A 113,192-nucleotide genomic window follows, 5' to 3' on the forward strand; every position below is an offset into this window, starting at 1 on the left:
CAACGTCCCCGAGCTGCACCCGCCGTACCACCGCGACGACCTCGGCCCGGACGAGCAAGCCTTCTTCGCCCGGCTCGCGAGCATGACTCCGGACGAGGCCGTCGAGCCCATGCGCGCCGACTTCCAGCAATACGTCGACCATCTCAACCCGACCGATCCAGACGATGAAGCCCTGGTGCGTCGTTTCGTCGCGCAACTACCGCCGTACGACGCCGACATCGCTACCAGGCAAGGAGCGACGGCCGCCGCAGCCGCGGTCCGCGAAGCGCTCGCGAACCCGGACGGCTACCTCCGCGACGCCGCGATCTCCTTCAGGCGTTGGGATTTCGTCCTCGAGGCCATCACCTGCCCGACCTTCCTCTGGTACGGCGAAGTCGACGCGAACGCCTCCGTCCGCAACGCCCACTGGCTCGCCGCGCACCTCCCGCACGCGACTCTGGTCGTCCGCGATCAGACCACGCACCTCGGCTTACTGCACGACCACTGGGACGACGTCCTCACCACGCTGGCCGGCGGAAATTGAGTACAGGAGCGCGATGCCCGCGGTCTAGCCTGGAGTATGGGACTCAACGATGTGCTGTATGACCCGATCCGCCACAACAACTGGGCGACCAAGAGCCTGATCCAGTTCTGCCGCGCGCAGGGCCTGACCGCCGAGCAACTCGAGGTCACCGGCGTCGGTACGTACGGCGGGATCGTGGCGACGCTCGATCACATCGTCCGCTGCGACGGCAGCTATGTACGCCGCATCGCCGACAGCCCCCTCGATTTCGTCGACAGCGATGGGACACCGGACTTCGACGCGCTCGAACGCTGGAACGACGAGGCCGGCGCCGTCTGGGAGGACGTCCTGTCCAAGCCGATCGACGTCGAGCGCATCATCATCGTCGACAACAACACCCGCGGTACCCGGCTCGGCATCTTCATCGCGCAGGCGATCAACCACGCCAACCACCACCGCGAGCAGGTCTGCGCGATCCTCACCGGCTTCGGCATCGAGCCCCCAGACATCCAAGCCTGGGAATACGCCTGGCAGACCAACCGAATCTGGGACCTGCCTACGTCGTGAGCGGGGTGGACTCCGGGACCGGGGTGAGTGGTGCGTTGTAGGCGAACCAGTTGGTGAGGTTTTCGACGACCAGGTTGGCCATGGCGTTGCGGGTGGGGATGGTGGCCGAGCCGACGTGCGGGAGAAGGACGGCGTTCGGGAGCGTCAGCAGGTCGGGGTGGACCTTTGGCTCGTGTTCGAAGACGTCGAGGCCGGCTGCGAGGATGGTGCCGTCGCGGAGGGCGTCGACGAGGGCTTGTTCGTCGACGACTGAGCCGCGGGCCACGTTGATGACGATGCCGTCCGGTCCCAGTGCCGCCAGGACCTCGGCGTTCACCAGGTGGCGGGTGGAATCGCCACCGGGGATGACGATCATCAGGGTGTCGACGTCGCGCGCCATGTCCAGCAGCGACGGGTAGTAGCGGTAGCCGACGTCCTTGCGACGGCGGTTGTGGTAGGCAATGGAGATGCCGAACGGAGCGACCCGGTCCGCGATCGCCTGCCCGATCCGGCCGAGACCGAGGATGCCCATCCGGCGGCCGTGCATCGTTGCCTTGGTCAACGGGTAGGCACCGTCCTCCTGCCACTTGCCGGCGCGCAGGTAGCGCTCGGCCTGAGGCAGTTCGCGGACCGTCATCAGCAGCAGCCCGAGCGCGGTGTCGGCGACCTCGTCGTCCAGTACGCCAGGCGTGTTCGTTACCACGACGCCACGCTCGGCCGCCGCGGCCGCGTCGATCCGGTCGTACCCGACGCCGAAGCTCGCCACGATGCGTACGGCGGGCAACCGGTCCAGGAACGCGCCGTCGATCAGCGAACCACCGGTGGCGACGGCAACGATCTCGTCGCGGCGGGATGCGAGGACCGCGTCCGGGTCGCTCTCCTCCCAGAGCCGGATCAGCTCACAGTGACCGACCAGACCGGCCGCGACCGCCGGGTGCATCGGTCCCGGCATCAGCACCACTGGTAGTCCCATCAGAGTCCTCCTCGCGCATCCTGCACCGATGTTCACCGCCGCTTTCCCGCCCAACCCTATTTCCCACCACCGGAACGGACGACGATCGGGGGAGGAGGTCACCATGATCATCGACTGCGCTTACTACCGGGACGGACACCGCCAGCACACCGGCGCGATGTCGGTCGAGGATGCCGCCGCCCACTGCAAGCAGGGCGGATTCGTCTGGCTGGGCATGTTCGAGCCCACCGGAGCGGAACTCGTCCAGGTCCGGGAGAGCTTCGGCCTGCACGAACTGGCCGTCGAGGACGCGCAGACCTTCCACCTCCGCCCCAAGGTCGAGCCGTACGAGGGCAACATCCGCCTCGTCATCCTGCGCACCGCCCGGTACGACGACCAGCGGGAGGAGGTGGACTTCGGCGAAGTGAGCGTGTTCGTCGGACCGTCGTTCGTGATCACGGTCCGCCAGGGTGTCGCCAGCGACCTGCACAGCGCCCGGATCCGTCTCGAGCAACGGCCCGAGCTGCTGGAGGTCGGCACGAACTCCGTCCTGTGGGCCATCCTCGACCAGGTCGTCGACGGCTACGGCCCGGTCGTGGCTGAGCTGGAACGCGACATCGAGCAGGTCGAGCGGACCGTGTTCGCGGGCTCGGTCGCACCGACCGAGCGGATCTACTTCCTCCGTCGCGAGGTCACCGACTTCTACCGCGCGGTCCACCCGTTGCTCGCCGTCCTCGCGACGATCGAGCGGGATGCGCGCAACACCATCCTGCTGCCGTACTTCCGCGACGTACACGATCACCTGGTGCTGGTGAACGAGGAGGTCGCCGCCCAGCGGGACCTGCTCGCGACCGTGCTCGAGGCGAACATGGCGGTGATCTCGGTCGAGCAGACCAAGGTCAGCGTCCGGCAGAACGCCACGATCGAGCAGCTCACCATCCTGGCCACGGTGTTCCTGCCGCTGACCTTCGTCACCGGGTTCTTCGGCCAGAACTTCGGCTGGCTGGTCGACCACATCGGCGCGGAGTGGGACTTCCTCGTCCTCGGGGTCGGCGGCCTCCTGATTCCCTGCCTCGCACTCTTCGTCTGGTTCCGCCGGCAGCGAGCGGCCCGGCAACCTACCTGACGCGGCAGGTTCACGCGGCCGTCCGCGGTCGTTCCCGTGCGGCACCGAGGGTCGGGGAGCAGGATCCATCCCCTCGGAGGTTTGTGATGCGAAAGCTCCCCGCCCTCATCGCCGCGACGGCCGTCCTGGCCGCTGTAGCGATCCCATCCGCCTCGGCCGTCCGTCCCGCGGCCCCGGCTCCCGCTGCGCAGGCCAGTGCGACGGCCGAGCCGCCGTCGTACCCGGTGACGCCGCTCGCGTCGTACGCCGCGTTCGACGCGAACCAGGCGATCGCGGTCGACGCGAAGTACTTCTACGCTGTCAACAATCGGACGATCACCAAGCACGACCGCCGGACCGGCGAGCCGCTGCTGCAGTTCGCCGGCGACGCCGACGGTCCGTTCAAGCACATGGACAGCGGTGTGGTCGTCGGTTCGAAGCTGTACGCCGTCCACTCGAACTACCCCGAGTGGCCGATGGAGAGCTCGATCGAGGTGTTCGACACCAAGACGATGAAGCACATCGACTCGTACTCGTTCGGCATCTACCGCGGCTCGCTCACCTGGCTGGACCGGCACGACGGCGCGTGGTGGGCCGGTTTCGCCAACTACGACGAGATCTCCGACGACACCAACGAGCCGTACGGCCAGACCTACAACACCCAGATCGTGAAGCTGAACGACAAGTTCGAGCCGCTCGCGTCGTACACGATCCCGAAGCCGATCCTGGACCGGTTCAAGCCGATGTCGAACTCCGGTGGCTCGTGGGGCCCGGACGGCCGGCTCTGGCTGACCGGTCACGACCTCGGTGAGGCGTACGTGATGGAGTTGCCGACGGCAGGTGCCGAGCTGCGCTGGATCGCCACCGTCGACCTGCCCGACGTCCAGGGCCAGGGCATCGCGTGGGACCGCTCGAACCCGCGGCACCCGACGTTCTGGGCGATCAGCCGGCCGAACAAGGTCGTGCACACGTTCGCGATGCCGCTCGACCTGATCAAGACGCCGGCCACCAGGGGCTGGCAGGTCCTCGGCCCGGGCCAGTTCCAGAAGTAGTCGGAGGTTGATCGAGTAGCGGACGAGGGCTGTCCGCTACTCGATCGATGCTGGGTACATGACTACTTCAGCAACGTTCCACGCGTACTTCGGCTACCGCGACGCGGTCGGCGCCCTGCGCTGGCTGGAGAAGGCCTTCGGTTTCGAGACCACGACGGAGGTCCCGGACGACAAGGGCGGGATCATGCACGCCGAGATGCGGTACGGCGGCGTGGCCTTCACGCTCTTCACCGACGAGGAGGGCTACGACAGGCCCACCCGCAAGGGCGACACCGTCGGCCACGGCGCCTACATCGCCTTCGACACCGAGGCAGAGGTCAACGCCATCCACGCCACCGCGCTAGCCGCCGGCGCCGACTCGATCTGGACCCCGGCCACCACCGAGTGGGGCAACTACCGCTGCCGAGTAGCCGACCCCGAAGGCTACGAGTGGACCTTCGGCACCCACCGCCCCGGCCTCCCCACCACCTGGTAGACATCTACAGGTGGACCCCCGGCTGATTGTCATTAGAGGTAACTCCGGCTCGGGGAAGAGTTCGGTTGTTGGAGGTGTTCGGGCGGCGTATGGGCCTGGGGTTGCTTGGATTGAGCAGGACTATGTGCGGCGGACGATCTTTCAGGAGCCGGGGCGGCCGGACGACGCGAGCATTCCGATGATCGGGCAGATCGCGCGGCATGCGCTCGGGCGGGGCTTTCACGCTGTGGTCGAGGGCATCATGCCGACCCTCGGGTACGCCGAGATGTTCGCGGAGCTCGCCCGTGACTACGCGGGGTCGGCGTACTTCTACTACCTGGACATTCCGTTCGAGGAGACCGTTCGGCGGCATGCGACGCGGGAGAAGGCGAGCGCATTCACCGCCGAGGCGATGGCCGAGTGGTACCGGCCGCAGGATCTGCTGGAGTGGCCGCGCGAGACGGTGATCGATCAGACCAGCTCGCTCGACGCGACCGTCCAGCGGATCCTGCGCGAGACCGGGTTAGACCCAGCCGCCCAACTCCAGGTCGGCGATGACGACCGGCTGACCGGTGGCTAGGGACTGGTTGGCAGCGATGCCGACGGCAACGGCCCGGACGCCGTCGTGGACGTCGGCGGCGCGGCCGAGCGGGTCGTTGCCCGGGCCTTTGAAGAGGTCGTCATAGAGCAGGCGATCGCCACCGCCGTGACCGCCGACGCCGCGGGGGATCTCGACCTCGACCGCGGGTGCCCAGTGCTTCTGCAGGACCAGCCGCTCGCCGTTGGAGCGCACGTCGCCCGGGATCACCCGGTCCGACGGGTAGCTCGGGTCGATTTGATCATCGATCACAGCCGCCCGCTCGATGACCTCGAGCTCGGCGCGGCCCGCGGTGCCGTTGACCGACACCCGATAGCCCTCCCACGGCGAGTGCGCGTTCAGCGAGTAGCTCAGCCGGGCACCACTCGCGTACTCCGCGATCACCGCCATGTTGTCCTCGATCGTGATCCCCGGACCGAACACGTCCTGGTCGCGCAGGTACCCGTCGTACTGCTCGCTCTCCAGGTACAGCTGCCGGTTGATCTCGTCGGTGCGCAGATCCAGCAACCACGGATCGTTGGCCGAACCCTCGATCGTGCCCCGCGCAGGTCGTTGCCCAAGGCCACGTGCTGCCGCGTTGTCCGCGCCGTAGAAGAACAGGCCGCCGGAGGCGTACACCTTGGTCGGCTTCGACGCGATCCACCAGTTCACCAGGTCGAAGTGGTGGGAGGCCTTGTGCACCATCAGGCCGCCGGAGTTCTTCTTCTCGCGGTGCCAGCGGCGGAAGTAGTCCGCGCCGTGCCGGGTGTCGAGCACCCACTGGAACTCGACGCTGGTGACGGTGCCGATCTCGCCGTCCGCGATCACCTGCCGCAGCGCGCTGTTCCGCGGCGAGTAGCGGTAGTTGAAGGTGACGACCACGGACTTGCCGGACTCGTTCATCGCGGCGACGATCTGCCGGGTGCCGTCCGCGTCGATGGTCAGCGGCTTCTCCACGATCACGTCGGCGCCGGCACGCAGGATCCGGGACACGACCGCTGCGTGCGTGTAGTCGGGGCTCGTCACGACGACCCGGTCGACCGACTGCTCCTTGATCATCCGCTCGAGATCGTCGGCGCCGTACTGCGGCAGCTCGGGACCACCGAGCTCCTTGACGTACCGCTCGTGGAAGGCGAGGCGGCCCTGGTTCGGGTCGAGCAGGGCGACCAGCCGCGCCTCCTCGGGGTGGTCCTGGAAGATCGCGCGGACATACGCCCGCGCTCGCGACCCGGTTCCGGCGACTGCATAACGTCTGGGCACGGCGGACCCTTTCTACTCGTGTAGAACAGCACGCTAGCAAGCGTTTTCCAGACCGGTCAACCGTCGTACTATCGGCACATGCCGAAGGCCACCCCAGTCACCCGGAACGACGTGGCGCAGTACGCCGGGGTCAGCACCGCCGTGGTCAGCTATGTGGTGAACGAAGGTCCGCGCCGGGTCGCGCCGGAGACCCGGGAGCGCGTCCTCGAGGCGATCCGCGTGCTCGGCTACCGGCCGAACGCGACCGCCCGGGCGCTGCGGATGGGTACGACGCGCACGTTCGGACTGATCACGCCGGATGGCGGGAACCCGTTGTTCGCCGAGCTCGCCAAGGCGATCGACAAGGAGGCGTCGGCCCGCGGGTACGTCGTACTGCAGACCAGCGCCGACGGTGATCCGGTGACTGAGCAGGCGAAGATCGCCGAACTGCTGATCCGGCAGGTGAGCGGTTTGCTGCTGGTCGCACCAACCGAGGACCCGGACCTGACCGAGGTCGGCATCCCCGTGATCGCCATCAACCGCGTGTTGCCGACTGTGAGTTCGGTCCGGCCGCAGTACCGCGCGGGTGCGCGGGCCGGCGTCAAGCATCTGATCGAGCACGGCCATCGCACGATCGGGCTGGTGATCGGCGGTCGCGGCACGGGCGGTCGGGCGCCGGAGCGTGAGCTTGGCTGGCGGGATGCACTTCGGCAGGCAGGGCTCGAGGACGGTCCGACCGCGCGGGCCAGGTTCAGTCGGCAGGGCGGATACGACGCCGGCAAAGAGTTGCTAGCGGCAACGAAAAGACCGACCGCGATCTTCGCCAGCTCGGACCTGCAAGCAGTTGGCGTACTCCGGGCGATCCACGAAGCCGGCCTCAGAGTCCCCGACGACATAGCGGTCCTGGCCTTCGACGGCACAGCCGAAACCGAATACAGCTGGCCACCCCTGACCGTCGTACGCCAACCCCTGGACCGGATGGCCCGAGAGGCCGTCAGCCGCCTCATAGACGGCGAGGACGCCGTCCAGTCCCTCACCTACCCGACCGACCTGATCCTCCGCAAATCCTGCGGCTGCTAGAGCGTGCCGAGGTCTTCGAAGATCAGGGCTGTTCGGGTGGCCAGGACTTCGGGGATGGCTTGGAGCTTTTCCAGGACCACTCGGCGGAGGCCTTCGTTGTCGGCAGCTCGGACCAGGAGGATGGCGTCGAAGTCGCCGCCGACGAGGGCCATGTGTTTGATCTCGGGGATGGCCTGGAGTTGTTCTCGCAGGGTTCGCCAGGAGCTTTGGCGGAGACTGAGAGTGACGTACGCCGAGGTCGCGAGGCCGAGTTTCAGCGGGTCGACCGTGACGGTGAAACCGGTGATCACGCCGGTCGCGGTGAGCCGCTCGACCCGCGCGTAGGCGTTCGCGCGGGAGATGTGGACCTGGTCCGCGAGGGCCCGGATCGACAGCCGTCCGTCCTGCCCGAGCGCCTCGACGATCTGCCGGTCGACCTCGTCCAGCGCCGGGGCGACGACCATCTGTCCAGGACCGGCCCGGTGGACCATCACGTCGTCGGACATCGTGCTCCTTCGTACGGCTGGATCGGACCAAACGTCTCGTGATTCTTCCAGGTCTGGATCCGAATGGCCAGAAGTACGACGATGAGGCCACCGTCCGTCTCCTGCGCATGGAGGGTCAATGACGACCGTCGAGGAGCGTTTGCTCCCCTCCGCTGAACCCGTCCGGTTGATCGACCAGGACGGCGTACAGCACGACCACCCGTCGTACCAGCTTCCTCACCGGGAGGCCTTGGTCGGCGGCTACACAGAGTTGATCAAGGGCCGCCGGTTCAACGACCAGGCGAGTGCTCTGGTTCGGCAGGGCCGGCTCGCGGTCTACCCGTCCTCGCACGGTCAGGAGGCCTGTCAGGTCGCCGCGACGATGGTGCTGCGCGATGGCGACTGGTTGTTCCCGACCTACCGTGACTGCGTTTCGATCGTGAGCCGCGGCGTCGACCCGATCGAGACGCTGACGCTGCTCCGCGGCGACTGGCACTCGGGGTACGACCCGTACGCGCGCAACGTCGCGCCGCAGTCCACCCCGCTCGCGACGCAGCTCACCCACGCGGTCGGCGTCGCGCACGCGGCCCGGCTGAAGGGCGAGGACACGGTGGTGATGGCACTCTGCGGCGACGGCGCCACCAGCGAGGGCGACTTCCACGAGGCGCTGAACTTCGCCGCCGTCTTCCACGCACCGGTCGTCTTCTTCATCCAGAACAACGAGTACGCGATCTCCGTGCCACTCGCGCGGCAGACTGTCGCGCCGTCGCTGGCTCACAAGGGCATCGGGTACGGCGTCCCCGGCGAACGGGCCGACGGCAACGACCTGGCCGGACTGCTCGCCGTCCTCGGCCAAGCCGTCAAGAAGGCACGCGAAGGTGAAGGACCGCAGCTCGTCGAGGCGCACACGTACCGGGTGCAGGCGCACACCAACGCCGACGACGCGACCCGGTACCGCGAGGACGACGAGGTCACGCCCTGGCTGGAGCGCGACCCGATCAAGCGGCTCGAGACCTACCTCAACGAGCAGGGGTGGCTCGACGACACGGTGCGGGAGCACGCGGAGGCGATGGCGGACCAGGTCGGGACGCAGTTGCGCGACGGACTGATGCCGGAGCCCGAAGTGGACCCGTGGGAACTGTTCGCGCACCTCTACACCGAGCAGACCCAGCAGCTGCGCGAGCAGGCGGCGTTCCTGCGCGACGAGCTGGCGCGAGAGGAGGTCTGAGCAATGACCCATATGAAGATCTCCATGGCGCAGGCCCTCAACCAGGCTCTGCGCGACGCGATGAAGGCCGACGACACCGTGCTGATGTTCGGTGAGGACGTCGGCGCACTCGGCGGCGTCTTCCGGATCACCGATGGGCTGACCGAGGAGTTCGGCGAGGATCGTTGCTTCGACACCCCATTGGCCGAGTCCGGCATCGTCGGGATGGCGGTCGGGCTCGCGATGAACGGGATGAGGCCGGTCGTCGAGATGCAGTTCGACGCGTTCGGCTACCCGGCGTTCGAGCAGATCGTCTCGCACGTCGCCAAGATGCGGAACCGGACCCGCGGCAAGATCACCCTGCCGATGGTGATCCGGATGCCGTACGCCGGTGGGATCGGTGGCGTCGAGCACCACTGCGACTCGTCGGAGAGCTACTACGCGCACACCCCTGGGCTGACCGTCGTCGCGCCGGCAACGGTTGCGGACGCCTATACGTTGTTGCGCAGGGCAATCGAACTGCCGGACCCGGTCGTGTTCATGGAGCCGAAGAAGCTCTACTGGGCCAAGGAGGAGATCGACCTCACCGAGGGCCAGCCGGGGATCGGCACGGCCGTCGTACGGCGGGAAGGCGCGGACGCGACGCTGATCGCGTACGGGCCGACGGTGCCGGTCGCGCTGGAGGCGGCCGAGGTCGTGGCGGCCGAAGGGCGGCAGCTGTCCGTGGTGGACCTGCGGTCGATCGTGCCGTTCGACGACGAGACGGTGTGCGCGGCGGTACGGCGTACCGGGCGGGCTGTCGTGGTCGCGGAGGCCAGTGGGTTCGCCAGTGTGTCCTCGGAGATCGTTGCCCGTGTCACCGAACGGTGCTTCCACTCGCTGGCCGCACCGATCCGGCGCGTGACCGGGTTCGACATTCCGTATCCGCCGCCGAAGCTGGAGAAGTACCAGCTGCCCGGCGTGGACCGGATCCTCGACGCGGTGGACGACCTGCAGTGGGAGGACTCGTGAACACCTTCCTGCTTCCCGATCTCGGTGAGGGCCTGACCGAGGCGGAGATCGTCCGCTGGCTGGTGAAGGTCGGCGATGTCGTCACCGTCGACGCCCCGGTCGCGGAGGTCGAGACCGCCAAGTCCATCGTCGAACTCCCGTCCCCGTACGCCGGCGTCGTCGAAGAACTCCACGGCGACCCCGGCACCACCATCCCCGTCGGCAAACCCCTCATCACCATCGGAGCGGTCAGCCCATCGGCCGATGCGCAGCCCGCGGCCCCTGCTGGGAACAGCCGGCAGGACGAGGGCGCACGGTCCGAGGTGGCAGGGGAGGCGTACCGGCAGGAAGAGCGTGCCGGGTCGGGCAGTGTGCTTGTCGGTTACGGCACGGGTGCCGGCACCGGCTCAGGTCGGCGCCGCAAGCCCCGCCCCCACCTCCAGCCGGCGCGCAGCTCCGTTACGTCGGCGAAGGTGCCGGCGCCCGCGGCGTTGACCAAGGCGGCTCCGGACGCGGGTAGTGCGCGGCGGGTGCCGTTGGTGATCTCGCCGCTGGTGCGGCGGATCGCGCGGGACGCTGAGGTGGATCTCAAGACGTTGACCGGTTCCGGGCCGGACGGGTTGATCGTTCGCCGGGATGTCGAGCAGGCGATCGCGCAACGGTTCGAGCAGACCCCGACCCCCCAGGTCGAGGACGTGAGCTCGCAGACCGGGTTGCCCGAGCTACGGCGGATCCCCATGAGCGGGTTCCGGAAGGTTGTGGCGGCGACACTGACCAGGAGCCGCGCGGAGATCCCCGAGGCGACGACCTGGGTGGATGTAGATGCGACCGCTCTGATCGAGCTGCGAGAGTCGTTGCGCTCGGCAAAGGATTCCGGGCCGGGTCTGTTGGCATTGATGGCGCGGTTCACGGTGGCCGGCCTGCAGCGTTACCCGGAGCTGAACGGCTTCGTCGACACCGAGCGCGAGGAGCTCGTCCAGTACGACGGCATCAACCTCGGCCTGGCCGCCCAGACCGATCGCGGTCTCGTCGTACCGGCCGTGGCGAACGCGCACACGATGACGACGCGCGCCCTGGACGGCGAGATCCGCCGACTGACCGAATCCGCGCGCACCGGCCGGCTCACACCGTACGAGCTCGGTTGCGGGACCTTCACGCTGAACAACTACGGCAGCTTCGGCGTCGACGGCAGCGCGGCGATCATCAACCACCCGCAGGTCGCGATCCTCGGCGTCGGCCGGATCATCGACCGTCCGTGGGTGGTCGACGGCCAGATCGCGATCCGCAAGCTGACCCAACTGTCGCTCGTGTTCGACCACCGAGTCTGCGACGGCGGCACCGCGGCCGCGTTCCTCCGATTCGTCGCCGACGCCTTCGAGAACCCAGCGTCAGCCTTTGCCGACCTCTAGCTGCGCCCCCGGCCGTGAACAGGATCTGGAGACAGCGGACACGGCACGACCTGTTCACAGCCACCACAAGGTGTTCACGGCCGCGGGTCCTGGCCGAGTGCGCCTCCGTCCGATCGCTCAAGCCGAAGCCCACGACTCGTAAGAAGAAGCCGGCGAGCTGAGTTTCAGGAGAGCTGCCGCGGCCGCAGTCCGACCAGGATGACCCGCAGCCCCGAGGTGAAACGTGCCTCCGGCCCCGCCAGGTTCTCGCGGTTCAAGTACGCCGCGAGACTCGCCGCGCCCACGCCCAGCTGCTCGCCCGCCTCGGACGCCCAGTCCGGTTCGCTGAGGCCGCTGCGCCGTACGACGGCCGACCACGCGGCGTCCGTGACGGCGGACCCGATCAGGTAGTGGAAGATCGCCGACACGGCCGAGTCCAGATGAACACCCTTGAACCCGGCCGCCCGCAGGATCGCGAGCACCTGATCCGCCAGCGCCTGGTAGTTCGGCCCGAGCCCCGCATGCGACGCCAGCAGTTGCGGCGCCCAGGGATGAATCCACAGCGCCTCATACGCCGCTCGCACCACCACTGTCACCTGGTCGCGCCAGTCGCCGTCGCCGGGCGGGACCAGCGCGTCGCCCAGCACCTGGTCGACGGCGAGCTCGAGCAGGTCGTTCTTGTTGGCGATCCGCCAGTACAGCGCCGAGGTCGCGGCCGTGCCGACCTCCGCCGCCACCCGCCGCATCGAGAACAGGTCCAGCCCGTCCCGGTCCAGCACCTTGATCGACGTACGCACGATGTCGTCCCGGCTCAGCGGCGACTTGGTCGCGTCCGGCTCGGTCCGCAACCACACCGATCCGAGCACCGTCTTCTGATCTGCTTCGCGCACGAAAACAGTGTCTCACGGACTGACACGATGTTTTTGCGTTAGATCGCGATGAGATTCCTTGCGCGCGAGAACAGGTGAGGACCAGAATTCCGGGGTTCCCGGGGCCGCCCGGGGATGGCTCCGGGGGGAGCGACGACGAAGCCGCCGGTCGGTCCGGCCGCGGTCTCAGAGCATTGGGTGGGGAAGACTTGTGAACGACGCATCCTCGGACGCGCGCGTGAAATCGAAGAGCTCTCGAGTGGTTGCGCTGCTCGGTGGGGCAGGCGCCGTGGCGCTGGTCCTGGGTGGTGTGACGCTGGTCCTGGCTCCGTCCGCGTCGGCCAACGGCGACATTATCGACGGCACCCCGGCCTGCATCGACGTGATCCCGGACTCGACCGAGATCGCGTTCGACGGGGACGACGACACGCCGCCGGCTCCCGGCGAGAAGACCGTGGACGGCGTGACGGTGACCTGGACCGCGACCACGCTCCAGCAGGACGACCCGGAGCACCCCGGTGACCAGACCGGTGGCACGGTGGTCGACTTCACCGCGACGGGCGGCACGGTGCGCGGCGTACTTGTCAACGTCAAGACCGACGGCGCCGATCCAGCCAGCTTCGGATACGCGGCGGGCTTCTTCGACTACCGGCCGGCCGGAGTCACCTCCGGGACCGGCGTGCACGCGCCGGTTCGGTCGGCCACCGGAAAGTACTACACCATCGGTCACCTGCGCTTCTGCGTGGTGAAGACGACGACCACGCCGACGCCGCCGGTGACGCCGAGCGACACCCCGTCGCAGACGCCTAGCGAGACTCCTTCGGAAACCCCGAGCGAGACGCCGTCCGAGACTCCTTCTGAAACCCCGTCGGAGACCCCGTCCGAGACGCCGTCGGAAACTCCCTCCGAGACGCCGTCGGAAACTCCCTCCGAGACGCCGTCGGAGACCCCGAGCGAGACGCCGACCGCATCGCCGAGCGACACCCCGAGTACGACCCCGTCCGACAGCCCGAGCGCGACGCCGTCCGACTCGCCGTCGGTCGTGCCGACGGACAGCCCGACCAGCACCTCGACTTCGCCGGTCGCGGTTCCGACCGAGGTCGACGCCGGACAGTCCGGTGGGCTCAAGCTCACCTCGGCGATCACCGGTCATCAGAGCGCGTGGGGCCTCGGCCTGATCATGCTCGGTGGTGTGCTCGTGTTCGCCGGCATCCTGAAGTCACGGCAGAACCGCGGTCAGCACGCTGCCTGACATGTCCGCACAGCGTCGCCGCCCGGGTCGCGCTCGTTCGTCGTGGTGGACGATCGGGGCCTTGGCGGTCGGCGCTGTACTACTCCTGACCGGCGGCTACCTGCAGCTCAGGACCGACGACAGCGCTGATGCGCGCCCAACCGGTACGACGTCCGCCGTACCAACAAAGCCGTCGACGAAGGCCCCGACGCCGAAGGCGACCACACCGACGAGCACAGCGCCGAAGGGTACAGCACCGAAAACGACCTTGCCGCCCGAGGTCCGGAGCACCGCTCCGGCGCGGCCGGGCAACCCGGTGCGGGTCTCCGTCCCGAGTCTCGGGGTTTCCGCCCGCGTGCTGGGGATCCGCGCCCGCGGTGGTTCTCTCATTCCGCCGTCCAACCCGCAGTTGGTCGGCTGGTGGTCTGACGGCGCTCAACCCGGCGCGGCCAAGGGCTCGGCGATCATCACCGGCCACACCGTGCACGACGGCGGCGGCGCGTTCGACGACCTCGGCCGGTTGAAGGCCGGAGACGCGGTCAAGGTCACCACGGGCAAGGGGACACTCAACTACGTGGTCGCGTCGGTGAAAACCTATCGGAAGAAGGCACTCGCCGCGGCGGCCGCGCAGGTGTTCGACCAGGGTGTGCCGGGCCGGCTGGTTCTGGTCACCTGCGAGGACTGGGACGGTACGGCGTTCCTCAGCAATGCCGTGGTGATCGCGCATCAGAAGAAGTGATTGACCGGCGACCAAAGTCGGGACGGCCGGGACCTCGGTACGACGACGTGCCGCCGATCCCGCGACAACCTGAGCAGCATGACCACTCCCCGCATCAATCGTGCGCACTTCCTCGGCCTGCTCGCCGTCGCGGCGGCAGGTGTCTCCAGCACTCAGACCGCTTCAGCACTCAGACCCCGCAAGCTCGGGCTCAAAGGTGTTGCCTATGACACCGGGACCGGGTTCCTCGGCGACGACAGCCGTGCGCTCTGGCGGAACAGCATCATGCGTGGCGAGATCCACGCCGTCCGTCACCGGCTGCACGCGAACTGGGTCAGCATCTACGGCAGCGACGTACGCCGCCTCGTCGACACCGCCACCGCCGCGCTCGACGAAGGGCTGACCGTGTCGATCCAGCCGCGTTCGTTCGACGAACCGCAGGCCGACGAACTCGAGAAGCTGCGGCAGGTCGCGATCCAGGCGGAGCGGTTGCGCTGCCGCTACGACCAGGAGGTAGTCCTGGTGATCGGCTGCGAGTTCATGCTGTTCACTCCGGGGATCGTGCCGGGGGCAACCTTCTTCGAGCGGGTCGAGTACCTGACCAAGGGCGAGTTCGACCTGGCCGAGCTGCAGCGGAAGTTCCGCGCCTTCACCGCCCGGATGGTCAAGGTTGCCCGCAGCAACTTCAAGGGCAGGATCACGTACGGCGCCGCGTCGGACCTGGAGCAAGTGGACTGGTCGCTGTTCGACATCGTCGGGCTGGACTACTACTCGTATCACGCGAACCGCGCCGACCACACCAAGGAGCTGGCGCCGTTCCGCCGGTGGGGCAAGCCGATCATGATCCTGGAGTTCGGGTGCTGCACGTTCACCGGTGCGGCCGAGCTGGGCGGGATGGGCTGGGACATCGTCGACTACAGCGGCGACGTACCGGTCATCCCGCCGCAGTACGTCCGCGACGAGCAGGAACAGGCCGACCATCTGGTGACGATGCTCGACGTCTTCACCGCCGAAGGCTTCCTCGGTGCGTCGCCGTACACGTTCATCTCGCCCGATGCGCCGCACCGCCCGCACGACCGTCCCCACGACGAGGACATGGCTGCCTTCAGTCTCTGCAAGGTGATCCGGAAGGACTCCGACGACCCGGTATCGCCGTACCAGTGGCAGCCGAAGGAGTCCTTCCGGGCGGTCTCCCGCTTCTACCTAGTGCATTAGCCCGACCGCGGTGATGGTCGCGATCACGTCGGTGCGCCAGTGCCGGTAGCGGACCGGGTCCTCGGTGAAGTTCCGCTGGTCGCTGACCACGTCGTCGGCCGCGAGCAGCTTGGTGGCGTGCGCCTTCAGCGCCGGTGGCAGGTGGGGCTTCGCCGCCACGTCGTGCGACAGCACCCAGAGCAGGTTGTAGTCCTCCATGCCGTCGCGGAAGTTCTCCAGCCGGATCGAGGCCATCGGCCCGGTCGGACCCGGGTAGAACATCGACCCGTCACCCGCGGTGCCGTTGAACGTGGCCGCCTTCCACGCCGACAGGACCCCGTCGTTCACCAGCAACTGGTTGGCGTGGTCCGAACGGAGCCAACGGTTCGTCGCGTAGTACAGGACGCCCTCGACTCCGGACTTGTAGGACATCGGGCCCATCAGCGTGCGCGAGTCGATCGGCGGGTAGCCGTTGAACCAGTTCGGCAGCGGCGAACCGGTGGCGATGTCCGGGTACCACCAGGCCTGGTCGCCGCGGGCCCTGGTCCGCTCGGCCACCGTCTGGTTGTACAGGTCCTGCTGGGGCGCCCAGATGTCGACGAGGCCGGCCAGTCCGGTGTCGACACCCATCGAGTTGTCCCGCAGCGTGGTCATGATCGGCACGTCCGGGAAGGCGGCCTTCACCGCGGCGAACGTCTGCTTCGCGGCCTGCAGCAACGGCCCGTTGGCCTCGTCGAACCCGTAGACGTAGGCGTACTTGTCGACGCCGGCGGCGCGGTAGCTGTCCATTGCGGTCCGCAGCTGTGAGATCCAGGTGTCGATCTGCGCCTGCCAGGTCTCCGGCTTCGACGGGTTCAGCATTCCGGCCCACAGGTAGAAGGCGTTGAAGTCACGCAGTCCGTAGTGGTCGCGGATGTAGAGCACGTCCTCGACCGGGGTCGGCACGATCACCGGACCGGGGCTGGAGGGGATGCACGGACAGGTGTAGAGCTGGTCCGGCTCGATCTTGTAGTCGTTCAGGAACGACCAGTACGTGTGCTTGGTCGCTTCCTGCGCGGCGGGATCGGTGATCCCGTAGATGTCGTTCACGATCGCCGGCGTGAACTGGAACGTGGTGTTGAGCTTCGGCCGGTCCGGAATCGTCACCGGCCACACCGTCGCCGACACCGTCATCGTCCGGGTGTGCTTGCCGTCCGCGGAGAACGCGGCCTTCACCCGGTAGATGCCGGGCCGCGCGTTCGGCGAGGCCTTCAGCCGGATCCAGTACGGCTGCATCGTGTCGGCCGGGACGTCCACCGAGGACAGGTCGTCGCGGATCGGGTCCGGCGTCCATCCGGCGTACGTCGGACGGTGGTACTGGTTCGTCGGGGTGACGTTCAGCGATCCGACCGGCGCCACCGACGCGGTGAGGGCACCTGCGGGGCCGGACACCGAGGTCACCTTGGCCTGTACGTCGTTGAGTTGCTCGGCGAACGGCAGTACGACGGCCTGCACGTTCTCGTACTCACCACGGGTCAGGGACACCAGCGGCGACGGTCCGATCGAGCTGAACGGCAGGTCCTTCGGGTAGACCAGAGACATCGAGTCCGCCGACTCCAGTCCGAAGTCCGCATGCTTGTCGTGCGACCGCGCCTGGATGGTGTTCGCCAGTCGCGGCACCGATCGCTGCAACGCAGTCACGCCCGCGTTGAACGGCGCGTACTGCGCATACGTCATCGGTCCCGCGGACAGCGTCTGGCGCAACTCGGCGCACTGGGCTTCCGCGGCGGCGACCTGTGCCCGCAGCCGCTCATCGGCAGCCGCGTGGCCGAGTTGACGGTCCAGGGTGGCGATCTGAGCCGCCAGCTTGGTCAGTATGCCGTTGAAGTCCGTCAGCCGGAGCAGTTGCGCCGCCGCCTGGTCGCCGTACGCCGTCTTGTCGTACGGGTCGGTGTCGACGAGCCGGAAGGCGTCGTAGTGACCGACGACCGTCGTGCCGGCGCGGGGCATCGAGATGCCGATGTAGGCGATCCGGCTGATGTCGACGCCGGCGGCGGTGATCGCACTGAGCCGCAGGTCGACCGGAGTCCAGCTACGGGCATTGATCTTGTAGTCGACGCCGTAGGCCTTGTTGGCCTGGTCCCGGACGGTGATCCGGCCGACGACGGTGCGGTCCTGCTCGGTGAAGAAGTCGAACCCGAGCAGCGTGTGACCGGACCAGTCGCTGGCCGGCAGGCTCGGCGTACCGGCGTTGAGAGTGAGCCCCGACGAGGCCGTCGCTCCCGGCGTAGCGGCCGGCGCGATGCTGAACTTCACCCCGGAGGCGCCGTGCGTCGGATCGGCGGTCCGCTCGATCTTGTCGGCCTGCGGCAGGGTGACAGTCGCCCCCGTCAGGTCGGTCTCGGTCTCGAAATCCTGGAACACCCCGGCTGGTACGGCGGCCTGCGCCGTTCCGGCCTGGACCAGACTTCCGGCGACCAATACGGTTGCCGTCAGCAACAACCCGAACTTCCTCACGACCGGCCCCTCTCAGGTAGCCTCACGGTAGGTCGGTCGGATTACGGTCATGGCCATAATCCACCTGGTTGCTCACCGTAGGAGCGAGGATGCCGACTGTCAAGGCTTGCTGCCCTGCATCGAAAGGCCTGGCCGGCAGGCACGATCGGACCGTGGTCTTGTGACTGTTACCGGCGTGCGCGATAGTTGCAGAAGCGGGCTATTCGCGATCGTTCACGTGGAGGCGTCGTGGGACTGCCGGATGATGCCGCGGAAGCGCGGGCAGCGGGCTGGCGAACTCTGGCCGCTCTGCACGCCCGGATCGAGGACGAGCTGGAGCGTGCCCTGCAGAAGCAGCACGGCCTGTCCGTCAGCGAGTACAGCGTGCTCGACGTGCTGGCGCGGCAGGACGACTACCACCTGCGGATGAACCAGCTGTCCAACGCGGTCGTGCTGAGTCAGTCGGCCACGACTCGGCTGGTCAACCGTCTGGAGGACCGCAAGTTCCTACAGCGGTACCTGTGTCCGACCGACCGCCGCGGCATCTACACCGAGGTCACCCAGGCCGGTCGCGACCTGCGTGACCAGGCTCAGCCGACGCATGACGCCGTACTGACTGCTGCTCTGGAGAAGGCTGCTGGACTGCCCGAGCTGGCTCCACTGGTCGGTGCTCTGGACAGGCTGGCGATGAAGGTCTGACATGGCCCGCAAGTACGACAACCGCAAGCTCTACTACTGGCTGATGGGCAGCTGTCTGGTGCTGATCGGGCTGGCGTGGTTCGTCGTGCGGTTGTTCTCGATCCCCGTCGCGATCGGGATGAGTGCGGTCGCCGCCGTACTGCCGCCGATCGCTGTCATCGTCGCGAACTGGGGTCAGGACTGATCCCCGGGGTGGGATCGAGGTAGAGGTGCCGGACCATCGGGTAATGCTGGCGTACCTCGAGGTCGACCCGCTCGGCGAGCTGTTCGATCGCAGCGCCGGTGGTCTGCATGTCGGCCAGGTCGACAGTCGCCACCACCAGGACTTGGTCCGGAGCGAGCCGGAGACTGAGCAGTTCGAGGACGCTCTCGATGCCTGCAGTGCCGTTGATGATCGCGCGGATCCGTTGCTGTACGTCGTCCGGCAGTGCCCGGCCGATCAGCATCGCCTTGTTGTCGCGGCCGAGTGTGAACGCGACGACGATCAGCAGTACGCCGATGCCGATCGACGCGGCTCCGTCCCACAGGTGCTGTCCGGTGACGACCGCTAGCGTCACACCGACGGCCGCGATCAACAGTCCGATCAGGGCGGCGGTGTCTTCGAACGCTACGGTCTTGACGGCCGGTTCGGCGTTTCTGAGGTGTTCCAGCGGCGGTACGCCTTTCTTGCGAGCCTCGCGTCGTACCTGCCTGACCGCGCGGAGCCATGAGGTGCCTTCGAAGATCGCTGAGACTGCCAGGACCGTGTAGATCAGCCCAAGTGACGCGATCGGCTCCGGGTCGATGAGTGAGCGCAGGCCTTCGGCGATCGAGAAGCCCGCACCGAGCACCAGGATGCCCACCGCGGCCAGCAGGGACCAGAAGTAGCGCTCCATGCCGTAGCCGAACGGGTGGCGTGCATCGGCGGGCTTCCGGCTGCGGTGGAGTGCCGTCAGCAGGAACGCCTGGTTCATGGTGTCCGCGATGGAGTGCGCTGCCTCGGCGAGCAGTGCGGTCGAGCCGGAGAGCAGGCCGGCGACGACCTTGGCGATCGCGATCGCCAGATTCGCCGCTCCGGCCAGCAGTACGGTTCCGACGGATTCCTCTGCCATCCACCTCGCGTGCCCGCGGGGTGGATGGGTCAAACCGAGCCGGTGCTTCGCGGCATGTGGCATGCTCCGGGCTGTGGCGGCGATGGGTGCGGGACGGTTGCTCGGGACGAACCTGCGGATGCGGCGGGACGAGCAGGGCATCTCGCTGTCCGAGCTGGCCCGGCGGTCCGGGATCGCGAAGGGGACGCTCTCGCAACTGGAGTCGGGGGCGGGCAACCCGACGATCGAGACAGTGTTCAGTCTGTCGAACGCTCTGGGTGTCCCGGTGTCGGCGCTGCTGAGTGAGTCGCCGAGCGCGGAGCTGGTCCTCGTACGGTCGGCGGACATCGACGTACTGTCCGGTGAAGCGATCGATCTGCGGATGCTGCGGAGGCTGGAGACGCCGGGTGGGTTGTTCGAGGTCTACAACCAGGAGGTCCGGCCGGACGCCGTACAGCAGTCGGACGGGCATCCAGGGACCGAGCATCACATCGTCCTGACTGGCAGGCTACGGATCACGGCGCGTGGCAGGACTGAGGAGTTGGGGCCTGGGGACTACCTGGCGTTCCGGGCCGGCGGGCCGCACGGGTACGAGGCGGTGGACGGTCTGGTGCGGTCGGTGCTGCTGCTGGAGTACGCGCCGGATGCGTACCCGAGCACGCCGGGCAGCCCGCATGTGCCTGGGTAGTGCCGGAAGAGTGCGTCTTGAGTGCATGGTGAGTGCATTGACCGTTCTGAGGGTCGGCGCGTAGTCTCGGTTTCGTTCATTTTAGTGAACGGAGAGTCTGATGCCTGGTTCCGCGACACCCGACGTGGTGGTCGTCGGCGCGGGCATGGTCGGCGCGGCCTGTGCCGAGGCGCTCTCCGCCGCAGGTGTGCGGGTGCTGGTGATCGATCGCGACGGGCCGGCGGCCGGGACGACGGCCTCCGGCGAGGGCAACGTGCTCGTCTCGGACAAGGAGCCCGGGCCGGAGCTCGAGTTGGCGATCGCCTCGCGGGCCGAGTGGGACGTCGTACTGTCCCGGCTCCCGGAGCGGGTCGCCGACGTCGAGTGGGAGACCAAGGGCGGGGTCGTGGTGGCGACGACCGATCCCGAGCCGCTGAGGGCGTTCGCGGCCAAGCAGCGGGCGGCCGGGGTGGATGCTCGCGTGATTACGCCGGCGGAGGCCTTTGAGCTCGAGCCCTTGCTGACTCCTCGCGTGACAGTCGGGGTGCACTACCCGGACGATGCGCAGGTGCAACCGGTGCTCGCGGCAACGGCTTTGCTCGCCGCAGTCCGGGATCGTGGTGGTGAGGTGCGCTCGGGGGTGGCGGCGCGGGCGGTCCGGCGTTCCGCGCAGGGACGGGTTGTCGGGGTCGAGACCGATGACGGTGTGATCGCGTGTGGCGCCGTACTCAATGCTTGCGGCCCGTGGGCGGGGTCGTTCAGTGCTGACGCGGGGGCACCGATTCAGGTGCTGCCTCGGCGCGGGATGATCCTGGTGACGGCGCCCCTGCCGGAATGCGTACGGCACAAGGTGTACGACGCGGACTACGTCGGTGCGGTCGGGAGTGGGGACGCCGAGCTGCAGACGTCGACCGTCGTGGAGTCGACGCGGTCCGGGACTGTTCTGATCGGCTCGAGTCGTGAACGGATCGGGTTCGACGACTCGGTCCGCGTGAAGGTGCTGCGTGAGCTCGCTGCGAAGACGGTTGGGCTGTTTCCCTTCCTGGGCGATGTGCCGGTGATGCGGGCATACGGCGGCTTCCGTCCTTATGCGCCGGATCATCTGCCGGTGATCGGGCCGGACCCGCGTACGCCGGGTCTGTGGCATGCGACTGGTCACGAAGGTGCGGGCATCGGGCTCGCGCCGTCGACCGGCCGGTTGATCACCGAGCTGTTCCTCGGTTTGGCTCCGCATGTGGACCCCGATCCGTTCCGCGTCGACCGTCCGGCGGTGCTCGCCTCATGACTGCCTACCTCCGCCCCCGCGAAGGCGACCCCGCCCGAGTCGGTCCGCCGACGCCCGTCAACATCACCGTGGACGGCGAACCGGTCACCGCCCTAGCCGGCCAAACAGTCGCCGCCGCTCTGCTCGCCACCGGCCGAGACACCTGGCGAACCACCCGTGTCGCCTCACGCCCCCGCGGCGTCTTCTGCGGCATCGGCGCCTGCCAAGACTGCCTCGTCATAGTCAACGGCACTCCCGACATCCGAGCCTGCCAACGCACAGTCGAGCCCGGAGACGCCATCGCAACCCAGACAGGCGCCGTCCTACCCGCAGACGGGCAGAGAGACGACGAAGCCGCACCCGAGCTGAAGGCACGGGGCGAGACGTCAGCCACCTCCGACGCGGAGCCTCGGGGATGGACGGGCGGGGCGTCCGCCATCCCCGACCTGCAGCCTTCGGCGGATCTGGCCCCGGCGCCGCCCCGTCCCACTTCCACCTCGAATGTCCCGCGGGTGACTGACGTGGTTGTGGTGGGGGCTGGGCCAGCGGGGATCGCCGCAGCTTTGGCGGCTGCGGATGGTGGAGCGTCGGTGGTTTTGATTGACACCGGGCGGAGTGTGGGCGGTCAGTTCAACCGGCAACTGCCTGCGGAATTCATGGCTCGGCGGGCGGGACGACTGCAGCACGGCTGGAAAGGATTCGTCGCGCAGCGGGATCGGCTAGCGGCGCATGAGCGGATCACACATCTCGCGGAGACCTCCGTGTGGGCAATGGAAGGCCTCCGGCTCTGGGTGCAACGAGGACCAGCAGACAGCGTCGGACGGGAGATCTTCGCAGTTGACGCCAAGGCAATCGTCCTAGCCACAGGAGCATACGATCGCGTACTGCCCTTCCCTGGTTGGGATCTGCCAGGCGTCTACAGCGCCGGCGCCGCCCAAGCACTGGCCAAAGGACAACGCATCTCCGTCGGCAAACGCGTACTCGTCGCAGGCACCGGCCCGTTCCTCCTACCGGTCGCAGAGTCCCTCATCGGAGTAGGCGCCGAGGTAGTCGAGCTGCTCGAAGCCAACACCCTGCGAACCGTCCGCCGAGGTTGGCTCACCAACCCACTAGTTGCCTCCAGCAAATTCCGAGAGGCCCTCGGGTACGGCGCCCTGCTGGCGAAGCACCGCATTCCGCTCCGACACGGCTGGACCGTCGTCGCTGCAGACGGAACCGACCACGTCGAAGCCGTCACCGTCGTACGGCTGGACGACTCATGGCACCCGATCGCGGGCTCCGAGCGACGCATCGAGGTCGACGCCGTCTGTCTCGGCTTCGGCTTCACCGCTCAACTCGAGCTCGCTGTCTCCGCCCGCTGCAACCTCACGACCGGTCCCGACGGTGGCCCGGCAGTCGTCGTCGACCCCCACCAAGAAACCACCACTCCGGGTGTGTTCGCAGCCGGCGAGCTCACCGGAATCGGCGGCGCAGACCTAGCAGCCGCCGAAGGCCGATTAGCCGGCGCCTCCGCCGCCTATCACGCGGGAGGTGGCGAGCCAGGACCATCTGGTCCTGGGGCAGTCGCAAACCGCGTAGACCAGGCGGAGGCGCGGGAGGCCGGGGTGCGGGGGCGACGGTTTGCGGAGGTGTTGGCGCGGGCTTATCCGGTGCGGGACGGGTGGCGAGCGTGGAGTACGGCCGAGACCGTGGTGTGCCGGTGTGAGGAAGTCACGCGCGGAGAGATCGAAGCGGCTGTGGCAGGACGTGGTGTGCAGGACGGTCGGGCGCTGAAGCTCAGCAGCCGGGCCGGACTGGGGATGTGTCAGGGACGGGTCTGTTCGCGGACCGTCGGTGCGCTGGTTGGTGCACCGGAATCATCGATGAAACGACCGATCGCCGTGCCGGTGAGGCTGCGGGATCTGGCAGAGGCTCAGGAGGATCTGTGACCGAGAAGTTGGAAGGCGTGATCGTTGCGACCGCGTTGCCGTACGCCGAGGACGCGTCGGCGCCGGCAGGTTTGCGTCCGGACCTGGACAAGTACGCCGAGCACTGCCGGTGGCTGGTCGACAACGGCTGCCGTGGGGTAGGCCCGAACGGCTCCCTCGGCGAGTACTCGTCGCTGACCGATGACGAGCGCCGAGCCGTCGCCCGCACCGCAATCGAGGCCGTCGGCAACGATGGCATCGTGGTGGTCGGCGTGCACGGCGTCGGTGCACACCAGGCCCGCGGCTGGGCTGAGAAGGCGGCCGAGGACGGTGCAACCGGCGTACTCTGCCTGCCGCCGACCATGTACCGCGCAAACCGCGGCGAGGTGATCCACCACTTCACCGAGGTCGCCAAGGCCGGCCTGCCGGTGATGGTCTACAACAACCCGCACGACACCAAGGTCGATCTGACCCCGGACCTGCTGGGCGAGATCGCGCAGATCGAGAACATCGTCGCGGTCAAGGAGTTCTCCGGCGACGTCCGCCGGATCCTCGAGATCCGTGAGCTCGCCCCGGACCTGGCCGTCATCGCCGGCGCCGACGACCTGACTCTCGAGGCTCTGCTGATGGGTGCGACCGGCTGGTTCGCCGGCTTCCCGAACGTGTTCCCGAAGGAATCGGTCCGCTTGTTCGACCTCGCCGTCCAAGGCAAGCTGGAAGAGGCGCGGGCGTTGTACGAGCCGCTGGTCGCCGCGTTCCGGTGGGATTCGCGGACCGAGTTCGTCCAGGCGATCAAGTACGGCATGGACTACGTCGGCCGGTACGGCGGTCCGTGCCGCCCACCGCGTGGACCCCTGGTGCCCGAGCACCTCGCCCAACTGGAGCAGGACATGAAGAAGGCAGTGGAGTCGCTGCGATGAGGTCCATCCGGACCATCAGCGCGATCGACTCGCACACCGAGGGGATGCCGACCCGCGTCGTCACCGGCGGGGTCGGCGTCGTCCCCGGTGCGACGATGGCCGAGCGGCGCGAGTACTTCATCAAGCACCTGGACGACCTGCGGTTGTTCCTGATGAACGAGCCGCGCGGACATTCGGCGATGAGCGGCGCGATCCTGCAGCCGCCGACCCGGTCCGACGCCGACTGGGGCGTGCTGTACATCGAGGTGTCCGGCCTGCTGCCGATGTGCGGGCACGGCACCATCGGCGTCGCCACCGTGCTGGTCGAGTCCGGCATGGTCGAGGTGACCGAGCCGATCACCAAGGTCCGCCTCGACACCCCGGCCGGCCTGGTCGTCGTCGACGTTGCCGTCAGCAACGGACGGGCCGAGCACGTCACGTTGCGCAATGTTCCGTCGTACAGCCATGCACTGGACGCGACGGTGGACGTTCCGGGACTCGGGAAGCTGACCTACGACCTCGCGTACGGCGGCAACTTCTACGCGATCCTGCCGTTGGAGCAGCTCGGCCTCCCGTTCGACCGGGCCGAGAAGGACCGGATCCTGCAGGCCGGGCTGGACATCATGGACGCGATCAACGCGACCGACCGGCCCGTGCATCCGCTCGATCCGGGGATCAACGGGTGTAAGCACGTGCAGTTCACCGCGCCCGGTCTCGACGGTGCGGATTCGCGGAACGCGATGGCGATCCATCCGGGGTGGTTCGACCGGTCCCCGTGTGGGACGGGTACGTCGGCCCGGATGGCGCAACTGCATGCCCGCGGAGAGCTCGCCCTCAACACCGACTTCGTGAACGAGTCGTTCATCGGCACCCGCTTCACCGGGCGCCTGATCGAGCAAACCACGGTCGGTCCACACCCGGGCGTCGTACCAACCGTCACCGGCCGAGCCTGGATCACCGGAACCGCCAACTACCTCCTCGACCCCGACGACCCGTTCCCCGCCGGCTTCGTCCTCTAGCCCGGCGATCGCCCGCACACCCGGTCCGGCAGTCACCTGCACGCCGGGTCCGGGTTGTCTGTCGGTCGGTCGTGGGGCGGCGGTCGCCTGGCTAGTTGAGGTGGTTCTGCCAGTCGGGCGGGACGTTGCCGCCCGGCGCCGGCTGGTCGACCGGGTGGGACTCCGGCGGAGCGAGCGCAGGACCCTCGTAGTACTGCGACTCGCCGTAGTGCCAGAACCAGTCCTCGCCCGGCTCGAAGCTGCGCACGATCTGATGCCCGGTCGTGGACGCGTGAGCCGACGCGTGCTGCTCGGGGGAGGAGTCACAGCATCCGATATGCCCGCACTGCGCGCACCGGCGCAGATGGAACCACCAGCCGCCGGCCGCCAGGCACTCCGCGCACCCGGTCCCGCTCGGCGGAACCGTGCTGTCGATTCCCGGTGTCCCAGAACTCTCCGTCATACCGCACATCCTCGCCTGCCCACCGCCCCCAAACAAGCAGCCCAGGTACGCGCGAGCGCCCGCCGGTTGTGGCTCGTCCTACTCGGGCCAGTCGGAGTTCTTGATCACGTCGACGAAGTTGCCGCGGTGGAAACCGGGGACGAAATGCTCAAGGACATCGGCCTTCACGTTCCCGAAGGTCGTCTCCGGCCGGTCCTTGATGCCCTCGGTGAACGCGGCCAGGATCCGGTTCTTGAAGTCCGGCCGCGGATGCGCCGCGACCACGGCGGCCCGCTGCTCGTCGGTGACCGCTCGATAACCGATGCCGAGGACGTCCAGTTCTACCCCGCGAGTGACGAGCGCGATCTCGGCCGCCATGTGCAACGGGATCTCCGGGGTCGTGTGCAGAGCGATGCCGGTCCAGACCCGATCGGCCGGCTCCCCGGTCACACCGTGCGCGTGCAGGAAGCGGCGCGCTTCGTCGGCGCCGTCGATCTCGAACCGCTGGTCGGTACGACGGAACTCGCCGGTCAGACCGAGGTCGTGGAACATCGCGCCGACGTACAGCAACTCCGGATCGAACTCGAGGCCCTGCTCCCGGCCGCGCAACGCACCGAACAGGAAGACCCGGCGCGAATGATCGAACAGCAGCGGCGGCGCCACCTCACGCACCAGTTCGGTCGCCTCGCGGGCCAGGGCGCTGTCCGGGATCCGTACCCCGGCGATCTCTTCACTCATCGTCGTTCTGCCTTCCTGGTGTGGCCTCGTCTCTGTGCATCCAGATTCGCCGGAGTGGCTACGCTGGTGCCATGTCCAGAACGCCACATGAACCACAGATTCGGACAGGCCGGATCGCCCTCGTGGTGTTCGACGGCGTGACCCTCCTCGACGTCAGCGGCCCTCTCGAGGTCCTTCACCAGGCGAACCGCAACGGCGCCCGGTACGAGTCGACCCTCGTCTCGCCGGCCGGCGGAGACATTGCGACGTCCTCCGGCCCGACCCTCGCCGGCACCACGGCAGCAGCCGGGGCAGGTCCCTTCGACACGGTGATGGTCGCGGGAGCCGACCACCTGGTCGATCGAGTGCCCGACGACCTCCTCGCCGCCGTCCGCGCTCTAGCGGACCAGGCCGGCCGGGTGGCGTCTGTCTGCACGGGTGCCTTCGTCCTCGCAGCACTTGGGCTCCTGGACGGCCGGAGCGCCACGACCCACTGGCGACATGCCCAGACCCTCGCCCGCCGGTATCCGTCCGTGCGTGTCGAACCGGACGCGCTACACATCCACGACGACCGGTACGTGACCTCGGCCGGCATCAGCGCCGGAATCGACCTGACCCTCGCCCTCGTCGAGGCGGACCATGGCGCACAGGTCGCTCGCGAGATCGCCCGGGAGCTGGTCGTCTTCATGCAACGACCCGGCGGTCAATCCCAGTTCTCCACGGCGATCGCCACCCCACCGCCTCGCAGCGACCCACTCCGAGCAGTGACCGAAGCCGTGGTCGCCGACCCCGCCGCTGACCACAGCCTGTCCGCACTGGCTGCGTCCGCTGCCATCAGTGCGCGACACCTCGCTCGCCTGTTCCGCACCGAGTTCCACACCACGCCGGCCCGCTGGGTCGAACGTGTACGCCTCGATCGCGCCCAGCAACTCCTCCTCGACGGCCACAGCATCACCTCAGCCGCCCGGCTCAGTGGCCTCGGCAGTGACGAAACCCTCCGCCGGGCCTTCGCCAGACACCTGGGCACCACCCCGACCGAATACCTCCGCCGCTTCCGCGCTGCGGGCTGACCTCAGAGTCAAGAAGAGGACATAACCTGTCCGCTTCCTGCTGCACACTCGGAGACATGACGCAGACAACGCAGCAGCTCCCCGGTGGCAAGTCGACGATCACGCCGTACGTCGTGGTGAAGGGCGCCGCTCGCTTCCTCGACTTCGTCGAGCACACCTTCGAGGTCCGCACCAGCCTTCGCGTCCCCAACCCGGACGGCACCATTGGCCACGCCGAAGTGACCGTAGGCCACTCGGTTCTCATGACCTTCGACGCGGCTCCGGACTGGCAGGACACGCCCACCTTCCTGAGCGTGTACGTCGATGACGTCGACAAGACCTACGTCCGCGCCCTCGACGCCGGCGCAACCGTCGTCACCCCGCTGATGTACTCCGGCATCACCGGCGACCGCGGCTGCCGAGTCAAAGACCCTTTCGGCAACATCTGGTGGCTCCAAACCCACCTCCAAGACGTGGACCCCGCCACCCTCCCCGACCTCTTCGCCAACCCAACCGAACAAGCCACCATCCGCGAAGCCCAACAATCCTTCGCCACAGAAATGCAGACCAGAACCACCAGCCAGTGAGCTTCAGCGGTTGGTTTGGGTGGTGATGTGTTCGAAGAGGCCTGGGTGGATTTGGGTGCGTACGCCGTTCGCCCAGGGTTCGTCCAGGTCGGTGATGTCGAGGGCGGCGACGTTGTTCAGGAGCATGCCGTAGGCGAGGAACGACTTCACTGTGACTGGGTCCAGGCCGGTGGTGTCGGCAACCGTGTCCCACATGTGGGCGAGGCAGGCTCGGACGAGGTCGCGGACGTCGGGGTCTCCGCAGGCGGCGAAGCCTTGGAGTTGGAGCAGGAGGGTGGTGCGGTCGGCGAGCAGTTCGTAGTACTGCGAACCCATCAGCGTCAGCGCATCAAGGCCTTGCTTGCCCTCGGCGGCTTGGGACATGCCGTCGCTGAAGCGGTCGAAGGCTGCGCCGACCAGCTCCAGGAACAGCGCCTTCTTGGTCCCGAACATCCGGAACACGTACGCCTGCGTGATGCCGGCCTCGCGGGCGATCGCCTCGATCGACGCACCGTGCAGTCCATGATCCGCGAACTCGCGACCGGCGATCCCCAACAACTGGGATCGCCGTTCCGAGCCCCTCATCCGCGCAGCCATGATGACTAGGTTACTAGTTACTAACTACTAACTTGTACGGTGGTGAGGTGGACACTGACACCTGGGCTGGTTTGGTCGACCAATTCGCCGATGGGGCGTACGCCACGGTGAAGGGGCGAGTGCGCACGTACGTGATGCACCAGCAGTTGCTGGAGCATCTGCCACCGCCGCCCGCGTCTGTGCTCGACGTCGGAGCCGGCGCGGGCCATCAGTCGTTCCCGTTGGCGCAAGCCGGGTACGACGTGACGTTGCTCGATCCGTCACCCGCGATGCTGGACAAGGCGCGGCAGCGACTCGAGCGACTGCCCGCTGAGGCCCAGCGGCGAGTGACGTTCGTGGAGGCCGATGGCGCGAACGCCGTCGAAGCGGTCAACGGCCGGCGCTTCGACGCTGTGCTGTGCCATGGAGTGCTCGGATACCTCGAGCACCAGGAGCCGGTGCTCGACCAGCTGTGCCTGTGCGCTGCCCCCGGCGGCCTGGTCTCGATCATGGCGGGCAGCGCCAACACGTCCGCGGTGCGCCCGGCCATGGAACGGCGCTGGGACGACGCCCTCGCAGCATTCGACGCCACGGAAGAGATAGGAGTACTCGGCCTGCTGACCCGAGCCCACACGGTCGAGCAACTCACAGACCTCCTGCGAAGCCGCGACGTCGAGGCCTTCCGCTGGTACGGCGTATGGCACTTCGTCGACTGGCTGGATCTCGCCGGAGCCGACCTCGACCCCACCGACACAAAACAACTACAAGCAACAGCCGCAGTAGAACTAGAAGCCAGCCGCCGAGACCCCTACCGCCAACTCAGCCGAATCTTCCACCTCACAGGCCGCAAAGGCCCCACCTGACGGAGACCGTCGGCCGGAGCGCGCGTAGCTGACGTGTCGGGGGCTATATGAAGCGGAGGGGTTGGCCGGGGCGGAGTTGGGCGCAGGGGTTGACCTCGGGGTCGGTGAGGTAGGCGATGACTGGGTAGCCGCCGGTGACGGGGTGGTCGGCGAGGAAGATTACGGGGAGGCCTGAGGGTGGGATTTGGATGGCGCCCAGGGTCATGCCTTCGCTGGCCAGTTCGCCGGTGCGGGCGCGTTCGAGGGGTTTGCCGTCGAGGCGGACGCCGACGCGGTTGCTGTTGCTGCTGACGGCGTACGACTGGGTGGTGAAGGTGGTCCACGCGGCGTCGGTGAACCAGTCGCGGCGGGGGCCGGGGGTTACGCGTACGACGACTTCGCCGGCAGGCGGGTCCGCGACGGGGGCGAGGTCCACCCCGGGCATCACGTCGTACGAGCAGCCGACCGGCAGGGTCTGGCCGGCGGTGAGGGGTGCCGGGCCGAGGCCGGAGAGGAGGTCGGTCGAGCGCGAGCCGAGGACCGGCGGTACGTCGATTCCGCCGCGGGCGGCGACGTACGTGCGGAGTCCGGTCCGCGGCGGGCCGAGTCGGAGTACCTGGCCGGACCTGATCACGGCTGGTGCGTTGAGCGGGACGCCGGGGCAGGGTGCGCCGGTGATGGCGATGGTCAGGTCGGCGTCGGCGTGCAGTACGAGACCGCCGAAGGTGACCTCGATCGCGGCGGCACCGTCACGGTTTCCGACCAGGCGGTTGGCGAGTGCGTACGACGCGCGGTCGCAGGCGCCGGACGTGGGGATGCCGAGGGATGCCTGGCCGACTCTGCCGGCGTCCTGGATTGTTGCTAAAGGCCCCGTTTCGAGGATGGTGAGGCTGGTCATCCACGGCCCGCGTCGACGAACCGGACCCGGCGGCCCGGATGGAACAGAGCGGCGGGATCGCGCTCCTGGTCGAAGATCTTCACGTCGGTCCGCCCGATCAGCTGCCACCCGCCCGGCGATTCTCGCGGGTACACCCCACTGAACTCTCCGGCCAGAGCCACGGCTCCCGTCGGCACCTTCGTCCGTGGGGATTGACGTCGTGGGATGTCCCAGGTCGCGGACGACGTGAGGTAGCCGAAGCCGGGGGAGAAGCCGCAGAAGGCGACGGTCCACTCCTCGCCGGTATGCCGTTGGACGACCTCGGACACAGAGCAGTCAAGAACGAGAGCGACGTCCTCGAGATCCTCGCCGTCGTAGGTCACCGGAAGCTCGATCAGGTCCCCGACCGCGTGGGCTCCGTCAGCAGGTGTGACAGCGCGCAGGGCGCGAGACAGCGCGTCCAAACCCCCGGAGGTCGTGACCATGACGGTGCGGGCGGCGGGGACGATGTCGATGACGTCGGCAGGTGGTGAGGCGGTGAGGGCGGTGTAGTAGCCGAGGACCTGGTCGAGGGTGTCGAGTTCGACCAGGAGTGCGTGGTCGCCGGAAGGCAGGATCCGCATCACTGGGCGAACGGGCTCAACGTCACGCCCGCCCCCTCCATCGCGGACCTGACCCGGCGCGCGATGTCGACCGCTCCCGGCGTATCGCCGTGCACGCAGATCGAGGCAGGCTCGACCTTCAGGGTCCCACCCTCGATGTCGTGGATCGGCTGCCCGGTGGCCATCGCCGTACACCGCGCAGCGATCTCGTCCGCGTCATGCAGCACCGATCCGGCCTCACGCCGCGACACCAAGGTCCCGGAGGGCGTGTACGCACGGTCCGCGAAAGCCTCGTGTACGACGGGCAGCCCGGCGTCGGCCGCGAGTCGCAGCCACGCCGACCCGGGCAGGCCGAGCACCGGCAGCGACCGGTCGTAGTCGGCGACCGCGTCCACGACAGCCGCGGCCTGCTCGAGGTGGTGGCCGATCGTGTTGTACAGCGCACCGTGCGGCTTCACGTACCGGACCCGGTCACCGGCGATCCGCGCGAAGCCGTCCAGCGCGGCGATCTGGTACACGACCTCGTCGCGCAGCGCGGACGGCTCGATGTCGACGAAGCGCCGCCCGAACCCGGCCTTGTCGGCGTACCCCACATGGGCCCCGATCGCCACACCACGCGAGACTGCCCGCGCTGTCACTCGGCGCATGATCGACGGGTCGCCGGCGTGGAAGCCGCAGGCCACGTTGGCGCTGGTGACGACGTCCAGCAGGGCGTCGTCGTCACCCATCGGCCACGATCCGAATCCCTCGCCGAGATCGGCATTGAGGTCCATGAACACTCCTCCAAGTTAGAACAGGGCGACGATCGAACGAACGGCCAGATACACGGTGAGCAGCCAGGCCGCGCCACCAAGACAGAGCAGCCAGCGCGGGTAGCGGTGACCGCGGAGCAGGTCGGGACGCTGCCACGCCACCCAGAGAAGCACGCCGACGCCCAGCGGCAACAGCAGCCCGTTGAACGCTCCCGCGAACACGAGCAGCCGGGCGGGCGCCGTACCGACGGCCAGGAAGATCACCGTGCTGACCGCGATGAACAGCACGACGAGAACAGTCCTCGTCCCCTCCGACGTCTTCGTCCGCGAGGTGACGAACGTGACGGTCGTGTACGCCGCTCCGATCACGCAGGCGATCGAGGCCGCCCACAACACCACGCCGAAGGCGCGCAGCCCGACTTCGCCGGCCGCGTGCTGGAACGCCGATGCGGTCGGGTTGTCCGGATCGAGGGTCGCTCCACCGGCGACGACCCCGAGTACGGCGAGGAAGAGGGCGACCCGCATCAGGCCGGTGAGCAGGATCCCGCCGACCGCCGCGCGGCTGATGTCCCGGACGTACGGCGGCCCGGACACCCCGGAGTCGAGGAGCCGGTGGGCACCGGCGTACATGATGTAGCCGCCGATCGTTCCACCGATCAGGGTGGTGATGACGAGGAACTCCGCGTGGGACGGCAGTACGACGTTCCGCAGCGCCTGGCCGACCGGTGGGTCCGAGGTGATCGCGACGTACCCGGTGAGCAGGATGATCACGCTGCCGAGAGTGATCACCAGGCGATCCATCGCGACCCCGGCCCGCCGGGACAAGAAGATGCCGATGGCAATGACTGCGGAGAGTGCACCACCGAGCCGCGGATCCAGCCCGATCATGGCGTCGGTGCCGAGCCCGGTGCCGGAGACGTTGCCGATCGTGAACACGAGCCCGCCGGCGAACAGCAGTGCGGACATCGCCGTACCGAGTCTGGGCGCGACCAGGTTGCCGAGCTCCTGGGCCCGGCGCCCGGAGACGCCGATCACCCGCCACACGTTCAGTTGCACCGCGATGTCGACCAGCACCGAGACGACGATCGCGAACGCGAACGCCGCGCCGAGCGACACCGTGAACAGCGTGGTCTGGGTGATGAAGCCCGGCCCGATCGCGGAGGTGGCCATCAGGAACATGGCGCCGATCAGCGTCGACCGGTTGCCGGTCTTCATGACGTTGTCCGGCGTCTTGCGCCCGGCCGCGGGGGCGAGCCGGCGGGCATAGGGATTGGTCCGGCGCACCACCGGTTTCGTGGTGGGGCGGCGGGGAGGCTTCGCGCGGTACGGCCGCGAGGTGGGCATCGGCATGGCGGGGTCTCCTCGGTCGAACGGGCTGCTGTCGGGATCGACTCCATGGCTGTGAGTAACGAGTGATGACTCGAGCGTAGAGATTGTTCAACAATCCTGCAAGAGTCTTGTTCCACTAAACTTCCCCTCACCGCCTCGGGTGGGCGATGATGCGGAGATGAGCACGGGTGGGGCCGACGAGGGCCGGCAGGCATGGTTGCGGACAGTGGCCGCCGATGTCGCGCGGCTGGACCGCAGCAGTTCGGCCGAGCGGGCCGCCGACATCCTGCGCCGCAGCATCACCGAGGGCGCGTTGCCGCCGGGCGCTCAGCTCTCCGAGATCGAGCTGACCGAGGTCCTGGAGGTCAGCCGGAACACGCTGCGGGAAGCGTTCCGGCTGCTCACCCACGAAGGGCTGCTGGTCTACAAGCTGCACCGCGGGGTCTTCGTCCCGGAGCTGGACGAGCGGGACGTGATCGACCTGTACCGGCTCCGCCGCGTCCTCGAGGTCGACGTCGTCCGTGGTCTGGCCGAGCGCGACCCGGAGCTGCCGGCCGGCCGGCTCGAGCCGTTGCAGGCCGACGTCGAAGCCGCCGAGGCAGCCGCGCTCGTCGACCGCTGGCCGGCCGTCGGTACGGCGAACATGCGGTTCCACGAGCACCTGATCGGACTGGCCGACAGCACGCGGATGGATGCGATGACCGGACGCCTGCTGGCCGAGTTGCGGCTGCTCTTCCACGTGATCGCGACCCCGCGCGAGCTGCACGAGCCGTACATCGCGCGCAACCGCGGGCTGTACGAACTGCTCGAGGCGCGCAAGTACGAGCAGGCCGCGGCCGACCTGCATCAGTACCTGCTCGACAGCGAGCAGGGGATTCTCGAAGCATTCCGGGCCCGCTGATCCACCAGATGCCATAAGGGCTTGCGCGCCCCCGCCGTGACCTGAGTTGATACCTGTAACCGTCAGCTGCAAAGGGGAGCACAGCGCATGACCGACGACGACCGTACCGAGCAGACACCCAAGTCCTACCGCCCGATCGACGCGAAGGGGTTCCGGGAGTCCATCTCGCGCGGCTGGGGGCCCGTCGACCGATCCGTGACCGTGCCGGAGGGGCTTGCCGAGGCCGCGGCCGAGCACCGGAGCAAGCTGTCGGCGTCGCTGCCGGGCCGGCGGATCGCGATCGCGGCAGGGCGTGCACCGGTTCGTTCGAACGACACCGACTACCTGTTCCGCGCCGACAGCGACTTCGTCTGGCTCACCGGTTGCCAGGCCGAAGGCGCCGTACTGGTGCTGTCGGCCGACGGCGACGCGACGCTGTACCTGCGGGAGACCGCCGGGCCGGACGAGGCCGACTTCTTCTCCAACGCGCGCGACGGCGAGCTGTGGATCGGGCCGGTGCCGGGGCTGAAGGACTGGTCGGACGCGCTGCAGATCCCGTGCCGCCCGATCGAGGAGCTGCCCCAGGGCGTGCGCGGCGCCGTGCCGTTCATGCTGTCGGTGCCCGGTGTCGAGCCGATGCTGGACGCGCTGGTCCGGACCTCCCCGACGGACGGGAACTCGCTGCGTCAGACGCTGGCGGAGCTGCGCCGGATCAAGGACGACTGGGAGCTGGACCAGCTGCGGGAGGCCGTAGCGGCCAGCGTGCTCGCGTTCGGTGACGTGGCGAGCGAGCTGCCGGAGGCGATCCGGGGCGGCGGGGAGCGGTGGCTGCAGGGCACCTTCGACCGGCGCGCGCGGACCGCGGGCAACGGCGTCGGGTACGCCTCGATCGTTGCTGCTGGCAATCATGCGCCGGTGCTGCACTGGGTCCGCAACGACGGCCCGGTGAACGAGGGCGACGTGATCCTGCTGGACGCCGGCGTCGAGACCCGCACGCTGTACACGGCCGACGTGACTCGGACCTTCCCGGCCACCGGGGAGTACACCGCGGCCCAGCGGCAGGTGCACGACCTGGTGCACAAGGCCCAGTTGGCCTCACTCGACGCGGTGAAGGTCGGAGCGCCGTACCGCGCCTTCCAGTACGAGGCGATGCAGGTGCTGGCCGAGGGACTGCGCGACTGGGGGCTGCTCGACGTCTCGATCGACGAACTGCTCGGCCCGGACGGGCAGCAGCACCGCCGCTTCATCGTGTGCGGGACGGGCCACTACATCGGCCTCGACGTGCACGACTGTGACGCTTCGCGTCCGGAGGCCTACTTCGCCGGCGACATCGAGGCCGGGATGGCGCTCGCGGTCGAGCCGGGGCTGTACTTCCACCCGAACGACGAGACCGTGCCACCGGAGCTGCGCGGGATCGGAATCCGGATCGAGGACAACGTGGTCGTGCACTCCGACCGGCTCGAGATCCTCACCAAGGACCTTCCGATCACCACCGACGGCCTCGAGCAGTGGACGCGGTCCCACCTCGACGCGCGGTGACCGGACGACTCCGGAAAATTATCCGTCACAAGCAGTAACACTGACGCCCTCGGCAACGATGTAGCCAGCGGGGGAGGGTCGAACTCGGCCCGGCGCGTGGTTGTGGGGGGCCGCGAACCACGCGCCCGGCCGGGACGGCCCCGACTGGGGCCGTGGGGAACCCAGAATCCTGGGGCACGGGGAGCACGTCATGAATCTACGAGTGCGCGTAGTTCACTGCGGCGATCAACGCTGGTACGCCGACATCGACGACGCCGATGATCCGCAGCCCGACGATCCGTTCTGGTACGTCGACCACTGCCGATCCCAGCCGCAGGCCCTGGAGTCCGCCTGCGCCGAACTTCGCCTGCTGGCGGGCCGGATGGTCCGCGGCGACGAGATCAACCGTGTGCTCGAGGTGACCGGCGTACCGGTCTGAGCCACGCGGAACCCCGGGCCGGCGCTAGTTGGGAGCGCCGGCCCGGACTCGTCTCAGCCCACTGGTGGTACGGCGGGACAGCTGGCGCCTCGCTTCGGCACCTCGCGCGCGATCAGGTAGTCGTCGATCGTCGACTGCACACAGGGACTGGTCGTGTAGCTGCCGTGCCCCCAGCCCTCGTAGGTCAGCAGCCTGCCGTCCTTACCCAGCTGGCGTGCCACGCTCGTCGCCCAGTTGTAGCCGGTGGCCGGATCGTGGATCGCGTTGGCGAGCAGGATCGGAGTGTCCAGGCCGTGAACCTTCAACCGGTGCTGCGGGTTGGTGGCCGGTGGCTGCCCGAGGCACATCGACACAGCCATCAGCTGACCGGGGTAGCGCATGTCCGGGTTGTTCCGCGCCAGCCGGGCGAGATGACCTGCGTACTCTTTGTAGTCGCTGACCTGCAGGTTCCAGTCTTGGCAGAACACGGCCAGCGGGTTCGATGCCAGTCCGGGCGGGACCGGCGGCTGCGTAGTCGGCGGCGCACTGGCGTCTAACTGCTTCAGAGTGACCGCGAGCGCCCTCCACTCCGGGTCGTAGAGCTGGCGGAAGACAAAGAAGCTCAGGTTGAACGGCGTGGTCGCGACGTCCGGGTGCTGTGGGTCCGGCACCTCGCCGCGGTCGGCACGGGCCAGGAGGTCGGCCCACAAGGCATGGATGTCGCGCCCGTGCACCGCGCAGGCCGTTGCCGAGTCGCACCATTTCACGAACTCCGAGAACGAGTCCTGGGCCGCCTCGGCCTGGTCGTCGACGAACTCCTTCGCTGACGCCGCGCTGTGGTCGGCCACGCTCTCAAGCACCATCGCGCGCACCCGGCCCGGGTATGTCTCGGCGTACTGCCCGCCGAGCACGGTGCCGTACGAGCTGCCGTGGAACGAGATCGATGTCTCGCCGAGCGCCTTGCGGATCGCGTCGACGTCGCGCACCGTCTGCCACGTGTCGATGTGGTCGTAGACCGGCCCGGTGTGCTCGCGGCAGTCGGTCGCGAGCTGCTTGTTGTAGCGGATGGTGTCGCTGAAGGCCGTTGCGCTCTTGATGATCGGCGACGGCTGCTGGGCCAGCAGCGCGGCCGTGCACTTCACCGGGTTGCTGCGAGCCACACCGCGCGGATCGAAGCTCACGATGTCGAACCGGTCCTGCAGGTCCTCGCTGAACCGGAACATGCCGGTCTTGATCCGATCGACGCCCGAGTCACCAGGACCGCCCGGCCCCCACATCAGTACGCCGACCCGGTCGCTCGGGGACTTCGCCGTACGCCGGGCGATCGCCAGGCCGAACGTCGGTCCGTCCGGATCGTGCCAGTCCACCGGCACCTGCAGGGTCGCGCACTGCGATCCCTTCACTTCCGCGGGATCGTCCTTGCCCTCGGGCTTGCAGTCCGACCACTGCACTGTCACCGGCTTGGGTACATCGGCCGGCGCGGGCACCGCGGTCAGACCCGCCGCGGCGAATCCCAGGACCACACCCCACGCGGTGGTCCTGAGCACTTGTCTGGATGTCATCAGGGGAATCTCCTGTCTGGGGAACTCCCTCGATCCTCAGCAACCGTTTGCCTACGCACATCGGGGAGCAGCCCTCGACACACCCCGGGCCGGGCTTGGGGGACTTGTTAGGGTCGGGGCGATGACCGAGACGACTGTTGCCGCCCCGGCCGGCACGAAGAAACACGCGACCTGGTTCCGCACGGTGGCGATCGCCGAGGCGATCTCCTGGACCGGTCTGCTGATCGGCATGCTGTTCAAGTACGTGCTGTCCGACAACGAGCTCGGGGTGAAGATCTTCGGCCCGATCCACGGCGGCATCTTCGTCGTGTACGTGCTCACCGTGCTGCTGGTGCGCGGCCCGCTGCGCTGGTCCTGGCCGGTCACGCTGCTCGCGCTGGCGGCCAGTGTTCCGCCGCTGTTCACCTGGTTCTTCGAGATCTGGGGGGTGCGCACGGGCCGGATTGACGACGGCCGGGACACCGCCGTACCGTCCAGGGCGTCAGCTAATTCAACCGCCGCATGAACCCGTGCGGGAGAGTCCCGGGCGCGACCCGGGCGCCGTAGGAGCAACTCTCCCCAAGAATCTCTCAGGCACCTTCACCGCACGGGCGAGGCACCTCTGGAAGGCATCTGCCTGACAGAGCGGGGAGGACACCAAACGGTCAATGGCGACCGGAAGGAACCTCCACACGATGGCGATCAGCGTCTTCGACCTGTTCAGTATCGGGATCGGCCCGTCGAGCTCCCACACGGTGGGACCGATGCGCGCCGCCCGCACCTTCGCACTCGGCCTGGCCGACGCCGGCCTGCTGGCCACGACCGCGACCGTCGAGGCGCAGCTGTTCGGTTCGCTCGGGGTGACCGGGCACGGCCACGGCAGCAACAAGGCGGTCCTGCTCGGTCTCGAGGCCGAGGACCCCGAGACCGTCGTCACCCACTCGGTCGATGCGCGCGTCGAGACGATCCGCGAGCGCGGCCGGCTGCTGCTGGCCGGCACGCACGAGATCAAGTTCGACGAGAACGCTCACCTGGTGATGCACCGGCGCAAGGTGCTGCCGTACCACCCGAACGGGATGACGTTCGTGGCCCGGTCAGCGGACGGCGGCGTACTGCGGGAGCGGACGTACTACTCGGTCGGCGGCGGGTTCGTGGTCGACGAGAACGCGGCGGCCGGGGACCGGATCGTGCCGGACACGACTCCGCTGAAGTACCCGTTCACGACCGGCGCAGAGCTGCTCGACAGGTGCCGCGAGTCGCAGTTGCCGATCAGCGAGGTGATGCTCGCCAACGAGCTCGCCTGGCGAACCGAGACCGAGATCCACAACGGCCTGCTGCACATCTGGCAGGTGATGCAGGACTGCGTCCGCGAGGGCTGTGAGACCGAGGGCATCCTGCCCGGCGGCCTGAAGGTGCCGCGGCGGGCGCACGCGCTGCACCAGAAGCTGAGCCGCGATCCGTGGTCGGTGGATCCGCTCAAGGTGATGGACTGGGTGAACCTGTTCGCCCTCGCGGTGAACGAGCAGAACGCGTCCGGCGGGCGGATCGTCACCGCGCCGACGAACGGTGCGGCCGGCATCATTCCCGCCGTACTGCATTACTACCGGCGGTTCGTGCCGGGGGCGACCGATGACGGCGCGGTCCGGTTCCTGCTCACCGCCGGCGCGATCGGCGTGCTGTACAAGGAAAATGCGTCGATCTCCGGCGCCGAGGTCGGCTGCCAGGGCGAGGTCGGCTCGGCCTGCTCGATGGCGGCGGCCGGGCTGTGCGAGGTCCTCGGCGGTACGCCGCAGCAGGTCGAGAACGCGGCCGAGATCGCGATGGAGCACAACCTCGGCCTGACCTGTGACCCGGTCGGCGGGCTGGTGCAGATCCCGTGCATCGAGCGGAACGCGATGGCGTCGGTGAAAGCGGTCAACGCGGCCCGGATGGCGATGCACGGCGACGGGGTGCACGTGGTCACCCTCGACAAGGTGATCAAGACGATGCGCGAGACCGGCGCCGACATGAAGATCAAGTACAAGGAGACGTCCCGCGGCGGCCTGGCCGTCAACGTCATTGAATGCTGAACGCACCGGTCCCATGACGGAGCGGAATCCTACGCTCGCGTAGTGGTAACTCGAGTGCCGAAAAGTTGCGATCTAGTGTGGAATTTCTTCCAAGGTCTGTTTGAAGCGCTGGTGCAACAGATACTCTCCGGGACTTGTGAGACCGATCGCTGCCGTGGCCGCCCGCCGCCCGCCCTGGCAGAATCCGCAGCGGCTGCGACAGATCGCCGGCGTCGCCGGCGCACTGCTGCTGCTCTACCTTGTCCTGGTCCTGATCGCCCTCCTCGGCGGCCCGCGGCTCGGTGCGCCGTTCCTGCCGCTGCCCGGTGGCGGACCGAACCCGGCCAACCCGGTCGCCGGGCTCCAGCCCAGTCAGCCGACCAAGAACATCCCGACGATCCCAGGCGGCAGTACGCCGACCCCCGGTTCCACACCCGCGAGTACGCCGTTGCCGCCAGCAACCACCCCGGTGGAGACGACCGGCACGGGCGACCCCGTCGTCAACAGCGGCGTCAAGACGCCGTGCCCGACCCCGGTGGTCAAGCCCCCGAAGCAGGTCGCCGATCAGTACGATCCGACCACCCCGGTCGGCACCAAGCGGCCGCCGACGCACACCACCGCGCCGCCGCCCGACCCGACGACGAATCCTCCGAAGCGCCCGACCACCCCACCGCCCACGACGCCGGCGAACCCGCCGACGACTCCGGATGACCCGGGGACCCAGGACCCGGATCCGGACCCGCCGCTCACGCTCGGCGGCCTGCTCGGCGGGCTCCTGCACACGCTCGGGCTGTAGAAGCTCAGCCCTCCGGGGTCTCCAGGATGGTGTCGGCCACCAACGCGGGTGCGTCGTTCATCGGGACGTGCCGCAGTCGAGCAGCGGGATCACGCGGGCGCGCGGTGACGGACCGGGCCAGACCGAGTTGGCCCATGCGGAGCGCGACCAGGCCGCCCATCGAGTTGCCCGCGACATGCGGCCGGTCGACGTCGAGCGCCGTACAGAACGCGTCGATCGCGTAGGCGAAGGTGTCGAGTTCGTTCGGGATGCCGTCCGGTACGTCGGGAGATTCGCCGGAGCCGGGGAGGTCGAGGGCGATCACGTCGCGGTGTTCGGCGAGCCGGTCGAGCACGGGGTCGAAGGCCTGCCGGTGGTGGCCGATGCCGTGCAGGAGCAGCAGCGGCTCTCCGGCTCCCTTGCGGTGGTAGGCGATCTCCACCCCGGGACGCCGGCCACGGTCACGGATGCGATGGCGCTCATCACCTCATCGTGGCCGCGAGACGAGTTCCTGTCATCGTGACATGGCCGATGTCACATAACCTCAACGGACCTCAGTACGCTTCGACCTCGGTGGTCGACGCGTTCCCGTCGACGGTCGGTTCGAGGTTCACCTGCCAGGACTCGTTCCGGCCGAAGGAGCGGTCGAACTTCTGGAACGAGCAGCCGGCGCTGAACTGGCGACGCTCGGAGTTCCAGTCCGTGCCGCTCTTGTAGTAGATCCGGTACGTCCCGCCGATCCGGGTGATGGTCGCGGCCTTGTTCGCCTGGACGAACATCATCACGTGCGGCTCGCTGGGTGGGTCACCGTCGTTCACGACCGAGATCGCGACGTCGTTCGCCGTACCGTTGGTGACCTTCATCCGGCCGGTGCCGGAGTCGCCCTCGCGGACGAGGATCTTGCCGTTGTCCGGTCGCTCGTTGCCCGGTGCCGGGCCGGGATCGGGCAGCGTGGCGCCGAACTTCAGCTTGAGCTTCGTCAAGGCCGCGATCGCGCTCTTCAGATCGGCGCGCAGCGTCCGCTGGACCTTCTGCGAGGTGTAGGCGACTCCGCCGCAGCGCGCGTTCAGCTCGGCCTGGTCGGAGTCGGCCATCGAGACCGAGGCGGTGCCGAGGCTGTCCTGCAGCAGTTCGTGTCCGGCGATCAGGCGACTCGTCACCGTGAAGTCGGCCAGTCCCGAGGAGGCCTTGGTCAGCGACTCCGCCAGGCTCGTCATGGTCTGGGCCAGTGCCTCCGCGGTGCGCACCCGGGTCAGGCTCCGCAGGTCCTTCGCGAGGCTCTGCTCGATCTTCGTCAACTCCGCCTGGTACGCCGCCGTCCCGAGGGGCCCGGTCGGGGTCGACGAAGCCGGCACCGGGGACGACGCAGCAGCCGGCGTCGACGGCGCACCCGAGGCATCATCCTCGGCCGGACCACCACAACCAGCCACCAGCCCTAGCACCGCAATCCCGGCCCAGAGCACGCAGAACCGCTTCATGCACGTCCCCCCAGGTCGCCCCACAACCCTTGTGCCGCACAGGGTATGCGCACCAACCAGGTCCGGGCGAGTCGATCGCTAGCTTCTGGGAGCGGATCTAACGAACGGGAACGCGAGGGTGGCGCGGATGTTCTGGCCGGTGAGCATCATCATGACCCGATCCACACCGATCCCGAGGCCACCGGTCGGGGGCATCGCGTACTCGAGGGTGCTGAGGAAGTCCTCGTCCAGGGACATCGCCTCGGGGTCGCCGGCCGCGGCCTTGAGCGACTGCTCGGTCAGCCGGCGGCGCTGCTCGACCGGGTCGACGAGCTCGGAGTACGCCGTACCGATCTCCGCGCCGAAGGCAACCAGGTCCCAGCGTTCGGCCAGCCGCGGTTCGGACCGGTGGCTCCGGGTCAGCGGTGACGTCTCCAACGGGAAGTCGGTGTAGAACGTCGGGACTGTCGTGGCCGGCTCGACCAACTCGTCGTACAGCTCGAGGACGAGCTCACCCGCGGTCAGTTCGAAGGTCGTGTGTACGCCGTGCTCCGCGCACAGCTCCCGGAGTCGCTCGACCGGTGTGTCCGCGTCGATCGTCGTACCCACGGCCCGGCCGACGGCGTCGTGCACGGTGATGACGGGCCACTCGCCGGAGATGTCGATCTCGCTGTCCGGCCGCTGCACGACCGGCTTGCCGAACACCGCCGTCGCCGCCTCGATCAGCAGTTCACGAGTCAGCTCCCGCATCACGTGGTAGTCGGCGTACGGCTGGTACGCCTCGACCGAGGTGAACTCCGGGTTGTGGGTCGCGTCGGCGCCCTCGTTGCGGAAGTTCCGGTTCAGCTCGAACACCTTGCCCATCCCGCCGACACTCAGCCGCTTGAGGAAGAGCTCCGGCGCGATCCGGAGAAACAGTTCGGTGTCGTAGGCGTTGATGTGGGTCGCGAACGGCCGCGCGTTCGCCCCGCCGTGGACCGCCTGCAGCATCGGTGTCTCCACCTCGATGAACCCGCGCGCCTCGAAACCGTTGCGCAGGGCCCGCACCGCGGCGCTGCGCTGCTGCATCATCCGGAGCGAGTCCGGGTTCATGATCAGGTCGAGGTGCCGCTGCCGGACCCGCGCCTCCGGATCCGTGAAGCCCTTCCGCTTGTCCGGCAGCGGGTGCAGGCACTTGGCGGCCATCAGCCAGCTCGTCACCGCGATCGACAGCTCGCCGCGGCGACTGGTGACCACCTCGCCGGTGACGCTGACGTGATCGCCGATGTCGACAAATCGCCGCCACTGTTCGAGTGCCGTCTCGCCGCAGTCCTCGGTCGTCAGCATCACCTGAAGCTGTGCCAGGCCGTCCTGCAGCTGGGCGAACGAGAGCCCGCCGTGGTCCCGCATCCGCTTGACTCGTCCGGTGATCGACACGGTGTGACCGGTGCGGTGATCGGCCGGCAGGTTCGGGTGCAGCGCGCGCACCCGCTCCAGGGTTTCCGTCCGCGGCACACTGACCGGGTACGGATCGATGCCCGCAGCAACCAGCTCGACGAGCTTGGTCCGGCGGATCAGCTCCTGCTCGGTGAGCTTGCGATCAGGCAGAGCCGGTCGCAGCAGCTCCTCCTCCTGCTCGCGTACGGCGGTAGCGAAGGCGCCGCCGTCCGCCGCCATGATCGCGTGCCGCTCGGCGGTCGCCACGGTGTCGACCCGAGTCCAAGGCCTCGGCGCGGGCAGGAAGCCCTCTGCGGTCCCGGCTGCCAGCAGTACTTGCGCGAGCGACGCTCCACGGGAGTAGCAGATCAGTCGTGGGGACCAGCGCGGCAGGTACTTCTCGTTCGACTGGTACAGACTCTCCAGCTGCCAGAAGCGTGAGGCGGCGGTGAGCAGCGCGTTGGTCAGCCGCAGTACCGGCCCGGCCCCGACGCGCTCGGCATCGCTGAAGATCTCCCGGAACATCGCGAAGTTCAGCGAGATCCGGTGCAGTCCGAGGTCGCCGCACGCGTCGACCAGAGACGTGACCATGAACTCCATCAAGCCGTTCACGGACTCCGGGTCGCGCCGCATCAGGTCCAGCGAAACGCCCCGGACACCCCACGGCACGAACGACAGCAGGCCGCGGACCTCGCCGTCGGAGTCGCGCGCGATGACCATCACGCAGCGTGCGTCGGACGGGTCACCGAGCCGACCGAGAGCCATCGAGAACCCACGCTCGGTGTGCGCGCCACGCCACTTCTCGGCCAGGCCGACGTACTGCGCCAGGGTCTCGGGCGACAAGTCTCCGTGCCGGACGACTTCCGCGTGATAGCCGGCCCGCTGGACCCGCGTCACCGCCTGCCGGACCGGCCGCATGGTCCGGCCTTCCAGCGTGAAATCGGCGACGTCGATGATGGCCTCGTCACCCATCGACAGTGCGCGCAGGCCTGCGTCGACGTAGGCGTGCGCGGCCTCCTCGCCCACCGACAGGACAGCGGGCGACCAGCCATACGTGCGGGCTTCTGCGAGCCAGCGCTGGATCGCGCCGGGCCAGGCGAGCGGATCGCCGAGTGGGTCGCCGCTGGCCAGGCTGACTCCGTTGACCACGCGGTACGCGATCGCCGCCTGCTTGTCGGGGGAGAAGACGACCGCCTTGTCGCGCCGGGTGGCGAAGTACCCGAGCGAGTCGCGCTCACCGTGTTCCAGCAGCAGGCGCCGGACGTCGAGCTCCTCGGGCTGGGTGAGGTAGCGGACCCGGCGGACCGAGCGCAGGAAGATGGCGAACGCGATCACCAGCGTCGCGGCCGAGATTGCGCCGACCGTCAGGCCGATCCACCCGTGGCCCTCGTGCCCACCCATCCGGTTGCGGGACTGGCCGAACGCCGCGACGATCGCCCAGCCGATCTTCTCCCGCTGACCGGTCAGGGTCCTCGGGAAGATCTGCGTCAGCGTGATGCTGACCGCGATCGAGATCAGCATGCCGGTGACCAGGGCGCCGACCGCGAGTCGCCGGGTGCCGGGCGCCAGCCGGGCCGGGAACGCGCCGCGGATGGTCCACAGCAGCACGATGATCGCGATCACCACGACCACCTGGACGATGCCGAGCTCGAGGTCCTTGACCGTGGCCGGGCCGAAGTCGGACAGCAGTTCGGCATCGTTCGGGTTGGCCAGCCGGACGCTGGTGAACGCGACGGCCGCGGTCTGTGCCAGCAGCCAGAGGGCCTCGAAGACCCACAGCACCCAGAGCAACGCGGCGCGCTTGCCGCGCAGAAGCGCGCTACCGACGACGGCCAGGTAGACAGCCGGGAAGAAGGTGTGGCCGGCCGGGATGCCGAAGAAGTCGAACGCCTGGTCGACCCGCTTCACGTACGCCGGGGCGAACAGATGCAACGGGATCGCGATGAACGACCAGACCGCGGCCGCCACCACAACGCGTCCGACCCACACAGCAGCACGGTGCTGCCACGCGGGAATCACCTCGGCTTGTTCCGACCGCACGCAGCGATCATGCCATCACCTCGCCGCGACTTCGGTCGTGCTATGTCTACCTCGAGGGTATAGCTGAGACGACAGTCAATCCCTTGGTTCGCGTGCGAGCCTTTCGGGCATGGTGACCGTCCCGTATCGCTTGCTGCGTACCGTGATGGTCGCGGCCGGCGTGCTGTACTGCAGCCTGTTGCTCGAGGCGGTCGCCGGCTATCCACTCGACGTACACCAGTCGTTCCTGAGCGAACTCGGCGCGCGGGATCAGGCCACCAGCCCGTACGCGCGCGCGATGGACCTCGGAGCCGGCGTGCTGGTGCTGGTCGCTGCGGTCCTCGGGCGACCCGCTGCACGAATGCATCGCGATGTCGCGGGGCTGCTGATCAGCTCGGCGGTCTTCGGCGCGGGCACGTTGTTCGATTCGCTCTCGCCGATGGACTGCGCGCCTTCGGCAGACGCCGCCTGCCGAGCCGCCGCCGAGTTTTCAGCGCTGGTCCTGCACGAGATCACGTCGACGCTGGCCGGGCTCGGAAGCATTGCCATGGGCATCTTTGCCTTCCTCATCCTGCGACGGTCGGGCGGTGGCCGGGGGCGGCTCGTCGCCGTGCTGGCGGCCGCCGTCGTGGTGACGCAGGCGTGGCTCGGGATCGAGACCGGGGTCGAGGTGCTCACCGGCAACGATCTGCATCCGCCGGGCATTCTGCAGCGGGTGTCGATCCTGCTGGTGTGCGTATTCCTGGGGACAGTACTGCCCGGCGTGAGGCACGCTTGCTCTCGATGACCGTCACCTGGATCGTGCTGCCCGGCCTGGCTGAGACCCCGGAGGAGTTCGCGCGGGTTGTCGAGTTGTTGCCGGGCACCGATCTGCGAGTGATCGATCCCTGGCGTACGCCGATCACCTCCGACGTCGACCTGTTGCGTACGGCGGCCGGCGTACCGGTGGACGCGGAGATCGGGCTGGTCGGTCACTCGATCGGCGGGCTGGCTGCGTTGCGGTGGGCGCTGACCCGGCCGACCGAGGTCGTCAGTCTGGTGCTCGTGGACACCAGTCTTACCTCGGAGACCGGGGTGCGGTGGCTGTATCCGGGAACGCGGGGTGATCGGGCGGTGCGTGGGTTCCTGCGGTTGCTCGGGCGGATCGGCGTACCGCAACTGCTCGGACCTGGGCTGCGGCGGCTGTTCGTGCGGATCGGCAGCGCGACGAAGCGGGATCTGTTGTCCAAGGCAACTGAACGCACGCGGTACGGCGGTGCGTCGTCGTGGCTGCTGTTCTGGGACGAACTGGCCGGGAGCTGGGAGCTGGCGACCGAGGTCGGAAGCCTGGTCGCGCGGCCGGTTGATGCGATCGCGCCGACCGTGCTGCTGGCCGCGACCGGTGGTAGCTCGCGCTTCACCGCCAGGCGGTGGGTGGCGGGTCAGCGGCGGTTGGCGGACGCGTTGGGCGGCTCGGTCGAGGTGCTGGCGGACTCCGCCCACCTCGTCCACCTGGACCGCCCGGACGCGATCGCCGCGGCCGTGCGACAACCTAAGCGGTTGTAGTGAGAGTTGGGGTCGGGAGCTTTCGCTGCCAGACCTCGTCCAGAGCCATCCGCATCGCGCCGGTGACGACAGCGTCCTCGGCCAGGGCGGACAGCTCCAGCTTCGGGTGGTTCAGGGTCAGCAGCCGCAACTGATCGGAGATGGCGTCGAGCAGTACGGCGCCCGCGCGGGCGACGCCGCCACCGATGACGACGGCCGTCGGGTCGAGCACGAGGATCGACGGGGCCAGCGCGCGGGCGAAGTCGCGGGCGACCTGCTGCACAACAGCCTGAGCCACTGGGTCGCGCTCGGCCGCGGCCGCGAACACGTCGGCCGTGTCGAGCTGCTCTCCGCCAAGCTCAGCCAGCCGGGACTTCGGGTTGTCCAACGCGGCCTGCCGTCCGAGAGCTGCGATCGCCTCCGAGCCGACCGCACGCTCCAACGGACCCCGGCTGTCCTCCGGGTTGATCACGTCGTCCGGCGCGGTGGCGATGAAGCCGATCTCGCCGGCCGCTCCGGTGCCGCGGTGCAGTCGTCCGTCGATGACGATGCCGGCACCGAGTCGCTCGCCCCACTGCACTGCCAGCAGCGTGCCGGTGCCGCCACGAGCAGCGGCGATGGCGAGGGCGGCCAGGTTGGCGTCGTTGTCGAGCATCACCGGGCAGTCGAGCAGACCGCGGACGTGCTTGATCAGGTCGATCGCGGACCAGCCCGGAACACTCGGGACCAGCTGCACCCGGCCGGTGTGCTCGTCCACGATGCCAGGGCTGGCGGCTACCGCGGCGGCCACGTCCTCGGCCGGTACTTCGGCCTCCGCGAGAGCCTCGGTGATCACCTCGCTGATGACCCCGAGCAGCTGTTGGGCAGTCCATCCGGGGCCGGAGCGCCGTACCAAGGAGAGCTTGCGGCCGGCCAGGTCGGAGACGCCGACGGTCACCCGGTGCGGGCCGACGTCGAGGCCGAGCACCGGCGCCGCGCGGCCGCGCAGCGACACGCGGATCGCCGGCCGGCCGAGCGAGCGGTCCGCCGAGTCGGGGCCGTGCTGCTGCAACCAGCCGGCGTCCAGCAACTCGTCGACTGCCTGTGCGACGGTCGGTCTGGCCAGGCCGGTCCGTTCGACCAGCTCCGCGACCCGCAGCGGTGCCGGTGCGGAGCGCCGTACCGCGTCCAGGACTGCCGCGACGTTGATCCGCCGCAGCATCGTTGTACCGCCGCCGCCGACCGTTCCCTTGCCCATGTCCGACCCCTTGCCTGCCACTCGCCCATCCTATATAGAAAGCGAGCGTTCATAAATTACCGTGATTCCCGTGTCCGCAAACGGCTGGCGGTCGCCGACTGCGTGAGTCGACAACTATCACCCACTGGGGGTCCGATCCTCCAGCACACGCATCAGTGCCGGAATCGGACCCGCGACACACGGAGTGTCCCCGGTCCGGCTGTTCAGTCCTGCACAACGGTCCGGGCGAAACTGCTCAGTGCCTCCCGATCCGGTTGCTGGGTTTTGGTCATCAGGCTCGCCACGTGTTTCTCCACCGTCCGTGGCGAGATGTGCAGCCGGGAGGCGATCGATTTGTTCCCGATCCGGTCGACCAGCAACCGGCAGACCTCGTACTCGCGGATGGTGACCCCGAGCTGACGCAGGTGTGCGGGCACCTGCTCGGTCCCGCTCCGCCGCTGCGAGACGGTTGCCCCGAGCTGACGCAGTAGACTACGGCAGGCACTGGCCACCGCCGGGACCTCCGCGTTGTGGAAGTAGTCCTCGGCCTGCCGCAGCCACGCGACCGGCTCGCCCCAGCCGTCCGCATGGGCCGGCTCGGCCACCAGCCGAAGTCCGAGATAGCGCGCCATCGGATAGAGCGACGCGGTCTCCAGGGCCTCCAGCACCTTGGCGTTGGCCGCGTCCACCCGACCGTCCCGGCCGAGCAGTACGGCGTGCGCGAGTTGGACGAACTGCTTGTTCCACCGCATCCCACTGGCAGCCGCGGCGGTGATCGCCTCGAAGTGCGCCCAGCCGTTGCGGCCGGACAGCACGCCGAGCAGCAGACCCAGACCGTACTTCCCCGACGTGTGCAGGGTGGTCGGGTTCTGGGCGTCGTACGCGAGGGCCTGTGCCATCTCGGAGTCGGCGAGCTCGCGGTTCTCCTCCAGCAGCGCGCAGAACGTCCGCGCCAGTCCGTAGGAGTACGGCAGCTCGTACGACGCCCGTTCGCCACCCCAGTTCGCGACCTCGGCCAGCGTCGCCTCCATCGCCGTACGACGGCCCTGGTGCGCCTCGAGGATCGCCTTGGTGGACAGGAAGTACGTCGCCGAGCGGCCGAGCCGCAGCCGCCGGGTCACCTCCAGGCACTCGTCGATGATGACCGCGGCCTTGGCGTACTCCGACCGCAGGATCGCCTGCTGGCCGAGGATGCCGTCGACCTCGTAGGCGAGCGGGATCGCGCCGATCCGCAGAGCCTGCTGCCGGGCTCGTTCGAGCTCGGCGATGCTGCCGTTGGCCAGGCAGATCGTGCCGGCCTGGAAGATGTGCGAGCAGACCCGCTGGAAGGTCATGTTGTGCTCTTCGGCCACCAGCCGGGCCCGGTGGAAGAAGTCGATCGACCGATCCAGGTCATGCTCACGGGACAGGATGCCGAGCAGTTGCAGCGCATCGCACGCCACCGCGGGCAGCTTCGCGCGTTCGGCTGCTTCGGCTGCGCGGGTGGCGAGCTCGGTGGCGGCCTTCAGCCGGCCGGGACTGGGCCGGGCGAGCTCGAGGTGTGCGGCGATCGCGTCGACGGGTGCGAGGTCGGCGTCGCCCGCGTCGATGCCGAGCAGCGATCGCGCGGTTGCGACCTGGGTGAGCGCGGCGGACCAGCGGCCTGCCATGTGTTCGAGATTGGCCAACTGGACATGCAGCGCGGCGACCCGGCTGCTGTCGAGGTTGCGGTCGGCCATCTCCTCGATGGTCGCCGCGTGCTCGGTGCTGCTCTCGAACTGACCGGTCTCACTGAGTGCGATCAGCAACGACCCCAGCACCTCGGCGCGGTAGATGATGTCGGGATCGCTAACCAGTAAGGCGTTGGCGCGCTCCAGTAGCTTGACGGCCGAGGCCATGGACCCTTCGTCGAACGATCGTCGCCCCGCCATCGCGAAGAGCCGCCCGGCACGCCCGTTGTCCCCACCGGTCTCGGCCAGTTCCGCGACCATCGGACACCACTCACCCGGCAGACCAGGGTGCAGTTCCTCGATCGCATCGGCACACCGCCGCGCCAGTGTGGATCGCTCTGTCGGCGTCAGCCCGGCCAGCAATGCATCCGCGGTCAATGGATGCCGGAATGCGTACCAGTCCGGAACGGGCTCGTCCGGCCCGACGAGTTGCGCCGCAAGACCGGCACGCAGCGTGGCCAGCAGCAACCGCTCGTCGGTCCCAGTGGCCTTGCGTACGACGCTCAGCGGGAAGCGATGGCCGATGACCGCGGCAAGCACCAGCAGGTCACGCGACTGCGGTCCGAGCTGGTCCGTCCGGCTACTGATGCTGCGCACAACGGCCGCCGGGACGGTGGTCTGCAGGCCGTCGACGACCTGGACACTGCCATCCTCCTTCGACAGCAGCTGTCCGGTCCGACTGGCCTCCTGGAGCAGTTCCTCAACGATAAAAGGGACTCCTGCACTGTCCCGCCACAGACTGTCGACCAGTGCATCGGGCACGCCGTCCACTGGGACCTCGAGGCACCCGGCCGCGAGCTCACCCACCTCTGCGCGGTCCAAGGGCTGCAGCTCGATCAGACCGGCCGCTCCGCGCTGCGCGGACAGCTGGGCGAGCTCGAAGGCCGCGCAGGTCTCCGAACGAAGGGTGGCGACCAGAGCGATCGGCTGGTCCTCCAAGTTGTCGAGCAGATACTCGATCACAGCGAGAGTCTCCGGATCAGATCCGTGCAGGTCCTCCAGCACCAGCAGGCAGCCTCGGTCCTTGCCGACCAAGGCCAGCAACCGCAGGACAGCCTCACCGAGAACGACAGTGGAGGTCGCGGTGTTGTGCGCTGTCCCGTCGTCCCAGTCCGGCACCAGACGGCCGAGCACCTGGCGGTACGGCCCGAGTCCATCGGCCGCAGGCATCTCGCCACGGCGGATCAACGACAGCAACGCCTCCGTGAACGGGCGAAACGCAACCATCGTGCCGATGGCTCCGACGCGTCCGCGCAACGTTGCCATCGCATCGTCCAGCGCCCGCGTGGTGGCGACTCCGGCCAGCCGGCTCTTACCGATACCGGGCTCACCGACGAGGAAGACCGCACCTCCGTGACCGCTACGGGCTGCATCCAGCAGGCGGTGGAGCTGATCGATCTCCCTGTCTCTGCCGACCACTCCGGGCGCACGGGTCTGCATGCTTGCCAACTCTAACGACGTATCGCTGCCACCGCAGCGGATCGGCGGGGCCGGCCGGGCACCCTCGGGTGACCGGGCGACTCCGCCGATCAAGCTCTTGCTGGCAGGCTCAGGCTTCGATCGTGGGCCAGGTGCTGAACACGCCGGCGTTGGCGACCGCCGCGAGGGCGAACGCGCTCATCCCGACGGTGCCCACCAGCGCCATCGCGCGGGCGCCGACGTGGACGCGCTTCGGCAGTGTGATCGGGCCGAGTGGGTCGGTGGAGTCCGGGCGCTCGAGCTGGGCGTCGCGGAGGTCGTCATCGTGGTGCTGGGCGGTCATGCTGTTTCCCCTGTCGCTGTGGGGCGTCCGCGCTGTGATGGGCGCTTCGACCCGGTGGATGGTTCGAGCAGCAGGACGGACGGAACGCGTTCGGAGAACGCCAGCCGGAGCAAGCCGTAGCCGATGCCCGCCAGGCCGGTCAGCAAGCCTGGTGACGGAACGGCACGAGGTGTCCCGCACTGTGGTCCGTACTGCTGTACTGCTGCGAGCACCAGCCCGGCCCGGCGTCGCCGGACCGCCTCAACAGCTGGGTGTTCGCGTTCGGCGAGCCACACCAGTGGCTCCACCGCGCCGAGCTCGCCGTGACACAGACTGAGGTCTGCGAGCACCGGACGTTCAGCTGCGGTCCTCAGATAGGCGTCGAGGTCCGCGGGTACTCCGGCTGCCAGCCGGGCCAACGCGGTCCCGGCGTCACCGGAGCACCACCCATGGTCGCCGGACCGGGTCCGTCGGTCCAGGTCGGCCGCCGTACGCGCGGCATCCATGTACCTGTCGCCAGGTACGCCGTACTGCCCGAGAGTCCAGGCGATGCCCTGGTAGCCGCGGGTGAAACCGTGGTCCGGAGCGGTCAGGCCGCCGTGCAGCCCTTGCTCCACAGCGGCGAGCAGTTCGTCGGCGTACCGCTTGGCCAGGTCGGCCGCGGCCGGGATGCCTTCAATCGCTTGCATCGCGGCGAGTCCACCGGCCGCGCCTTCGGCGTACGTCGGGAACTCGGTGGGCTCGGGCTTGAGTCGTTCGGTCAGTTCCAGGGCTGCGTGCAACCAACTGGTGAGCTCGGAGTCGTCCAGCAACGTGCTGAGCCGGTGCAGGCCGTAGCTGATTCCGCCGAGGCCGTGCAGGCCCGGTCCGACCAGCTGAGCCGTCTCCAAGTCCGCGGACAGACTCTCCAGCACCATGGGGATCGGGCGGATCGCGTCACGCGCCAGGTCGCAGTACTTGTTGGCTCCGGTGAGCACACCGACCTGTGCGAGGAACAGCGCCGTACCTGTGTAGCCGTTGGAAAGCCCTGCGCCCATTGGCCGGATGGCCCAGTGGTGGTCGTCGAGCAGTTCGAGGCCGAGCCAGTTGGCCGCACCGCCGCGTTCGCTGATCACCTGCGCCACGATCTCGTCGGCGATGTCGGTGGCGGCCGCGAGCAGGCAGCCTGGATCCGCTTCGGTGGCACCGACCCCGTGCCGGCCGGTCGTGCTGGCGTGCACGATCGGCTCCGGCCGCGTGGCGAGCGATGCGGAGATCAGCCACTTCTGCCGGTGCTCGTCGATGTCGTTGAGCCCGGCGATCTTCGCCTCGACCGCGGCAAGCCCTTCGGTGGCGAGGATGTTGGGGATGCGTGTGCCGTCGGAGGCCCAGAGGTCGCGGCTGTCCGGCCGTGCTGTGAAGAGCGGTACGTCGCCCGCCCACATGTCGGCCAGTTCGTAGGGCACCACGTCGTGCAGCGACTCGTCGGCGTCCCACAGCAGGTCCAGCAACTGACTGCGACCGGCGGCGTTCCGCAGTGCGTCCGGATGCGTCGCCTCGTCCAGCAGACCCGTGTAGAGACTGGTGTTCCGCGGCACGAACCGGATCCGGTCCTGCGCGCAACGCCGTACCAGACCGTCCGGGCCGATCAGCTCGTCGCGATGCCAGGCGATCGCCTCGTACGCAGCCCGGAACCCTGCGAGGACAGCGATCTCGTGGTCCCGTGGCTCCATCACGGCGCCGTCGAGGTGGGGCCGGTTGGCGGCGCCGGGCGTCTTGCCCGGACGCCTGATGAGGTGCATGGAGTCCAGCCCAGCGTCCGCCCAGTCGACCACGCTGGAAGGCGCAGTCGCGTCCGCGTCGCCGCCGAGACCGGACATGTCCGCGACACCGTGCTCGCCGGCCACCAGAAGCGGCAGCAGCGCGGTGCGGTAGACCGAGCTGAGCAGAGTCCGGTACGCCGGGTCCTGGCTGAGCGTGCCGGCCGGTGTGTAGCTCGGATGAAACAGTGTCTCCACGTCCACGAGCACCGGTTGGTCGCCGACGGCGATCAGGTTCTCGTAGTGCACGTCGGTGCCGTCCAGCACGTACAGCAGTGCCAGCAGAGCGCCTTGCCGCTGGTAGAAACGGCGTACCTCGGCGAGGTCGTGACAGGGCTCGGGTACGACGTACTCCAGCCAGCCGTAGCCGGGCCGGCGGAGCAGATCGACCGTGCGGATGCCCAGGCCGGTCTTGCCGTTCAGCCAGGCGACGAACTCGTTGAAGTGCCGGTGCAGGTCGAGCGGCCGGGGCTTGTAGACCACTCGCCGCCCGTCGGCGAAGGTGAGGATTGCGGTGGACCGACCGCCTCGGTGGGGATCGCCGCCGGGGTCGATGGCGGTCAGCGCGCCGGGATCACGGCCGTCCAGCAGTCCGGTGACGAGCGACTCACGGTCCTCGGCGAGCCGTGCCAGCAGTTCGAGGTGTCCCTCGACGCCTTGCCGGCACGACTCGCCCAGGACCCGGGCCAGCACCGGGTATGCGGCCAGGAAGTCCGCCAGCTCGCTCCCTCCAACGAGCCGGTGGGTGAAGTCCAGAAAGCGTTCGGCCGGGGTATCACCGGCCAGCTCACCGCGGTCCCGTGCCCGGGCGAGCTCCAGCACCAGCGTGCGTGAGGCCAGCTTGACCAGTCGCAGCCCGAGCCGCTGCAGGAACTGCTCGGCCAGTACGCCGGTGTGCCCGGCTGCCGCGAGATCGCGGCGGGCCGCGGAGAGAAGCGGCTCGAGGCAGCGCATAAGCGCCTGCCGCCAGTCCGTGTCAGGCCCACCCGACGCCAAGCCTGCCTCACCTGACGTGTGGCTGGCTGCGGTGCCGGTCCCTGCGGGGCCTCGACCGGCGGCAGGCGCGGTCTGGGTGGAGGTGCTGCGCTCCACGTACTCGGCCCAGGCCGGTGCGGTCTGGGCCAGCTCGTGCGGGCGCATCCCCGCGGACCACCAGGCTGTGCGCTGGTCGGTCCGGGTGGGCCCGGCGGTCGCTGAGTTGAGCACGCGGACAGGCTGCCATTGCCCACCCGCTCGGGGCATGGGTATCCGGCCCCCATATTTCGTGGGAGCTGGTGGTCCGCGCAGGGGGCAGCACCTGCCGCGGGGTGACGACGACTGGGGGTTGACCACCCCGCGGCAGCAGCGCCCGGCCGGTCGGCCTCTGGTGGAAGGACGGCCGGCTCAGGGTAGGGAGCGCTACGGCTCCCAGCTAGGTGTCTGCACTCGTCTTCGGCCTCCTCTGTCCGCGAAATCTGGAAGGAACGCCCGGAACGATGCCCCCACGTCCCGGGGTGCGGCAAGACCTCCACCTACCCAATTTCGGGATCGCCGGACGGCACGCACAGATGGGTGCCGCGCGGTCCGAACATGGGGGTCGCGCACCCATGTGCGATCGGGCCGGCCCTGCCACGGTGAACACGTGCTTGCCCCTGTCACTCCCGGACTGCCCGTCTCGGCCCATTCGGTGCTGGACGTCGTACCGCAGCTGCCCGGTCAGTCGGCTGCGGCCGCGCTCCGGGAGACCGCGGAGGTGGCACAGGCTGCCGATGACCTCGGGTATCGCCGGTTCTGGGTGGGGGAGCAGCACGGCGTCCGAGGCGTCGGCAGCGCGGCACCGGCGGTACTCGCGGCAGTCCTGGCCGCACGGACGGACCGGATCCGGCTCGGCGCCGGCGGTGTCCTGCTGACGAACCATCAGCCGCTGGTCGTCGCCGAACAGTTCGCCGCGCTGGCAGCGGCGTACCCGAGTCGCATCGACCTCGGTGTCGGTCAGCAGTACGGCCTGGTCCCCAGTACGGCGGCAGCACTCGGCGGCAGTGCCCGTGATGCCTTCCCGCAGCGGCTGGACGAGCTCTGCGGGTTCCTGCGCGACGGACTGCCCGGCCGCGCACCTGTAGGCGACGTACGGCTGTCGTTGGCCGGTCTGCCGCCGCCTGTGTTCGTGCTGGCCGACCACCCGGGCGCTGCCGCGACGGCCGCCGTACGTGGGCTGCCGGTGTTCCTGGCGCATCACTCCACTGCCTCACCGACTCCTGCTGCCGTGGCGGCGTACCGGGATCACTTCGAGGCGAGTGGACCTACGGTGAAGCCGTACATGGCTGTCACCGTTGGGGTTGTGGCCGCGGACTCGGAGGAGTCGGCCATCATCCGGTTCGCCGACTACGTCCGGGTGAAGACCCGGCTGGCGACGGCCTCGCCACGGGCCACTCCGGCCGAGCTGATGGCCCTGCTGGATCCACCGCTGACCGGACGGGAGCGCGGCCGCGCCGAGCGGCTGCTGGACGAGCCCGGTCACATCGTCGGCTCGCGGGCGACCGTGGTGTCCGCGCTCGGGACGCTCGCGGCCGAGACCGGGGCCGACGAGATCATGCTGGTCCCGCTGGCCTTCGACGGCCTGGTCCGGTCGGCCATCCTCCGCACCATCGCCGCCGGCCTGACCAAGTCCGTCCGGACCGTCCCCAGGCACGCACCACCCCTCATCGCCACGGCCTAGTCTGGAACCTGCCGACTAGTGAAAGGCAGGCCCATGTCACGGGAGCGGGAAGTCGTCGAGGCGTGTCCGACCGAGTTGTTCATCGGAGGCAAGTGGCAGGCGGCCGAGGGTGGCAAGACCCTCGCCGTCGAGGACCCGGCCACCGGTACGACGATCTGCGACGTCGCCGACGCGAGTCCGGCGGACGGCCTGGCCGCCCTGGACGCCGCGGTGGCCGCTCAGGCCGAGTGGGCCGCCACCCCGCCCCGCGATCGCGGCGAGATCCTGCGGCGTACCTATGAGCTGATGACCGAGCGTGCCGACGAGCTCGCGCTGCTGATGACGCTCGAGATGGGCAAGCCGGTCGCCGAGTCGAAGGGCGAGATCGCGTACGCCGCCGAGTTCTTCCGCTGGTTCGCCGAGGAGGCGGTCCGGATCGAGGGCGGCTACCAGATCGCGCCCAACGGCAAGGGCCGGTTCCTGGTGATGCGTCAGCCGGTCGGCCCGTGTCTGCTGATCACGCCGTGGAACTTCCCGGCCGCGATGGGTGCACGCAAGATCGGCCCGGCGGTCGCGGCCGGCTGCACGATGGTGATCAAGCCCGCCGGCCAGACGCCGCTGTCGATGCTCAAGCTGGCCGAACTGATGACCGAGGCCGGGCTGCCGGCCGGCGTACTGAATGTGATCACCACCCACGACGCCGGTGGCGTGATGGAGCCGCTGATCCGCGACGGCCGCGCCCGCAAGCTGTCGTTCACCGGCTCCACCCAGATCGGCCGGAAGCTGATCGAGCAGGCGGCCGGCCAGGTGCTGCGGACCAGCATGGAGCTCGGCGGCAACGCACCGCTGCTGGTGTTCGCCGACGCCGACCTGGACAAGGCGGTCGACGGCGCGATGCTGGCCAAGATGCGCAACGGCGGTGAGGCTTGTACGGCGGCCAACCGGATCTACGTGCAGGCGCCGGTGATGGACGAGTTCGCCACCCGGCTGACCCAGCGGATGGACGCGCTGAAGGTCGGCCGCGGCACCGAGGACGGTGTCGACGTCGGGCCGCTGATCGACGCGACCCAGCGGGACAAGGTGAAGGACCTCGTCGACGACGCGGTCGCGCAGGGCGCCCGGGCGCTCATTGGTGGTTCGGTTGCTGAAGGCAACGGGTACTTCTACCAGCCGACCGTGCTGGCCGACGTACCGTACAGCGCCCGGCTGCAGAAGGAGGAGATCTTCGGCCCGGTCGCCCCACTGACCCCGTTCGAGACCGAGGACGAAGCGGTCAGGATGGCGAACGACACGGAGTACGGCCTGGTCTCCTACCTGTTCACCAACGACCTGACCCGTGCGCTCCGCGTCTCCGAGAAGCTGGAGACCGGCATGATCGGCCTCAACCAGGGCATCGTCTCCAACCCCGCGGCACCGTTCGGCGGGGTGAAGCAGTCCGGCCTGGGCCGTGAGGGCGGCACCGTCGGCATCGACGAGTACCTGGAGATCAAGTACGTCGCGGTCAACCTGGACTGACTATTCGGTCAGCCAGCGCTGGACGGTCTCGTCGTCCGGTCGCGGGCTGGTGCCGATCGCGTGCGGGACGAACCGGGCGAAGTAGTCCGTGATCGGCCCGTCCGACTCGCGCACCATCATCCCGGCCGCGGTCCCGTCGACGATCCAGCTCCCGATCACCGCCCGGTTGCCCTCGTACGACGGGAGTGGGTGCCACTCCTGGTAGACCATCGTCGAGGTGTCGTACGGACCGTCGTGGACGTGGTCCTCGGTGTCGGCGATGGTGTGGATGACGATGTTGCTGCCCTCGCGCCCGTGCAGCGGTTTCGCCACCCACTCGAGCAGGTCGCCCGGATCACCGAAGTACGCCGGCAGCAGGTTCGGGTGGTCCGGGTACAGCTCCCACAGCACGGGCAGGATCGCCTTGGTGGACAGCATCGTCTTCCAGATCGGCTCGATCCAGCGGACCGGCTCGGCCTCCAGCCCGGCCAGGATGTACCGGCCGAACTGGTCGTCGAGCATGTCCTCCCACGGGTAGAGCTTGAACGCGGTCCGGATCGGCCGCCCACCCCAGTCGACGAACGCGCGCCGGGCCTCGTCCCAGCCGACGTCCTCGATCTCATGCCCGTACGTCGCCAGTCCGGCCATGGCGGCGGTGTCGCGCAGGTACGCGACCGTCATCGCCTCCTCGCCGCTGGTCTCCGCGCCGGAGTTGAAGAAGTGCGCCTCCCTGCCGGGGAAACGCCCGGCCGCCAGCTCCTCGCCCCACCACTTCACCAGCCGGTCGTGCACCGAGTTCCACTGGTCCGCGTCGGGGAAGACGGCCTCCAGCCAGTTCCACTGGATCACCGCCGACTCCAGCAGCCCGGTCGGGGTGTCCCCGTTGATCTCCAGCATCTTCGGCTCGACCCCGCTCCAGGCCAGGTCGAAGCGCGCGTACGCCGACAGGTCGTCGCGCTTCAGCGACTCCCGCACCAGCGGCAGCGTGCCGGAGGCGAGACCGAGCTGGGCATCGGAGAACCGGTCACCCGACGCCATCACCGACGCCGCGTGCTTGCACATCTCGTACAGCTCCTCGGTGACGCGCTCGAGGTGCAGCACCTCGTCCATCGTCACCTCGTACCAGGCGCTCTCGTTCCAGTACGGGCGCTGGCTGCCGTCGGGCATATCGGTCATCGGGAAGACCAGCCCCTGCTCGGTCACCGTGTCCTGCCAGTCGGGCCGGGGCTTGATCAGGTGCCGCCACATCAGCCGCCAGAGCTCCCCTTGCCGGACTTGCCGAACCCGCCGCGGGTGATGGTGCCGATGTCGCCGCCCTTCTTGTCGACGCCGCCTCGCTTGATCGTCGGCGATCCCGTCCGCGGGATCGTGTACGTGCCCTGGCCGGCGTTGTAGCGGCCGCCGATCGGCGGCACCAGGCCGCCGCCGCGGGTGGCCATGTAGAACCAGAAGAATCCGGCGCCGGAGCCGTGGTACTCGCGGTCGTCCTTGCAGTTCTCGTCGTCGGACCGGGTCTGGGTCTGCGGGTCGACGCAGATCGCGGCGTAGTCCGGCTGGCTGTTGCTGGAGCATCCGGACAGCGACGCGGCCACCAGCGCGGTGAGCCCGAGCGTGACGCCCGCGCTGCGCATCCGCCTCCTGGTCTGGCGTTGTGTCACTGCCTGCCTTCCCCCTCGGCCGGTGGCTTCATCGAGAACATGATCGCCGCCCCGATCACCAGCACCACGGCGACAACGATCAGGGGACCGGCGCTCACGTCGATCACCGACAGCACCAGCACTCCCACGAACGACGCGGCCGCCACCACCGGCACGACCACCCGTTGCAGTATGCGCCCGCTCCACTGCCCGGCGAAGTACACCGGTACGGCGGCCGCCGTCGCCAGGTAGTACAGCGACACCAGCAGGGACACAGCAGCGACGGAATCGGCCAGTACGTCGTCCGACGTCAGTACGAGGGACGCATAGACGACCACGCTGGTTCCCGCGAACACCCAGGTCGACACGGTCGGCGTCTGGTAGCGCGACGAGATCCGGGCGAACTGGCCCGGGAACGCGTCTCGCCGAGCCATCGACAGCATGGTCCGCGCGGTCGGCAGGATCGTCGTCTGAGTCGACGCCAGCGCCGACACCAGGACCGCGGCGACCAGGAGCTTCCCGCCCGCGGTCCCGAGCAGCTCGTTGGACAGTACGGCGAAGAAGTCGTCGTCCGCGATGTCCCCGAGCGCAGCGGACCCGGCGTACGCGACCGCGGCCCACGCGACCACGACGTACAGGATGACCAGGAAGCCGTTCGCGACGAGGGCGGCGATCGCGGGAGTGCGGCCGGGGTCGCGGGTCTCCTCGTTGGTGCTGAACGAGGAATCCCAGCCCCAGTAGACGAAGATCGCGACCAGGACCGCGGCGACCCAGGAGCCGTCGCCGGTCTCCGAGAACGCCGGGATGCTCACCGTGCCGGCCTCGCTGAAGGCGTTGACGGCGAACCAGAGCAGCGCGAGTACTTCGATCGTCAGCAAGATGAATTGTGTGGTCGCGGCGATCCGGATGCCGCGATAGGCGAGCACGGCCATCAGCAGGATGAACACAACCCCCAGCCCGGCCTTGGCGAGGCGGGAGTCGGCCGCGCCGTCCAGACCGAGCAGCAGGTAGGTGTAGACGGCGGCGACCTGCGCGAGGTTGCTCATCACCAGTAGGCACGCCATCACGGTCGTCCAGCCGACCATCCGCCCGACGCCGATGCCGAACGCCTTCTCCGTCCACGGGAACGTCGTACCGCAGTCCGGCTCGGCTCGGTTGAGCTCGCGGAAGCACAGCACGACCAGGAACACCGGGACCGCGCTCACCGCGAGCACCACGGGCGCGGCGGCCCCGACGTACCCGGCAAGCAGACCGACGGACACCGCCAACGAGTACGCCGGAGCGGTCGAGGCGATGCCGATCGCAGTGGACGAGCCGAGGCCCAGCGCATCCTTGCGCAGGCTCCGGCCTCGTGATCGCGAGTCAATGATGGTCATGGCGACACCCACTGTCGCACGCCCGAGGTGTCGTCGTCAGTCAGGTCACCAGGTCGTTCGCGGAACGCAGCACCGGTACGCCGACCTGCGCCGGCGCTGTCGCGCCCGTCACGTGGAAGGTGTGGCTCTCGCCCGCGGACAGCGTGACCAGACACGAGTCCACCCGCGCGGCCGGGTCCAGCCGGTCCGGGAACAGGGCCAGATCCTTCGCCAGCGCGGCCGCCGTGACGGTCACGTCGTACCCGTCCTCCGTCGGGGTGACCGAGGCCGCGTACGCGTCTTCGGACAGCCGCAACGCGGTGTCCTCGACGAAGTACCAGTACGCCGTCGACCCGTCGCCGGCGCACACCTCGAGGTACTCACCGGCAGCATTGCCCGGTACGCCGACCGATGCGGGCAGCGAGCTGAGGGCCGCCGACCGCGGCCCGACCTCGAGCACGAACGTCTCCCGCGCCAGCACCTCGCTGCCGGTGCCGGTCGACCGCCGGGTGACCGTCACCTCGGTGCTCCACGCCACGTCCGAGTCGTTGTGTGCGGCAACGACCAGTTCGTTGTCGCGCGGCTGGACGGTCAGCAGGCGCTCGGCGTACACGCGCTTCAGGGCGAACCACAGCGGCTTGCGGATGCGGTGTCCGTCGACCGCCGCCCAGGAGACGACCGGCCAGTTGTCATTCAACTGCCACACGATCGCGCCGGTGTTCAGCGGGAACAGGCTGCGGAAGTGCTCGATGCCGTAGACGATCGCCCGCGCCTGGTTCAGCTGCGTCGTCCAGTGCCAGTCGTCGATGTCCTTCCACTTCGGCAGGTGCTCGCCCAAGCCGCGCTCCAGCTTGAGGTTGCCCTCGAACGCCTTCTGGTGGACGAGCATCTGCCGGCCGTACGGATCCAGCGGCTCGTCGTGCACCACCGAGACCAGCGTCGACCAGGCCGGCGGCCCCTGGAAGCCGAACTCCGACACGAACCGCGGCTTGTACTTGCGGTACGTCGTGTAGTCCACCTGGTTCCACACATCCCAGATGTGCATGGTCCCGTTGCGCTCGTCGTTCGGGTGGATGAAGTGGTCGTACGAGAACGGGCTGCCCTGCGAGTACGGCGTCCGCGGGTCGAGCTCGGCGACGATCCCGGGGAGCAGGTCGAAGTAGTACCCCTCACCCCACGAGCGCCCGGCCAGCGGTGCCCGCCAGCCCCACTCGACGTACCCCCAGATGTTCTCGTTGTTGCCGTTCCAGACCGCGAGGCTGGCGTGCCGGCTCAGCCGGGTCACGGCCTGCCGCGCCTCGGCCTCCACCTCGCTGCGCATCGGCTCGTCCTCGGAGTACGCCGCGCACGCGAACAGGAAGTCCTGCCAGACCAGGAGCCCCTGCTCGTCACAGATGTCGTAGAAGTCTTCGCTCTCGTAGATCCCGCCGCCCCAGACCCGGAGCAGGTTCATCCCCGCGTCCACCGCATCCTGCAGGCTGGCCTCGTACGTCGCCCGGTTCAGCCGGGTGACGAAGGCGTCGTCGGGGATCCAGTTGGCGCCACGCACATAGATCGGCTTGTCGTTCACGGACAGCACGAACGGCCCACCATCCTTGTCGGGGGCTACGTTCAGCGTGACGGTCCGGAACCCCACCCGGCCCCGCCAGCTGTCCAGGTCGTCCAGTGCCACTGCCACGTCGTACAGCGGCTGCTTGCCGTAGCCCCGCGGCCACCACGCGTCGACCGACTCGACCGTCGAGGTGAGCTCCACGGTCCCGGTGCCAGCGGCAACCTTCTCCGACACGGTCGTCCCGCCGACCTCGACGGTGACGGTGGCGCCTTCGGTCGCGCCGGGCGCCCAGGCCAGCGAGACATGCGTGCTGAGTACGCCGCGGTCGCCGTCGAGCCCGGCCAACGGGCGGACCGAGTCGATCCGTACGCCGGACCACGACTCGAGCCTGATCGGCCGCCAGATGCCGGCCGTCGCGACATCCGGTCCCCAGTCCCAGCCGAAGTTGCTGGCCATCTTGCGGATCGCGTTGTACGGATGGTGGTTGGTGTGCGGCCACAGTCCGAGCGACTCGGCCAGCTCCTCGGCCGTCCGCACCGGTCCGGCGAAGTCGATGACCAGTTCGTTGCCCTCGGCCACCAGCAGGCCGGTGACGTCGAACTGGTATCTCCGGTGCTGGTTCCAGGTCTTGCCCAGCTCGGTCCCGTTCAGCGTCACGGTCGCCGCGGTGTCCAGCCCGTCGGCCACCAACTCTTGGACCGCATGGCCGTCGGCCGCCCAGTCGAAGGTGGTCCGGTAGCTCCAGTCGGTCCGGCCGATCCAGGCCAGCTTGCCCTCGTTGTCGCCGTCGAACGGATCCGGGATCAGTCCGGCGGCCAGGAGGTCGGTGTGCACCTCGCCCGGGACCGTGGCGGCGACCGGTGTGGTGATCCCCTCGGGCACCGGTCCGGCCGCCGTGCGCACGGTCCAGGCGGCGCCGCCTTCAGTGGTCAGCGGGACTGTCTTGAGCGATGTCACAGCAGCTCTCCAAAGTGAACCGGTTTAGTTCTTTCACAAAACCGCTCCCCAAGGAATCGGGGAGCGGTGGTCTCAGTCTTCGAGGACGGTCTTGCGCCAGAGATCGGCGATGGCGCGATGCCCGGCGGTGGACGGGTGCACGCCGTCGTGCGCCAGCGTGGCCGCGCCGACGGTCCTGGCCTGGCGGTTCAGCTCCACGTCGGCCGGCACCAGGATGGCGCCGTACTCGACGGCGAGCTTGCGGACGACGTCGAGCTTGGGGTCGAGGTCGTCCCGCCAGCCCTCCTGGCCGTCCTTCACCGGCATCAGGAACGGCTCGACCAGGACGACCGGGCAGGTGAGCGGATCCAGCAACGTCCGGTACGACGCCTCGAACGACTCGGCCGTCGTCGGGTCATTCTTGTCGTACCGCCGCCAGGTGTCGTTGATGCCGATCATGATCGATACCAGGGAGGGGTCGTGGGCCAGCACATCGGCGGACCAGCGGCCGACCAGGTCGGCGGCCCGGTCGCCGCTGATGCCGACGTTGACGATCCGCGGCCGGCGTGCACCGAGGTCGTCGTACAGGTTGCGCACGTAGCCGTCACCGAGCCCGTCCGGGTCGGTTCGGCGGCCGCAGTCGGTGACCGAGTCCCCGGCGAACACGACGGTCCGCCGGGGATCGAGAAGGATCGTGGTCACAGGGCCGGGTTCACAGGGTCGCCGCGGTGACGTCCCAGTCGTCCGGCAGGATCGCCGCGACCTCGACCGTACTGTTCACGTCGACGAAGGCACCGGTGTCGATCGAATCGGTGATGGAGGCCATCACGTCGACGATGTGGAACGCCAGCGCACCGGTCGCGCGATGCGGCCGGTCGGCCCGGATCGCCCGCGCCATCTCGAGTACGCCGGTGCCGCGCTGCGCGACCGCCTTCGTCTCGGCGATGGTCTCCCAGTCGTCAGTGCCCCGCCGGCGGATCTTGATCGCACCGTCGAACCCGTTCGGGTCCGGTACGGCGAGAGTCGCGTCCGCGCCGGTGATCTCGACGAACCCGCCCCGCGACAGCGGCGAGTCGAAGCTGAAGATGCTCTGCGACGACTGCCCCGACTCGAACCGCGCGATCGCGCTGACGTGGGTCGGCACGGTCACGTCGAAGTCGGTGCCGGCCAGCGGACCGGAGCCGATCGTGCGCTTCTCCCGCGACTTCGAGCCGATGCCGGCGACTGCCGCGACCGGCCCGAACAGCTGCACCAGCGTGGTCAGGTAGTACGGGCCGATGTCCCACAGCGGGCCTGCGCCATCCTGGAACAGGAACGCCGGGTTCGGGTGCCAGGACTCCGGGCCGGGGGACTGCATCAGGGTCAGCGCGGTCATCGGCTGCCCGATGTCACCGCGCTCGATGATGCGGCGCGACTCCTGCAGGCCCGGACCCAGGATGGTGTCGGGTGCGCAGCCCAGCCGCACTCCGGCGTCCTGCGCCGTCGCCAGCAGCTTGAGGCCGCTGTCCTGATCCAGCGAGAACGGCTTCTCGCTCCACACGTGCTTGCCCGCGGCAACCGCTGCCAGCGCCACCTCGACGTGCGCGATCGGGATGGTCAGGTTGACCACGATCTCGACGTCCGGGTGGTTCAGCACGGCCTCGGGACCACCGTGGGTCTCGATGCCGTACTGCTCGGCCTTCTCCTTGGCTGCCTCCGGCCGAAGGTCGCCGATGGCGTGCACCTTCAGGTCAGGGAAGCTCTGCATGCTCTTGATGTAGGCGTCGGAGATGACTCCGGCGCCGATGACTCCTACGCCGACAGAACTCATCGTCGTCCTCGCTTCGCTCCGGGCGCCGATGAGGCACGAGGCACGCGGTGTTTGATGATGAACTCGCTTCGCTCCTTCATGCAGGTGCGCCCTCTCCGGTGAGGAACTTGTAGCTGCCTTCCACCGCGTCGAAGATCTCGCCGGTGAAGTCGTCGAGCTCGACGACCCGCAGCGCGTTCGGTACGGCGGCCAGGATCTCCCGGACCGCGATGCTGCCGTCGCCGACCGCCACCTGGGCCTTGTTGTCCAGCGTGCCGTCGCCGTCCTTGACGTGGATCGCCTTCACCCGGTCACCGAGCCTGGCCAGGAGCGCCGGTACGTCGGCGCCACCGACGGCGGCCCAGTAGGTGTCCACCTCGAGGATCACGTCGTCGGACAGGTTGTCCGCGAGGATCTCCAGCCCGTGCACGCCGTCGATCTTCGACTCGAGCTCGAACTGGTGGTTGTGGTAGCCGACCGTGATGCCGTGGTCGGCGGCCTCGACCGCGGCCTTGTTCAGGCCCTCGGCGATCGCCTTGATGTCGGCGGCCGCCTGCCAGCGGGCCGGGTCGGTGTGCGGGTCGATCACGGTGGTGATGCCGAGCCGCTTCGCCGCGGCGTAGATCGGGCCGCTCTCGTCGCGGAGCAGGCCGGCGTGCGTGGTCGGTGCCGACAGTCCGTACTTGGGCAGCGCCTCGGCCAGGCGGTCCGCGAAGTTCGTCACACCGAAGGGCTCGACCTTGGTGTAGCCGATCTGCGCGATGTGGGCCAGGGTGGCGTCGAAGTCCTCCTCGAGCTTGCCCCGGACCGTGTACAACTGGAGGGACAGGTTGTCCACTGCGACCATGGTTTCTCCTCGTCGCCGGCGGCTCTCCCGCTGCCCTGGGATCCTCGCCGGCTTGATTGCCGAACCGGTTAAGTAACGACCGCAACGGTATCCCACCCGGCCCCGCCCACACCACCCTGCGCCCAACCACTGGGCGGTCACCTGACCCCCATCCGCAGCCCCGCCGCCACCTCGGCCCCGCCTGGCGCTCCGGCCCACCCCTGCGACAATTTGAGCGGATAACCCCTGGTGTTGCCCCTTGTCTTGTCGAAATACGGGGAGAGAAGGGACAACAGGAGTGGTTATCCCCTGAGATGTGCAGGTAAGAAGCGGTGAGGATTTGATCAAACAGTCACCCTCCGCGCCTGAGTGGTGACACGGTGTGGAAACCGGCGCACACTGAAGGATTCCGGACCGACCGTCCTCGGTCCGGCCGCCCTTCGAGGAGGCCGTCGTGCCCCGAGTCACGATCAAAGAGATCGCCCGCCGCGCGGGCGTCTCCCAAGGCGCGGTGTCGTACGCGCTGAACAACCAGCCGGGGGTCTCCGAGGCCACCCGGGCGCGGGTCCTGAAGGTCGCGGAAGAGCTGGAGTGGGTGCCCAACCGGGCCGCCCGCCAGCTGTCCGCGGCCCGGAGCGAGACGTTCGGGCTCGTCCTCGCCAGGACCGCGAAGACCCTGACCGAGGAACCGTTCTACATGGGCTTCGTGGGTGGTGTGGAGTCCGTGCTCTCACAGAAGTCCTACGCGCTCGCCCTGCAGGTGGTGGCGGATCTGGACGAAGAGCTGGCGACGTACCGGAAATGGTCCGCTGAACGCCGGGTCGATGGCGTGATCGTGGTCGACCTTCGGGTCGCCGACCCGCGCATCCCGTTGCTCCGCAAGCTCGGGCTGCCGGCCGTGCTGGTCGCCGACCCGGAGCTGGCCGACGGGATGCCGTGTGTCTGGACCGACGGTACGGCGGCGATGAACGCGGCGCTCGAACACGTCGCGTCGCTCGGTCACCGCGTGGTCGCCCGCATCGCCGGACCACCGGAGTACGGCGATGTCTGGATCCGCGACCGGGCATTCGCAACGGCCGGGCGCCGGCTGGGCCTGAAGATCCGGGTCGTGCACACCGACTTCTCCGCCGACGAGGGTGCCGCGGCGACGCGCGACCTGCTGGCCGCCGCGAACCGGCCGACCGCGATCATCTACGACAACGACCTGATGGCGGTGGCCGGTCTGGCCGTCGTACACGGGCTCGGGTCGCGCTCACCGCAGGACGTCACGCTGGTCGCCTGGGACGACTCGACCCTGTGCCGGATCACGCACCCGCCGTTGACGGCGATGAGCCACAACATCATCGGGTACGGCGCCGAGGTCACCAACCGACTGCTCGACCTGCTCAACGGCGCCCGCCCACAGGCACACCTCTACTCCACACCCTTGCTGATCGTCCGCGACAGCTCCGGCCCACCGCCGGTCTAGCCGGCCGTCACCGTCACCGGGACGCCGTTCACCGCGGCAGTGCCGGCCACGGTGTCGGTGAGCCCGGCGTCCGTGACGTCGTTCGCGCTCGCTCCCGCGACCTGGCTCGCAACCGTGAGCCGGACACCTTCCCGGCCGTGCCCGAAGCCGTGCGGCAGGCTGACCACCCCCGGCATCATGTCGTTGCTCGCAGCAACCTCCACGGAGACCGATCCGGCCACCGACGCCACCCTGACCAGCTGGCCGTCCTTCAGATCGCGCTCGGCCAGGTCGGCCGGGTTCATCAGCAACTGGTGTCGCGGCCGGCCCTTCACCAGCCGGGCCGAGTTGTGCATCCACGAGTTGTTGTTGCGCAGATGCCGCCGCCCGATCAGCAACAGCCCGCCGTCGTCGAGAGCGACCAGCGACTCCAGTCGGGGCAGGTCATCCAGGATCATCGGCTGGGCCAGGTCGATCCGTTTGCTCTTGCCCCGCAGCGCCCCGGGCAACGCCGGCTGGAGCGGTCCGAGGTCGACCCCGCCCGGCGACTTCCGCAGCTTCCGCAGCGACAACCGGTACGGCCCGATCCGCAGTCCGAGGTCGACGATCCGGCGTGGCGACATCCGCAGTCGCGCCATCATCTCGACCTTGCGCCGGCTCCACGGCGTACGGCGCACCAGGGCCAGGCCGAGGTCGCGGAAGATCTCCCAGTCATGCCGTGCCTCGGGCGGCTTCGGCAGTACGGCGTCGTTCCAGCGAGCCGTGTTGCGGACCGCGAGCTGATGGAAGATCACGTCGTAGTGGTCCCGCTCGAGCGGCGGCGCGGGCGGCAGGATCACGTCCGCGTGCCGGGTGGTCTCGTTGATGTACGGGTCGACCGAGACCATGAAGTCGAGCGTGTCGAGGGCCTCGTCCAGGCGACGGCCGCTCGGGGTGGACAGCACCGGGTTGCCGGCGACCGTCACCATCGCCCGGATCCGGCCGTCTCCCGGTGTCAGGATCTCCTCGGCCATCGTCGACACCGGCAGCTCGCCGCCGAACTCGGGCAGTCCGCGGACCCGGCTCTTCCACAGCCCCAGGTGACCGCGACCCAGACCTAGCAGCGCGTTCACCGCCGGCCGCGGGAACATCGTGCCGCCCGGCCGGTCGAGGTTCCCGGTGATGATGTTGAGCACCTGGATCGCCCACTGGCAGATCGCGCCGAACTGTTGCGTCGACACCCCGACCCGCCCGTAGCAGGCGGCCCGGTCCGCGGTCGCGAACTCGGTCGCGATCCGCCGGATCACGTCCGCGTCGATCCCGGTGACAGCGGCGGCCCGATCCGAGGTCCACGGCTCGACCGCTGCCTTGACCGCCGCGAACCCGTCGACGTACGACGCCGGCCGCGCGTGACCGTCGGCGATGACCTGATGGATGAGCGCGAGCAGGAACGCCGCGTCGGTGCCCGGCCGGACGAAGTGGTGCTCGTCGGCGATCGCGGCTGTCTCGGTCCGCCGTGGGTCGATCACCACAACTCTTCCGTCGCGCTGACGCACGTCCTTCAGCCGTCGGCCGAAGCCGGGCGCGGTCATCATGCTGCCGTTCGAGGCGAGCGGGTTCGCGCCGAGCATCAGCAGGTACGACGTGCGGTCGATGTCCGGCACCGCCACCATCAGCTGGTGGCCGTACAGCAGGTACGACGCGAGCATGTGCGGGAGCTGATCGATCGACGTGGCGCTGAACCGGTTCCGGGTCCGGAGCTGCCGGATCATCGTCGGCAGGTGGGTCAGCGCACCCAGGCTGTGCACGTTCGGGTTGCCGAGGTAGACGCCGACCGAGTTCCGGCCGTGCTCACGCTGGATCTCGGTCAGCTTCCCGACGACCAGCTCGTACGCCGCATCCCAGCCGATCTCCTGCCAGCCGTCGGCGGTACGTCGTACTGGCGTGGTCAACCGATCCGGGTCCTCCTGGAGATCGCGGAGCGCGACGGCCTTCGGGCAGATGTGACCGCGGGAGAGCGGATCGGATTCGTCGCCGCGGATGTCGGTGACCCGGCCGTCGTCGACCGTCACGAGCACACCGCAGATCGCTTCACACAGGTTGCAGGAGGTCCGCCGTACCGTGGTCGCCATCCAGCCAAACTACCCCTGGGTAGCCTGTCCGGTCATCACTCGAAGCGCGCCTCGTCCAGGCGGCCGAGGATCGCGTCGACCGTCTCGCCGGCGGACAGATCGGAGTTGTCCAGCCACAATCCGCGCCGCGGACTGAACGCGTGCAGCTCGTAGTCGAGCTCGTCGACCAGGTGGTAGGCCCCGCCGAGCCGGCTGGAGATCACCTCGGGTCGCGGCGTCAGGACGACGAGATAGCGCGGCCGGGTCTGGATCCCGTCCAGGAACTCGCGCAGCAGTTCACCGATGACCACGTCCTGCAGGACCACGGTGAAACCGGACTGCGCGTACCCGTCGGCGGCCTGGCAGGCGAGCCGGTACCGGAGCTGGAGCTGCCGCTGGGCCTCGGCCATGTCGTCGGCCATCGAGGCCTGTCCGCTGACGATCATCCGGCGGAAAACGTCACCCCGGAGATGGACGCCGTACTGGAATCTCTCGGCCAGTAATTGGGAAACCGTCGACTTCCCGGCCGCCATGATCCCACTGACGACGATCACCCCCTCGGACTCCATGCGGTGATCGTGCCACGCGGCGCAAGGTTTTAGTCCGGTCTCGCCGAATCTTGTCTGTGATCGGACAGAAAAGCTTCGTGTGCAAGGGTTTCAGGCAAGCAGTGTTTCGAGGTGGTGCCGGAGGAGCTGCCGGATCCGGGCCGGTGTGGTCCGGCCGGGCTGGATGGCCGAGTGCAAGGCCAGGCCGTCGATCAGGGCGTGCAGAAGTTCGGCCTCGCGGCGCAGATCCAGACCCTCCCGGAGGCCGCCGGCCTCGGACAGGGATTGGAGCAGCGATTCGCAGAGTTGGCGCAGGCCGTCGTGCACCGCGTCGACGTGTCCGTGCAGGCTGCCGGCTCCGGTTTCGGCCTGGGCCTGCGCCATGAACGCCAGCCAGACGTCGAACTCGGCCTGCCGCTCGGCGTCGAGGGGGAGAGCCTCTTCGAGGTAACGCAGCACGATCGTCAGGGCGCTTCCTTTGACGTCCAGTGCGCTGATCCGCTGGCCGACCCGGCGCGCCACCAGGTCCATCGCGAAGCTGAGCAGACCCTCCTGGTCGGGGAAGTAGTAGCGCACGGCCCCGGGTGACCAGCCGGCCTCGGCGGCAACGGTCCGGACCGAGGCGGCGCGGACGCCGTCGCGGCGGACCACCCGCCAGAGCGCCTGAGCGATCTCCTCGCGGCGGACGTCGTGGTCGACGATCTTCGGCATGTGTTCCTTTTTAGCACAGCCGTGTTACTGTCGTTCACAACACAGTCGTACTAATAAACATCTCGGGAGGGTGAACCACTGTGCTGCTCGCTGTGATCGCCGCGTGTGAGATCGGGTTCTGGGTCCTGCTCGCTGCCGGGCTCGCGACGCGCTACCTGCTCCGGCTGCCGAAGGCCGGCCTGGTCCTGCTGGCGGCGGTGCCGCTGGTCGACGTGGTCATGCTGGTCGCCGGCGTGATCGACATCCACCGCGGCGGCGAACCGTCGTTCAAGCACTCGCTGGCCGCGATCTTCATCGGTGTCAGCGTCGGCTTCGGCCACCAGACGCTCAAGTGGGCCGACAAGTGGGCCGCGCACTTCATGGGTGGTGCGCCGCGTCCGGTGAAGCCGCCGAAGCGTGGGCCCGAGCGGGCTCGCCGCGAGCGCGCCGGCTGGTACCACCACCTGCTCGCGTATGTCGTCGGCGTCGGCATCATGATCGGCCTCGGTCTCCTCTCCGGGCAGGGGTACGACGCCGCCCTCGCCCCGGCGTGGACCTGGACGATCGTGCTGGTGATCGACGCCATCGTCTCGTTCAGCTACTCGTTCGAACGTACGGAAGCTGATCAGCAGCAACGGGAGAAGCAGTCGGCCTGAGCGGGCGTCTGAGATCCCGTGACACAGCGTCTCGGCGTCGTACATTGCGTGCATGACGACGATCGGGCGGATCTGGGCCGGTGTCACGGCGGCTGTGGTCCTGGTGGGCATCGTGGTGCAGTTGTTCGTCACCGCGAACGGGACCGAGGGGTTCTTCCCGGACAACCCGGAGCGGGTGTTCAACGTGTTCGCGTACTTCACCGTCCAGTCGAACCTGCTGCTGGGGGCGACGGTCTTCCTGCTGGCTCTGCAGCCGGACCGGCCGCAGAGCACCCTGTTCAAGACGTTGCGGCTGAACGGTGTGCTCTGTATTGCGGTGACCGGCATCGTCTACCACCTGGTGCTGGCCGGGCTCGGCGACCTGACCGGCTGGGCGGAGGTCGCGAACTTCCTGCTGCACACCGCGACGCCGATCCTCGGCGTCCTCGGCTGGTTGCTGTTCGGCCCGCGCGGCGTGACGGATCAGCGGATCGTGGGGTGGTCGATCGTGTACCCGCTGCTGTGGCTGGTGTTCACGCTGGTCCGCGGTGAGTTCGTCGGGTTCTACCCGTATCCGTTCGTGGATGTCGGCGAGCACGGGTACGCCCGGGTGCTGCTGAACTGTCTGCTGGTCGCGGTACTGTTCCTGGCTCTGGCGGCCGGAGCATCCTTCCTGGATCGCCGCCTGCACCGGAAGACAACCGTCGAAAGGTAGACCCGTGCTGGTGACCTCGCGCTCGTACGCCGAGTACGAAGCGATGTTCGACCTGAGAGAACTCCCTGATTCCGTGCTCGACTGCTGTGCGGGCGGTGCGAGCTTCACCGCGGAGGCCGCCGCGCGTGGCGTCGACGCGATCGCGGCCGATCCGGCGTACGAGCTGGAGCCGTCCGAGCTCGTCGACACCGTTCGGCGCAGCCTGCCCGCGACCGCGGGGATCGTGGACGAGCACCAGGGGAGCTTCGTCTGGCACTGGTACGGATCGCCGGAGCGGAAGGACCAGTACAGGATCGAGGCGGCCGACCGGTTCCTGCAGGACGTGTCGGTGGCGCCCGAGCGCTACATCGCGGCCGGGCTGCCGGAGCTGCCGTTCGGTGACCGGCGGTTTGACCTGGTGCTGTGCTCGCACCTGTTGTTCACCTGGGCGGACAAGTACGACCGCGACTGGCACCTGGCGGCGCTGCGCGAACTGATCCGGGTGAGCAACGCGGAGGTGCGCATCTTCCCGCTCGTGCTGCAGGGTGCCGGCGAGCCGGTGGCGTTCCTGCCGGAGATCCTGGACGAGTTGGACGGCATCACCTGGGAGACCCGCAAGGTGCCGTACGAGTTCCAGGTCGGTGCCAACGAGATGCTGGTCATCACCCGGGCCTGACCAACTGGCGTCTGGTGCTCCCCACCCGTCGCGATCACGGATGAGTTGCGCACTGACCCGCCACGATGGGTGGGGAGCGCCAGACGCCAGGGACGCGAGGGCCCGGCCGGACGGTGGGAGGACGGTCCACCACCATCCGGCCGGATGGAGTGGGGTCAGGTCAGCGGAGGTAGCGGCCGCAGACCGGCCACGGGGAGGCGCCGCGCTGGGCGTACAGCTTCTTCGCGCGCATCAGCTGCTCGGCCGCCGACGCCTTGGCCGGGTTGCCGGAGCCGCCGACGCTGCGCCACGTCTGCAGGTCGAACTGGAACAGCCCGTAGTACCCGGCCGGGTTGACGGCCCGCGGGTTCCCACTGGATTCGCAGTTGGCAACCTTCGCCCAGGCGCCGCTGAGGTTCGCGCGGCCGCTGGCCGCCGGACGGTCCTCGGACCGGCTGGTCTTCACCTTGCGCTCGGTCTTGCGGACCTTCTTGGTCTCGACCTTCTTGGTCGTCACCCGCTGCGGAGCGGCGGCCTTCTTCACGCCGTCCAGCGTCAGGGTCTGCCCGATCAGGATCAGATCGGGGTCCTTCAGGTTGTTGATCCTGGCCAGTTGGTGCCAGTCGGCGCCGTTGGCCTGGGCGATCTCGGAAAGGGTGTCGCCGGGCTTGACCGTGTAGTCGGTCGCGAACGCCGCACCGGCGCCGGCGGCGGTGATGCCGGCCCCGAGACCGGCGATCGTGAGGGTCCGTGCCACCCGGCGGGTACTTCGCCGGGGGCGCGCATGTCGTGCTTTGGACATCGGAAAAGCGCTCCTCGTGAGCTTGGGCATGGTGGAACTCACCAGGCCCCCCGTGCAGGGGAGGGGGCATTCGGGCAGGTCACAGGACAGCGACCGAATGATCACGCCACGGTAACGACGCAACGCCTGTCATCCTGTGCGACCTCGGCGCGGAGCGCAAGACCATCCGGGGAATCTGCCCCGGTTTTTTCTGGCCTTTGAGGTAGTGAAAGTCCAACAACAGAACGGTTTCCGGCTCGGCACGCCGAGGTTTGAGGGTCGCTGGACGGGGTAACCAAGGCCTGGAACCGACCGGTTTCTAGCGTCGGAAATAGCGTTGCGGGACCAGCTCGACGGTCAGCTTCCGGACCACATCCTGGACGTCGTCCGGCCAGGAATCCCACACCTGTCCGGCCCACCTGATGAGCGCCGACTCCACCGCGTCGACTCCGCCCGCGGTCAGGACGTCGTACGCCGTGAGCCGGCCGACCGTCGCGGGTGGGCTGAGCACCGGCCAGTCGTCGTACGAGTTGGCCATGACGCCGTGGGCCGTGCGGACGTCGAGGTTGCCCGAACCACGCTCGAGGTACATGTACAGGCCGTTGAGCGCGAACACCGGCCCGATCGGCGGCGTGCCCGGGAGGACGTGCTGGCCGCCGTACGCGTCGATCCGCAGCTGGTGCAGGTGGCCGAGCCGGGCCTGGTGCTCGATCTCGAAGCCGAGCAGCCGGCCGGAGACCTCCAGACACTCCGGGGAGGCGCTGTTCTTCGCCTCGCCCGGCCAGTCCGAGCGCGGGAGATCGGCGCCGCAGCCCGGGCAGCGGCGGGATTCGTGCGTGTCATCCGGCGGGTTCACTCGTTGATCGAAGCACGGGCCCCGCCGTCCGGCAGCTGGATTTCCGCCGCCGCAGTGGCGGACCGGCGGATGAGGCGACGGAAGGGTATGGGGGCAAGCGGTGATCCGAGTGGCTCTCGGCCATCGCGGCACGTTGGTGCGTGGTGCACTGGCCGCGGTGCTGGCAAGGGAGAACGATCTGGACGTGGTGGCCGAGCTGGACCGCTCGGAGGACGTCCTGCAGGTGGCCGGGCGACGGCCGCACGTCGTACTGCTCGACCCACAGCTGCCTGGGCGGATCCGGATCGAGGAGCTGTGCCGGAAGCTGACCGGCCGCGGTGTGCTGGTGCTGATCGATCACGAAGCCATCGCCGCGACCAGCATCGCGCTGGTGAAGCAGGCGCCGCGGATCGGTCTGATAGCGACGGACGTGACCCCGGACCAGTTGGTGCAGGCGGTCCGGGATGTGGCGAAGGGTCTGCCCGTCGTCGACGTACGGCTTGCGGTCGCGGCGTTGAAGGCCGGCGACAACCCGTTGACCGATCGTGAGTGCGAGGTGCTGCGGCAGGTCACCACGGGTGCGACGGCGCAGGAGGTTGCCCGGACCCTCAGTCTGAGTGCCGGGACCGTACGCAACTACTTGTCCCGGATCCTGGCGAAGACCGGTTCCCGCAGCCGCATCGAGGCGATCCGGAAGGCTCAGGACGCCGGCTGGATCTGACTCCTGCTGATTGTGGGGGCCCAGTTGCCGTGCAGGTCGCGGTACATGCGGGACTTGCGCATCAGGCTGACGTGCGTGCCCAGGGCTGCCTGGTTGCCGTCGAGGACCAGGATGCGGCGGGCTCGGAGTGCCGAACTGATCCGGTGTGCGATCACGATGAGCGTGCCTTCGCGTCTGGCGAACGCCTCCTCGGCGACGCGCTCGGCCTCCGGATCCAGGAAGCAGGTCGCCTCGTCGAGTACGACGAGTGGCGCAGGGGACAGGTACGCGCGGACCAGCGCGATCAACTGCCGTTCGCCGGCGGACAGTTCGCCCGGTTTGACGTCCGCGGTCAGTCCGCCGATCCGCTCGATCAGTGCCGCCGCACCGATCGCATCGACCGCGTCCGCCACCTGCGGTGTTGTTGCGTTGGGCAACAGATAGATCAGGTTGTCCAGCACGGTCCCACTGAAGACGTAGGCCTCCTGCGGGATCAGCACTCGCGTCGCGGGCGTCGCCCTGGCCGGGCGAACGCCGCCCACCAGCACCTGCCCGCTCGTGGGTGTCAGCATCCCGCACACCAGCCCGGCCAGCGTGGACTTCCCGATTCCGCTCGGTCCGACGACCGCCAGGTGCTCACCTTCGGGAATGGTCAGTTCGAGTTTGTCCAGCACAGGTTCGGCGTTCGGGCCGTAGGCGAAACTCAGCCCACGCAGGCTGACGTCGAAACCGGTGGGAGTGTCTGTGTGACCCGGCCGCTCGACCTCTGCGGAAGAGTCCAGGATCCGGCCGAGGGTGATCACGTACCGCAGACCGCTGTCGCCCAGCGCGCCCATCACCGCGTTCAGCGCCGGCTGCAACCCGATCAGCACGTAGGTCAGGCCGCCGAGCAGCGTGCCGGTGCTGACTCCACGCCCGATCAGCCAAGGTCCGGCCGCCAGCAGGATCAGCAGCGGCAGCCAACCACCGACCGCGAAGCACAGAGTCCGAAGCGCGGCAACCTTCGCGAGTGCGCGCTCGGCCGCCGCGTGCGCCTCGATCGGATCGCCCACCAAGCGCCCGGCGAACTCCTCGGTCCCGGCCGCCGTAATGTCCCGCACCCCGCCGAACACCATCCCGGCCGATGCCGCGAGGTCCTCGTCCGCCTGCAACGACGCTCGCACCCGATCCGCTGCCATCCCCAGCACCGCGAGCGACAACGCAAACCCCAGCAGGAAAGGCGGTACGACGAACGCCGCGACCAACGGCGCCAGCGACAACAAGCCTGTCAGTACGCCGAACAACGTGACGGCAAAACTGCGGATCACCAGGACCAACCCGGCGAACGTGTCCCGAACGATCTCCACCTGCCGGTTCAACCGCGCCACGGCACTGTCGTCCCCGGTCCGCAGGGCGCCGGCGACAACGCGTCGTACCAGGTCGTCCCTGACGGGCTCGACGAGATCGCCGAGGCGGCCGTACACCTGACGTGCTCCGGCCGCGCCCAGACAGGCCGTCGCGACCAGTCCGCCGAGCCAGGCGATGCCCTGCCAGACGTGGCCGCCGAGAAAGTTGTCGGTCGCGTGCGCGACCGCGATGCCGTAGACCGCGGTCGGCAGGATCTCCGGGATCAACCAGGCGATCAGCCTGGTCGTCGCCCGCTTCCGCAGCGCCGCGGCGCCGTATCTCAGTTCGCGCTTCATCCAAAGACTTCGCGGTACGACGTGTGCTGCCAGAGGTCAGCGTGTGGGCCGATGGCACGGACGCGGCCGTGGTCGAGCCAGACGACGAGGTCCGCGCGGGCGGCGGTGGCGGGGCGGTGGGTGACGATCAGGCGGGTCCGGTGATGGCGATCCTCGGTGAGGGTCCGGCTGATCTGCCGCTCAGTGGCTGTGTCCAGGCTGGAGGTCGCATCGTCCAGCACCAGTAGGCGGTCCGCCGACCAGGCCCGGGCGAGGCCGAGGCGTTGCCGTTCACCGCCGGACATCGGTGCCTTGCGCAACGAGGTGAAGTACCCGTCCGGCAGCCGGCTGACGAAGTCGTGGGCGTGCGTTGCGCGGGCCGCGGCCAGCGTGCGGACCGGGCTGATCGTCTCGGGCGCGATCGCCTCGCCGATCGTCCGGCCGACCAGTTGCGGACGTTCGAAGGCGCAACCGACCGCGCAGCGTAGAGCATTTCGGCTGACGGCCTGCAGCGGTACGCCGTCCAGCGAGACCTGGCCGGTCGACGGGTCGCGCAACCTCGCGGCGATCGCAGCCAGCACCGACTTGCCGGCGCCGCTCGGACCGACCACGGCGACGGTGGCGCCGCCGGGAAGGTCGAGATTCACGTTGTCCAGCAGGACATTTCCGCCCGCGATCACGCTGACGCCGTTGAACGTCAGGTGGCCGGTCCCCTTCGGCAGTGCGAGCGTGCCGTGCGCGACCGACTCGATCGCGAGCACCTCACGGGCCCGATGCACACCGGCCTTGGCGCGGGCGATCTCGCCGATCACCCCGGTCAGGTTGCCGAGGCCTGCGCCGAGTACGGCGTACTGGGACGCGGCGAACAACTCGCCCGCGGTGATCCGGCCGGACGCGAGCTGGAGCCCGCCCACGGCCAGTATGGCGACGAGCACGAGCGGACCGACGATCGCAGCCTGTGCGCCGGAGCGGGCCAGGACGCACCAGGTGACGACGCCGTGCTTGTGCAACTCGGGCAGGAGGCCGAGGATGCGGCCTTCCTCGCGGGCCGTCGTACCGGCGGCGGCGATCGTACGGATGCCTGTGAGGGATTCGGACAGCAGCGCAGCGATCCGGCCCTGGGTTTCCTGGTAGGCCAGACTGACGTCGGCGGTCCGCTTCGCAAACGTCCACAGGACGAGGATCACGAGCACTACTCCGCCGAAGAACGCTGCGGCGAGCCAGGGGTCGATCACCGCGAGCAGGACCAGACTGCCCACCGGCGGAGCGATCGCGGCGATCGCGGTCACAGCGGCCGGACCGGCCTGGGCGGCGTCGGTGGCGTTGGCTGAGACGCGGGTGACGAGGTCGCCGGTCTCGAAGCTGCGGGTACCTTCCGGGCCACCGTGGACGATCTGCCTCACCAACCGATGCCGCAGCCAGGCAGTCGTTTCGGCGACACAGGCAGCGCCGACGAACGCATCGACGATGCTGGCGGCGATCCCGAGTCCGATCACTCCGGCGGCCGCGATCAGCCAACGGGTGTACCCATCTCCGGCCACGATCGAGTCGACCGAACGGCCGAGGATCGTCGGCAGGGCAAGCGTGACGCCGCTGCCGATCAGTGCGTTGAGACCGATCACCGGCAGCCAGCCGCGGCTGTGCTTGGCGACCTCGCCGAAGGTGATCACGACGCCAGCCCGGTTTGGCCGGCGACGAACGCCAGTATGTCGGCTGCCAGACTGATGCCTCCGGTCGCGTGGCCGGCATCGAGCTCGAGACGCAGCAGCACCGGACGCTCGCCCGCGGTCGCGTGCTGGAGCGCGGCGCACATCTTCCTGGCGTGCAAGGGATCCACGCGCGTGTCGTTCCCGAACGCCGTCAGGAGGACGGCCGGGTACTTCACGCCTTCGGCGACACGATGGTACGGCGAGTAGGACAGCAACGTCCTGAACTGGTGGGGATCGGACGCGGACCCGAACTCCGGCACCCAGCGCTCACCGAGACCTGACAGCTCGTACCTCGCCATGTCCGTCAGCGGCGCCGAGCAGACGGCGGCCGCGAACAACTCCGGGCGCTGGGTGAGTGCTGCGGCAACCAGAAGGCCACCGTTCGACTCGCCGCACGCCGCGAGCTGATCGGCTGTGGTCCAACCGGTCGCGATCAGGTGCTCGGCGGCCGCGATGAAGTCGTCGAAGACCTTCTGCTTCTGGTCCAGGATCCCGGCCCGGTGGGAAGCTTCACCGTGCTCGCCGCCGCCGCGGACAGTGGCGGTCACGAAGACGCCGCCGGCCTCGACCCAGGCGAGCGTGAACGCGGAGTACGTCGGGGTGAGGGACTGGCCGAAACCGCCGTACCCGTAGAGGATCGTCGGTCGCGGTCCTTCGGTCCCCGGCTTGGCGATCGCGAGGAGTTGGAGCTCGGTGCCGTCGGGCGAGGTGTAGGTGAGGCGGTGCGACTCGGCGTCCGAGACCACGCCGGGTGCGTGCGACCAGAGCGTCGTACTGCCGGTGGTGGCGTCGTAGCAGTAGACGGCCGTTGGGGTGACGCTGTCGGTGTAGGTGAACCAGGCCTGGGTGCCGCCGCCCGGTCGCGTCGTCAGAGAGCCTACGGACCCTGGGAGTTCGACGGAGCCGATTCGCGTGCCGGTCGCTCGGTCGTGGATCGTGATCTCGTCGGTGTGGCTGACGAGGATGTGCTCGTCGAGGATCGCAAGGCCGGTCAGCGGTGCGCCGGGATCGATGAAGTCGTCCCAGCTCGAAGGGTTGTTGGGCTCGCCGATGCAGATTCGGCCGGTAGACGCGTCGCGGGTGGTGACGACGTACAAGCGGCCGTCGGGTCCCACCGTCATGATCGTGAGGGCGTCGATGTCCTGCTGCACGGGGATGGGTGGTTCGTCCGTGGCGAGGTCGGCGAGCCAGAGGTCGTTCGCCGTACCGCGGGAGGCGGAGATCGTCAGCCAGCGACCGTCATGACTGAGCTCGAGCCCGTACGACGCCTCGGTCGCGAGGATCGTGGTGTCGTCGGGGTCGTTCAGGTGGCGATGCCGTACCTGGCGGAAACGCACGTAGTAGAAGGACTTGCCGTCCGGGAGCCAGGCGATGGGGGAGTAGCGGCAACCGTCGATCGGGCCGTCGACGGGTTGACCGGTGGTCACGTCGAGGACGTACAGGACGGACTGCTCGGTGCCGCCTTGTGAGACCTGGAAGGCGAGGAGGCTGCCATCGGGTGACGGCTGCCAGCCGTCCAGAGTGGTGCGCCCGCTGGGGTCGAGTTGCAAAGGGTCGAGGAGCACGTGCTCGTCGACGTACAGGATCGGGTGCTGTCGGCCCGGATCGCGGCGGAGCGTGAAGCAATGGTCGCCGCGCCAACTGGGGACGGAGACGCTGCCGACGTTCGAGAGGGTCTTCACACTGGTGCGGAACCGGAACCGGTTCGTCAGCGTGGCGGCATGAGTCAGCCACAGCTCGTCTTGGTCCGCCTGCCACCGTTGGGCCTCGGCCGACTCGCGGTCTTCGAGCCAGCGGTACGGATCCGCGACGGAACAGCCGTGCACCTGCTCCACGAGCGGGAGCCGCTCGGCGCATGGATAGGACTGCACGGAGGTACCCAACACTCCACTCCTTCCGTCCGGCACAACGTCAGCCGCCCGGCGACCGAGGCGAGTCGGTCACCGGTGATCGGGTCGGACGTGCCCTGCGGCACGGCCGAAGGCAGTTCGGCCCCGGGTGGGGTATGCCGCCCACCCAGGGCCTCAGAACCACCGATCAGTGGCAGAGCAGAAGGCTCAGGTTGCTCGGGGTCTGCGAAGCGCAGCCCAGCACGGTCAGCGTGGAGCCGCCGTGGTGGTGGCCGCCGTGGCCGTAGCCCGGGGTCTCCAGACCCTGAAGGTCGAGAAGTGCCATGTTTTACACCTCCTTCGGTGCAGATCGCCGCGATGTTGACTCGGACCACTGGGGAGGTCCGAGGAACGGGAGGGACGCCGGCGCGTCGTGCAGCGCCGTTCCCAGGGCCAGCAGTACGCCGGCCGATCCGGTCGCCAGGTCCATCGACAGACGGAGCAACTGGTTGCCGGGGTACGCGAGACCGCCTTGGTACGGCATCGCGTGCCAACCGAGCCCGTACACCAGGTCGTCGACCGTTACCTGTTCCTCGCCGAGTGAGGCGGCTGTGAGGAGCAGGCCGGCGCGACCCATGAACAGACCGGGCTGGACGTAGTAGGAGCAATGCGTCACCCGCTGGAGCTCGGCGAGCGTCGCCGTGAGCTCATCGGACGGACGGTGGCGCAGATACCGCTCGAGGACGAGCGCGACACCGGCCGAGCCCTCTTCCAGGTATGGCAGGGTCCGCCAGCCCTGGTCGACCTGCCGCATCCCGTCCGGGGTGAGCGTCGTACGTCGGAGGTCCTGCTTGATGGCGATCTCGGCCAGGTCGAGCAGCCCGGTGTCACCCAGTTGCTCGAACGCCTCCAGGAACAAGAGCGCCGGCCCGGACGACCCGTGCATCAACCCGGCCCGCGCTTGCTGACCGCCGCTGACCTCGGGTACGTCGGTGACGTCCCCGAGCCGGTCAGCGACCAGGTCGAGCACGCGGACCGCCTTCGCCCGAAGGGCCGGCTCGGTGTCGAAGTGCAGGAGGTTGAGGCCGATGCCGGCCAGTCCGGAGTGCAAGCCGAGCTCGCGGGAGCTCCAGTCGTCCGCGAGTGTGCGGTCGACGAGATCCAGTGCGTCCTGGCGGTATCCGAGCTCGTCGAGGACGTGCGCGACACCGTGCAGACCGTCGTACAGTCCGGGACCGGTCTCCGTGCCCACGGCCCGCTTCCGCAGCCATTCGTCGTACTCCGGGAAGCGGTCGGCGCCGGTCTTGGCGAGTGCGTACAGGATGCCCGCGGCGCCGGTGGCGAGGTCGATGCCGCCGCCGTCGCGGAACTGCGCGATGTCGCCGGGGAACAGCCGGTCGGTGCGTCCGGGGGTCGCGCTCGCGACGATGGATCGGGTCAGTGCCTCGCGGACCTCGGGCCAGTCGGCCTCGCCGGGAAGGGCCAGGTCGACCATCTCCGGGTCGTGCGTGGCCTGCGGTCCGACGATGGTCCGGACGGCTTCCTCGACGGTCGCCCTCGGCACCGGGAAAGTCTCGGTGATCATGTCGGCGAGCTGGAATGCCTTGCCAGGATGGAGATTCAGCAGGATCGTTGCCTGCGGTGCATAGACGCCAAGCGCGATACAGGCCAACGCATAGCGGTCGACGTCGACGCCCTGGCGATCGCCGGGAGCTGCGTAGCCGGGATGCGCGAGGGTCGAGCGGGCCTTGTCCTCGGCCCGAGTCGCGACCTCGAAGTCGATCAGCGTGAGCCGGCCGTCGACGTCGAGCAGAACGTTGTCAGGATGCAGGTCGCAGAACACCACGCCGCGCTCGTGCAGCTGCCCGACCGCTTCCGCGACCTTGCCGACCATCTGCGCGGCCCACTCGGCGTACTCCGCCTTGTCAGCCTCGGTCGCATCCGGGTGCGTCAGCGGATAGCGCCGTACCAGCTCCCGTTGCAGCGACACCGAGTCGATGTGCTCCTGCACGAGGAAGTGATGCTCACCGAGCTGGAGGTAGTCATGCAGCTTCGGTACGACGTCCAGGCCGTCGAGCTGCTCGAGGATGTCCTTCTCGTGGGCGATCCGGGCGACCGCATCACGGCCGGCCATGTCCAGACCGGCGTACGGGCGGCCTTCCTTGAGGACGACGCGATCACCGGTCTCGTTGTGGTGGCCGAGGTAAACGCCGCCGCCGTTGGAGAACTGGATGACGCCGTCGATCGTGTACGCGAGGTCGTTGGTCGTGACGGCGTTGCGCGCGTCGAGCTGCGGCCGCAGGAAGTCCGGCAACGTCACCCAGGAGGGCACCGCGAACGTCGGGCCCCGATGGTCCGGGACGAGCCGGCCCTGGTCGTCCTCGAGTGCCAGCACCCGCTCGCCTGTCGGCGACAGACAGAACCTGCTGACGAAGGCGCCGTACCGGACGAAGAGTGGACCCTCGCCGTAGCGCAGATCGCTCAGGATATAGGGGCCTTTGACACCCTGGAGGATGCCGTCGAGCTCCTTGAGGACAAGCTCGAGCTGTGCTTCGTCGGTCGGGTAGATCGTCACGAGCTTGCCACTCGATCCGCGCGGAGCGGCCTTCGAGTTGACCATCACGAGGACGGGCTCGTTGCGGAGGAACTTGAACGCGATGCCGCGCGGGACGCAGTACTCCCAGACGGCCTCGAGCGTCCGTTCGACATCCGCGAGGCGGGCCGACACGTGGATCTTCCAGCCCTGGGCGGGAAGCTTCAGCTCGTTGGGTGCGTAGTGCATCCAGGTCTCCCCGGGCACATGCCGCCACCGGTCCGGGACAGCCCGGCCGGCCAAGGCGAAGTCCGGGTGCTGGGCACCACGATTGGCCGGCGACTCGTAGAACGTCCGGTCCGCAAGGCAGTAGAACTCGTAACTCTCGTGCATGACTGTCCGACCCCCTCTCGTGGTGCCCCGCACATCTTGGACACCCGGACAGGGGTCGGCGTAGTGCACGATGTCATCACTCTGGTGTGAGGAATCCACACACTACGAGTGAGTAACTAAACACTCTTCGTTACCGCACCGCGCGTTCTGAGCGCGAAATCGCCCGTTACAACACGTCAATTCATCCCGGTGCCGTCACAGCCCGTAACCCAAGCCACCCTCACTCGTGCAAGATCCTTCACGCCGCGGGCAGTTCGGCAGCCCAGCGCCAACAGATGTCAACAGCATGCTGGGATGACTGGCCAGCACGTCCGGCCAGCAGGCCTCGCACACAGCCCGCATCGCGCCGCGCTCGTCGCGTGAGAGCGGCCTCCAGGTCCGTCGACATACCTGAGATCATGTCATCGGCCGGCCCAGCGCTGTGCATCCACTCGCTTGAGCTGCCAGACCAGATCGCCCACCGGGCCAGCCATTCGCTCGACCGCAACGATCAGCCCCGGCTTCGTCGTACAGACGTTGAGTCCTGGCCCGAGCGCTCCACTACATGCCACCGGCAACGATCCGCCTGGCGCGACCAGCTTCACCTTGCCGGTACTGCAAGCTGCCTGCACTTGATACGCCCCGGCAGTCAGCGTGGCCTCCTCGTCGGTCGAATTCACACGGTAGCCGGGGCCCCGTCGTTGCCGGGGGACCTTGCACCTTGTTGCAATGAGTCATGCCGGAATCCACAGCCGACGTCGAGGCAAGCCGCCACGCCTGGTTCGGCGTACGCCGCCACCTCGTCGAGCACCGCCATCGCCTCGGCCTTGACGCAGCCGACGAATTCCCCGCAGCCCGTCACGTTGCCGGTACTCCGCTGCTGGCTCCCGAAACCTGGTTGCCGTCGACACCCATCCCGCTGACGTCAATCGCCCTCAAGTTCGATCCCGACGCGACCTTCACCGGCGTCACCGGCCGCGAAACCGCAGCCCGTGAGCAGCTACCCCTCCGCCCCGATGGCACCCACTACGACTCGTACGCCGAAACCATTGCCGACCTGGCCCCACCAGCCGTCTTCGAGGACCGCCCCACCTACCGCCTCATAGCCGCGGACCTGACTGGCCCGGAGCCGTTCCTCCGCCTGGGCCGAGGCACCTACTTCGACAGCATCAACACCGGCGAAGCCTCCGCCCACGAGTTCACCGCCCAACGCCTCAACCCGAACGCCGCGACCCAGCTGCGCACATCCATCGGCGCGCCCTGGAACCCGGCGAACCGCCCCACCAACATCGCGATCAGCACCCTCACCATCCGCCGCGACGTCGATTCCACCTTCTACCTCCATTGGCGAGACCCCGCCAAGGTCGGCCACGCCGGCGGCCTCTACCAGGTGGTCCCCTCCGGCATCTTCCAACCCAGTGCAGCCGCCTCCTGGAACGAGCAGAACGACTTCTCCCTCTGGCACAACCTCACCCGAGAACTGGCCGAAGAACTAGCCGCCCACCCGGAAGACTACGGAAGCGCCACAGCCCCCATCCCCTACGCAGACTGGCCTTTCGCCACCCAGCTGACCGATGCCCTTCAAGCCGGCACAGCCCGAGCCCACTGCGTAGGCCTAGGCGTAGACCCCCTGACCTTCGCCACCGACCTACTGACAGTCCTGTCCCTCGACGCCACCATCTTCGACACCCTCTTCCCCCACCTCCCCACCACCAACCCCGAAGGCCGCCTCCTGACCCCCCAACCCTTCACCCCCGAAACAATCAACACCTTCACCCACACCCACCCCACCCAATCCGCCGGCGCCGCCCTCCTCCAACTAGCCCTCCACCACCAACTCCAGTGACCGCACTTACACCGGGTAGGTGTGGATTTCGGTGGCTTTCAGGGAGGCGTGGAGGGGCTGGCCGGGAGATAGGTGGAGGTCGGCTACTGCGGCGGGGGTGATGTCGGCCAGGAGGGTGGTTGGGCCGGCGGGGGTTGCGGTCAGGCGGACTCGGACAGTGTGGGCGTGTTGTTCGATGCCGGTGACTGTGGCGGGCCAGGTGTTGCGGGGGCTGCCGGACGGGGCCTCTGGGTAGAGGCTCACGGCGGTGGGTGGGAAGGCTACGTGGACTGGACCGCTCGCTGGCTCGGCGAGGGTGATGGTGCCGCCTTCGGACAGCGAGACGGTGTTGCCGGACGCTCTGCCGCGATAGAGGTTGAGGCCTACCAGTTGAGCTACGTAGTCGGTGCGGGGGCGCCGGGCTATCTCGGTGGGGCGGCCTTCCTGGACCACGCGGCCGTGTTCGACGATCACCAGACGATCCGCGAGGACCATGGCGTCGAGAGGGTCGTGGGTGACGAGCAGCGTGTGCCCTGGGAAGCGGTCCAGGTGCTGACCGAGTTCAGCACGCACGTGGAGCGTCGTACTGGCGTCCAACGCGGCCAGTGGCTCGTCAAGCAGTAGCAGCGAAGGGCTGGTGGCCAGTGCGCGGACCAGAGCGACCCGCTGGGCCTGGCCGCCGGACAGCGAGCGTGGTCGACTTCGGGCGTACGACGAGAGACCTACGGTGTCGAGCCATCGAGTCGCCTCGGCGCGGGCTGCGTGTTTGTCGACGCCGCGGGCTCTGAGGCCGAAGGCAACGTTCTCCAGGCAGTTGAGGTGGTCGAACAGCAGGTAGTCCTGAAAGACCACGCCGATCGGCCGGCGGTCCGGCGTACGGAAGGTGCGGGGAGGTTCGTCCCACACCTCCTCGTCCAATGCGATCCGGCCGTCGCCCAGTGGCAGCAGTCCGGAGATCGCACGGAGCGCAGTGGTCTTGCCGGCTCCGTTGGGGCCGAGGAGTGCGACGACCTCGCCCGGTTCGACGGTGAGGTCGAGTGAGAGGTCGAACTCGCCGCGGGCCACGCGAATCTCGGCATGCAGTGTCATCGCAGCCCACTGATCCAGCGCTCACGCAGGGACGCCAGCACGACGACAGAAACGATCAGCAGCACCAGACTCAGTACGACGGCCACGTCCGGGTCGGTCTCCAGAGCTAAATACACGGCCAGTGGCATGGTCGTCGTACGGCCGGGAAAGTTGCCGGCGAAGGTGATGGTGGCGCCGAACTCACCCAGCGCACGAGCCCAGCACAGTACGGCGCCCGCCACGACACCTGGTGCGATAGAAGGCAGAGTGACGCGGCGGAACGTCAGCCACCGACCAGCGCCGAGCGTCGCGGCGGCCTCCTCGTAACGAGGGTCCGCAGCACGCAGTGCACCCTCCACGGAGATGACCAGGAACGGCATGGCCACGAAGGCTTCCGCCACGATCACTCCGGCCGTGGTGAACGGCAGACTGATGCCGAACCAGGCGTCCAGGTGCTGACCGACCAGTCCGCGCCGTCCGAGCACCAGGAGCAGCGCAACACCTCCCACCACTGGCGGCAGGACCAGTGGAACGGTCACCAACGCCCTGATCACCCCGCGGCCGGGTATCGGTGCTCTGGCCAGCAACCACGCCAGTGGGATCCCCAGGACCATGCACATCGCAGTTGCCGCTGTCGCGCAGAGCAAAGACAACCTCAGTGCGTCCCAGACGTCCGTACTGAACAAACGGCTCGGCAGCGTCGACCATGGCGCCTTGGCCAGCAAGCCGACCAGTGGGATGAGCAGGAACGCCAGACCGAGTAACGCAGGCAGCAGGAGCACGAGGGGCAGACGCCCGATCGTGCTCCTGCTACGACGGCTCACGGTGTTGCGAAGCCCGCTGCGGTGAGGACGGCCTTGCCCTTGTCGGACAGGACGTAGTCGACGAACGCCTTGGCGCCGTCAGCGTTCGGGGCCTTGGTCAGCGTGGCGATCGGGTACTTGTTGACCGCCTCGCTCGCCTCGGGGAACTCGATACCCTCCACCTTGCCCTTGGCCGCCTGTACGTCGGTCTTGTAGACCAGCGAGGCATCCACCTCGCCGAGGCTGACCTTGGTCAGCGCGGCCTTCACGTCCTGCTCGAGGCTGTCCGGCTGCGGGGTGCCCCCGGCCGCCTTGAACACCGTTTCCGACGCCGCGCCACACGGCACCTGGGGAGCGCACAGCGCGATCTTCTTGCTCTTGTCTCCGAAGTCCTTCAGACCGGTGATCTTCGCGGGGTTGCCGGGCGGTACCGCGATCTCCAGCGTGTTCGTCACGAACGTCGTCGGGCTGTTCTTGTCGGTGACCTGGTCCATGTTCTTCGGCGCGGCCGAGGCGAAGACGTCAGCCGGTGCACCCTGGTTGATCTGCTGCGCCAGCGCCGAACTGCCGGCGAAGTTGAAGGTGACCTTCACACCCGGGTGAGCCGCCTCGAAGTCCTTGCCGATCTGGGTGAACGACTCGGTGAGCGACGCCGCGGCGAACACATTGACGGTCCCGGACAGGGACGCCGCGGCGCTGGGGCTGTCCGAGGGCGAGGACGCCGCAGGGGTGTCGTCGCCGCAGCCGGCCAGGGTGAGCGCGACGGTGGCGGCAAGCGCGGCGAGCACTGTACGGCGGAACATCAGGCCTCCGGGATTTCTACGACCACATGGGTTGACTTGATCGAGGCGACGGCGACCACACCTGGCTCGAGCCCGAGCTCATCAGCGGCCTCGCGACTCATCAGGGACACGACGCGGAACGGCCCGGCCTGCATCTCGACCTGGGCCATCACGCCGTCTTTGAGCACGCGGGTGACGATCCCCCGCATCCGGTTGCGCGCCGAGGCCGCGGCGGTGGCGCCGGGCTCGGGCGACTCCGCCAGGCTCTGGGCGAAGGCGGCGAGCGCGCCGCCGTCGACGGCCATCCGGCCGCCTTCCTGGACTGACTGCAGCCTGCCCTGATCGATCCAGCGCCGTACTGTGTCGTCGCTGACTCCGAGGAGCGCGGCCGCCTCACTGATCCGCAAGTTCGGCACGGTCGACAGCATACTGCCGCAGATGCGCGTTGTGACGAGGGTTGTCCACAGTCACACGATGGTGACGGAAAGTGCGGGCGAATCCGCATAGGTTAAGAGCATGAGGACAACGGGGTTGCGGGACTATCTGGACGGGCCGCACAAGGCGGCGCGAGACGTCGTGCGCGCTGGGCTGAGCGCGAACGCGGAGCTGCTCGACCTGTCGTTGCGCCTGCCGCGGGACGAGTACCGCGACAAGGTGCTCGACGTGATGCTGGATGTCACGGCCGAGGGTCATCCGGCCCGCGGTTTCCCGAAGGAGTTCGGCGGTGAGGGCGATCTCGGCGGGTTCATCGCCGGGTTCGAGACGCTCGCCTTCGGGGATCTCTCGCTGATGGTGAAAGCAGGGGTGCAGTTCGGCCTGTTCGCCGGCGCGATCCTGCACCTGGGCACCGAGCGTCACCACGAGCGCTACCTCGCGGACGCGCTCAGCGGCCGGCTGCTCGGCTGCTTCGCGATGACCGAGACGGGCCACGGTTCGAACGTGCAGGCGCTTGGTACGACGGCGACGTACGACGCCTCGACCGGGGAGTTCGTCGTGCACACGCCGACCGCGGCCGCGCGGAAGGACTACATCGGGAACGCGGCCCGGCACGGGCGGATGGCCGCGGTGTTCGCGCAGCTCGTTGTCGGCGGCGAGAGCCAGGGTGTGCACTGCCTGCTTGTGCCGATCCGGGATGAGAACGGTACGGCGATGCCCGGGGTGACGCTGTCGGACTGCGGCCCGAAGCTGGGGCTGAACGGGGTCGACAACGGGCGGATCGTGTTCGACCAGGTCCGGGTGCCACGGGAGGCATTGCTGGACCGCTATGCCCAGGTCGATGCTGACGGCAACTACCAGAGCGAGATCGAGAACCCGGACCGCCGGTTCTTCACCATGCTCGGCACGCTGGTGCAGGGGCGCGTCTCGGTCGGTGGCGCGGCGATCAATGCCAGCAAGGTCGCCCTGACCATCGCGATCCGGTACGGCGCTCAGCGGCGGCAATTCGGTGCTCCGGGGAGTGCTGAGGAGGCGTTGCTGCTGGACTACCGGATGCACCAGCGCCGGCTACTGCCGTTGCTCGCGCGGACCTACGCACTGCATTTCGCGCAGGCCGGGTTGGTCGACGAGTTCGTGCGGGTGTTCGGCGACGGCAGCAACGAGCACGACCGGAGAGCTCTGGAAGCGCAGGCGGCCGGGACGAAGGCGGTCGGGACGTGGCATACGACCGAGACGATCCAGATGTGCCGTGAGGCGTGTGGCGGTGCCGGCTACCTGGCGGAGAACCGGCTGGCCACGTTGAAGGCGGACACCGATGTGTTCACCACCTTCGAGGGAGACAACACAGTTCTGCTCCAGTTGGTGGCGAAGGGTCTGCTGACGGACTACCGGGAGTCGTTCGGGAAGCTGGACCCGCTCGGCACGGCCCGGTTCATCGCGGCGCAAGCGATCGAGATCGCGGTCGAGAAGGCTGCGCTGCGACCACTCATCGAGCGGCTGCGGGACGTCGTACCGAATCGGAGTGACGCGAACGATCCGGATGCGGGGTTGCGGGACGACGCGTACCACTCGGGGCTGCTGCGGTTCCGCGAGGAGCACATGCTGTCCGGGGTCGCGCGGCGGCTGAAGGCGGGGATCGATGCCGGGGACGAGCCGTTCGAGGTCTTCAACCGGTGCCAGGATCACATCATCGCGGCAGGGCGGGCGCACGTGGACCGCGTCGTGCTGGAGGCGTTCCATGCGGCGGTCGACGATGCGCCGGAGGAACTCCGCGAGGTGCTGAAGGATGTCTACGACCTGCATGCGCTCGCGACGATCGAGTCGGAGCGTGCCTGGTACCTCGAGCACGGGCGGTTGTCGCCGGGCCGGTCGAAGGCGATCACGGCGCTGGTGAACGAGCTCTGCGCCGCGGTCCGGCCGGTCGCGGTCGAGCTCGTCGACGCGTTCGGCGTACCGGGCTCGGCAGTGGAGGTGCCGATGGTTGTACCGTCGCAGCATGAGTGAGCCGATCGAACCCGCGTCGGCCGCCGAGGCCGCCCGTGAACTCGCCCGGGTGCTGCTGGAGCAGGCCGACGCTCTGGATCTCCACGACCTGCGGGCCACCGGCGCGATCGAGAACGTCCGGGTCCAGGCCCGGGCGCTCGCGGACGCCGTGCACGAGCGGGGCTGGGGCGACATCTTCCTCGGGATCGACTCCTACGACCCCGACGAGCTGGACGACCTGCCGCTCGGGCCGGACGACTTCGACGACCCCGCGGACTACCGGGAGATGGTCGAGGGCGCGGGCCTGGACGACCTCGAAGGACTCGAGGAGCCGCTGCTGCCGGCGGACGGGGTGCGGCTCAGCTACCAGGCACGGTACGACTACGTGGTGACGGATCCGGACGCGTTCGTGGAGTACGTCCGGAGTCGCGCGGACGAGGCGCAGAACGACGAGGTGATCGACGACATCGAGGACGCCCAGTCGGCGTTCGAGCTGCTCTGCTACCTCGACGGCATGGGCTCCAAGGACTACGACTCCGTCGGCCTGATGCCCGCCGGCGGCGAAGAATCCCACAAGATCGTCGACTTCTCCCTCTGGGACCTAGACCCAACCCGCCGCGACGACACCTACCCGTACTAACCCCCCCCCCACCCCGCTCCGGCCCACCCCACCCGTTCATCCACGCGTCCCACCCACCGGGCCGTCGACCCGATCCACCCCACTCGGCCATCCGTGGGGCCCACCCCTGCCCGTCCGTCCACGCGGCTCACCCGGCCCGTCCGTCTAAGCGGCACACTCCACCCGTCCGTCCACGCGGTCCCACTCCATCCGGCCCCCGCACTTCGCACTGGGTGGGTGGTGGGTTGTGTGCCGGCTGGCGGGTTGTTGCGCGTCATCGGTCAAACAACCCGCTAGTCGCGGGACTCCTGTTGGACAGGTGGCGCCCCTGGGCTGCGGTCTCGGGGAGTGCGACGCCCAGCGGTGCGGCGTGGCCGGTGCCCGGGGTCCCGGCCGGTTCTGACCGCGCTGCCCCGGCGGGCTGGTCACCACGTCGTACGCCACTCTGCTGGAAGCAACTGCCGCGGCTTACCCCGCCCGGTCGTCCGCCCGGCCCACTCCGCTCGGCCTCCTCCGCCCATCCGTCCGCGCGGCCCACTCCGCTCGGCCTCCTCCACCCATCCGTCCGCGCGGCCTACTCCACCGGGGCATCCGCGCGGCCACCGCACCCCACCCGGGCCGGCGCCGGCACCTCGCACTAAGTGGGTGGTGGGTTGTGTGGTGGCTGGCGGGTTGTTGCGCGTCATCGGTCAAACAACCCGCCAGTGGCGGGCTGGTGCGCGTCATCGGTGAAACAACCCGCCAGTGGCGGGCTGTGTCGGATCACCGGGCGTTCCTGGGCCGCGGTTTCGGGAGTGCGATGCCTGGCGGTGCGGTCTCAGAGGTGCGGCGGGGTGCTGGCCGGCGCTGTTTGTGCTGCCCGCGGCTGGCGGCGATGCCACGCACTGGCGTGGGACGCGGGTGCGATGCGGTCGCGGGCCGTGTGCGGGTGGTGTGGGACGGGGCGCCGGGTGTGAGGCGTGGGTCGGCCGTGGGTTGCCCGGTCCAGTCCGGTGTGGGGCTGGCGGGGCGTGGGAAAGGTCACATCAGTCGCGTGATCCGGCTGGATGTCTGGCGTCCGGGGTGTTTGGAGGCCTGGGGATCCCAGGGATCGGGTGGCGGGGTTGATGGGCGGGTTGTTGTTGCGGAAGGCAACGGGGGTACGGAAAGTGAGGGATTGTTTACTCACGGTTGCCTTGTTCAAAGGCAATGCAAATGTTTGAACCCGGGGATGGTCTGCGGTTGTGGTGGCGTGACAACGTTCAGTTGTCGGCGACGGACGGGTCGCTGACAAACAGGCTCCAGGTGGTACCGACGTACTCCCGTCCGCGACCGGACTGTACCTCCCCTGCCGGTCACGGAATGAGACGCCGGCCCCGCCCTCCTTCGGGCCGACTGCCCTCTCGGGGCAACAGCAGGACGCCGGCCGTGCCGCAGGCGGTGCCGGTCGCCAGTGAGGTGGCGACCGACACCGGGCATGGCCGGCGTTTCCGTTCCCTGGTTGGTGTCTGGTGCTGCTGGGGACCAGACACCAACCAGGGAACGCCACTGCACGTCAGCCCCGCGGAGCTCTTCCGAGAACGCCCAAGTCCCATGGAGCTCTTCCGAGACTGCGCAAGCCAGTGGAGCCGTTCCGAGAACGCGCAAGGCACGCGGGGTCCTTCCGAGAACGTGCAAGGCACGCGGAGTGCTCCGGGCATGCGCAAGGCCTGCGGAGCGCTTCCGGGAACGTGCGAGGCCCGACGGTTGACCGGCGGCTGTGCTCGCCACGTCGGGGATGCTTGCTCATGAGGTCAGGTGGGTGATGACGGCTAGCACGCGGCGGTGCGTGGTGGGTGTGTCGGCGATCTGCAGTTTCTGGAAGATGCTGCGCATGTGCGTCTCGACGGTCCGTTCGGCGACGACCAGTTGGCTTGCGATCGCGCTGTTGGACCGGCCCTCGGCAACCAGCGCAAGCACCTCGCGTTCTCGCGTCGACAGGGCGGCGAGCGGATCACTCGCACGCGTCGGCGTGATGAGAGCCGCGACGATCGCCGGGTCGAGGGCCGAGCCACCACCGGCGACGCGCTGCATGGCATCGAGGAAATCGGCAACGCGCAGAACGCGATCCTTCAGCAGGTAGCCAAAGGCGCCGGTGCCCACCAGCGGCACAACATGCCGAGTCTCAATGTGCTGCGACAGCATCAGAATCGGCCGACCCGGCGATTCGGAGCGCAGTACTGCGGCCGCCCGCGCGCCGTCGTCGGTCATGGTCGGCGGCATCCGTACGTCGATGATCGTCAGGTCCGGATCAAGCGCGCGCACCACCGTCACCAGTTCGTCGGCGCTCTCCGCCGTACCCAAGATCTCGTGGCCGTTCTCGGTCAGCAGCCGACTCAGACCCTCACGAAACAAGGCGGAATCCTCGCCGATCACGATGCGCACGGGATCTCCACCCTGATCGCGGTCCCGGCACCAGGCGGGCTGTCGACCGTGATCTCTCCGCCCACAGACGCCACCCGGTCCCGCAGTGACATCAACCCGAACCCCTCGACCGCTCCGCCGACCCCGTCGTCTCGTACGACGGCCCGCAGTACCTGCCCGACGACCCCGACCTCGATCGAGATCCGGGTGGCGCGGGCGTGTTTGAGTGCGTTCGCGATCGCCTCGCCGACGGTGAAGTAGACCGCGGTCGCGACGCCCTCGCCGACCTCCAACTCGGGTACGACGAGATCGACCGGCAACGTACTGCCCGCGACGAGCCGGCGGAGCGCGACCGCGAGTCCGTCGTCGAGGCGGCTCGGACGGACGCCGTGCGCGATTCGGCGCAGCTCCGCGACGGTGTCCTCCACGGTGACCACCAGTTCGTCGATCTCCTCGTACGCCGGGACGCCCGGCGCAAGCTGATACTGCAGGGACCGCAGCCGCATCCCGATCGCGATCAGCTGCTGCTGGGCACCGTCGTGCAGGTCGCGTTCGAGCCGGAGGCGTTCGGCGTTGATCTCTTCCATCAGACGGAAGCGGCTGGCGCGGACCTCGGCCAGAGCGTCCTGGAGTTCGAGGCGCAGCCGGCTGACCTCGATCGGCAGCCGGGCCTCGACCACGGCTTCGCGTGCGCGCCGGATCCGGCGGGCGGACATCGTACCGAGGACGAGGGCGCCGACCACGGATTCGCCTGTCTGCAAGGGGATCGCGCCGTCGGGGATGGATACGCCGGCGCCCGGTCGGTGGAGGAGCACGCGCAGCCCGGGGTCGTCGAGGACCTCACGCAGGACGGACTCGACCTGCTCGGGTTCGGCCGAACCGTCGCGGACCTGGCGGACGAAGTCGCGGATCCGGGTCAGTGCCACGGTGCGGTCGGGGTCGACCAAGCGCCCAACGGCACGGTGGATCCACTGGTGCAACGGGAGTAGAACGAGGGCGGTCACGAAGGCGGCGGTGGTGACGCCGACCCGGTCGGGGAAGAAGTTGCCTGCAGCAAGGATAATCGCGGCGAACACAGCAGCAGACATGATCGCGGTGACGAGCCAGCTAAGGGTGGTGCCGAGCAGGCGGTCGATGTCGAACAGGTCGTGGCGCAGGATCGCGACGGTGATCGCGGCCGGGACCAGGACCAGCATCGCGATCAGGAAGAACATGTAGGCAATCGAGCCGGGGGCGCCTAGCGCGATCGCGAGCCAACTCGCAGCCAGGAGAACCGGAACGCTGACAGCCGCGGTCATCAGCCATCGGAGGCGAAGGCGGGTGAGGTCGTCGCCGCGCAGGTAGCGGACGACGAGGCTGGAGGCGGCGGCGAGGAGTACGCCGACGAAGCCGGCGAAGACGATGATCACCCAGCCGGCCTCGACCGGCCGCGGGAGGTCGAGGCGGGACCTGCCGGTGGTGTCGTCGAAGGCCGAGACGGTGAGGTTGACGAGGGCGCAGGAGACCGGGATCGCGATCCAGATCAGCCGCCACCGGCGGCCAGGTAGAACGCCGTCCGGGAAGAGCAGAACAAGCGTGGCGAACCCGAGAAACAACCACGGCCAGGCCCCGGCCGCCACAACCTCCACACCTTGGGCGCCCGGCCAGGCGCCGGCGGCGTCCGCGGTCGCTCCCCAGTCTTCGAGGAGGAACACGATGGCCGGCAGGGTCGCGGTGAGGCAGAGGGCGGGGCCGATAGGGGTTTGCGGAGCTCGCGTGGTGACCAGCCAGCCCAGGAGGAGGCAGGGGAGCAGCAGAGCCGTGGTGGTGGGCGCTTCCAACGGACCACCGACGGACCAAGCGCCGTACGCGAGGACGAAGCGCAGCACGGTGGCCGCGACGAAGGCGACCGTCGCGGTGGTGACCAGGGTGATCGGCCGGGACACATCCTCATGATGACCGCGACGCGGCGCGAAAGCACCAGTGCCAGCACGTAGTGGCCAGCGGCGACCAACGTCCGGCGACAGCACGGATGCCGGCCCACCCCGCCGAGCGCGAAGGTGAACGCGTCAAACACCAAGCCAGGAGGGGATTCCCATGATTGCCATCGTCACGATCTTGTTCGCGTTCCCACTCGGATTCTTCCTGCGGAACCGGCTCGCCGCGTACGTCGCCTACATCGCGATCTTCGCGTACTCGTTCACCTACCAGACGCTGTACCTGCTGCGCGCCTGGGTCGGCGACAGTACCCAGGCGTTCCCAGCCGATCCCGAGACGCTGCCGCTCGGCTACCTCGCCGTCACCGGCGGGATCTACCTGGTCGGATTCCTGCTCGTCACCAGCGGGCACCACGTCGGCAGCAAGCGGCGGTCGAGGTCCACAGCCGTCGACCTCGACCCCGCCCACTAGACCTCAGGCAAGCTCGACCAGACCTCAGGCAAGCTCGACCAGACCTCAGGCGAGTTCGAGCGAAGGCCGCTCAGGCACCTGGCCGTACGTCGTCGTACGCTGCCGGGCCGGGCGGCCGGCGGCGGTCGCCATCGCCGTCAGTTCCGCGATCGACTTCCGCGACCCGTGCTTGGAGCCGGCCATTCGGCTGATGGTCTCCTCCATCAGCGTGCCGCCGATGTCGTTGACGCCACCGTTCAGCACCGCGACGCACCCGTCCACGCCGAGCTTGACCCACGAGCATTGGATGTTGTCGATCCGGCCGTGCAGCATGATCCGCGACATCGCGTGCACCGCGCGGTTCTCGTCGTACGTCGGACCCGGCCGGGCCACACCGGCCAGGTAGATCGGCGAGTTCTGGTGGATGAACGGCAGCAGCACGAACTCCGTGAAGCCGCCGGTCTGATCCTGCACAGCGGCGATCGTGCGCAGGTGCTGGACCCAGTGGTGCGGCGCGTCGACGTGGCCGTACATCATCGTCGAACTCGACGGCAGCCCGACCTTGTGGGCCGTGGTGATGACCTCGATCCACGATGCCGTGGGCAACTTTCCCTTGGTGAGGATCCAGCGGACATCGTCGTCCAGGATCTCTGCCGCGGTGCCGGGGATGCTGTCCAGCCCGGCCTCCTTGACCGAGATCAGGAAGTCCTCGATCGACAAGCCGGTGCGGACCGAGCCGTTCACGATCTCCATCGGCGAGTACGCATGCACGTGCATCTCCGGCACCCGGTCCTTCACCGCGCGGACCAGGTCTGCGTACGCCGTACCCGGCAGGTCGGGGTGGATACCGCCCTGCATGCAGACCTCGGTCGCGCCGATCACCCAGGCTTCCTCCGCGCGCTGGCCGACCTCGTCCATCGACAGCGAGTAGGCGTCCGCGTCGGTGCGCCGCTGGGCGAACGCGCAGAACCGGCAACCGGTGTAGCAGACGTTGGTGAAGTTGATGTTCCGGTTCACGACGTACGTCACGTCGTCGCCGACCGTTGCCTTGCGCAACTCATCGGCCAGTGATGCCAATGCATCGAGGGCGGGACCGGTGGCTGTGATCAAGGTCAGCGCTTGGGCGTCGGAGAGCCCGGCCGGGTTGCGTTCGGCGGCGGCCAGTGCTTCCTTGACGTCACCCTCGATGCGTTCTGGTGCCGATCGCCCCGCGACCTGCTCGCGCAGTACGTCCCAGTCGCCGTACGCCGCGTCGAAGTCCGAACGGGTCTCGGTACGACGTCCCTCGGTGTCGATCGCGGTGTGGAGATCGGTGCGCCCGACGCTGTCCCAGCCGCCATCGGGCTCCTGCCAGGGTAGGCCGACCGGCATTGCGGACTCATCCGCGAGCCCGGTCGCCGGATCGACCAACGCCTCGACATGCGAGATCAGGCGCGGGTCGAGCCAAGGCTCACGCAGGTACTCCGGGTGCGTGGTCAGCCGCTCGCGCAAGGTGAAACCGGCGTCCGCGGTGACCTTCGCCAGGTCGTCGATCTGCGGCCACGGCCGCTCCGGGTTCACGTGATCCGGGGTCAGCGGCGAGACCCCACCGAAGTCGTCGACGCCCGCGTCCAGCAGCGCCCGGCACTCGGCCAGGTCGACCAGGTTCGGCGGGGCCTGTACGCGGACCCGCGGCCCGAGCACGACCCGCGTCACCGCGATCGCGGCCAGCCATTCGTCCAGCGGTACGTCGTCGTCGTTGCGCATCGCCGTGTCGGGCTTCACCCGGAAGCCCTGGATGATGACTTCCTGGATCCCGTTGTACTGCCGGGCGATCTTGCGCAGCGCGAAGATCGAGTCCGCCCGCTCCTCGAGCGTCTCGCCGATGCCGATCAGCAGGCCGGTGGTGAACGGCACGTTGGACCGGCCGGCGTCCTCCAGTACCCGCAGCCGGATCGCCGGGTCCTTGTCCGGCGAGCCGAAATGCGGCTGGCCCTTCTCCTCGAACAGCCGCCGCGACGTGGTCTCGAGCATCATGCCCATGCTCGGCGCGACCGGCTTCAGCCGCTGCAAGTCCTGCCACTTCATTACGCCGGGGTTGAGGTGCGGCAGGAGCCCGGTCTCCTCCAGCACCCGGATCGCCATCGCCCGCACGTAGTCGAGCGTGCTGTCGTACCCGGCCTCCTCCAGCCAGGTCCGGGCGGCGTCCCAGCGCTCCTCCGGTGCGTCGCCGAGGGTGAACAGCGCCTCCTTGCACCCGAGTGCCGCACCCTGCCGCGCGATCTCCAGCACCTCGTCCGGTGAGAGGTACGGCGCGTGCACCCGGCCCGGCGTGGTCGCGAACGTGCAGTAGTGACACCGGTCGCGGCACAGCCGGGTGAGCGGGATGAAGACCTTCTTCGAGTACGTGATGATCCCGGAGCGGTCGGCATCGGCCAGTCCCTGGTCACGGACCCGCGCCGCGGTCGCCATCAAGGCGGTCAATGCGTCACCCGAGGCCGCCAGCAGCACTTCGGCTTCGGCCGGGTCGAGGGTCTTGCCGTCGTCCGCGCGCTTGAGTGCGCGGCGCATCGCCGTACTGAGTTCAGTGGTTGTCACGTCATCCGAGCCTAGGCGCCGACAACGGCCGAATCGTACGATTCCGGGGACCAAAAACAATCCGTACAGACGTCCTGATAGTTTGACGTTCGTGCAGGTCAACCGGGGTGTCGACGGCCGCCGGATGCGCGGTGAGCAGCGTCGGAGCGAGTTGCTCCGGGCCACCATCGGCGTGATCGAGCGCGACGGAGTCGCAGGTGTGAGCCATCGTGCGGTGGCTTCGGCGGCCGACGTGTCGGTCGCGTCGATCACCTACCACTTCGCGACCCTGGACGATCTGCTGATCGCCGCACTGAGCTGGGCCGCCGACGATCTCGCCGTCGAGTTGCACGGGCGGGGAAGTGAACTCGGCGCGCAGCCGGCCGACGAGTTGGCCCGACTGATCGAGGACAGCCTGATCCGGCGCCGGGAACGGACGCTCGCGCTGTACGAGCTCTACCTGTACGCCGCCCGCCGCCCGGAGCTCAGGTCCGCGGCGGGGGCGTGGCTGGAACCGCTGACCGAGATCGCACGCGCGTTCACCGCCGATCCGCAGAAGGCCCGGCTGTTGGTGGCCGCACTGGACGGGCTGCTGATGCAGGCCCTGATCGGCGCCCGGGACGTCAACCGTGCCGACTTCGCCGCCCTGCTCGAGGTGCTGAGGTAGCTAGCGGCGTACGGCGGCGCGGCAGATGGTGAACATGCCGATGTGGTGGAACGGCCGGATCAGGTTGTAGTAGAACCGGCCGCCCGGCCGCAGGTACTTCACCAGCGTGACGGCCTTGAACTCGCTCTCGGGCTTGGCGTTGTCAGTGATGAAGGCCAGGTAGCCGATCAGGTGGTTGTCGGAGATCTTCAGCAGCAGGTAATGGTCCTCCTCGCCGCGTTCCACGGTGAAGAAGCCGTCGAGCTCGCCCGGTGTGAAGCTCACGGTCTCCGGTCGCACCTTGCGCGTCGTCGGAGCGACGGTCTCCAGACCCAGCGCGAGAGCCACGGGGACCCGCGCGGCGAACAGTCCCTTGACCCACCAGGGGCTGTAGCCCAGTGCGCCCGCGACGAACTCGCGCAGTGACACCGATCCGCGGATGGTCTTCACATCGATCTCGTCGACGGTGGGCAGCAGGTCGTCCAGCTCCGGCAGGTCCGTGCGGGTGGGCATGGCAGCTCCTCTAGTCGAGCAAGGTCTCGCCGGTGGCGAGCCGCAAGGTCAACAGGTAGATGTCGCGCAGGTCGTTGTTGTCGATCGGCGGCAGCACCTGCTCGGCGCCGATGAGGATCAGGTAGAGCAGTTCCGCGAAGCGGTCCGCGTCCACGCCCGTCGTGAATCCGCGGCAGAGTCCCTTGAGGTACTCCGTCCGTGCGCGGTCCACCCGCTCCTGCGCGGCCCGCACTTCGGGGTCCTGCAGGGCCCAGGCCCGGACGGCGATCTCCAGGCTCGCGTTGTCCTGGTTGGACAGCACGAGCCGTAAGAGATGCTGCAGCTTCATCAACGGCTCCGCGTCGGGCTCACGCTCGACGGTGTCGATCAGCCGGGTGGTGAACCGCGCTTCGAAGTACTCCAGCAACGCCGTCCGATACCCGGCGGCGCCCTTGAAGTGGTGGTAGTACGAGCCCTTGGTGACACCGAGTTCGCCGGTGAGCCGCTCGATCGTCACGGCCGGCGCACCCTCGTCCGCCAGCAGTTCGAGCCCGGCCTCCAGCCACTCCGTCCGCGTCACCATGCGAGGACCATACCATACCGTTTGGTATGGTCAGCTCAGCTTCACCATATCCCCCGCCGTACCGCGGCCGACCGGTACGACGATCGGCGCACGATCCGGGAGCTCGATCGAGGTGAGCCGCAGGCTGCCTTCACGGACGTGCAGGGTGTCCTCGGCCAGATCCAGCGTGCCGAAGGCGTCACCGGTCGACCAGAAGTGCCGGGATCCCGCGACCTGTGGCGCGAACCGCATCACTCCGGTCCGCCCGTCGTAGTCGAATCCAGTCAGCGCGATCACTGCACCCCAGCTCGCCATCGCCCGCGCGTAGTGGTGACCACACTCCGCCTCGTCGAAGGGGTTCCGCCGCTCGCCGTCGTACCGGGCCCGGATGTCGGCGATCACCTTCAGCCCTTCGTCGACCAGGCCCTCCGAGATGAGGCCGACGGCGAGGATGTGCTCGAACCCGGTCATCACCTCGGAGAAGTACGGGAAGGGACGCTCGGGCCGGTTGCCCCGCGGGTAGCTGCACATCAGTACGGCGGACTCGTCGCCCAGCACGTAGCTGCGCATGTGGTTGAAGTGCCCGAAGAACCCGGATCGGCCGTTGTGCTTCAGGATGCTGCGCAACGTCGTCGCCACTCGGTCAGGGTCGTGCAGCGAGCCGAGTTGCGTCAGCCGGGCGAGGTGCTGACCCACCAGTTGGTCGACCAGGCAGCCGTCACCGAGTTGCAGCACTGGGTTCGTGGGGTCGGCCGCGCCCATCCGCTCGCGCAGTCCTGGCGCGACGTCGTCCGCGGATGCCGGCGGGCGGATCTCGTGCCGGTAGTACTCGCCGTTGAAGAGGTGCTCGTCCATCCAAGCGCTGCCGTAGTCGAACATCCGCCGGCAGTCGTCCGCGAGATCCCCGACACCGAGGTACGTCGCCATCTCCTCACAGGCGCGCAACGCCGCCAGGTACCACGACTGCATCTGCGGATTGGGACCGTAGTACTCGACGTCCATCGTGTTGTGCTGGCAGCCCTCCATCACGCCGTCGCGGTCGGCATCCCAGCCGCCGGGGATCCAGCAGAACTCGAGCGCCCGTCGAGCGGCCGGCCACAAGGAGCGCAGCATCTCGTCGTCACCGCTGAGTCGCCAATCGCGATACAGCTTCACCAGGGATCCGAGCTGCCCGTCGGCCGCGGCGAGCTGCCAGTCCTGCGCATTCGTTGCCAACGGCAACCCGACCCGGAAGCTCATCAGCCCTTGATCGTTGGTCGCATGGCCGAACTCGACCTCACGCAGACAGCGAGCGATCTCGCCGAACAGGAACGGCGTCGCCTGCTCGTAGTTCCAGACATGCGTGCAACTGCCGAAGCAACTGCCCTCGTGGTCCGAACACCCTTCCCAGCCGAAGAAGCGCCCGTCCGGCGTCCGGAAGACGGTCTGCGTCCGCAAGGTGCTCAGGTTGAACAGCGCCGCTTCTTTGACCTGGTCCGGCAGGTCGCTGCCGAGGAAGTCCTCGACGAAGGCGACCGTACGTCGTTCCAACTCGCTGAGTTGCGGTGCGAACCGGCAGATCGCAGTCCAGGCGTCGTCGACCAGCGTTGTGTAGTGGTTGCCGACGATGTCCGGCTTCTCCCACGCGCGCCGGTTCGGGAAGTGCCAGCCGAGCAGGAAGGTGAAGCGCTCGGTCGCGCCGGCCTCGATCGTACGGCGGTCGGCCACCGAGGCGATCGGTGTCGCGGACTCGCTGGCGCGTTCGTCGAGCCGGCCGTCCGCACTGAAGTCGTCCCAGAAGTCGAGTAGGCTGTCGCCCCACGTGCGGTCGGCCCAGCCGGTCCGGCGACTCAGGTCCTGACTGTCGATCACGCCGAGGGCGATGGAGCCGTACTGCTCCGCAGCCGGATCGACACCGCGGCTGCGCAGGAGCACGCCGTCCATGCGAAGGTCGGACGGGCCGGTCTCGCCGGTCGCCGTCGTGTTGTAGTTGTCCGAGGCAACATCGGTGCTGCCGTCGCGGCCGATGAAGTTCTGCAGCGATCCCGCCAGTGACACGGTCAACGGCTGATCGCTCCGATTCGTCACGACGAAACGCAGTACGGCGACCGGCCACGAACTGGCCTCGACGTCGGTGGGGACGAACGGGTTGAACGCCTCCAGATCCACCTCGACCGGTACGTCGTCATCGCGGAGCTGGAGCCGCCCGAAAGGGTACGCCGTACCGAAGGTGGCCTCACGGAAGCGGGGGAGGCTGTGGCTCTGGGCGGCGCTGCCGTGGGCGCCTTCGTACTCGGTCAGGTCCAGCGGGCCTTCGGCGGCACGTGTCGTCACGGTGCCGTCCGGGGACTCGGTGCGGATCGCGAAGAACGCCGTACCCGGGTGGAAGCCCTTGGCCGGGCGGTTCACGATCTCCCAGTCGCGGAGATTGCCGCGGCCGCCGAGACTGACCGTCCCGGTGCCGATGCCGCCCAGCGGCACGGCGATCCGGCGGAGCCGGCGGCCGGAGTAGGTGCGGAGGAGGGGCCAGTCCGTGGTCGTCATGTCCACCGACACTAATCGCCACGACCCGCCAGGGAAATCGATTCCCGGCGGGTCGGGGTGGACCACTTGGTGCCTAGGCGTCGGCCGCGGTGAGCGCCTCGGCTTCGACTTCGGAGTGGTTGAGGGGCGCGCGCAGGTGGGCCAGCGGCTTCCAGCCGGTGGCCAGGACGCCGACCGCGAGCACGACGGCGAAGGCGCCGACGTAGAACGGGAGCTGGATGTTGACCTCCTCGCCGAGCTTCCCGGCCAGCCACGGAGCGACCGCGCCGCCGGAGAACCGGACGAACGAGTACGCCGCCGACGCGGTGGCGCGCTCGACCGGAGCAGCCGCCATCACGGCCTCTGTGATCAGCGTGTTGTTCACGCCAAGGAACAGTCCGGCGGCGATGACGCCGATCGCCAGCACCGGCTTGTGGTGCGCGTAGACGCCCATCAGCGCGAGGTCGGCGCCGAACAGCAGCAGCGACACCATCACCACCGGCAGTGTGCCGAACAAGCGCTGCAGCCGTGGCGCGACGAACACCGAGGTGAACGCCAGGCAGACGCCCCAGCCGAAGAAGATCAGGCCGATCTGCCGCGCCGACATCGCCAGCGGGAACGGCGTGAACGCGAGCAGGGTGAAGAAGCCGAAGTTGTAGAGCAGGGCAGTGAATCCCACGGTCGCGAGCGACCGATGCCGCAACGCCTTCAGCGGCTCGAGGATCGACGTACGCCGTGCCTCCGGCGGCGTGGCCGGGAGCAGGAAGGCCGTTGCGGCCAGGGCGATCGTCATCAGTACGGCGACGCCGAAGAACGGACCGCGCCACGAGATCGTGCCGAGCTCACCGCCGACCAGCGGGCCGGCCGCGATGCCGACACCCAGGGCAGCCTCGTAGAGGATGATCGCCTCGCCGACCGAACCGGCGGCCGAGTTCACGATCGTGGCCAGCGCGGTCGCGATGAACAATGCGTTGCCCAGGCCCCATCCGGCCCGGAACGCGACGATCGCGCCGATGGAGTTGGACATTCCGGCCAGCGCGCTGAACACGACGATGACGGCCAGACCGATGAGCAGGGTGCGCTTGGCGCCGATCCGGCTGGAGACCGCGCCGGTGATCAGCATCGCGACACCGATGACCGCCATGTAGCTGGTGAACAGCAGCGACACCTGGGACGGGCTCGCGTGCAGTTGCTCGGCGATCGGCTTCAGGATCGGGTCCACCAGGCCGATGCCCATGAACGCGATCACACAGGCGAAGGCGACCGCCCAGACGGATTTGGGTTGCTTCAGGAACGAGTTGCTCACCGGGGCGTGTCCTCCAGAACATCTTCGAGAGTGAGGATCTTGTGCATCACGGTGATCGCGGCTTCGAGGGTGTCGAGGTCGGCCTTGGGCAGCCGGCGGAGCCGGGCGGCGACAGCGGCGCCGGCCTCCTGGCGGGCGCGCCGGAGCTCGACCAGGCCGGCGTCGGTGAGACTGATCAGGCTGGCGCGCGAGTCCGCGGGGTCTGCCTCGCGGCGGACCCAGCCCTGCTCCTCCTGACGCTGGACCAGGTTCGACATGGTCGGCTGGGAGCACCGGTCGGCCTTGGCGAGCTCACTGATCCGGGTCGGGCCGAGTTCGTCGAGACGCCCGAGCAGTCGCATCGCCGCATGCGGCAGCGCGCTCACTTCCCGGGTAGCCATCCGCGTCAACCGCGCTGACGTGACGACGACGCCCACACCAAGCTGATTCAGGTCTCTGGCGATCACCCTGACAAATATACATAGGAAAGCTATGCATCTCTACGCGGGTCTGTCGTGAACCCCGTCACTCACAGCTGTTGGGCGATCGCTCTGGCTGCTTCGGTCGGGCCGTCGATGGCTGCGTAGAGCTTTTGGATTCGTTCGGCGGATTCGCGGTGGGTGGGATTGGCGAGCACTTGGGTGGTCAGGTCGGCGAGGCTGTGGATGGTGCCGGCGACGAGGATGCGGGCGTCGAGCCGGCTGAGGTCGGCGACTGCCTGACGGACCTGGTCGGGCGGGGTCGACGTCATCGCGAGGTAGATCGTCGGGCCCGGACGGTCGAGGAACGTGTGGACCTCGGGTGGGATCGGGAGGTTCGGCTGGGCGAAGAGTGGGCCGACGGTCCGCAGTTGCGAGCCCGGCCGGTAGCCCTTGCCGGGTGTCCAAGCGGCAACCTCCGCGGCGGAGACCCCAAGAACTTCGGGGATCTCGGGGACCAGCGAGAGGTCACCGAGGAGGAGCGCGGCCAGGCTGGGGATGCCTTCTACGCCGAGCTCTTCGGCGACCCGGTCGAAGCCGCTGCAGTAGCCCGGGAAGCGGTTCGGCGTTCGGTTGATGAGGAACCGGGCCAGCCAGTCCGGTGCATGCTTCAGGCGCGGGTCGACCGGGTGGGTCGGTGCCGGCAGCAACCGATGCTCGAACATCGGCGGCACGAAGCTGCCGGCATGTTCGGTGATCACCTGTACGCCGGCCAGTCGTGAGGACAGCAAGGTGGTCAGGGTGAATCCCGTGACCGCGATGGTGATCCCGTGCGCGCGGAAGTACTCCGCCTCGGCCGCGACGTACGTCCGGATCTCGTCATCGTCGTACATGCTCTGCCGGGGATCGCCGAGGCCGACGGCCGAACCGACGAACGCGGCCGCGCGGGCGGGTGACAGTCCCGGGCCGAGGACGTCGTACGCGATGCCGGCCTCGGCCAGCAGGCGCTCGTGCGGTCCACCGTGCGTCGCGACGCGGACCTCGAGGCCGAGCTCGGTGAGAGCGCGGTGCAGGTCGAGCATCCGGGAGGTCTCGGACAGGTAGGCGCAGTGCGGCAGTAGACAGATCACGGTTGCCCCCTAAGGTCGTGATAGGTAATATATTGCCTATGTCATCACGAGGCAAGGTGTTCGGGCTCGGAGCAGAGTCGGAGTTGGCCCCGTCGGTCCGCGCGTTCCGGACGACGCTGATGCTTGCGCAGAAGCTGCGCAACGAGATGGATCTGCGCCTCCGCGAGGACGGGCTCACCACCCAGCAGGCCGCCCTGATCACCGCCGTCCAGGCGATGGGGAAGCCCTCGCTCGCCGAGGCGGCGGCCGCGCTGGGGAGCACGCATCAGAACGTCGCGCAGATCGTCGCGGCCCTGCAGCGCAAGGAGTTGCTGCAGGTCGAGCCGGATCCCGCGGACCGGCGCCGCAAGTTGCTGTCGACAACGAATCACAGTGCGGACTACTGGCGGCAGCGCGACGCGGGTGACTTCGCGGCCGTGGCCGACTGGTTCGCCGACCTCAGTCCGGCCGAGCTCGAGACGTTCTGCGAGCTGTCCGATCGCGTGATCGCGAGGCTCGACAATGCTTAAGGCAGCGCTCGGCAGTACGGCGTTCTTCTTCGCCGCGCCATGTGTGGTGGGTGGACTGATCCCATGGGCGGTGAGCGGGTGGGCTGCGCCTCGGTTCTGGCCGGGCTTTGTCGTGGTGGCGGCCGGAGCGTTCGTCGTACTGCGTGCCTTCGTGCGGTTCGTCCGCGAAGGGCACGGGACGCCGGCGCCGGTCGCGCCGACGGAGGAGTTGGTCGTCGGTGGTGACTACCGCTTCGTGCGCAACCCGATGTACGTCGGCGTGGTGACCGCGATCCTCGGACAGGCGCTCCTGTTCCTCGACCCGTGGGTGCTGACGTACGGCGTACTCGCGTGGGCCGTGATGGCGGCGTTCGTGCGGTGGTACGAGGAGCCCGTCCTGCTCCAGCGGTACGGCGCGCAGTACGACGCGTACCGCCGGAGCGTGCCGGCGTGGGTGCCGCGGTTCAGACGCTGATGCTGTTGCCGTCCTTGTCGCGGAAGAGGGTGAGCGGCATCGGGCCACGGTGGAGGATGTGTGGGATGTCTGCCCAGGGGAGCAGCGGCTCGGTGGCGTTGAGGTTGCGGAGGCGGTTGAGCGCCTTGTCCGACGGAGTGGACAGAGTGGCCACGGTCGCGGCGCTGTAGGGGAGATAGTCCTCGGCGGGCTGCGGGCGGAACTCCGGGTCGTGCCGCTTCATCAGGATGCAGGTGCGGTCCGGGTCGAGCAGTTCGGCGTCGACGGTCCAGTAGGACAGGCCGCCCGGTCCGACCCGGCCGGAATCGCGCAGGGCGTCGAAGATCGGCGCGGGGTGGACCGGGGAGAGGAAGACGACGTCGGCCCAGCGGCAGCCGAGTGGCGGCACCGGGTTGTCCATCGCCGCAGGGCGGTAGGAGTACTTGCGGGCTTCGCGCTCATAGAGGTCCGGGTGGAGATCGCGGAGCAGGTTCATCGGGAGGACGGCGGTGCCGCGGAAGCCGCGGATGGCGGCGCGGTACAAGAGTGTCTGCATACACGAAAGCCTCCGAACGGCGGAAGGTCCGCTGTCGGAGGCTACGTAGTGACTTTATCAGTCCGAGGGGGTCGTGGCTGCCCGTTCAGGCAACTTTCTGCAGAACTGCAAGATTTCAAGGTTAATAGTTTGCAGTGAGTGCAAGTTTGTTTCTAGTCTGGTCCGGTGAGGCACGCAGAGGGTGGGTTGCGGGAACGGAAGAAGCGGGAGACGCGGGCGGCGCTGGCCGAGGCCGCGTTGCGGCTCGCCCTGGACAAGGGCCCGGACAACGTCACGGTCGAGGAGATTGCCGAGGCCGCGGACGTGTCGGTGCGCACCTTCTTCAACTACTTCCCGCACAAGGAACACGCGATCCTCGGGCGCAACCCCGAGCATCTCGAGCGGGCGCTGGACCGGATGCGGACCGCGCCGGCCGCGGAGTCGCCGCTGACCACGATGTGGTTCGTCGTCGACGACGTACTGCGGGATCTCGAGCGCGAGGGCGAGTTGTCCCGGCGAGGGGAGCTGATCATGTCGTCGCCGAGCCTGGTGTACCAGCTGATGATGTCCAGCTTCGAGGACGAGCGTCTGCTCACCGCCGGGCTGGCCGAACGGATGGGCGAGCCGGGCGGCTCGGTCCGTGCGGCGCTCATCGTCAGTGCCTCCGGCGCGGCCTGCCGGGTGGCGATGGAGCTGCACAAGACCGCACCGGAACGGTCCGTCCGCGACCTCGTCGCCGAAGGATTCCACGTACTCGCCGACGGCCTCGACCCCGGCTTCGCCCCGACCGTTCCTGACGACACCACGACCAACCACACCATGCCCGAAGAACAGGAAGGTCCCTCATGACGACGACCTCTTCGCCCACGCCCGAGTCGGCGCCGGGTGAGGTCACCGAGAGCACCACTACAACGTTGACCCCGCGCCAGACCATCCAGGCCATCTCGGGCCTGATGATGGGCATGTTCGTGGCGATCCTGGCCGGCACGGTGGTCTCGACCGCGTTGCCGCGGATCATCCACGACCTCGGGGCCAGCCAATCGTCGTACACCTGGGTCGTCACCCTCGAGTTGCTGACCATGACGGCGACAGTGCCGTTGTGGGGCAAGCTCGCCGATCTCTACAACAACAAGCTGCTGGTCCAGCTCTCGCTGTGCTTCTTCGTGGTCGGCTCGCTGGTGGCCGGCTTCGCCCCGAACATCGAGGTACTGCTGGGCAGCCGGGTTCTGCAGGGGCTCGGCGCCGGTGGTCTGACCGCCCTGGTGCAGATCGTGATGGCGGCGATCATCCCGCCGCGTGAGCTCGGCCGGTACTCCGGCATCTTCGGCGCGATCTTCGCTTCGGCGACCGTCGGCGGACCGTTGCTCGGCGGCTTCCTGGTCGACTCACCGCTGGGCTGGCGGGCCTGCTTCCTGATCGGCGTGCCGTTCGTGCTCGCCGCGATCGTGCTGCTGCAGCGCACGCTGAAGCTGCCGACGGTACGCCGGGACGTGCGGATCGACTGGTGGGGTGCGTTCCTGATCACCGCCGGAGTGAGCACGCTGCTGGTCTGGTCGTCGTTCGCCGGCAACAAGTTCGAGTGGGCGTCGGCGTGGAGCTTCGCGCTGGTCGCGGTGGCTCTGGCGCTGCTGGTGACGGCTGTGATGGTCGAGCGTAAGCACCCGGAGCCGATCATCCCGATGGACCTGTTCCGCAACCGCACGGTGACGCTGTCGATCGTCGCCAGCATGCTGGTCGGTGTCGCGATGTTCGGCGGGTCGGTGTTCCTGGCGCAGTACTTCCAGATCGCGCAGGGCTACTCGCCGACGAAGGCCGGGCTGATGAGCCTGCCGCTGATCCTGGGCATGATGGTCGCGTCCACGATCGCGGGTGGGCTGATCACGAAGTACGGCAAGTGGAAGATCTACCTGGTGACCGGCAGCCTGCTGCTGCCGATCGGGCTGGCGCTGTTCGGCACGATCGACGCGCACACCTCGAAGTACATGCTGTGGGGCTTCATGCTGGTGCTCGGTGTCGGCATCGGTCTGGTGATGCAGAACCTGGTGTTGGCCGCGCAGAACGACGTACCGGCCAAGGAACTGGGTGCGGCCACGTCGGCGGTCAGCTTCTTCCGCAGCATGGGCGGCACGATCGGGGTCAGCGTGCTCGGCGCGATCCTGGCGAACAAGGTCACCGAGACGCTCAACCCGGGTGGTGCGTCGTCCGGCGGCAGCAATGCGGTGCCGAACATCGCGGAGTTGCCGGAGCAGGTCCGGACCGTCGTCGAGAACGCGTACGGCGCGGCGACCGCCGACCTGTTCATGATGTCGGTGCCGTTCGCGGTGCTGGCGCTGATCGCGGTCCTGTTCATCAAGGAGAAGCCGCTGCTGACCACCTCGGGTGCGGAGCGCCGCGCCAAGGAGGAAGCAGTCCAGGACGAGGTCTGACGGAGGTGCTGGCAAGCTGGACGCATGATCGTTGCATTCAGCATCAGCCCTTCCGGCGGTGACGAGACCGGAGGTGTGAGCCAGGCGGTGGCCGAAGCCGTCCGCGTGGTCCGCGCCTCCGGTCTACCGAACGAGACCAACGCGATGTTCACCAACATCGAGGGCGAGTGGGATGAGGTGATGGCGGTGGTGAAGCAGGCTGTGGATGCGGTTGGCGCTGTCTCGCCTCGGGTGAGTCTGGTGTTGAAGGCGGACATCCGGCCCGGGTACACCGGCCAGCTGACCGCGAAGGTCGAGCGGATCGAGCAGGAGCTAGCCGACTAGGTTCAGGATCCGGATCACCTCGTCGTACCGGTTCTCGCGCTCGGCGTCGCGGAGGAAGCGGACCCGGTTGACCAGGATCTCGTCGGCGTCCGGCTGGGTCTGGAACAGGTTGACGGACTCGTCGAGGTACTCGTCCAGCGGCATCCATTCCGGGTCCGGTTCGTGGCCCATCAGGTTGGTCTGGACGGCCGGCGGGACCAGTTCGATCACCTGGAGACCGGTGTCCGCGAGCTGGATCCGCAGGCTCTGCGTGTAGCTGTGCACCGCCGCCTTGGTCGCGCTGTACGTCGGCGTGGCGACGAGCGGTACGAACGCCAGCCCGGACGAGACCGTGACGATCGCGGCGTCGGACTGCTTCAGCAGGTACGGCGTGAACGCGGTGATGGTCCGGATCGTGCCGAGGAGATTGATGCCGATCGTCTCCTCGCTCGTCGCCAGGTGGGCGGGATCGTGCAGATCCTCGGCCCGCATGATGCCGGCCATCGTGACGACCACGTTGAGGTCCGGGTGCTTGCCGGTGACGGTCTCGAAAGCCGCGGCGATCGAGTCCGGGTCGGCGACGTCGAGGGGGATGCCCTCGATGCCGTCCTCCGCCGCGATCCGGTCGAGCAGGTCCTGGCGGCGGCCGCTGATGATCACGGTGTTGCCGAGGTCGCGGAACTTCCGGGCCAGCCCGAGGCCGATCCCCGACGTACCGCCGGTCATGAAGATGGTGTTGCCTGTGGTTCTCATGTCTCCAGGCTGGGATCGGATGCAGACGGCAACCAGGCTCGGCTCAGCCTCTGTTCGGCAAGCAGTGGATAGCGGCGGCTGGTTCGAGACACTGGAGGCATGGAGTATGCCGACCTGTCCGATTTCCTGCGTAAACGTCGCGAGGCCCTGCAGCCCGAGGACGTGGGGATGCCCCGCGGCCGGCGTCGTCGTACGCCGGGACTCCGCCGCGAGGAGGTCGCCGCGCTGGCTTCGATGTCGGCCGACTACTACAGCCGGCTCGAAGGCGGTCGGGGTCCGCAGCCTTCGGCCGAGATGCTGGGTTCGATCGCCCGCGCGCTCCGGCTGACGCTGGAGGAGCGCGACCACCTGTATGTGCTCGCCGGGCACGGTACGCCGCCTCGTACGACGGGGACGTGTCACGTCGACCCGGGAATGCTGCGGATTCTCGACCGGCTGCAGGACACGCCCGCGATGCTCCTCAACCGCTGCGGCGAGACGCTCGCGCAGACGCCGGCGCATGTCGCGTTCGCCGGCGAGCAGACCAACTACGAAGGCATGGCGCGCAGCGAGTTCTACCGCTGGTTCGCCGACCCCGACTCGCGCTATCTGTACCGCGAACCGGAGCTGTCCACGCACAGCCGGATGCTGGTCTCGTGGTTGCGCTCGGTCGCCACGGCCGACGGACCCAAGTCGTACGCCGCCTCGATGGTCCGGACCCTGCGGAAGCTGAGTCCGGAGTTCGACGAACTCTGGGACGCGCACGAGATCGGGATCGCGCACAGCCGGACCAAGCGCTTCCAGCACCCGGTCGTCGGCGAGCTCGACCTGTACTGCGAGGTGATCGACAACCGCGACCAGCAGCAGACCCTGGTGGTCTTCACCGCGGAACCCGGGAGCGAGAGTGCCGAGAAACTGCGGTTGCTGGAGGTTGTCGGCAGTCAGTCGATGAGCTCTGGACAGGACTTTGATCCAGAGTTAATTTAAGTCCTGAAATTTCATAAGTCCCGCGCATAACGTCCCGCACCGGAAAGGGCCGCCCCCATGCTTTCCGATCGCTTCCGCCTGCCCGCGTTCCTGCTCGCCGCCGTGCTCGCGCTGGTGCTGCTGGTCAGCAGCCTCAGCAGCACGCCCGCCACCGCTCAAGTTCAAGCCAACTTCACTGTGTTGGCGTTCTACAGCGGCACCTGGGATGCCGCGCACATCGACTTCGAGAAGGAGGCGAACCAGCGCTTCCCGCAGTTCGGTGCGCAGAACGGGTTCAACTACACCGCGACGAACAACTGGGACCAGCTGAACAACCTGAGCGCCTCGCAGTATCAGGTGGTGATGTTCCTGGACGACTCGCCGCACACCGACGCGCAGCGGACCGGGTTCCAGCGCTACATGGACAACGGCGGCGCGTTCTTCGGCTTCCACGTGTCGGCGTACAACGACGCGAGTGGCGGCTGGCCGTGGTTCAACAACACCCTGCTCGGAACCGGCCGGTTCCAGTCGAACACCTGGGGCCCGACCGCCGTCACGCTGAAGGCCGAGAACCGTTCGCACCCGGCATTGGTGAACACGGAAGCGACGTTCCGGTCCTCGGTGAGCGAGTGGTACAGCTGGCAGAACGACCTGAGGAACAACCCGAACATCCAGATCCTGGCCTCGATCGACCCGTCCAGCTTCCCGGTCGGCACCGACCCCGCGCAGACCTGGTACAGCGGCTACTACCCGATCATCTGGACGAACAAGAACTACAAGATGATCTACGCCAATTTCGGCCACAACGCGATGAACTACGAGACCAACACCCGGCTCTCGTCGACCTTCGACAGCCCGGCGCAGAACCAGTTCATGATGGACGCGCTGAAGTGGCTGGCCGGCGCCGGTACGACGCCGCCGGTGGACCAGCCGTCGCCGACCGCCTGGTACAAGGTCTCGAACAAGGCCAACGGCAAGTGCGTCGACGCCCGGGCCGCCGGTGTCGCCAACGGCACGGTGATCCAGCAGTACAGCTGCAACACCACGCAGGCACAGCAGTTCCAGTTCCAGCCCACGTCGGGCGGCTTCACCCGAGTCAACAATCGTAACGACGCGACGAAGGTGATCGACGTGACCGGGGTGTCCGCCGCCGACAACGCCGGCCTCCAGTTGTGGACGTACAGCAACGGCGACAACCAGCAATGGCAGGCCGTCTCCGAAGGCAGCGGCTACTTCCACCTGGTCAGTCGCCACAGCAGCAAGTGCTTGACCGTCCCCAACGGCTCGACCGCCGACAGCACCCAACTCGTCCAACTCACCTGCAACGGAGGCACGGCACAGTCCTTCCTGCTGACGATGGTGTGACCCATCGACTAGGTTGCCGCGCATGAGAATCCTGCGTGTGGCCGCTGTTGCGGCAGGAGGTCTGCTGTTGATGTCTCAGCTCGTGCCGGCCCAGGCGAGCACCGGTTCGTCGCACCACTCGCCGTCGTATCAGTGGAAGGCGACGCCGACTGGGAGTACGGCGCAGTTCCGCGGGCTGGCCGCGGTCAGCAAGGACGTCGCCTGGGTTGGCGGGACCGAGGGCACGGTGCTGCGGACTGTCGACGGCGGGCGGCACTGGCAGAACGTCAGCCCGCCCGGTGCGGAGGCACTGCAGTTCCGCGACGTGGAGGCGTTCGACGCCAAGCGCGCCGTGGTGCTGTCGATCGGGACCGGCGAGGACTCGCGGGTGTACCGGACCGCGGACGGTGGCAAGACCTGGACCGAGACGTTCCGCAACACCGATGCGGACGCGTTCTACGACTGCTTCGCCTTCAACGACGACCGGCACGGCCTGGCGTTGAGTGACCCGGTCGACGGCAAGTTCCGGATCGCGGCGACGTCGGACGGCGGCAAGTCGTGGAAGGTCCAGTCGAACGAGGGGATGCCGGCCGCGTTGCCCGGTGAGTTCGCGTTCGCGGCCAGCGGGACATGCCTCGTCGCCGGACACGGCCGGTCGGCCTGGTTCGCGACGGGTGGCGGTGACCGGCCGCGCGTATTCCGGACCTTCGACGGCGGGCGGCACTGGAAGGTCTCGGACTCGCCGATGGCCAGTGGCGCGGCCGCGGGCATCTTCAGCCTCGCGTTCCGCGGTCCGCTGTTCGGCGTCGCGGTCGGCGGCGACTTCGAGAAGCCGACCGAAGCGGTGAAGGCCGCGTCGGTCACGTACGACGGCGGCCGCACCTGGAAGCTGGTCCCGGCCGACAAGGCACCGAAGGGTTATCGGAGTGGATCCCACTTCGTGCCCTGGTCGCCCGCCACCGTCATCGCGGTGGGACCGTCCGGCAGCGACGTGAGCTTCGACGGCGGGCGCAGCTGGAAGCAGTTCTACGACGGCAGTTTCGACAGCGTCGAGTGCGGCGGTCACGGCTCCCAGGCGGGTTGCTGGGCCTCCGGCGCGAACGGCGCGGTCGCACGCCTCGTGCACTGACGTTCACGCCGGCGACACTCTGAAGGCGGGTCCGACAGCTCCATGCCTACTGCGCGGCACTCGGCACGGCACCTCCTCGCTACGGCATGGAACTATCGGACACGCCAGGCCATGCGGGTGTCGCCGGTTTTCCGGAAAGATGGGTGCATGCGTAAAT

At 68.5% G+C, this 113,192-nt stretch carries 106 protein-coding genes and 1 riboswitch (2 of these 107 running past the window's edge); of the genes, 52 read left to right on the forward strand and 54 right to left on the reverse strand.

Annotation, left to right across the window (positions count from 1 at the left end; translation table 11 throughout):
• Positions 1 to 523, forward strand: partial view of an alpha/beta fold hydrolase gene (locus tag E0H75_RS07505; RefSeq protein WP_131512443.1) — the 3' portion only. The gene continues 356 nt to the left of window position 1, outside the view; 523 of the gene's 879 nt are visible here — the last part of the coding sequence; its start codon lies beyond the left edge, outside the window; it ends in the stop codon at positions 521 to 523.
• Between the two features lie 36 nt (positions 524 to 559).
• A complete protein-coding gene (locus tag E0H75_RS07510; RefSeq protein WP_131512444.1) occupies positions 560 to 1,069 on the forward strand; it encodes a DinB family protein in 510 nt (169 codons plus the stop codon).
• Here E0H75_RS07510 and E0H75_RS07515 read toward each other — a convergent pair.
• Entirely contained in the window at positions 1,059 to 2,021 is a 963-nt protein-coding gene (locus E0H75_RS07515; RefSeq protein WP_131512445.1) for a 2-hydroxyacid dehydrogenase, read from the reverse strand. The two genes, E0H75_RS07510 and E0H75_RS07515, sit on opposite strands and share 11 nt — an antisense overlap.
• Before the next feature lie 103 nt (positions 2,022 to 2,124).
• On the opposite strand from E0H75_RS07515, the gene E0H75_RS07520 reads away from it, so the two are divergent.
• From E0H75_RS07520 to E0H75_RS07535, 4 genes are all read left to right on the forward strand, one after another.
• Positions 2,125 to 3,126, forward strand: coding sequence for a magnesium and cobalt transport protein CorA (locus tag E0H75_RS07520; RefSeq protein ID WP_131512446.1), 1,002 nt, complete (start codon positions 2,125 to 2,127; stop codon positions 3,124 to 3,126).
• A gap of 86 nt (positions 3,127 to 3,212) precedes the next feature.
• A complete protein-coding gene (locus E0H75_RS07525; RefSeq protein WP_131512447.1) occupies positions 3,213 to 4,157 on the forward strand; it encodes a hypothetical protein in 945 nt (314 codons plus the stop codon).
• A gap of 58 nt (positions 4,158 to 4,215) precedes the next feature.
• Positions 4,216 to 4,632: a VOC family protein gene (locus E0H75_RS07530; RefSeq protein ID WP_131512448.1), complete on the forward strand. Its 417-nt coding sequence runs from the start codon at positions 4,216 to 4,218 to the stop codon at positions 4,630 to 4,632.
• A 10-nt stretch (positions 4,633 to 4,642) separates the two neighbouring features.
• Positions 4,643 to 5,191, forward strand: coding sequence for an AAA family ATPase (locus E0H75_RS07535; RefSeq protein WP_131512449.1), 549 nt, complete (start codon positions 4,643 to 4,645; stop codon positions 5,189 to 5,191).
• Here E0H75_RS07535 and E0H75_RS07540 read toward each other — a convergent pair.
• The gene (locus E0H75_RS07540) at positions 5,135 to 6,448 is read right to left on the reverse strand and encodes a Gfo/Idh/MocA family protein (RefSeq protein WP_131512450.1); all 1,314 of its coding nucleotides are present in this window, start codon (positions 6,446 to 6,448) and stop codon (positions 5,135 to 5,137) included. The two genes, E0H75_RS07535 and E0H75_RS07540, sit on opposite strands and share 57 nt — an antisense overlap.
• Before the next feature lie 78 nt (positions 6,449 to 6,526).
• Here E0H75_RS07540 and E0H75_RS07545 point away from each other — a divergent pair, with 78 nt between their 5' ends.
• Positions 6,527 to 7,507: a LacI family DNA-binding transcriptional regulator gene (locus tag E0H75_RS07545; protein ID WP_131512451.1), complete on the forward strand. Its 981-nt coding sequence runs from the start codon at positions 6,527 to 6,529 to the stop codon at positions 7,505 to 7,507.
• On the opposite strand, the gene E0H75_RS07550 is transcribed toward E0H75_RS07545, so the two are convergent.
• Entirely contained in the window at positions 7,504 to 7,992 is a 489-nt protein-coding gene (locus E0H75_RS07550; protein ID WP_131512452.1) for an Lrp/AsnC family transcriptional regulator, read from the reverse strand. The genes E0H75_RS07545 and E0H75_RS07550 overlap by 4 nt on opposite strands.
• A gap of 118 nt (positions 7,993 to 8,110) precedes the next feature.
• Here E0H75_RS07550 and E0H75_RS07555 point away from each other — a divergent pair, with 118 nt between their 5' ends.
• From E0H75_RS07555 to E0H75_RS07565, 3 genes are read left to right on the forward strand one after another with little or no spacing between them, the layout of a single operon-like run.
• Positions 8,111 to 9,199, forward strand: coding sequence for a thiamine pyrophosphate-dependent enzyme (locus tag E0H75_RS07555; protein ID WP_131512453.1), 1,089 nt, complete (start codon positions 8,111 to 8,113; stop codon positions 9,197 to 9,199).
• Between the two features lie 3 nt (positions 9,200 to 9,202).
• Entirely contained in the window at positions 9,203 to 10,189 is a 987-nt protein-coding gene (locus E0H75_RS07560; RefSeq protein WP_131512454.1) for an alpha-ketoacid dehydrogenase subunit beta, read from the forward strand.
• A complete protein-coding gene (locus tag E0H75_RS07565) occupies positions 10,186 to 11,577 on the forward strand; it encodes a dihydrolipoamide acetyltransferase family protein (protein WP_131512455.1) in 1,392 nt (463 codons plus the stop codon). The genes E0H75_RS07560 and E0H75_RS07565 overlap by 4 nt, the downstream gene beginning before the upstream one ends.
• 164 nt (positions 11,578 to 11,741) lie before the next feature.
• Here E0H75_RS07565 and E0H75_RS07570 read toward each other — a convergent pair whose 3' ends face one another.
• Entirely contained in the window at positions 11,742 to 12,446 is a 705-nt protein-coding gene (locus E0H75_RS07570) for a TetR/AcrR family transcriptional regulator (protein ID WP_131512456.1), read from the reverse strand.
• Positions 12,447 to 12,663: 217 nt separating this feature from the next.
• Here E0H75_RS07570 and E0H75_RS07575 point away from each other — a divergent pair, with 217 nt between their 5' ends.
• From E0H75_RS07575 to E0H75_RS07585, 3 genes are all read left to right on the forward strand, one after another.
• Positions 12,664 to 13,677 (forward strand): superantigen-like protein SSL4, encoded by a 1,014-nt coding sequence (locus E0H75_RS07575; protein ID WP_238162883.1) that lies wholly within the window; start codon positions 12,664 to 12,666, stop codon positions 13,675 to 13,677.
• 1 nt (position 13,678) lies between these two features.
• On the forward strand, positions 13,679 to 14,395 hold the full coding sequence (locus tag E0H75_RS07580) for a sortase domain-containing protein (RefSeq protein ID WP_131512458.1): 717 nt from the start codon (positions 13,679 to 13,681) through the stop codon (positions 14,393 to 14,395).
• Between the two features lie 78 nt (positions 14,396 to 14,473).
• On the forward strand, positions 14,474 to 15,589 hold the full coding sequence (locus E0H75_RS07585; RefSeq protein WP_131512459.1) for an abortive phage infection protein: 1,116 nt from the start codon (positions 14,474 to 14,476) through the stop codon (positions 15,587 to 15,589).
• On the opposite strand, the gene E0H75_RS07590 is transcribed toward E0H75_RS07585, so the two are convergent.
• On the reverse strand, positions 15,578 to 18,064 hold the full coding sequence (locus E0H75_RS07590) for a DUF4091 domain-containing protein (RefSeq protein WP_131512460.1): 2,487 nt from the start codon (positions 18,062 to 18,064) through the stop codon (positions 15,578 to 15,580). The two genes, E0H75_RS07585 and E0H75_RS07590, sit on opposite strands and share 12 nt — an antisense overlap.
• 228 nt (positions 18,065 to 18,292) lie before the next feature.
• Here E0H75_RS07590 and E0H75_RS07595 point away from each other — a divergent pair, with 228 nt between their 5' ends.
• Complete coding sequence (locus E0H75_RS07595; protein WP_131512461.1) at positions 18,293 to 18,742, forward strand: MarR family winged helix-turn-helix transcriptional regulator; 450 nt, start codon at positions 18,293 to 18,295, stop codon at positions 18,740 to 18,742.
• Between the two features lies 1 nt (position 18,743).
• Entirely contained in the window at positions 18,744 to 18,926 is a 183-nt protein-coding gene (locus tag E0H75_RS07600; RefSeq protein WP_131359803.1) for a DUF3099 domain-containing protein, read from the forward strand.
• On the opposite strand, the gene E0H75_RS07605 is transcribed toward E0H75_RS07600, so the two are convergent.
• Entirely contained in the window at positions 18,898 to 19,833 is a 936-nt protein-coding gene (locus E0H75_RS07605) for a cation diffusion facilitator family transporter (RefSeq protein ID WP_131512462.1), read from the reverse strand. The two genes, E0H75_RS07600 and E0H75_RS07605, sit on opposite strands and share 29 nt — an antisense overlap.
• 61 nt (positions 19,834 to 19,894) lie before the next feature.
• Here E0H75_RS07605 and E0H75_RS07610 point away from each other — a divergent pair, with 61 nt between their 5' ends.
• The 5 genes from E0H75_RS07610 to E0H75_RS07635 all read left to right on the forward strand — a co-directional run bounded on the left by E0H75_RS07610 (position 19,895) and on the right by E0H75_RS07635 (position 25,568).
• Positions 19,895 to 20,500, forward strand: coding sequence for a helix-turn-helix domain-containing protein (locus E0H75_RS07610; RefSeq protein WP_131512463.1), 606 nt, complete (start codon positions 19,895 to 19,897; stop codon positions 20,498 to 20,500).
• Between the two features lie 100 nt (positions 20,501 to 20,600).
• A complete protein-coding gene (locus E0H75_RS07615) occupies positions 20,601 to 21,764 on the forward strand; it encodes an NAD(P)/FAD-dependent oxidoreductase (protein WP_131512464.1) in 1,164 nt (387 codons plus the stop codon).
• Positions 21,761 to 23,671, forward strand: coding sequence for an FAD-dependent oxidoreductase (locus E0H75_RS07625; RefSeq protein ID WP_238162884.1), 1,911 nt, complete (start codon positions 21,761 to 21,763; stop codon positions 23,669 to 23,671). Before E0H75_RS07615 ends, E0H75_RS07625 begins: the two co-directional genes overlap by 4 nt.
• On the forward strand, positions 23,668 to 24,570 hold the full coding sequence (locus tag E0H75_RS07630) for a dihydrodipicolinate synthase family protein (RefSeq protein WP_131512465.1): 903 nt from the start codon (positions 23,668 to 23,670) through the stop codon (positions 24,568 to 24,570). The genes E0H75_RS07625 and E0H75_RS07630 overlap by 4 nt, the downstream gene beginning before the upstream one ends.
• Positions 24,567 to 25,568, forward strand: a complete 1,002-nt coding sequence (locus tag E0H75_RS07635; protein ID WP_131512466.1) for a proline racemase family protein — start codon at positions 24,567 to 24,569, stop codon at positions 25,566 to 25,568. The genes E0H75_RS07630 and E0H75_RS07635 overlap by 4 nt, the downstream gene beginning before the upstream one ends.
• A 91-nt stretch (positions 25,569 to 25,659) precedes the next feature.
• On the opposite strand, the gene E0H75_RS07640 is transcribed toward E0H75_RS07635, so the two are convergent.
• Entirely contained in the window at positions 25,660 to 26,010 is a 351-nt protein-coding gene (locus E0H75_RS07640) for a UBP-type zinc finger domain-containing protein (RefSeq protein WP_131512467.1), read from the reverse strand.
• 78 nt (positions 26,011 to 26,088) lie between these two features.
• Positions 26,089 to 26,727 carry an HD domain-containing protein gene (locus E0H75_RS07645; RefSeq protein ID WP_131512468.1) on the reverse strand — a complete coding sequence of 213 codons (639 nt, stop codon included), beginning with the start codon at positions 26,725 to 26,727 and terminating at the stop codon, positions 26,089 to 26,091.
• 71 nt (positions 26,728 to 26,798) lie between these two features.
• Between E0H75_RS07645 and E0H75_RS07650 the strand changes: the two genes are divergently transcribed.
• A complete protein-coding gene (locus tag E0H75_RS07650) occupies positions 26,799 to 27,776 on the forward strand; it encodes a GlxA family transcriptional regulator (RefSeq protein ID WP_131512469.1) in 978 nt (325 codons plus the stop codon).
• 56 nt (positions 27,777 to 27,832) lie between these two features.
• Positions 27,833 to 28,342 carry a VOC family protein gene (locus E0H75_RS07655; protein ID WP_131512470.1) on the forward strand — a complete coding sequence of 170 codons (510 nt, stop codon included), beginning with the start codon at positions 27,833 to 27,835 and terminating at the stop codon, positions 28,340 to 28,342.
• Positions 28,343 to 28,345: 3 nt separating this feature from the next.
• Here the strand turns inward: E0H75_RS07655 and E0H75_RS07660 are convergent, their stop codons facing one another.
• Positions 28,346 to 28,918 carry a TetR/AcrR family transcriptional regulator gene (locus E0H75_RS07660; protein ID WP_202872855.1) on the reverse strand — a complete coding sequence of 191 codons (573 nt, stop codon included), beginning with the start codon at positions 28,916 to 28,918 and terminating at the stop codon, positions 28,346 to 28,348.
• Positions 28,919 to 28,965: 47 nt separating this feature from the next.
• Here E0H75_RS07660 and E0H75_RS07665 point away from each other — a divergent pair, with 47 nt between their 5' ends.
• A complete protein-coding gene (locus tag E0H75_RS07665; RefSeq protein WP_131512471.1) occupies positions 28,966 to 29,760 on the forward strand; it encodes a class I SAM-dependent methyltransferase in 795 nt (264 codons plus the stop codon).
• A 43-nt stretch (positions 29,761 to 29,803) separates the two neighbouring features.
• Here the strand turns inward: E0H75_RS07665 and E0H75_RS07670 are convergent, their stop codons facing one another.
• The 4 genes from E0H75_RS07670 to E0H75_RS07685 are packed head-to-tail and all read right to left on the reverse strand — an operon-like array spanning position 29,804 to position 33,320.
• Positions 29,804 to 30,637, reverse strand: coding sequence for a 5-oxoprolinase subunit C family protein (locus tag E0H75_RS07670; RefSeq protein WP_131512472.1), 834 nt, complete (start codon positions 30,635 to 30,637; stop codon positions 29,804 to 29,806).
• On the reverse strand, positions 30,634 to 31,239 hold the full coding sequence (locus tag E0H75_RS07675) for a 5-oxoprolinase subunit B family protein (protein ID WP_131512473.1): 606 nt from the start codon (positions 31,237 to 31,239) through the stop codon (positions 30,634 to 30,636). Before E0H75_RS07675 ends, E0H75_RS07670 begins: the two co-directional genes overlap by 4 nt.
• Positions 31,239 to 31,991 carry a LamB/YcsF family protein gene (locus tag E0H75_RS07680; RefSeq protein ID WP_131512474.1) on the reverse strand — a complete coding sequence of 251 codons (753 nt, stop codon included), beginning with the start codon at positions 31,989 to 31,991 and terminating at the stop codon, positions 31,239 to 31,241. Before E0H75_RS07680 ends, E0H75_RS07675 begins: the two co-directional genes overlap by 1 nt.
• Positions 31,992 to 32,006: 15 nt before the next feature.
• Positions 32,007 to 33,320, reverse strand: a complete 1,314-nt coding sequence (locus tag E0H75_RS07685) for an NRAMP family divalent metal transporter (RefSeq protein WP_131512475.1) — start codon at positions 33,318 to 33,320, stop codon at positions 32,007 to 32,009.
• A gap of 157 nt (positions 33,321 to 33,477) precedes the next feature.
• On the opposite strand from E0H75_RS07685, the gene E0H75_RS07690 reads away from it, so the two are divergent.
• From E0H75_RS07690 to E0H75_RS07700, 3 genes are all read left to right on the forward strand, one after another.
• Positions 33,478 to 34,200, forward strand: coding sequence for a GntR family transcriptional regulator (locus E0H75_RS07690; protein WP_131512476.1), 723 nt, complete (start codon positions 33,478 to 33,480; stop codon positions 34,198 to 34,200).
• An 87-nt stretch (positions 34,201 to 34,287) separates the two neighbouring features.
• Complete coding sequence (locus E0H75_RS07695) at positions 34,288 to 35,718, forward strand: aminopeptidase P family protein (protein ID WP_131512477.1); 1,431 nt, start codon at positions 34,288 to 34,290, stop codon at positions 35,716 to 35,718.
• A 190-nt stretch (positions 35,719 to 35,908) separates the two neighbouring features.
• On the forward strand, positions 35,909 to 36,136 hold the full coding sequence (locus E0H75_RS07700; protein ID WP_131512478.1) for a hypothetical protein: 228 nt from the start codon (positions 35,909 to 35,911) through the stop codon (positions 36,134 to 36,136).
• A 53-nt stretch (positions 36,137 to 36,189) separates the two neighbouring features.
• Here E0H75_RS07700 and E0H75_RS07705 read toward each other — a convergent pair whose 3' ends face one another.
• Positions 36,190 to 37,677: an alpha/beta hydrolase gene (locus E0H75_RS07705; protein WP_131512479.1), complete on the reverse strand. Its 1,488-nt coding sequence runs from the start codon at positions 37,675 to 37,677 to the stop codon at positions 36,190 to 36,192.
• Between the two features lie 121 nt (positions 37,678 to 37,798).
• Between E0H75_RS07705 and E0H75_RS07710 the strand changes: the two genes are divergently transcribed.
• From E0H75_RS07710 to E0H75_RS07720, 3 genes are all read left to right on the forward strand, one after another.
• On the forward strand, positions 37,799 to 38,182 hold the full coding sequence (locus E0H75_RS07710; RefSeq protein WP_131512480.1) for a DUF3817 domain-containing protein: 384 nt from the start codon (positions 37,799 to 37,801) through the stop codon (positions 38,180 to 38,182).
• A riboswitch (glycine riboswitch) is annotated at positions 38,180 to 38,272 on the forward strand. It overlaps the preceding gene by 3 nt.
• Before the next feature lie 79 nt (positions 38,273 to 38,351).
• A complete protein-coding gene (locus E0H75_RS07715; RefSeq protein ID WP_131512481.1) occupies positions 38,352 to 39,725 on the forward strand; it encodes an L-serine ammonia-lyase in 1,374 nt (457 codons plus the stop codon).
• A gap of 136 nt (positions 39,726 to 39,861) precedes the next feature.
• On the forward strand, positions 39,862 to 40,500 hold the full coding sequence (locus tag E0H75_RS07720; protein ID WP_131512482.1) for a hypothetical protein: 639 nt from the start codon (positions 39,862 to 39,864) through the stop codon (positions 40,498 to 40,500).
• A 4-nt stretch (positions 40,501 to 40,504) separates the two neighbouring features.
• Here E0H75_RS07720 and E0H75_RS07725 read toward each other — a convergent pair whose 3' ends face one another.
• The 3 genes from E0H75_RS07725 to lysX all read right to left on the reverse strand — a co-directional run bounded on the left by E0H75_RS07725 (position 40,505) and on the right by lysX (position 45,392).
• Entirely contained in the window at positions 40,505 to 40,921 is a 417-nt protein-coding gene (locus E0H75_RS07725; RefSeq protein ID WP_202872856.1) for an alpha/beta fold hydrolase, read from the reverse strand.
• A 112-nt stretch (positions 40,922 to 41,033) separates the two neighbouring features.
• Positions 41,034 to 41,957, reverse strand: coding sequence for a hypothetical protein (locus E0H75_RS07730; RefSeq protein ID WP_131512484.1), 924 nt, complete (start codon positions 41,955 to 41,957; stop codon positions 41,034 to 41,036).
• 78 nt (positions 41,958 to 42,035) lie between these two features.
• Positions 42,036 to 45,392 carry a bifunctional lysylphosphatidylglycerol synthetase/lysine--tRNA ligase LysX gene (lysX, locus tag E0H75_RS07735; protein ID WP_131512485.1) on the reverse strand — a complete coding sequence of 1,119 codons (3,357 nt, stop codon included), beginning with the start codon at positions 45,390 to 45,392 and terminating at the stop codon, positions 42,036 to 42,038.
• Between the two features lie 109 nt (positions 45,393 to 45,501).
• On the opposite strand from lysX, the gene E0H75_RS07740 reads away from it, so the two are divergent.
• Both E0H75_RS07740 and E0H75_RS07745 read left to right on the forward strand, forming a co-directional pair.
• Entirely contained in the window at positions 45,502 to 46,158 is a 657-nt protein-coding gene (locus tag E0H75_RS07740) for a DUF998 domain-containing protein (RefSeq protein WP_131512486.1), read from the forward strand.
• The gene (locus E0H75_RS07745) at positions 46,155 to 46,916 is read left to right on the forward strand and encodes an alpha/beta fold hydrolase (protein WP_131512487.1); all 762 of its coding nucleotides are present in this window, start codon (positions 46,155 to 46,157) and stop codon (positions 46,914 to 46,916) included. Before E0H75_RS07740 ends, E0H75_RS07745 begins: the two co-directional genes overlap by 4 nt.
• Here E0H75_RS07745 and E0H75_RS07750 read toward each other — a convergent pair.
• From E0H75_RS07750 to E0H75_RS07765, 4 genes are all read right to left on the reverse strand, one after another.
• Positions 46,903 to 48,153, reverse strand: coding sequence for an ROK family transcriptional regulator (locus tag E0H75_RS07750; protein WP_131512488.1), 1,251 nt, complete (start codon positions 48,151 to 48,153; stop codon positions 46,903 to 46,905). The genes E0H75_RS07745 and E0H75_RS07750 overlap by 14 nt on opposite strands.
• Positions 48,154 to 48,335: 182 nt before the next feature.
• Positions 48,336 to 51,260: an ATP-binding protein gene (locus E0H75_RS07755; protein WP_131512489.1), complete on the reverse strand. Its 2,925-nt coding sequence runs from the start codon at positions 51,258 to 51,260 to the stop codon at positions 48,336 to 48,338.
• A gap of 109 nt (positions 51,261 to 51,369) precedes the next feature.
• Complete coding sequence (locus E0H75_RS07760) at positions 51,370 to 51,582, reverse strand: hypothetical protein (protein WP_131512490.1); 213 nt, start codon at positions 51,580 to 51,582, stop codon at positions 51,370 to 51,372.
• A complete protein-coding gene (locus tag E0H75_RS07765) occupies positions 51,579 to 54,566 on the reverse strand; it encodes a type 2 lanthipeptide synthetase LanM family protein (protein WP_131512491.1) in 2,988 nt (995 codons plus the stop codon). The genes E0H75_RS07760 and E0H75_RS07765 overlap by 4 nt, the downstream gene beginning before the upstream one ends.
• Positions 54,567 to 54,981: 415 nt before the next feature.
• On the opposite strand from E0H75_RS07765, the gene E0H75_RS07770 reads away from it, so the two are divergent.
• Positions 54,982 to 56,055, forward strand: coding sequence for an MsnO8 family LLM class oxidoreductase (locus E0H75_RS07770; RefSeq protein WP_131512492.1), 1,074 nt, complete (start codon positions 54,982 to 54,984; stop codon positions 56,053 to 56,055).
• Positions 56,056 to 56,088: 33 nt separating this feature from the next.
• Positions 56,089 to 57,549, forward strand: a complete 1,461-nt coding sequence (locus tag E0H75_RS07775) for an NAD-dependent succinate-semialdehyde dehydrogenase (protein WP_131512493.1) — start codon at positions 56,089 to 56,091, stop codon at positions 57,547 to 57,549.
• Here E0H75_RS07775 and E0H75_RS07780 read toward each other — a convergent pair whose 3' ends face one another.
• From E0H75_RS07780 to E0H75_RS07810, 7 genes are all read right to left on the reverse strand, one after another.
• Positions 57,550 to 58,776, reverse strand: a complete 1,227-nt coding sequence (locus E0H75_RS07780) for a glutathionylspermidine synthase family protein (RefSeq protein ID WP_131512494.1) — start codon at positions 58,774 to 58,776, stop codon at positions 57,550 to 57,552.
• Positions 58,776 to 59,159 (reverse strand): hypothetical protein, encoded by a 384-nt coding sequence (locus E0H75_RS07785; RefSeq protein WP_131512495.1) that lies wholly within the window; start codon positions 59,157 to 59,159, stop codon positions 58,776 to 58,778. Before E0H75_RS07785 ends, E0H75_RS07780 begins: the two co-directional genes overlap by 1 nt.
• A 23-nt stretch (positions 59,160 to 59,182) precedes the next feature.
• Positions 59,183 to 60,541: an APC family permease gene (locus E0H75_RS07790; RefSeq protein ID WP_131512496.1), complete on the reverse strand. Its 1,359-nt coding sequence runs from the start codon at positions 60,539 to 60,541 to the stop codon at positions 59,183 to 59,185.
• 40 nt (positions 60,542 to 60,581) lie between these two features.
• Entirely contained in the window at positions 60,582 to 63,029 is a 2,448-nt protein-coding gene (locus tag E0H75_RS07795; protein ID WP_131512497.1) for a glycoside hydrolase family 2 protein, read from the reverse strand.
• Between the two features lie 72 nt (positions 63,030 to 63,101).
• Positions 63,102 to 63,710, reverse strand: a complete 609-nt coding sequence (locus tag E0H75_RS07800; RefSeq protein WP_131512498.1) for an SGNH/GDSL hydrolase family protein — start codon at positions 63,708 to 63,710, stop codon at positions 63,102 to 63,104.
• A 10-nt stretch (positions 63,711 to 63,720) separates the two neighbouring features.
• Positions 63,721 to 64,818, reverse strand: a complete 1,098-nt coding sequence (locus tag E0H75_RS07805) for a Gfo/Idh/MocA family protein (protein ID WP_131512499.1) — start codon at positions 64,816 to 64,818, stop codon at positions 63,721 to 63,723.
• A 76-nt stretch (positions 64,819 to 64,894) separates the two neighbouring features.
• Positions 64,895 to 65,644, reverse strand: a complete 750-nt coding sequence (locus E0H75_RS07810; protein WP_131512500.1) for a sugar phosphate isomerase/epimerase family protein — start codon at positions 65,642 to 65,644, stop codon at positions 64,895 to 64,897.
• Between the two features lie 433 nt (positions 65,645 to 66,077).
• Here E0H75_RS07810 and E0H75_RS07815 point away from each other — a divergent pair, with 433 nt between their 5' ends.
• The gene (locus E0H75_RS07815; protein ID WP_131512501.1) at positions 66,078 to 67,091 is read left to right on the forward strand and encodes a LacI family DNA-binding transcriptional regulator; all 1,014 of its coding nucleotides are present in this window, start codon (positions 66,078 to 66,080) and stop codon (positions 67,089 to 67,091) included.
• On the opposite strand, the gene E0H75_RS07820 is transcribed toward E0H75_RS07815, so the two are convergent.
• The 3 genes from E0H75_RS07820 to E0H75_RS07830 form a co-directional block, all read right to left on the reverse strand.
• The gene (locus E0H75_RS07820; RefSeq protein ID WP_131512502.1) at positions 67,088 to 69,181 is read right to left on the reverse strand and encodes a molybdopterin-dependent oxidoreductase; all 2,094 of its coding nucleotides are present in this window, start codon (positions 69,179 to 69,181) and stop codon (positions 67,088 to 67,090) included. The genes E0H75_RS07815 and E0H75_RS07820 overlap by 4 nt on opposite strands.
• Before the next feature lie 35 nt (positions 69,182 to 69,216).
• On the reverse strand, positions 69,217 to 69,729 hold the full coding sequence (locus E0H75_RS07825; RefSeq protein ID WP_131512503.1) for an AAA family ATPase: 513 nt from the start codon (positions 69,727 to 69,729) through the stop codon (positions 69,217 to 69,219).
• 90 nt (positions 69,730 to 69,819) lie between these two features.
• Positions 69,820 to 70,419 (reverse strand): TetR/AcrR family transcriptional regulator, encoded by a 600-nt coding sequence (locus E0H75_RS07830; RefSeq protein WP_131512504.1) that lies wholly within the window; start codon positions 70,417 to 70,419, stop codon positions 69,820 to 69,822.
• Between the two features lie 80 nt (positions 70,420 to 70,499).
• Between E0H75_RS07830 and E0H75_RS07835 the strand changes: the two genes are divergently transcribed.
• The 3 genes from E0H75_RS07835 to E0H75_RS07845 are packed head-to-tail and all read left to right on the forward strand — an operon-like array spanning position 70,500 to position 72,403.
• Complete coding sequence (locus tag E0H75_RS07835) at positions 70,500 to 71,054, forward strand: 2TM domain-containing protein (RefSeq protein ID WP_131512505.1); 555 nt, start codon at positions 70,500 to 70,502, stop codon at positions 71,052 to 71,054.
• A gap of 52 nt (positions 71,055 to 71,106) precedes the next feature.
• Complete coding sequence (locus E0H75_RS07840) at positions 71,107 to 71,748, forward strand: Pr6Pr family membrane protein (protein WP_131512506.1); 642 nt, start codon at positions 71,107 to 71,109, stop codon at positions 71,746 to 71,748.
• 4 nt (positions 71,749 to 71,752) lie between these two features.
• Positions 71,753 to 72,403 carry a class I SAM-dependent methyltransferase gene (locus tag E0H75_RS07845; protein WP_131512507.1) on the forward strand — a complete coding sequence of 217 codons (651 nt, stop codon included), beginning with the start codon at positions 71,753 to 71,755 and terminating at the stop codon, positions 72,401 to 72,403.
• Positions 72,404 to 72,563: 160 nt separating this feature from the next.
• Here the strand turns inward: E0H75_RS07845 and E0H75_RS07850 are convergent, their stop codons facing one another.
• Both E0H75_RS07850 and E0H75_RS07855 read right to left on the reverse strand, forming a co-directional pair.
• Entirely contained in the window at positions 72,564 to 73,139 is a 576-nt protein-coding gene (locus E0H75_RS07850) for a transglycosylase family protein (protein ID WP_238162885.1), read from the reverse strand.
• A 343-nt stretch (positions 73,140 to 73,482) separates the two neighbouring features.
• Complete coding sequence (locus E0H75_RS07855) at positions 73,483 to 74,019, reverse strand: DUF5946 family protein (RefSeq protein ID WP_131512509.1); 537 nt, start codon at positions 74,017 to 74,019, stop codon at positions 73,483 to 73,485.
• A 100-nt stretch (positions 74,020 to 74,119) separates the two neighbouring features.
• On the opposite strand from E0H75_RS07855, the gene E0H75_RS07860 reads away from it, so the two are divergent.
• On the forward strand, positions 74,120 to 74,719 hold the full coding sequence (locus tag E0H75_RS07860; protein ID WP_131512510.1) for a response regulator transcription factor: 600 nt from the start codon (positions 74,120 to 74,122) through the stop codon (positions 74,717 to 74,719).
• On the opposite strand, the gene E0H75_RS07865 is transcribed toward E0H75_RS07860, so the two are convergent.
• The 6 genes from E0H75_RS07865 to E0H75_RS07890 all read right to left on the reverse strand — a co-directional run bounded on the left by E0H75_RS07865 (position 74,698) and on the right by E0H75_RS07890 (position 83,482).
• Positions 74,698 to 76,380 carry an ATP-binding cassette domain-containing protein gene (locus E0H75_RS07865; RefSeq protein ID WP_131512511.1) on the reverse strand — a complete coding sequence of 561 codons (1,683 nt, stop codon included), beginning with the start codon at positions 76,378 to 76,380 and terminating at the stop codon, positions 74,698 to 74,700. The genes E0H75_RS07860 and E0H75_RS07865 overlap by 22 nt on opposite strands.
• The gene (locus E0H75_RS07870) at positions 76,377 to 78,029 is read right to left on the reverse strand and encodes an ABC transporter ATP-binding protein (RefSeq protein WP_131512512.1); all 1,653 of its coding nucleotides are present in this window, start codon (positions 78,027 to 78,029) and stop codon (positions 76,377 to 76,379) included. Before E0H75_RS07870 ends, E0H75_RS07865 begins: the two co-directional genes overlap by 4 nt.
• On the reverse strand, positions 78,026 to 79,951 hold the full coding sequence (locus E0H75_RS07875; protein ID WP_131512513.1) for a prolyl oligopeptidase family serine peptidase: 1,926 nt from the start codon (positions 79,949 to 79,951) through the stop codon (positions 78,026 to 78,028). Before E0H75_RS07875 ends, E0H75_RS07870 begins: the two co-directional genes overlap by 4 nt.
• A 154-nt stretch (positions 79,952 to 80,105) precedes the next feature.
• A complete protein-coding gene (locus E0H75_RS07880; RefSeq protein WP_130387812.1) occupies positions 80,106 to 80,243 on the reverse strand; it encodes a SapB/AmfS family lanthipeptide in 138 nt (45 codons plus the stop codon).
• Positions 80,244 to 80,246: 3 nt separating this feature from the next.
• Entirely contained in the window at positions 80,247 to 82,823 is a 2,577-nt protein-coding gene (gene lanKC / locus E0H75_RS07885) for a class III lanthionine synthetase LanKC (protein ID WP_131512514.1), read from the reverse strand.
• Positions 82,824 to 83,224: 401 nt separating this feature from the next.
• Entirely contained in the window at positions 83,225 to 83,482 is a 258-nt protein-coding gene (locus E0H75_RS07890) for a hypothetical protein (RefSeq protein ID WP_131512515.1), read from the reverse strand.
• Between the two features lie 56 nt (positions 83,483 to 83,538).
• On the opposite strand from E0H75_RS07890, the gene E0H75_RS07895 reads away from it, so the two are divergent.
• Entirely contained in the window at positions 83,539 to 84,648 is a 1,110-nt protein-coding gene (locus E0H75_RS07895) for a transcriptional regulator (RefSeq protein ID WP_131512516.1), read from the forward strand.
• 6 nt (positions 84,649 to 84,654) lie between these two features.
• Here E0H75_RS07895 and E0H75_RS07900 read toward each other — a convergent pair whose 3' ends face one another.
• From E0H75_RS07900 to E0H75_RS07915, 4 genes are read right to left on the reverse strand one after another with little or no spacing between them, the layout of a single operon-like run.
• Entirely contained in the window at positions 84,655 to 85,716 is a 1,062-nt protein-coding gene (locus tag E0H75_RS07900; protein ID WP_131512517.1) for an ABC transporter ATP-binding protein, read from the reverse strand.
• Positions 85,713 to 86,477, reverse strand: a complete 765-nt coding sequence (modB, locus tag E0H75_RS07905) for a molybdate ABC transporter permease subunit (RefSeq protein WP_238162886.1) — start codon at positions 86,475 to 86,477, stop codon at positions 85,713 to 85,715. The genes E0H75_RS07900 and modB overlap by 4 nt, the downstream gene beginning before the upstream one ends.
• A 38-nt stretch (positions 86,478 to 86,515) precedes the next feature.
• Positions 86,516 to 87,301 carry a molybdate ABC transporter substrate-binding protein gene (gene modA, locus E0H75_RS07910; RefSeq protein ID WP_131512519.1) on the reverse strand — a complete coding sequence of 262 codons (786 nt, stop codon included), beginning with the start codon at positions 87,299 to 87,301 and terminating at the stop codon, positions 86,516 to 86,518.
• Positions 87,301 to 87,696, reverse strand: a complete 396-nt coding sequence (locus tag E0H75_RS07915) for a TOBE domain-containing protein (protein ID WP_131359917.1) — start codon at positions 87,694 to 87,696, stop codon at positions 87,301 to 87,303. The genes modA and E0H75_RS07915 overlap by 1 nt, the downstream gene beginning before the upstream one ends.
• Positions 87,697 to 87,796: 100 nt before the next feature.
• Here E0H75_RS07915 and E0H75_RS07920 point away from each other — a divergent pair, with 100 nt between their 5' ends.
• Both E0H75_RS07920 and E0H75_RS07925 read left to right on the forward strand, forming a co-directional pair.
• On the forward strand, positions 87,797 to 89,719 hold the full coding sequence (locus tag E0H75_RS07920; RefSeq protein ID WP_131512520.1) for an acyl-CoA dehydrogenase family protein: 1,923 nt from the start codon (positions 87,797 to 87,799) through the stop codon (positions 89,717 to 89,719).
• Positions 89,712 to 90,338, forward strand: a complete 627-nt coding sequence (locus E0H75_RS07925; RefSeq protein ID WP_131512521.1) for a hypothetical protein — start codon at positions 89,712 to 89,714, stop codon at positions 90,336 to 90,338. Before E0H75_RS07920 ends, E0H75_RS07925 begins: the two co-directional genes overlap by 8 nt.
• A 1,743-nt stretch (positions 90,339 to 92,081) precedes the next feature.
• Here the strand turns inward: E0H75_RS07925 and E0H75_RS07930 are convergent.
• Both E0H75_RS07930 and E0H75_RS07935 read right to left on the reverse strand, forming a co-directional pair.
• Positions 92,082 to 92,720 (reverse strand): response regulator, encoded by a 639-nt coding sequence (locus tag E0H75_RS07930; protein ID WP_131512522.1) that lies wholly within the window; start codon positions 92,718 to 92,720, stop codon positions 92,082 to 92,084.
• A complete protein-coding gene (locus E0H75_RS07935; protein WP_131512523.1) occupies positions 92,708 to 94,624 on the reverse strand; it encodes a sensor histidine kinase in 1,917 nt (638 codons plus the stop codon). The genes E0H75_RS07930 and E0H75_RS07935 overlap by 13 nt, the downstream gene beginning before the upstream one ends.
• A gap of 151 nt (positions 94,625 to 94,775) precedes the next feature.
• Here E0H75_RS07935 and E0H75_RS07940 point away from each other — a divergent pair, with 151 nt between their 5' ends.
• Positions 94,776 to 95,087, forward strand: a complete 312-nt coding sequence (locus E0H75_RS07940; RefSeq protein WP_131512524.1) for a hypothetical protein — start codon at positions 94,776 to 94,778, stop codon at positions 95,085 to 95,087.
• Between the two features lie 45 nt (positions 95,088 to 95,132).
• Here the strand turns inward: E0H75_RS07940 and E0H75_RS07945 are convergent, their stop codons facing one another.
• A complete protein-coding gene (locus tag E0H75_RS07945; protein ID WP_272948886.1) occupies positions 95,133 to 97,643 on the reverse strand; it encodes a bifunctional FO biosynthesis protein CofGH in 2,511 nt (836 codons plus the stop codon).
• A gap of 91 nt (positions 97,644 to 97,734) precedes the next feature.
• Here E0H75_RS07945 and E0H75_RS07950 point away from each other — a divergent pair, with 91 nt between their 5' ends.
• Complete coding sequence (locus E0H75_RS07950; protein WP_238162887.1) at positions 97,735 to 98,289, forward strand: TetR/AcrR family transcriptional regulator; 555 nt, start codon at positions 97,735 to 97,737, stop codon at positions 98,287 to 98,289.
• Here E0H75_RS07950 and E0H75_RS07955 read toward each other — a convergent pair whose 3' ends face one another.
• The 6 genes from E0H75_RS07955 to E0H75_RS07980 form a co-directional block, all read right to left on the reverse strand.
• Positions 98,290 to 98,781 (reverse strand): DUF2867 domain-containing protein, encoded by a 492-nt coding sequence (locus tag E0H75_RS07955; protein ID WP_131512525.1) that lies wholly within the window; start codon positions 98,779 to 98,781, stop codon positions 98,290 to 98,292. It abuts the gene before it with no gap.
• Positions 98,782 to 98,791: 10 nt separating this feature from the next.
• Positions 98,792 to 99,343: a TetR/AcrR family transcriptional regulator gene (locus tag E0H75_RS07960; RefSeq protein ID WP_131512526.1), complete on the reverse strand. Its 552-nt coding sequence runs from the start codon at positions 99,341 to 99,343 to the stop codon at positions 98,792 to 98,794.
• Positions 99,344 to 99,373: 30 nt separating this feature from the next.
• Entirely contained in the window at positions 99,374 to 101,845 is a 2,472-nt protein-coding gene (locus tag E0H75_RS07965; RefSeq protein WP_131512527.1) for a GH116 family glycosyl-hydrolase, read from the reverse strand.
• Positions 101,846 to 101,918: 73 nt separating this feature from the next.
• Positions 101,919 to 103,130: an MFS transporter gene (locus E0H75_RS07970; RefSeq protein WP_238162888.1), complete on the reverse strand. Its 1,212-nt coding sequence runs from the start codon at positions 103,128 to 103,130 to the stop codon at positions 101,919 to 101,921.
• Complete coding sequence (locus tag E0H75_RS07975) at positions 103,127 to 103,576, reverse strand: MarR family winged helix-turn-helix transcriptional regulator (protein WP_131512528.1); 450 nt, start codon at positions 103,574 to 103,576, stop codon at positions 103,127 to 103,129. The genes E0H75_RS07970 and E0H75_RS07975 overlap by 4 nt, the downstream gene beginning before the upstream one ends.
• Positions 103,577 to 103,638: 62 nt before the next feature.
• Positions 103,639 to 104,658, reverse strand: a complete 1,020-nt coding sequence (locus E0H75_RS07980; protein ID WP_131512529.1) for a glycosyltransferase family protein — start codon at positions 104,656 to 104,658, stop codon at positions 103,639 to 103,641.
• A gap of 38 nt (positions 104,659 to 104,696) precedes the next feature.
• Between E0H75_RS07980 and E0H75_RS07985 the strand changes: the two genes are divergently transcribed.
• Both E0H75_RS07985 and E0H75_RS07990 read left to right on the forward strand, forming a co-directional pair.
• Positions 104,697 to 105,167 carry a MarR family winged helix-turn-helix transcriptional regulator gene (locus E0H75_RS07985; protein WP_131512530.1) on the forward strand — a complete coding sequence of 157 codons (471 nt, stop codon included), beginning with the start codon at positions 104,697 to 104,699 and terminating at the stop codon, positions 105,165 to 105,167.
• Positions 105,160 to 105,621 (forward strand): methyltransferase family protein, encoded by a 462-nt coding sequence (locus tag E0H75_RS07990; protein WP_131512531.1) that lies wholly within the window; start codon positions 105,160 to 105,162, stop codon positions 105,619 to 105,621. The genes E0H75_RS07985 and E0H75_RS07990 overlap by 8 nt, the downstream gene beginning before the upstream one ends.
• Here the strand turns inward: E0H75_RS07990 and E0H75_RS07995 are convergent.
• Positions 105,611 to 106,156: a hypothetical protein gene (locus E0H75_RS07995; RefSeq protein ID WP_131512532.1), complete on the reverse strand. Its 546-nt coding sequence runs from the start codon at positions 106,154 to 106,156 to the stop codon at positions 105,611 to 105,613. The genes E0H75_RS07990 and E0H75_RS07995 overlap by 11 nt on opposite strands.
• 165 nt (positions 106,157 to 106,321) lie before the next feature.
• Between E0H75_RS07995 and E0H75_RS08000 the strand changes: the two genes are divergently transcribed.
• The 3 genes from E0H75_RS08000 to E0H75_RS08010 are packed head-to-tail and all read left to right on the forward strand — an operon-like array spanning position 106,322 to position 108,885.
• Positions 106,322 to 106,984 carry a TetR family transcriptional regulator gene (locus E0H75_RS08000; RefSeq protein ID WP_131512533.1) on the forward strand — a complete coding sequence of 221 codons (663 nt, stop codon included), beginning with the start codon at positions 106,322 to 106,324 and terminating at the stop codon, positions 106,982 to 106,984.
• Positions 106,981 to 108,561 (forward strand): MDR family MFS transporter, encoded by a 1,581-nt coding sequence (locus tag E0H75_RS08005; protein ID WP_131512534.1) that lies wholly within the window; start codon positions 106,981 to 106,983, stop codon positions 108,559 to 108,561. The genes E0H75_RS08000 and E0H75_RS08005 overlap by 4 nt, the downstream gene beginning before the upstream one ends.
• Positions 108,562 to 108,585: 24 nt before the next feature.
• Complete coding sequence (locus E0H75_RS08010) at positions 108,586 to 108,885, forward strand: thiamine-binding protein (protein ID WP_131512535.1); 300 nt, start codon at positions 108,586 to 108,588, stop codon at positions 108,883 to 108,885.
• Here E0H75_RS08010 and E0H75_RS08015 read toward each other — a convergent pair.
• Positions 108,874 to 109,617 carry an SDR family oxidoreductase gene (locus tag E0H75_RS08015; RefSeq protein WP_131512536.1) on the reverse strand — a complete coding sequence of 248 codons (744 nt, stop codon included), beginning with the start codon at positions 109,615 to 109,617 and terminating at the stop codon, positions 108,874 to 108,876. The two genes, E0H75_RS08010 and E0H75_RS08015, sit on opposite strands and share 12 nt — an antisense overlap.
• A 99-nt stretch (positions 109,618 to 109,716) precedes the next feature.
• Here E0H75_RS08015 and E0H75_RS08020 point away from each other — a divergent pair, with 99 nt between their 5' ends.
• The 4 genes from E0H75_RS08020 to E0H75_RS08035 form a co-directional block, all read left to right on the forward strand.
• A complete protein-coding gene (locus tag E0H75_RS08020; RefSeq protein ID WP_131512537.1) occupies positions 109,717 to 110,583 on the forward strand; it encodes a helix-turn-helix transcriptional regulator in 867 nt (288 codons plus the stop codon).
• Positions 110,584 to 110,640: 57 nt separating this feature from the next.
• The gene (locus E0H75_RS08025; protein WP_131512538.1) at positions 110,641 to 111,927 is read left to right on the forward strand and encodes a ThuA domain-containing protein; all 1,287 of its coding nucleotides are present in this window, start codon (positions 110,641 to 110,643) and stop codon (positions 111,925 to 111,927) included.
• A gap of 22 nt (positions 111,928 to 111,949) precedes the next feature.
• Positions 111,950 to 113,035, forward strand: coding sequence for a WD40/YVTN/BNR-like repeat-containing protein (locus E0H75_RS08030; protein WP_131512539.1), 1,086 nt, complete (start codon positions 111,950 to 111,952; stop codon positions 113,033 to 113,035).
• A gap of 147 nt (positions 113,036 to 113,182) precedes the next feature.
• On the forward strand, positions 113,183 to 113,192 hold the start of the coding sequence (locus E0H75_RS08035; protein WP_131512540.1) for an endonuclease/exonuclease/phosphatase family protein. Its footprint extends 803 nt past the window's final position; only the first 10 of its 813 coding nucleotides appear in the window; the start codon lies at positions 113,183 to 113,185; its stop codon lies off the right edge, out of view.

It is taken from the genome of Kribbella capetownensis (assembly GCF_004331485.1).
In the GTDB taxonomy this organism is placed as follows: Bacteria; Actinomycetota; Actinomycetes; order Propionibacteriales; family Kribbellaceae; genus Kribbella; species Kribbella capetownensis.

Bases quoted from the DNA above. Each gene is read 5' to 3' on its own strand.
- E0H75_RS07550 (WP_131512452.1), bottom strand. From the start codon at position 7,992: ATGTCCGACGACGTGATGGTCCACCGGGCCGGTCCTGGACAGATGGTC.
- E0H75_RS07650 (WP_131512469.1), top strand. From the start codon at position 26,799: ATGTCCAGAACGCCACATGAACCACAGATTCGGACAGGCCGGATCGCC.
- E0H75_RS07690 (WP_131512476.1), top strand. From the start codon at position 33,478: ATGAGCACGGGTGGGGCCGACGAGGGCCGGCAGGCATGGTTGCGGACA.
- E0H75_RS07995 (WP_131512532.1), bottom strand. From the start codon at position 106,156: ATGCAGACACTCTTGTACCGCGCCGCCATCCGCGGCTTCCGCGGCACC.
- E0H75_RS07985 (WP_131512530.1), top strand. From the start codon at position 104,697: ATGTCATCACGAGGCAAGGTGTTCGGGCTCGGAGCAGAGTCGGAGTTG.
- lanKC (WP_131512514.1), bottom strand. From the start codon at position 82,823: ATGCACGAGAGTTACGAGTTCTACTGCCTTGCGGACCGGACGTTCTAC.
- E0H75_RS07580 (WP_131512458.1), top strand. From the start codon at position 13,679: ATGTCCGCACAGCGTCGCCGCCCGGGTCGCGCTCGTTCGTCGTGGTGG.
- E0H75_RS07585 (WP_131512459.1), top strand. From the start codon at position 14,474: ATGACCACTCCCCGCATCAATCGTGCGCACTTCCTCGGCCTGCTCGCC.
- E0H75_RS07515 (WP_131512445.1), bottom strand. From the start codon at position 2,021: ATGGGACTACCAGTGGTGCTGATGCCGGGACCGATGCACCCGGCGGTC.
- E0H75_RS07960 (WP_131512526.1), bottom strand. From the start codon at position 99,343: ATGGTGACGCGGACGGAGTGGCTGGAGGCCGGGCTCGAACTGCTGGCG.
- E0H75_RS08015 (WP_131512536.1), bottom strand. From the start codon at position 109,617: ATGAGAACCACAGGCAACACCATCTTCATGACCGGCGGTACGTCGGGG.
- E0H75_RS07955 (WP_131512525.1), bottom strand. From the start codon at position 98,781: ATGCCCACCCGCACGGACCTGCCGGAGCTGGACGACCTGCTGCCCACC.
- E0H75_RS07710 (WP_131512480.1), top strand. From the start codon at position 37,799: ATGACCGAGACGACTGTTGCCGCCCCGGCCGGCACGAAGAAACACGCG.
- E0H75_RS07635 (WP_131512466.1), top strand. From the start codon at position 24,567: ATGAGGTCCATCCGGACCATCAGCGCGATCGACTCGCACACCGAGGGG.
- E0H75_RS07730 (WP_131512484.1), bottom strand. From the start codon at position 41,957: ATGAAGCGGTTCTGCGTGCTCTGGGCCGGGATTGCGGTGCTAGGGCTG.
- E0H75_RS07775 (WP_131512493.1), top strand. From the start codon at position 56,089: ATGTCACGGGAGCGGGAAGTCGTCGAGGCGTGTCCGACCGAGTTGTTC.
- E0H75_RS07520 (WP_131512446.1), top strand. From the start codon at position 2,125: ATGATCATCGACTGCGCTTACTACCGGGACGGACACCGCCAGCACACC.
- E0H75_RS07545 (WP_131512451.1), top strand. From the start codon at position 6,527: ATGCCGAAGGCCACCCCAGTCACCCGGAACGACGTGGCGCAGTACGCC.
- E0H75_RS07695 (WP_131512477.1), top strand. From the start codon at position 34,288: ATGACCGACGACGACCGTACCGAGCAGACACCCAAGTCCTACCGCCCG.
- E0H75_RS07840 (WP_131512506.1), top strand. From the start codon at position 71,107: ATGACGACGATCGGGCGGATCTGGGCCGGTGTCACGGCGGCTGTGGTC.
- E0H75_RS07920 (WP_131512520.1), top strand. From the start codon at position 87,797: ATGAGGACAACGGGGTTGCGGGACTATCTGGACGGGCCGCACAAGGCG.
- E0H75_RS07810 (WP_131512500.1), bottom strand. From the start codon at position 65,644: ATGGTCGCAGTGGACAACCTGTCCCTCCAGTTGTACACGGTCCGGGGC.
- E0H75_RS07805 (WP_131512499.1), bottom strand. From the start codon at position 64,818: ATGAGTTCTGTCGGCGTAGGAGTCATCGGCGCCGGAGTCATCTCCGAC.
- E0H75_RS07760 (WP_131512490.1), bottom strand. From the start codon at position 51,582: ATGACCGCCCAGCACCACGATGACGACCTCCGCGACGCCCAGCTCGAG.
- E0H75_RS07600 (WP_131359803.1), top strand. From the start codon at position 18,744: ATGGCCCGCAAGTACGACAACCGCAAGCTCTACTACTGGCTGATGGGC.
- E0H75_RS08020 (WP_131512537.1), top strand. From the start codon at position 109,717: ATGGAGTATGCCGACCTGTCCGATTTCCTGCGTAAACGTCGCGAGGCC.
- E0H75_RS07965 (WP_131512527.1), bottom strand. From the start codon at position 101,845: ATGACGACCACGGACTGGCCCCTCCTCCGCACCTACTCCGGCCGCCGG.
- E0H75_RS07715 (WP_131512481.1), top strand. From the start codon at position 38,352: ATGGCGATCAGCGTCTTCGACCTGTTCAGTATCGGGATCGGCCCGTCG.
- E0H75_RS07925 (WP_131512521.1), top strand. From the start codon at position 89,712: ATGAGTGAGCCGATCGAACCCGCGTCGGCCGCCGAGGCCGCCCGTGAA.
- E0H75_RS07530 (WP_131512448.1), top strand. From the start codon at position 4,216: ATGACTACTTCAGCAACGTTCCACGCGTACTTCGGCTACCGCGACGCG.
- E0H75_RS07755 (WP_131512489.1), bottom strand. From the start codon at position 51,260: ATGCAGACCCGTGCGCCCGGAGTGGTCGGCAGAGACAGGGAGATCGAT.
- E0H75_RS08030 (WP_131512539.1), top strand. From the start codon at position 111,950: ATGAGAATCCTGCGTGTGGCCGCTGTTGCGGCAGGAGGTCTGCTGTTG.
- E0H75_RS07610 (WP_131512463.1), top strand. From the start codon at position 19,895: ATGCTCCGGGCTGTGGCGGCGATGGGTGCGGGACGGTTGCTCGGGACG.
- modA (WP_131512519.1), bottom strand. From the start codon at position 87,301: ATGTTCCGCCGTACAGTGCTCGCCGCGCTTGCCGCCACCGTCGCGCTC.
- E0H75_RS07705 (WP_131512479.1), bottom strand. From the start codon at position 37,677: ATGACATCCAGACAAGTGCTCAGGACCACCGCGTGGGGTGTGGTCCTG.
- E0H75_RS08025 (WP_131512538.1), top strand. From the start codon at position 110,641: ATGCTTTCCGATCGCTTCCGCCTGCCCGCGTTCCTGCTCGCCGCCGTG.
- E0H75_RS07900 (WP_131512517.1), bottom strand. From the start codon at position 85,716: ATGACACTGCATGCCGAGATTCGCGTGGCCCGCGGCGAGTTCGACCTC.
- E0H75_RS07660 (WP_202872855.1), bottom strand. From the start codon at position 28,918: ATGGCTGCGCGGATGAGGGGCTCGGAACGGCGATCCCAGTTGTTGGGG.
- E0H75_RS07525 (WP_131512447.1), top strand. From the start codon at position 3,213: ATGCGAAAGCTCCCCGCCCTCATCGCCGCGACGGCCGTCCTGGCCGCT.
- E0H75_RS08005 (WP_131512534.1), top strand. From the start codon at position 106,981: ATGACGACGACCTCTTCGCCCACGCCCGAGTCGGCGCCGGGTGAGGTC.
- E0H75_RS07990 (WP_131512531.1), top strand. From the start codon at position 105,160: ATGCTTAAGGCAGCGCTCGGCAGTACGGCGTTCTTCTTCGCCGCGCCA.
- E0H75_RS07865 (WP_131512511.1), bottom strand. From the start codon at position 76,380: ATGAAGCGCGAACTGAGATACGGCGCCGCGGCGCTGCGGAAGCGGGCG.
- E0H75_RS07640 (WP_131512467.1), bottom strand. From the start codon at position 26,010: ATGACGGAGAGTTCTGGGACACCGGGAATCGACAGCACGGTTCCGCCG.
- E0H75_RS07605 (WP_131512462.1), bottom strand. From the start codon at position 19,833: ATGGCAGAGGAATCCGTCGGAACCGTACTGCTGGCCGGAGCGGCGAAT.
- E0H75_RS07895 (WP_131512516.1), top strand. From the start codon at position 83,539: ATGCCGGAATCCACAGCCGACGTCGAGGCAAGCCGCCACGCCTGGTTC.
- E0H75_RS07830 (WP_131512504.1), bottom strand. From the start codon at position 70,419: ATGCCGAAGATCGTCGACCACGACGTCCGCCGCGAGGAGATCGCTCAG.
- E0H75_RS07625 (WP_238162884.1), top strand. From the start codon at position 21,761: ATGACTGCCTACCTCCGCCCCCGCGAAGGCGACCCCGCCCGAGTCGGT.
- E0H75_RS07510 (WP_131512444.1), top strand. From the start codon at position 560: ATGGGACTCAACGATGTGCTGTATGACCCGATCCGCCACAACAACTGG.
- E0H75_RS08010 (WP_131512535.1), top strand. From the start codon at position 108,586: ATGATCGTTGCATTCAGCATCAGCCCTTCCGGCGGTGACGAGACCGGA.
- E0H75_RS07780 (WP_131512494.1), bottom strand. From the start codon at position 58,776: ATGTGGCGGCACCTGATCAAGCCCCGGCCCGACTGGCAGGACACGGTG.
- E0H75_RS07645 (WP_131512468.1), bottom strand. From the start codon at position 26,727: ATGAGTGAAGAGATCGCCGGGGTACGGATCCCGGACAGCGCCCTGGCC.
- E0H75_RS07790 (WP_131512496.1), bottom strand. From the start codon at position 60,541: ATGACCATCATTGACTCGCGATCACGAGGCCGGAGCCTGCGCAAGGAT.
- E0H75_RS07700 (WP_131512478.1), top strand. From the start codon at position 35,909: ATGAATCTACGAGTGCGCGTAGTTCACTGCGGCGATCAACGCTGGTAC.
- E0H75_RS07880 (WP_130387812.1), bottom strand. From the start codon at position 80,243: ATGGCACTTCTCGACCTTCAGGGTCTGGAGACCCCGGGCTACGGCCAC.
- E0H75_RS07555 (WP_131512453.1), top strand. From the start codon at position 8,111: ATGACGACCGTCGAGGAGCGTTTGCTCCCCTCCGCTGAACCCGTCCGG.
- E0H75_RS07685 (WP_131512475.1), bottom strand. From the start codon at position 33,320: ATGCCGATGCCCACCTCGCGGCCGTACCGCGCGAAGCCTCCCCGCCGC.
- E0H75_RS07560 (WP_131512454.1), top strand. From the start codon at position 9,203: ATGACCCATATGAAGATCTCCATGGCGCAGGCCCTCAACCAGGCTCTG.
- E0H75_RS07825 (WP_131512503.1), bottom strand. From the start codon at position 69,729: ATGGAGTCCGAGGGGGTGATCGTCGTCAGTGGGATCATGGCGGCCGGG.
- E0H75_RS07820 (WP_131512502.1), bottom strand. From the start codon at position 69,181: ATGGCGACCACGGTACGGCGGACCTCCTGCAACCTGTGTGAAGCGATC.
- E0H75_RS07745 (WP_131512487.1), top strand. From the start codon at position 46,155: ATGACCGTCACCTGGATCGTGCTGCCCGGCCTGGCTGAGACCCCGGAG.
- E0H75_RS07740 (WP_131512486.1), top strand. From the start codon at position 45,502: ATGGTGACCGTCCCGTATCGCTTGCTGCGTACCGTGATGGTCGCGGCC.
- E0H75_RS07615 (WP_131512464.1), top strand. From the start codon at position 20,601: ATGCCTGGTTCCGCGACACCCGACGTGGTGGTCGTCGGCGCGGGCATG.
- E0H75_RS07940 (WP_131512524.1), top strand. From the start codon at position 94,776: ATGATTGCCATCGTCACGATCTTGTTCGCGTTCCCACTCGGATTCTTC.
- E0H75_RS07675 (WP_131512473.1), bottom strand. From the start codon at position 31,239: ATGCGGATCCTGCCTTCCGGCGACCACGCACTCCTGGTCGAACTCGAC.
- E0H75_RS07680 (WP_131512474.1), bottom strand. From the start codon at position 31,991: ATGGACCTCAATGCCGATCTCGGCGAGGGATTCGGATCGTGGCCGATG.
- E0H75_RS07655 (WP_131512470.1), top strand. From the start codon at position 27,833: ATGACGCAGACAACGCAGCAGCTCCCCGGTGGCAAGTCGACGATCACG.
- E0H75_RS07785 (WP_131512495.1), bottom strand. From the start codon at position 59,159: ATGCGCAGCGCGGGCGTCACGCTCGGGCTCACCGCGCTGGTGGCCGCG.
- E0H75_RS07670 (WP_131512472.1), bottom strand. From the start codon at position 30,637: ATGACCAGCCTCACCATCCTCGAAACGGGGCCTTTAGCAACAATCCAG.